This window comes from Flavobacterium restrictum, from assembly GCF_007097245.1.
GTDB lineage: Bacteria > Bacteroidota > Bacteroidia > Flavobacteriales > Flavobacteriaceae > Flavobacterium > Flavobacterium restrictum.
Map to the genome: position 1 here is coordinate 1 of NZ_VJZT01000005.1, position 115,343 is coordinate 115,343.

The following is a 115,343-nucleotide window of genomic DNA, read 5'->3' on the forward strand; positions in this document are numbered from 1 at the left end:
TTTGGTTGAAAAAAAATTAGCGAATCTGCGGTAAATGGAACGCTGATGAAACGGATTTGCTTTGGCAAAAACACGGACAAAAACAGATTTTTTACTTTGGTTTAAAAAAATTAGCGAATCTGCGGTAAATGGAACGCTGATGAAACGGATTTGCTTTGGCAAAAACACGGATAAAAACGGATTTTTTACTTTGGTTGAAAAAAAATTAGGGGTAGAATCCTTTTCTATTTTTGGGTTTTCTTTGAAAAAAAACCGAAAATTAGCCCAAACCGAAACTAAAAACCTTCTTTTTTGAAGACTACTGGCTTACTTTTCAACAAAAAGGCTTAAAAAATCACGATTTACCACTAAAAATACTCGATTTTTATACAATTATTACGTGTTATTATAACGCATTTACATAAATTGCGATTTCGAATTAAAATCAGTGAGGTATGTCAGCAATAGATGCAGAGCGCGAAAGGTTAAAATTAAGAAATGATAATAAAGGCTGGAAAAAATGGGGCCCGTACTTAACCGAACGCCAATGGGGAACGGTTCGGGAAGATTACTCTCAAAACGGCGATGCTTGGAATAGTATTACCCACGACATGGCACGTTCCAAAGCGTACCGTTGGGGCGAAGAAGGAATTGGTGGTATTTCGGATAATAAACAACATATTTGTTTGGCTTTTGCCTTTTGGAACCACAAAGACCACATCCTAAAAGAACGCCTTTTTGGATTAACTGGCGGAGAATCCAATCACGGTGAAGATGTTAAAGAAATTTATTTCTACCAAGATTCAACGCCTACGCATTCCTACCAAAAAATGCTGTACAAGTATCCGCAAGCCGCTTTTCCGTATGAAAAACTGGTTAAGGAATCTCGAAAACGCTCCCGACTCGAACCAGAATATGAGTTGTTGGATACAGGCGTTTTTGACAAAGATGCTTATTTTGACATTTCGATTGAATATGCCAAAGCCGATGAACAGGATTTATTAATCAAAATCACGGTGGAGAATCGAGGAAAAACAGCGGCTCCAATTACGGTTTTGCCCACCATTTGGTTCCGTAATACTTGGTGTTGGGGTTATGATAATTACAAACACAAACCTACCTTAAACGGCGTAGGCAAATCCTTAATTGAGGTCAATCATCGTTTGGTAGGACATTTTAAAATGTATGCCGAAGCCGCCGATGAATTGTTATTTTGTGACAACGAAACCAATTTTGAAAAACTCTACAATTCGCCCAATTTAACCCGCTATACCAAGGATGGGATTAATGATTATATTGTAAATGATAAAAAAGATACTATAAATCCCAATCGTATTGGTACAAAAGCGTCCGTGAAATATGAGGATACTATTCCTGCCAAAGACAAAAAAGTGTACCGTTTGCGTTTTACCAATGGTACGCCAAACGCTCCATTTGCTGATTTTGATACTATTTTTGAAAAAAGACGTTGCGAAGCTGATGATTTTTATGAGTCCTTACAAAAAGGGATTCAAGACGATACGCTAAAAACGATTCAACGTCAGGCGTACGCTGGAATGTTGTGGACCAAACAGTGGTATTATTACAATATGGACGAATGGATTAAAGGCGATCCGTCGATGCCCAAACCCGATCAAAACAGAAAACACGGGCGCAACAGCACTTGGAAACATTTGTATACCGCCAATATTCTCTCGATGCCAGACAAATGGGAATATCCTTGGTTCGCCGCTTGGGATCTTGCCTTTCATACGTTGCCTTTGGCACGATTGGATCCTGATTTTGCCAAAAGGCAATTATCGGTCATTTTACGAGAATATTACATGCACCCTAATGGGCAAATTCCGGCCTACGAATGGTCGTTTTCGGATGTGAATCCGCCGGTACATGCTTGGGCCACTTGGAAAGTATATGAAATTGATAAGGAAATGAATGGTGGCATAGGCGATACCGTTTTCTTGGAACGTATTTTTCATAAATTGCTGTTGAACTTTACGTGGTGGGTAAATTTGAAAGACGAAGGTGGAAACAACATTTTTGGTGGAGGTTTCCTTGGAATGGATAATATTGGCGTTTTTGACCGCTCGGCAGATTTGCCCACAGGAGGACATCTCGAACAAGCCGATGGAACAGGTTGGATGGCGATGTATAGCTTGAATATGCTGCGAATAGCGTGCGAAATCGCCATAAAAAATCCCGTGTATCAAGACATGGCTTCTAAATTTTTTGAACACTTTTTGCATATTGCCAGCGCCATGAATGCGATGGGAGATGACAAATTGAATTTATGGGACGAGGACGATCAGTTTTATTATGATATGTTGCACAAACCCAATGGCGAGTCGGAACTGCTCAAAGTGCGTTCGATGGTTGGATTAATTCCGCTTTTTGCTGTTGAGGTTTTAACCCCTGAATTACTAGAAAAATTACCTGATTTTAAGCGACGTGTCGAATGGTTATTAGACAATCGCCCTGATCTAGCCAGTTTAGTTTCGAGCTGGTACAATCCCGGTAAAGGCGAGAGTCGTTTGCTCTCTATCCTTCGGGGACACCGAATGAAAATGATTATGAAACGCATGTTTGATGAAACGGAATTTTTATCGGATTTTGGGGTGCGATCGCTATCAAAATACCATAAAGAACATCCTTATAAATTTAATTTTCATGGCGGCACCATTCAGGTAGATTACACACCAGCAGAGGCTACAGGCGATATGTTTGGAGGAAATTCGAACTGGAGAGGCCCCATTTGGTTTCCTATGAATTATTTGATTTTGGACTCATTAGAAAAATTTGCCAGTTATTACGGAAACGATTATGAAGTGGAATTCCCTACTAATTCAGGCAAAATGATGAATATAAAACTGGCAGCCGAAGGAGTTTCCAGACGATTATTGTCACTTTTTGTACCCGATTCGAACAAAAAAATTCCCATGTATGGCGAATACGAAAAGTTTCAAAAAGACCCTGAATTTCATAAAAACCATTTGTTTTTTGAATATTTTGATGGCGATACTGGCAAAGGTTTAGGAGCCAATCATCAAACGGGTTGGACAGGATTAATTTCGGAAATTATTAGACAGTTGTATGTGAAATAGCGACTTGCTTTTTTGAATATAAAAACAGCTTTTCAGGATAACTTTTGATCCCGAAAAGCTGTTTTTTTTATAACTTCATGGCTTCGGCTACTAATCTTCCTGTTTTTAAAGCCGCATTTATGGAACCGTTTAACAAATGATCGCCACAAATAAATAAGGTTTCAGTTATTTTTATTTCGGAAAGGGGAATTTCATCTCGAACACTATCTTGATTGGGTAAACCATACGCAATACGGTAGGTTTTAAGCATTTTCCAATGAGAAACTTGCGTGCCATACCATTGTGAAAGTTCCGCTTTCATGTTTTCGGCTAATGTGGTATCGTCTTGGGTTGGTATGCCGTTATAGGAAACGGAAATTAATACTTTCCCCTTTGGCGCATAGGCTTTTGAAACATTGGAAATAACAGTTAAATTCGAGACCCATTTTTTATTTTTTGAAGCATTTAAAACCACCACTGCTTTTTTGGTTGGTGCAACAGGAGCCTCAAAATAAACATTCGTTACTTGCTGTGTGTCACTTTTTTGGTTGGGATAAAAAGCTTTACTAAATTCACACGCATTGGTTGCCAATACAATTTGCGTTGCTTCTAGCACGGTTCCATCTTCGAGAAAAACGCTATTTGCTTGAATATTGATTACTTTTTTATGGTATTGAATGGCCTCTTTGGGTAACTTATGAAGCAATTGTTTCGGAATTTCTTCCATGCCCAATTCAGGTACAGCAACATCACCATCAGAGAACATTTTCATAACAAAATCAAACATTTTGCCCGAGGTAGTCAGCTTGTTTTCTAAATAAATTCCAGCCAAAAAAGGCGCATAAAACCTTTCAATCATTTTGGAACTGAAACCGTAGCTCGCTAATTTTTGCAAGGTAGTTTGTTCCGGTTGTTCAAATAGTTCTTTGATAGTTGCATTTTGCAATTTGTTTTTTAACCAAAGGGTTAGCAATTTATCTTTTAGGGAACCAACGGGAGCAAAAAGAGTTGCCAACAAAGCGGCTGGACGTCTAAAAGGATCGGCTATTTCAAATGTGCCTCCATCGAACAAAACGGTTGCGCCGGGAAGCATTTTCTGGAGATTTAAATCAGAGTAGTTGAGTAAGGCTTTTGTTTCTGGATATGCGGTTAATAACACCTGAAATCCTCTGTCTAAAAGAAACCCTTGATAGGAATCTGTTTTTATACGTCCGCCAGCGCGCTCCGTTGCCTCCAAAAGAAGTACTGTGCGTCCCTGTTTGTGTAAATGTACTGCCGCCGAAAGTCCTGCTATTCCTGCTCCTATAATAATTACATCGTGTTTCATTGTTTTACAGCTATTTTTACAAAAATAAGCGAAAATGAGTTTTAAATAAAAAAGTGACTTCAATTTATACCAATACTTTTTAAAACAAATAAAAGACCTTACATCGCTGTAAAGTCTTTTGATAAAAGGCTACTTCTTGACAAAAATTGTTGAGAAGTAAACCCTAAATTATACCGATACTATTTATAAGCAGTATTGATATTAGTGTTTCAAGTCTGCAAATTTAGCATCTGCAGCAAAAGCAGGATTTGTTTTCTCTACCACTATTTCTTTTGCTACAGCAAATGCAGCCGTTTGTTTGATGTTCAATGAGGATGTTCCAATGGATACTTTGTAAGCACCCGCTTCGGCAATCCAGGCATTTCTGGCGGTAACAAACGAAGCTAAATCTTTAGGATTCAAAGTCAACGTAATGGTTTGACTTTCGCCTGGTTGCAATAGATTTGTTTTGGCAAATGCTTTCAACTCGGCACTTGGTTTGTCTGTATTTTTGGACGGAGCCGAAAGGTATAATTCTACCACTTCTTTTCCGGGCGTTTTTCCAGTGTTTTTTACCGTTACAGTAGCCGTCATTTTATTAGCAAAAGTGGTTGCGCTTAATTTCAAATTAGCTACATCAAAACTTGTATAGGATAATCCATAGCCAAATTCGTAAGATGGTTTAACGTTAAAGGTGTTGTAGTAACGATAGCCCACATAAACGCCTTCCTCGTAGGTTACACTTGTAGGGTTTTCGGCAGGTGTTCCAATCCAGTTTTTGAATGATGGGGTATCCGCATAATTTACTGGAAAAGTCATGGTTAATTTTCCTGATGGTGTTATTTTTCCAGAGAAAACATCGGCTACAGAGTTGCCGCCTTCTTGACCTGGTTGCCATGGTAACAGGATGGCATCTACACTATCTTTCCAACTAGCAGTTTCAATGACACCACCAATATTTAGGACAACTACCACTTTTTTGCCTTGAGCGTGAAAAGCAACCGAAACCTTGTTGATCAATGCTAATTCATCTGGAGCCAAATTGAAATCGGCATCTACTTTACGGTCATCGCCTTCACCTGCATTTCTACCAATGGTAATCAAAGCAACTTCGGATGAATTGGCTTTGCTTTCGATCATTTCTTTGCTCAATTCCAGTTCTTCAATACGTTTTGGAGAAGCCATTAATCCGCCATTTTTTTCACGACGTTCTAGTTCTTTGGCTTTTTGATCTGCTGCGTATGGTTTGTAAGCTCCTTCTAAATCTTTGTCTATTGTAAAACCGGAATTGGTTAATCCGTCAATTAAGGAAACGGTGTACGCTTCATTTACATCACCACTTCCTGTTCCTCCAGAAATAAAATCATACGAAGTCACTCCAAAAACAGCTAATGGAGCAGTTTTGGAAGAAAATGGCAAGGTGTTTTTGTCATTTTTCAATAAAATAGTTCCTTCGGCAGCTGCTTGTCTGGTTACTTCGGCATTGGCTTTTAAATTTGGTTTTTCGGAGTATTTGTAATTGTTCATCGATGGAGAACGCATTACCAATTCTAGGATGCGAGTCAAATCTTTGTTGATGACAGCAGGAGTTAATTTGCCGCTTTTCATATTGTCTAAAATCGCTTGTTTTTGGTTGGGCATTCCCGGCATCAATAAATCGTTTCCAGCGCTTAATTGTGCCGTAACATTACTTACAGCATTTGGAGCAAAAGGAGAATTTACACCTCCAAAACCATCATAACCACCAAACCAATCCGTCATTACCAATCCTTTGAATCCCCATTCGTTTCTTAAAACGGTGGTTAATAAATCTTTTCTTTGAGAAGTATAGGTGCCATTTATTAAATTATATGACGACATAATGGTCCAAGGTTGTGCCTCTTTTACCGAGATTTCAAAACCTCTTAAATAGATTTCGCGCAAAGCTCTCTCGCTAATGTGTGCATTAACGCCCATACGATTGCGCTCTTGATTGTTAGCCGCAAAGTGTTTTATTGAAGTTCCAACACCATTGGACTGAATCCCGTTTACAATTGCTGCCGAAATTTTTCCAGTAACTAATGGATCTTCAGAGTAGTATTCGAAATTTCTACCACACAATGGGTTCCTGTGAATGTTCATGCCTGGACCTAACAAAACGTCCACTCCATATTCCTTCACTTCGTTTCCTATCGCTTTCCCTACATTATTGATTAGTTCCGTATTCCAAGTCGAGGCTAATGAAGTTCCCACAGGAAATGCCGTTGCATAATAATTGTTGGGGTCGTTGTTTCGTTTAGGATTAATTCTCAAGCCTGCAGGCCCATCAGAAACGACAACAGTTTGAATTCCCAATCGTTTTAATTCATACGTTCCACCAGCTGCACCAGTTACTTTTCCTTGAAAACCTTCTGTTGTAAACTTAAAAGTTTTTACATCAAATCCGGGCATTCCAATTCCTATAAGTAGGGTTGCTTTTTCGTCATCGGTCATTTTACGTATCAAATCCTGAATTCTATCCGCCATGGGGAGGCGAGTATCTTCGTAAATATCTAATTTTCCGTTTTGGTTTAAATCCGAAAAAGAAAATCCATTACTAGTCAAAACGGGCTTTCCATTGGCATCTTTAGTTTCAGAATGCTTGTTCCATGAAATCCCAGAAACAACTGCTATTGAAAGCAACGAGGCTTTGGCCACTTTCAAAAAAGAATAATTTTTCATAAGGTTATTTTAGTTAATAGTATTTATTGCTTCATTATGAAGCAATATTAATTATTTTTTTTGATATTTGCATAAAAAGAGATTAAAATTTTCATTATTCGTTTTTAAAAAAAGAAATTACTTATAATATATTACTTTTATAGCCAATTTATACCCATGGAGTTTAAAAAAATAATTGAAGAAAAATCAAAGCAAGCCTGGGAAATTTACCTCCCTAATTTATCTATTGACTGCGTTGTGTTTGGATTTCACGACGCTCTTGTAAAAGTTTTGGTGGTAAAAATGAAGGAAAATAATCTCTGGGCACTTCCTGGTGGCTACATTTTAAAAACCGAAAATATCAAAGAAGCAGCAAGCCGAATTTTGCATCAACGAACAGGAGTTACCAACATTTACTTGCAACAATTTCGGGTTTTTAGTGATTTGAATCGTTCCGAAGGTTTTTTTGAAGCATTCGAAAACACCATTTGGAACAAACAGCGCTTCCTCTCGGTGGGATTTTATGCTTTAGTCGATTTTTCTACCGTAAAGTTAGTGGTTGATAATTTTTCGGACGCTTGCGAATGGAAAGCTATCGACGAATTGCCCGAACTCATGATGGATCACCAATACATTTTTGACAAAGCATTGGGCACTCTCCGCAAAGAATTGAACTACAAACCCATAGGTTTTAACTTATTACCAGAGAAATTCACCATGCCCGAACTTCAAAAATTGTATGAAATTATTCTGGGCAAAAAACTAAATCGCGGGAATTTTTTCAGAAAAATGTTGCGATACGATATTTTGATAAAACTAGACGAAAGTAGAAAAGGCGGTGCTCACAAAGCCCCCGATTTGTACAAATTTGATGTAGAAAAATACCAATTGGCACTTAAAGATGGCCTGAATGAAGGCTGGTAAATGTACCGAAATGAATTTCTTAATAACGCTTTTGGTAAAAAATACTGTTACAAAAACATTTTTTTGGCTATGCCCACAAAATAAAAAAAGACCTTACATGGCCGTAAAGTCTTTGATTGTATATTAGTTGAACTGAATTCTAACTTATATTTTTATATAAATCTTCTTTTTATTAAGATAAAAACCAACCAGCCAACAAAATAGCATAATGGAAAGGGCAAATCCCAAAGAACCCAAATAACCACCCAACCAAGAGATAAAAAGAGTGTCAGCAATCCAATTATAAGCTGCATTTCCTTTTATCGTAAATTGATATAGCACGGTAACAAGCAACTCCGAAAGCAGGTAAATAAACAATGGATTTTTGCCAAATATTTCGAAAAAGGAAGCCCATTTCGTCTTTTTTAAAATATCCAAAACATAGACTAACACGGACAACACAACAAGATCAAGGCCTATGGTTAGCAAAACGAAAGAACTTGTCCAGAGTTTTTTGTTTATTGGAAAAAACAAATCCCAACCCAAGGCAAGAACAATTAGCAGGCCTCCTAGAAGACTCATTCTGGCGATAGTTTTATAATTTTGACCACTTTTTTGAAGGAAAGAACCCGCTAGATATCCTCCAATTATGTTGACAATTGCGGGCAAAGTGCTCAACAAACCTTCGGGGTCAAAAGCTATTCCGTTGCCGTGATACATGTGATTTTCGCCAATTAACCACGCATCTAATTTTAAAACAGCATTACCCGCCAGTGTCAAATCGCCAAAGGCAACAAGCACTACTTGATAAATAAGAAGCGCCAAAACACTAAAGAGAATCGCCCCTTTGGTACTGCAAAAACGCAAAACAACCGAAGCAAAACAATAGCACAACGCAATTCGTTGCAAGACACCAAATATTCGAGTGTCACTTAAGGGTTTTAGACCTCCACTATCAAAAAACGGAAACCAATACATTAAAAAACCCAATAAGAATAGGATTGCAGTGCGTTTTATAACTTTTGAAAAAAAGATTTTATTAGACAAGGTTTCATATAAAGGCATGCTAAAACTCATGGAATTACCCACAATAAAAAGGAATGTTGGAAAAACCAAATCCGTAGGTGTAAAACCGTGCCATTTGGCGTGCAATAAGGGTGCAAAAGTAGTGGCTTCTTTACCAGGAGAGTTTACAATTATCATAAGTGCAATATCTAAACCTCTGAAAACATCTAATGATAAATACCGTTTTTTAAGTTGATTCACTGTGTGCTTATTTATAAAAAGGAATTCCTTTTCAATTATACAAATTACTATTTTTTTCGTTTGGGTTTGTATTGTCTAGACTACCACTTTTTTTATCTTTCCTGACAACCTGCTTTTTTCGGCTGTAAAGCCAATGATATGACTTTCAACAGAGACATCAATTGAGGAAGAAAGCAACCCTGAATTTTGTTCCGATACAGCTTTGACCCAATCCGCAACTAAATTCCAATCGCCGCCACCATGAGCATCACTGGTAAGTTTCCAGTCCGTCTTTTCTCCAGTTAAAAAATTGGTATACGTAAATTGAGACATATCCCCCACAATATCGCCATGGCTCCCCATTACACGGGTACGCCGACCTTCGTAGGATGTAAAAGCCTCCATACTAAATGCTGCTGTAACTCCATTAGCAAACTGAAGATTGGTCGTATAATGATCTGGTTGGTCATTATCCATATCATACACGCAACGCCCATAATTAGTCGTTTTCAATCGGTCTAGAATCACCTCGCCGTGTGTATTTACATCGTCTGGAAGGTCAAAAACATACGTTCGTTGCCGATCGCGATAGTAAATTTTCAAAGCGCTGTAGGGACAGTCTTTTTCAATAGCACAGCCGTCTATACAACGAGCTGTGGCACCAGCGGGTTTGTTTTCTTTTTTGAACCATTTCAAATTACCAAAAGCGGCTGTTTTTTCGCAAGAACTTCCCACTAGCCAACGCAAAATATCCAAATCATGGCAGGATTTAGCAAGAATTATGGGAGTGGTCTCTTTGCTATTGTGCCAATTTCCACGAACATAACTGTGAGACATGTGTATGTGTTGAATGGGTTCTAAATGTTGAATACTAATAAGCGAACCAATACTACCATTTTGAATAAATTCTCGCAACTTGATGAAATAGGGAGAATACCGCAACACATGACAAACGGCTACAATGCGGTTTGTTTTTTTGGCCAAAGCTAATATTTCTCGGCATTCTTTTTCGGTGGGTGCAATTGGTTTTTCTAGCAAAATGTCATAGCCCATGGCCAACGCTTTCATACATGGATCAAAATGTAAATTGTCAGGTGTTGAGATGATGATGGCATCAGCGAATTTGGCTCTCTCAAAAACATTTTCCCAAGTAACAAAACTGTTCTCCACAGGAATATTGTGTCGTTGACAATACCGCTTGTTTCTAATTTCGTTAGGATCAGCTACGCCAATAATTTTTAAATGATCTGGGAATTTAAATGCGTATTCCCCATACACATTGCCCCGATTACCAGCGCCCAAAGTAATTGCTGTAACAGGTTTGTCAGGAGCTGGATGTTGCACCAGACTGGGAATATGCACCCGACTATTTGTTTCAGCAAATCCTTGTAAAGGCAAAGTCAACAATCCTCCAGTGGCAAGTCCTAAAGTTTTGATTAACTGTCTTCTAGAAAGTTCGTTTCCCATATTAAATGCTTTTTGATTAAAAAATTGACCCTTTTATAGTTTTTTAATTCCCTATCGATGCGCAATTTTCTGTTTGGTTTTGTTCCTTTTACCTACAATTCATGCGTTCTGAATTAGAATCTACAAGAATCCTGCGGTATAGCAACTACTATTTATATTCAAATATAAACAATTTTGGTATTGATTGCTTTTTTAAGGACTTACTATCTACCTGATTCCCTTTGAAATAACCGTACTCCTTAATTTATGCTACGGCTTTTTCAAGGAGCTGGAATTCTTTAAAAAAACAAAAAATAATGAAAAAAAGCATTACAATACTACATATGCTCGCTGTTCTATCTTTATAAAAAATACTTTGTACTAGTTTCCCACCTAAACGAATTTATTGATTGTTTACTCTCTTTGTTGAATGTAATGCTACAATTTAGAGGGCATAATCCTTTTTGATTGGTCTTGTTTGCGCGGATTACAAATAGAATTGTGATTTTTTTTTGGTGCATTTCCCAATTGTTTTTGAGTTTGACAATTGGCACAACAATTCGGAATTTTAAAATAGGTACCTCGAGATTTTAGATAGGAATCTTTTTTTATCAAAAACCCTTTCAAAGTTGTCAAATGACAAGATTTTCCTTTTTAATAAAACTTTACGAAGTACTGATTTCGCTACCGCTATAAAACAAAAAAGACCTTACATTGCTGTAAAGTCTTTTTAAAAAGCTCCCTCTCTTGGGCTCGAACCAAGGACCCTCTGATTAACAGTCAGATGCTCTAACCAACTGAGCTAAGAAGGAAACTGTATGTGTGTACTGCGTGTAAGAACGTTTTTAGGTTGCCTTGACTCACTTTGTTTGTTCGTTTAAGCGGTTGCAAATATAGTGCTAAATTTGTGTTCTGCAAATAAAAATTAAACTTTTTTCTGTTTTTTTTATCTGCCTACAATGGCTTTGTAAATATCGTTTCCATTGGCAAATAACAACAGGGTTATAAGTAATACGAAACCAACCATTTGAGCATTTTCAAGGAATTTATCACTTGGTTTTTTGCCACTAATGATTTCATACAATAAAAACATAACATGTCCGCCATCAAGGGCAGGAATAGGCAATAAGTTCATTACACCAAGCATGATTGATAATAATGCGGTGATGTTCCAGAACACTTCCCAGCTCCAAGTATTTGGAAAAATATTAAAAATAGCCGCAAAACCACCTACTTGTTTGTACGCTTTGGTTTCCGGATTGAAAATCATTTTTAGTTGTTTACCATACCCTAATAGCTGATTTTTGCCTTTTTCAATACCAAAAGGAATCGATTCTAGAAAACCAAATTCCTGTTTGCTCACTTTATAATACCCTAATTTTTCAAGCGATTCTATTTCTAAACCACCCATTTGAACGCCTAATTTTCCAGCAGCATTTACCTGAACAGGAATGGGCATTTCCTTATGATTACGGAGTACAACAGCAATAATGGTTTTGTTTTTGTTGTTTAGTAAAACCGTTTTGGCTTCATCAAAATATTTTGTCTTTTGTCCGTTTAACGAAAGAATGATGTCTTTTGGTACCAATGTTTTATTTGGCGATTCGGCAGCTACTGCACCAATTACAAACGGCATTCGAATGGTGACCAACGGCCCTTTTTCTTGTTTAGACAGTTGATCTACAAAATCAATAGGCATTTTGATGGTTTGTTCCGCACCATTTCTATCGATGAGAACTTGTTTTCCCATGATGATTTTCATGTTCACATCGTTATCAAACTTGACCACTTTTTCTCCGTCAACTGCTATAATTTTATCCCCAGTTTTGAAACCAGCATTCGTCATAGCTTTGCTTTCAATTAATAAACCATCGGTCAAATCGGCATTGGCCACATACGTATCGCCATAAACAAACGCCATCCCGATGTAGATAATAAAAGCCAAAATAAAATTCACGGTAACCCCGCCCAACATAATAATCAAACGTTGCCAAGCTGGTTTAGAACGAAATTCCCAAGGTTGTGGCGGCAAGGCCATTTGTTCCTTGTCCATGCTTTCGTCAATCATTCCAGAAATTTTTACGTAACCGCCAAGTGGCAACCAACCAATTCCGTATTCGGTTTCGCCAATTTTCTTTTTTATGAGGGAATATTTGACATCAAAAAACAAATAAAATTTTTCGACTCTAGTTTTAAATAATTTTGCGGGAATGAAATGCCCCAATTCGTGCAGAATAATAAGTAAGGATAAGCTCAATAAAAATTGAGAAAGCTTGATAACTATTTCCATTGTTTGATTTTAGTTCTTTTATAACGCACAAAAATAGTATTTTCTATATTAGTATTCGAGATAATATCCTTTGACGAGGTTTAAATGTTTGTTAAATACTTCCCTTTCAAAGGGTATTCCCCCATTTGTCTTGTAATTTTACATTTAAACAATACATACAATTTTAAATTTCATCAAATGGCTACACACTTATTTTCGCCCCTTGCTATAAAAAGCGTTACTCTAAAAAACAGAATCGCTATTTCGCCCATGTGCCAATATTCCGCAACTGATGGTTTTGCAACTGATTGGCATTTGGTACATCTGGGCAGTCGCGCTAGTGGTGGCGCAGGATTGCTCATACAGGAAGCGACTTCGGTATCGCCCGAAGGTAGAATCTCGCCCGAGGATTTAGGCCTTTGGAAAGACGAACATATTCAAAAACTGCTCGCTATCAATGAGTTTATTGTGAGCCAAAATGCAGTTCCCGGCATTCAATTGGCGCATGCGGGTCGCAAAGCAAGTGTTTCGGCTCCTTGGAACGGCAATAAAAAACTAGATGTCGCTCAAGGCGGATGGGAAACCGTTGCCCCGAGTGCCGTTGGGTACCATGATACCGAGATTGCGCCTCTTGCTTTGGATAAAATGGGGATTCAAAAAGTAATTTCTGATTTTAAATCAGCAACCAAAAGAGCCGTTCAAGCTGGTTATCAAGTCCTAGAAATTCATGCCGCTCATGGGTATTTGTTGCACCAATTTCTCTCGCCTTTGTCTAATTTTAGAACCGATGAATATGGGGGCAGTTTCGAAAACCGAATTCGGTTAACGTTAGAAATAGTTGCTGCCGTACAATCCGAATGGCCAGAAAATTTACCTTTGTTCGTGCGAATTTCAGCTACTGATTGGGCAGAAGGCGGCTGGAACGGATCAGAATCGGTGGTGCTTTCTAGAATTTTAAAAGAAAAAGGCGTTGATCTAATAGATGTTTCGTCAGGCGGATTGGTTTCGCACCAACAAATTCCGTTAGCACCCAACTATCAAGTCCCTTTTGCAACGCAAATCAAGAAAGAAACTGGAATTTTGACCGGAGCAGTAGGTTTGATTACCGATGCGCATCAAGCGGAATCGATCGTTGCCACCGGAAAAGCCGATTTGGTTTTGTTTGCCCGTGAATCGTTACGAAACCCAAATATCGGATTGACTTTTGCCGAAGCTTTACAAACCGATGTGCCGTGGCCAAAACAATACCAAAGAGCAAAAAACAACTAATACCGCTAATTTTTTATACATTCGTGTCGCTAAAAATGCTTAAAAAATGCAAAAAATAAAAACCGCTTTACTCTCCTATGGCATGTCAGGAAAAGTTTTCCATGCCCCTTTTTTGACCGTTCACCCCGGATTTGAACTATTAGGTTCTTGGGAACGCAGCAAAAAAGCAATACAAGTTGATTATCCTACTGTAAAAAGCTACGCCACACTAACTGATTTACTTGGTGATGACGTTGATTTAGTAGTTGTGAATACGCCCGTAGAAACGCATTATGAGTATGCCAAACAAGTCCTTCTTGCTGGCAAACACGCCATTGTAGAAAAAGCATTTACCACAACAGTCACACAAGCACAGGAATTAGCAGCTTTGGCCAAAGAAAAAGGCTTGAAACTGGCCGTTTTTCAAAACCGAAGATGGGATAGCGATTTCAAAACCGTACAAAAAGTCATTTCGGAGGGGCTTTTAGGAGAATTAGTCGAAGCCGAATTTCATTTTGACCGCTACAATCCGCTCTTGAGTCCCAAACAACACAAAGAAACTGCAAGTGATGGCGCAGGTATCTTGAAAGATCTTGGCCCGCATTTAATTGATCAAGCCTTGTGTCTTTTTGGTTTGCCCAAAGCTGTTTTTGGTGATGTCCGCATCACAAGAGCCCATTCATTAGTCGATGATTGGATTGACGCTACCCTTTTTTATCCTGATTTTCGTGTGCGTTTAAAAGCTAGTTTTTTTGTCCGAGAAGCCAATCCTGCATATACTATTCATGGCAAAAAGGGCTCTTTCTTGAAACCCCGAGGCGATGTACAAGAGGACGAATTGAAACTGGGCAACAAACCCAATCAAACCACTTGGGGAACAGAATCTGATGAAAATCGAGGACTTTTGCACACCGAAATGGATGGGAAAGTTATAAAAGAAAAAATAAAAACACTGCAAGGCAATTATTATGCTTTTTTTGAAGGCGTTTACCAAGCCATTGTACACGATGCCCAAGAACCTGTAATGGCTCAAGATGGCGTTCAAGTCATGCAAGTTATTGAAGCAATAATTCAAAGTTCCCAAGAAGGAAAAGTAATGCATTGTTTGTAAATACAAACAGCTATTTTTGGTTAAAAAAAACGCTATTTCTCGATACGCTTCGTCAACGAAAGTGAAGTGTATTGAGATTTTTTTATACCAAATACTCCTTAAATCGCTTCAAATAATTTCCCTGGCAACGGGCGAATGACACCTTTGAGTTCCATATTCAACAGCAAACCTGAAATCCTATAAATAGGAAAATCACACTCCAAAGCTATAACATCCAGCAGCTCCTTGCCTGACTTCATGAGGTAATCATATACTTTTTGCTCGTCGCTATCCAAGGTGACAAACAATTGTTTTTGCACCGCTTTCGACTCGGGTTTTATGTCCCAATTGAGCATGTAAACTAGATCAGCAGCGCTGGTGAGTACATTTGCTTTTTGGGTTTTTATAAGATTATTACATCCTTGACTGTACTTATCTGTCACGCGTCCTGGAACGGCAAAAACATCACGATTGTAATCGTTTGCCATATTGGCGGTAATCAAGGAGCCGCCTCTATCTGCTGATTCGATGACGATTGTCGCTTCAGACATGCCCGCAACAATGCGGTTTCTACGCACAAAATTCTCCTTGTCGGGATTCGAGTTGCTCCAAAATTCAGTCATAAAACCACCATTTTGTTCCACTTGTGCTACGTATTTTTTATGGGTTTTGGGATATATTTGGTTCAATCCATGCGCCACTACTCCTATGGTTTGCAACTTGTACTCTAATGCCAATTGATGCGCCACAATATCAACACCGTAAGCAAAACCGCTCACGATTATGGGATCTAGCGGGGCTAAATCTGCAATGAATTTGCGGCAAAATTCCATGCCATAGGACGTAATTTGTCTTGTGCCAACGATACTAATTATTTTTCGGTTTTTTAAATTAATGTTGCCCGAGGTAAATAACAAAACAGGCCCGTCAATACAATGCTTCAATCTATCGGGATAATTTTCCTCTTGAAAATAAGTCACCGAAATGGCATTATTTTGAATAAAAAGCAATTCTTGATTGGCTTTTTCAAAAACGGTTTTGTCCTTTAATTTCTTCATCAAAACAGTTCCTACGCCATCAATAGCAGCAAGTTGAGCCGTTTTGGCAGTAAAAATTGCTTGGGCTGAACCAAAATGAGTTAGTAATTTTTTGGCCATGATGTCCCCCACACCTTCTACTCTTTGCAAGGCCAACACATAAAATAAATCTTGTTCTACCATAACGCACTTTATCTGCTTTGTTGTTCTCAAATAATCACGCTAAAAATACGATTTTTAATCAGAAACAACTTCTTTTTTATTGCATTTTATTTTGAAATAAAAATAACTATTTGAAATTGAATGGTGTAAAAATCAAAACCGATTGTTAATAAAAATTGTGAATAAAATTTTGATAACTATTTTGGTTGTATAACTTTGTTACTATGAAAATCGAACTTTACATCGCCCAACTTTTATACCGTTATCAATGTGTAACCGTTCCTGGTTTTGGCGCTTTTTTGACCGAAATCCAATCGGCACAGTTGCGTAAAAACACCCATACTTTTTCTCCGCCCAAAAAGATGATTTCTTTCAATTCCTATCTCAAAAACAATGATGGATTGTTAGCCAATCATATTGCACAAGCCGAAAAAACATCCTACGAATATGCCGTTAGTGCGATTCAATTTGAAGTGTTTTCTTGGAAAAAAGCAGTACAAGAAAATGGCGTTTTGACCCTAAAAAACATAGGCGAAATTAGTATGAATTCCGATATGAATTTGGTTTTTACCCCCTGCGATACTACAAATTACCTGACGAGTTCCTTTGGTTTAGCCCCTTTTGTTTCGCCACTTGTAAAAAGAGCAGCTTTCGAAAAAGAACTCGAATTAATCGATTCTCAAGAAGATGTTATTGTACTAATTCCCGAAACTAAAAAAACAAATCCGTATTTAAAATACGCAGCTATTGTTGTTCTAGGACTCGGATTAACAGGAAGTGCTTGTTATTCTATTTATCAAAATCAAGTAGCAACGCAAACGCTGATTGTAGAAAAATCAGTTCAAAAACAAGTTCAAAACAAAATTCAAGAAGCGACCTTCTTTATCAAAAGCCCGATTCCTGCCGTTACCCTTTCGATAAAAGACACCAAAATGCCTTATCATATTATGGCAGGTGCTTTTAGAAGTGAAGCCAATGCCGAAAAAGAATTACAAAATTTAACGCAATTAGGCTACAAAGCCAAACGAATTGGTGTCAACAAAAGTGGTCTTTTCCCGGTACTTTACGGTAGTTACAACACACTTGCCGAAGCGCAAAAAGCACAAACCGAAATTCAAAAAAATCACAATCCCGATGCTTGGATATTGATTGAATCCTTATAATTACAAAACCTATTCCATTCGAATAGGTTTTTTTATGACTTAATTCTTTTTGGGAAAAACCAATTCATACTTTCAAAATTCATCTCCAATGAAATTGTAATTTCAATTGAAATTTTAATTATTTTTACAATCACATTTTTTCAAGATGAAACTTTCAAAAATTCAAATAGATTTAATTTCAAATTTTTTTTCAAAACAACCTGTTTTGAAAGCCTATATCTTTGGTTCCTTTAGCCAAGGAACTGGTACCGAAAATAGTGATATTGATTTATTAGTTGAGTTAGATTACACTCAACCCATTGGTTTAGAGTTTATCCAGATGCAAATTGACTTACAAAAATTACTTGCTAAAAAAGTAGATTTAGTTTCGGCAAGAGGGCTTTCAAAATACATAAAACCTATTTTGGACAAAGAAAAAAAACTAATTTATGCACGATAAATTAGGTAATAAAGTTCGTTTATTTCATATAATTGATGCCATTAATGAAATTGAAAACTACATTAAAGATTATAGTTTAGAAACTTTTGTGGCCAATTCAATGATGTTTAATGCCACTTTACGTCAATTGGAAATAATTGGAGAAGCCAGTAATCGTTTGTCGGAAGATTTACTGAATGAAAATCCTACCATTCCTTGGGCAAGAATTATTGGTCTTCGAAATCTTGTAATTCACGAATATTTTGGAGTTGATGATCTTACTATTTGGAATGTAATCAAGGTAAACCTCCCCGTTTTAAAAGAAAAAGTGACTCTTTTAGTCTCAACAATAAAATAATACCATTTTATTTAAAAGCAACTACCAATTTATCCTAATTAACAATTAGATAAAAAACACTAATCGACTTTAATTTTTCTGGATTCCTTGATGGATTTTGGAGAGCGACTGCCGTGAAAAGCTCTCAAAACTTCTATTCTATGCGGTGTAATTCTGTAAATGATAAGATAAGAACCAAAAATTATATTTCGGTATTTTTTAGTTTTTGTTTCCAGATGACGGCATTCTGGATGGAGTAAATAATGCGTTTCGACATTAGCAGTAATTAGTAACAACTCTTCAAAAAAGGATATAGCTGCTTTTTCTCCAAATGTAGCTTCTCCATATTCAAAAATATCTTGAATATCCTTGTAATAAAAAACAGATTTGACTACTTTTTTCTTTGTAATCTCCATTTATCGAATCTAATTTTAAACTCCTCTACTGATAAAAATTCTCCCTCTTCTGCCTCTTTTATCAACGACGCCAGTTTCTTTTGAGACATTGGTTTGCCCGGCATGGCGAGATTGTTTGCGTTTTCGTTTTTTGTTTTCATAATTGGCATCTATCTTACTTATTATCAAATGTATAAAAATAGTTTCAATAAAGTATTCTTTTAGAACTATTTTAGAATTTCTAAAACCAAATGTACTTTAGCCTTTTTTAAGCACGTATCCTGACCAAGTATTTACTAATTGCAATTGCTTTTAAAACTCCATTTTAGTTCAAACTTGCTTTGTACATTCTCGCTTCTTCCCAACTAAATTTTCCGTTGTTTTGCTCCATCAACACGTTCAGGGATTCCTCTTTGTAACCCAAGAAAGCGGTTGCCAGTTCCTGTATTTTATCCTCGGGCAAAACTTCCGAAATTGCAACGGCTTTAGTCTGTATCAATTTTACAAAATGACCATAAATCGTTTGTTTGGTCAATACACGCAGGGTTGCAATATCCTCGATAGATTTTTTCTCGACCCACAAATCATAGGTTTCTTGAACGGTAGATTTTTTGGGTTCTTTGGTAGCGGCTTTTTTTGAGGAATAGCGTGTGGCATCTTTATCGTCTTCAATCAAAGTGACATTAGTTGCTTTGAAGGATTCAAAAATGGCTTCGGTGATTTTTATTTTGTACTGTTTAATTTCCGCAGACGTTAATTTTTCTTTCGAAATCGTTTCGCCAGCAACCACGGTTTCGATTAATAATTTGGCTTTCATTAAGCGCAAAACGGCTTTGGTTTGCAGTTCTTCCAGAAGGATTAATTCGTCGTAGAATGTCTTTGCCATTTTTACGCGTTTCACCTCTTCTATTTTCCACAAAATTTCATACACCAATTGATTCATTGGTTTCAAAAAATAGTAAAAAGCGGCCTGAATACGTTCCGAAATATGGTTTAAATCAACGGTTTCAGGCGCAAAAAGCTTGTTTAATTGGGCTATGAATTTTTGGGATGGTTCTAGAAGTGCGGCCATGGTTTCGAACTGATTTTTGGCCCAGGAAGCTTGTTTCGATTTGAAGCTGTTTTCAGTAATATCACCATAACTAAAACGGTGGTTGCGCCATTCTTGAGCCAAATCAAACCAATCAAATGTGGTAATGAGGTAATTGTGAATGAAGTTTTTGGTTTCAAAGTGTAGGGCATTCGCCAAAAAGGAATCGGAGGCTTTGTTGAGCGCATATTCCATCACATCTTGATCATTCGAAATACCGTTCATACGCAACGGAGAAAGCAAAATTAGCCCGTCTAAAGCACGCAAACGAGACAGCGCCACATACGCTTGTCCAGGCAGAAAAACCTGCGAAACATCGAGCGCAGCTTTGTCAAAAGTCAATCCTTGGCTTTTATGTACCGTGATTGCCCAAGCCAGTTTGATAGGATAATGCACAAAAGAGCCCAAAACTTCTTCTTCGATTTCCTTGGTCATTTCATCCACTTTGTACCGTATGTTTTGCCATTCGTATTTTTCGACTTCGATGGTTTTGTTTTCTTCAGGGAAATGAACGAGGATTTCTTGGCTAGAAAGGGACTTGATAATTCCCATTTTGCCATTAAAATAATTTTTATCAAAGGACAAATCGTTTTTTACAAACATAACCTGTGCTCCTACTTTGAGTTGCAATTCGGCCTCAACGGGATAAATTTTATCTGGAAAATCGCCTGTAATTTCGGGTTTATACACTACTAATTTTCCGTCAAGATCCGCCAATGCTTGCGTATTCATAGCATCGGCTTTATTGTTGTGAGTGGTCAAGGTGATATAGCCTTTGTTGGCTTTTAAATCAAAATTGGGTTGTACGTATTTATTCAAAAACTGAATATCCGTAGCCGAAATTTGATTGTTGCGCAAATTATTCAAAACTGCGATAAAAGTATCATCCGTTTGACGAAAAATTTTGGACAGTTCAATATACAAAGGCGGGTTTTGCTGCACCACATGCGAATGAAAGAAAAATTTTCCTTTGTAATACGTTCGTAACGTTTTCCATTCTTCGTCTCTAATTACGGGTGGCAATTGCAATAAATCGCCTATAAATAACACTTGAACACCGCCAAAAGGAGTGTTTTTTTTGCGAACAGTTTGCATCATAAAATCCATAGCATCCAATAAATCAGCGCGAAGCATACTGACTTCATCAATGATTAAAAGCTCCATGTTTTTGATAACCGCTTTTTTTAAACCGCTCATTTTAAAATGCCTGCGCAAAGTAGCTCGGGTTTCGAACTTGGTACTTTCTGAAAATTGTGGTGCGGAATTGTCAGGAATAAAACCGCCAAAAGGCAATTGAAACATGGAATGTATGGTTACGCCACCTGCGTTTAAAGCGGCAATTCCTGTGGGGGCGACCACAACGGTATTCTTGTGCGTGGTTTGAATGATTTCACGCAAAAGCGTGGTTTTGCCCGTTCCTGCTTTTCCTGTCAAAAATACAGATCGTTGGGTTTGATTGATGAATCGTAAGGTGTAAGCAGCGGCTTCGGAGATGGTTTGCATGGGCGTATATATAATACTGCTAAAATATTGAAAATTTGAATTGGTTTTGGATTTTAAAGCAACAATTATTAACTCAAAACCGAAGGGAAAATTGGAGTTTTGATGCTTATGTTGACTGCCAATACTGTTTAATAAATCAAAAAACTTTGGTTTACTGCCAAATTCCCGAGCCCCGATTATTTCACATAATTTTTATTTTAATCGGAGTTTAGTGAACTTGTTTGTGGTGGAAACCCTTGCTTCTAAAACCGAATTTTTCTAGGAGTAAGGTTGTAACGCAAAGCGGGAATTAGCTCCAAAAAAAAACCTTCGAACTTGGTGTAGCCGAAGGTTTTTTTGGAATTATTAGGAACAATTATTTTTTAGCTTCTTCCTTTGGGGCCGCTGCTTTGTACTTGTCATTCAATTCTTTGATGATGTCTTTGGTAATGTCAAATTTGTCTTCGGCATATAGTATTGATGCGGCATCGCCTGTTCCGTAGATGTAGGCATATCCTTTTTCTTTACCATACGTTTTGATGAATTTTTTTACGCCACTTACTAGTGAATCCATTTCTTTACCACTTTCTTGTTGCAATTCTTGTGCTAATTGTTGTTGTGCATAACTCAATTGTTGCTCTCTTTTTTGCAATTCGGCGCCTTTTTGTTGTGCCCAAGCTTGACCATTTGCTTGTGCTTGTGCTTGGAAACCTGCTGCTTCTTGTTTGAAACGATTTACTTCGGCTTGCAATTCTCTTCCTTTTTCCTCTGCTTTAGATTTGTATTTTGCTTCTAAATCTTTGGCTTCGGTATATTGTTTCATTAATTCAGAAGTATCTACGTAAGCTGTTTTTACTTCTTTAACTTCTGTTTTTTTATCGCAAGACACTATTGAAATTGCAAGTGCAAGGATAAGTAATGATTTTTTCATTTGGGTAAATTTATTTTTTAGTATGAGTGACAAAAATATAAAAAAATAGTTAGCATCGACAAAAAGTTTGAAAAATGCTGATTTTTTATACTATCAATTTTTGTTATTGCTTTTTATTTTTAAATAAATGATTCTAATTGAAATTGACTTCCGTAGCTTTTGCCTAATGATTTATTCCAAAAAAAAGACATAAACACCTGTTTACACGCAAAATCTTCTTTAAAACAAGCTTAAAATCAATTTTAGCTATTTTTTAGGATATAAATGTGTGAGGAATACTCCAAATTTCGTTTTGCTTTAAAATTAGATTGCAAACCAATGCAAAATGCTTTGATGTAATTCATTTTTCCAGTTTTGTATTTCTCGGAAAGCAAGCTTACATAAAACGAATCAAATTTCATAGGAAGCACTTTATCTAGTTTCATATTCTCTTTCTCAAAAAGTAATTGAATCGCTTTTTTGGAAAAATGCCAAAAGTGAATGGGCACATCGTAAGCGGCCCAAAATTTTCCGTAATGTTTTGCATCAAAAGATTTGAAATTAGGAACAGCTATTAGCAACGTTCCATCAGGTTTTAGCAAGCGTTTTAATTCTTTTATTTGTTCGTCTAGATCAGGAACGTGTTCTAAAACGTGCCACATCGAAATCACATCAAAAGAATGATTTTCTAATTCTAAAGTTTTTTCTACAAAAAAAACGCCTTTGTTTTTCGCAATGGATTTGGCTTTATCGCTTGGTTCTACTCCTACTGTTTGCCAACCGTCTTTTTGGGCGACCGCCAAAAAATCACCAGTTCCTGCACCTATATCTAAAATTCGTCCTTTATGAGGTTGTTGCGCATTAATCAGCTCCAATTTATTTTTTAGGGCAATTCCTTTCACAAAATGATAAGCTTTTTCGAATACAGATCTTTTCGAATCGGTATGCGAAATATAATCTACGCTTTCGTAATACTTACCTAAATTGGCCAAACTCGGTTGCGGATGCGTATGCAACATATCCAAAGTTTCATCATAATACAACTCAAAAATCTCTTGAGAAACCGAATAATCTTTTACAGTAAGAAAGTGTTTTTTGTTTGAAATAGTCATTTATTTATTTTACTCTTTTTTAAAATTACCAATAATACCAAGCCTTAACAAAATAGTTTCACGTGGAACAAAATGATTTTAGATTTCGGAGTTTAGATTTTAGATTCCTCACATAATCTTAAATCTGCATTCTTAAATATAAAATTACCTGCCCATATAAATCAAAAGCACCGAAACATCACTTGGGGAAACTCCACTTATCCTAGAAGCTTGCGAAATAGTTATGGGACGAATCTTGGTTAATTTTTGCTTGGCTTCTATTGACATCGATTTAATTTTATTGTAATCAAAGTTTTCTGGAATTTTGACATCTTCTAAACGAGTTAGTTTGTCGGCGTTATTTCTTTCCTTTTCGATGTAACCCGAATATTTAACTTGAATCTCGGCTTGTTCCATAATTTCTTGATCCAAATCATTAGCGTCAACATATTCTTTCACCTTTTCGAATTGTAGCATATCCTCCAAATTTATTTGAGGACGAGAAAAAACCTTAAACATTTTATCTCCTTGCGAAATTAAAGCAGTATCCTTTGCTTCTAAAACAGGATTTGCTTCCGCCATCGTGACGCTTGTTTCTTTGAAAAAAGCCACCATTTTTTCGGACTCTTTCAACTTATGCTCCATGCGTCGCAAGCGTGCTTCTGATGCCAAACCAATTTCAAAAGACATAGGCGTTAACCTAAAATCAGCATTGTCTTGACGCAACAACGTTCTATATTCCGCACGAGAAGTAAACATTCGATACGGCTCTTCGGTTCCTTTGGTAATTAAATCGTCGATCAAAACCCCAATATAAGCTTCATCTCTTTTTAAAATTAGCGGTGCTTTTTCGTGGACTTTTAAATGCGCGTTAATTCCCGCCATCAATCCTTGCGAAGCTGCTTCTTCATATCCTGTTGTTCCATTTATTTGACCTGCAAAATACAATCCTTCGACCAACTTGGTTTCTAAAGTATGCCTTAATTGTGTCGGCGGAAAATAATCATATTCGATGGCGTATCCTGGACGAAAGAATTTCACTTTTTCAAAACCAACTACAGAACGCAACGCTTTGAACTGAATATCCTCTGGTAATGATGTTGAAAAACCGTTTACGTAAACCTCACAGGTATTCCAACCTTCTGGTTCTACAAACAATTGATGTCTTTCTTTGTCAGCGAAACGATTAATTTTATCTTCGATAGAAGGGCAATATCTTGGGCCAAGACTTTTTATCCGACCATTGAACATAGGCGAACGATCAAAACCTTCTCTCAAAATAGCATGAACATCCAATGAAGTGTAGGTCATGTGACAAGACTTTTGAAAAGCCAATGGTTTTGTCAAATCCGAATAGGAGAATTTATCCGGTTTAGCATCTCCTTTTTCTTCATTCATTTTTGAATAATCCAGCGAACGACCATCAACTCGTGGCGGCGTTCCTGTTTTCATTCGTCCCGCTTGAAAACCAGCATTAACTAAATCTTCGGTAATTCCGTAGGCCGCACTCTCGCCTGCCCGACCACCACCAAATTGTTTTTCGCCAATATGAATCAAACCATTCAAGAAAGTACCATTGGTTAACACAACGGATTTTGATCTGATTTCAACTCCTAAAGAGGTTCTAATTCCTTTTATTTTTCCGTTTTCAATAATTAAACCTTTCACCATTTCTTGGTAAAAATCAAGATTTGGTGTTCCTTCGAGCATCATTCGCCATTCTTCGGCAAAACGCATTCGGTCACTTTGCACTCTTGGCGACCACATGGCAGGCCCTTTGGACTTGTTCAGCATCTTGAATTGAATTGCAGTTCGATCCGAGACAATCCCTGAATACCCACCAAGCGCATCAATCTCCCGAACAATTTGCCCTTTGGCAATACCACCCATGGCAGGATTACAAGACATTTGAGCAATGTTTTGCAAACTCATTGTAACCAATAAAGTTTTAGAGCCTAGGTTTGCAGCCGCAGCCGCAGCCTCGGAACCTGCATGACCCGCACCAACCACTATAACATCGTATTCTTCTTGAAACATTTGATTTCAGATTTTTGATTAAAGATTTTTGATTTCAGATTTACTGAATAAAAACCAGTATATTAAATTATTGTTCCACGTGAAACATTTGATTTCGGATTTTTAATTTCAAATTACGCAAACAAAAACCAACATATTAAACTATTGATCCACGTAAAATATTTAGGTTCAAATTTCTGACTACCGAATTCAAATTTTAAATCAAAAATCAAATGTTCCACGTGAAACGTTTGGTTTCAAAGTCATTGTTTTTGAAAATCGAAAATCGTTAATCAGCAATCGAAAATCCTTATTGTTCCACGTGGAACAGGGCGATTTTTTCATCTTCTTTGGAGCGCATAAGCAATTCGTCGACTTCGCCTTTGTCTTTATAGCCGCAGTAATGAAGGATTCCATGAACCAAAACCCGCTTTAATTCGGCTTCAAAAGAAACTTTAAAATCAGCAGCATTGTCAACAACCCGTTCAATAGAAACAAAAATATCACCATTCAATTCATTCCCCATAGAATAATCGAAACTAATAATATCCGTTAAGGTATCATGGTTTAGGTACTCTAAATTGATTTTGTGCAAATATTCATCGTCACAAAAGATATAATTAATCTCTCCTTCTTTCTTGTTTTCGGAAACAATTACTGCCGACAACCATGAAGCGATTACTTCTTCGTTATCTAAAACAAACGCTGATTCGTAATTAAAATTGATCATTTTTTATTGAAATATATTTGAACCTTTTTATTAAAATTCGACCGCAAAGGTAACGATTGTCTGTTTAATATTTCTATGCTATTCAAATATTCTAAAAGTGACTTTGGCAAGCTATCCGATTCATTGTTGAACTCTTTTTTGTTAGTTTCGGATTGGCGTTTTTCTTCCTCACCTTGTTGCTGAATAGCTGTTTTAAGTTTTAACAGTTCCTGATTCACATTCAGTATTTTTTGCAGCGTTTCGTTTTTAAATCCTTTGTTTAGCAATTGCTTTTCTATTTGTTTCATTTGCTCCAAAGCGTTCTGACCATTGCCACCCAAACCTTGTTTGTTTAACTCCATTTCAAGAGCTTCCCGAAGCTGTTTTTGTTCTTTGTAAATTTCCATTATTGCTTTGGCGTCACCTTCTCCATCTTTACCTTCCTTGCCGTTACTGCCAGATTTGCCTGAACCAGCACCTGACTTTCCGTCTTTGCCATCCTTTCCGCTTTGACCTTCCTGACTTGGTTTACCTTCTTTACCCGTTCCTGGCTTTTCGCCTTTATCCATTCCATCCTTCATTTTATCGCCCAACCCTTTTTGCTTGGCAATAATATCCGGTAATTGCATCCCGCTTCCTTGTCCTGGTTTTGGTTTTCCTTGTCCTGAACCTGACAAATCCATTTGCATACTGTTGAGTAATTCGCTCAAAAAGTCAGCTAACTTATTCGCACCAGACACAGCGTATTGTTGGTGAGACATTCCTTTTGGGATTTGAGCATTCGATAAAGTCTCAATCGCTTTGTCTACATTGTAGTTTACATTGCCTATTTCCTTGGTAACTTGATCTGCAATTTTTGGATTGCGCAAAGACATTGCAAACAAACTATCGTCAACATGCTTGAATTGTAGTTTCAAAGTTTGTTGCGATTTTATATTTTTATTAAACGCAGGCGAACCTGACTTTAAGCTTTTGAACTGACTCATAACCTCCTCTTGCGACACAGAAAAAGCCAATAAATTATCTAGAATTTGACGCAACATTTTCACATCTTCCTCCAGTTGTTCTCGTTCGCCAGATTCCATACTCTCTTTGATTTTACCACCCATTTCTTTCATCTTTGAAGAAGCACTTTTTTGTTTGGGTTTGGCTTTGGATTTATCGTTTTTTTGCAATTCTTCTTTTGCTTTATTCAAATCATCATCAATACTTTTTTGTTTTGCAGTATCATTTGGAATGTCTAATGGTGCTTTCAAATCCTTATTTTCCTTATCCAAATCCTGAAGTTCTTCTTGGATTTTATCGAAAGATTCATTAATTTCTTCTTGTTTGTTGGTGGAATTTTCTTTATCGTTATCGGATAATTGCTTTTGCTTTTCCGAAAGCTTGTCTAATTTATCAGCAAGTTGTTCTGCTTTTTTATCGACATAATACCGCTTGGTTAACTCGACCAATTGTTGAAGCGTTTTTACTTGGTTTTTACTATTTTGTTTGAATTTTTCTAATTTGTCTTGTAGCTCCTCACTTTTTATTTTATCATTCAAGTCCTTTAATTCATTCAAGAGCTTTTCATTTTTAGCTAACTCTTTCGTAGCCTCTTCCAACCGTTTTTCAAGCAGTTCTTTAGTGGCATCTTTGGCTTTTGTTTTGTCCATATTAGATTTCATCTTATTAGCGAAATCTTTCATTAGGTTGTCTTGCTGTTCTTGTTGCTTTATAAAATCAGAAACTTTTTGTTGGTCTTTGAACTCAAGATTGTCTTTTTCTTTACCAGTTTTAGTAAGCTGGTCAATGGCAGCAATTTGTTTGTCTTGCTTTTTTAAAGACTTTTGCATACCCGAAATATTGTCATTTTGCTGTTGCAAAAGTTGATCCTGCTTCTCCTCCACGGTAGCAACACGGTTCGAAAAAACGGATGATCTAGAATGCTTAAAACCATGAATAGCATCCGTATCAAAAACTTCAAAATAGTATTCATACGATACGCCCTCTTGAACTGGAAGATTACTAGGAAAGGCAAAAACAAATTGATCAAAAGCGGCATTCTTTATAGCAATAATTGCCCGTTTGGCGGTTTGGGGTTTGTCCTTTTCATAATACACCACTTGCAATTTTGACAATCCATAATCATCCGAAACTTGACCTAAAACATAGTTCTTTTCGACCTTCAAACTATCTGGAGCTTGGTTTACAGTGATACTAGGAAACTGATCTTTGATAACCGAGAGTTGGTAATTGAGTTTTTCGTAATTTTGAACGCTACTATTCGAGGTAAGAATTTGATAATCTGTATTTTGAGCTATATTTTTAGTTAAAACAAAGATATTATTGGCTTTCGAAAAAGGCAAAACAGTTCTTTCGTCTTTAAAATCCACTTTTTGGGTAGCTTCGGTGTTTATTTTCCAAGTGACCCGAGTTCCTTCGGGAATTATAGCGTTACCGGAACCTTTTATAGTTTCTTGTTTTTTGTTCAAATAAGCGGGGAAATGCAAGTGCATTTCGAAGTTTGCAATCGAAGGAACAGGAATCACTTTCAATTCATAATCTGCCGATAGTATGGCATTCGCTTCCAAATGAAAGGTAACATTTGAAACTGGTTTTACGATTTTGAATTGAAATTCACCCGCTTTAGTCGATTCCATATAATAACTTTCGTCGCCAATAAAGAGCATCACATTCTCGGGAACTACTTTTCCTTGGGATTTTATACGAAGAAAGAAATCCTTATTTTGTTCGGTTTGCAAAGTAGGATTCAAAACCACAAAAGTGAATGGAGCTGGTGGCAAAAAAGCCGAATTATAATGCACTACCCGATTCAAACTTTGCGAAATTATTTTGCTGTTTCCTGTTGCGTAGAAAACTGCGAAAAACAATATTGGGATACAAGCAAGCGGTATGTATTTTTGATTATTTTTAAAATTAATTGCGTTTCCAAAAGGAATTGGTTGCAAGGAATTGGCTTTTTGTTCAATAGAAGCCAATAGTAATTCGGATTTTTGATTAGAAAAATCTCCATCTGATAATTGCAAAAAGTTAGTCAACTTATCGCTTACCTCCGTAAAATGGTTTCCAATAATGGCCGAAGCTTGATTGTAATTAATTCCCTTTTGTAACTTGAATAATTTAAAACACGGAAACAGAATAAACCGCAACAACAAAAATCCTTCGACAGCTATGAAAGTCCAAAACAAAAACTGGCGTCCCAAAGGCTTTAACCAAAGAAAATATTCAACAAAAAGCGTAACTATAAAATACAATAAACCTAAACCAATAAAAAAAATGATTCCTCTAATTAATTTATTGGTATAAAACTTCTTGATGAAAGCTTCTAATTTTTGATAAATAAAACGGGATGTCTCCAAAATAAAATCGTGTTTATTAGAACCAATAAAAGTAACAATTTATATGAATTAGAAAACATTAAAAAAGGCTTTCGCAAAAAATGAATTAAAAATGTATAAAAATTTGTAATTTTACAACAAGCCTTTTCTTTAAAAGAAAATAAATGAATGCACTACTCCATTTGCTAAAGCAATACAATGAACAAAATGTTATTCCGTCACTTGAGGAAGAGCAAGCACTTTTATATGAATACGTATATAACACCAATAAACTAGAAGGCAATCAATTATCCCTTATTCAAACTACTGAACTTTTCAAAAGTGATACAATATCAGGAAACAATATTCGAAATTCGGATATTTTGGAACAAAAAGGCATGTACAAAGCTTTAAAGAGAATGTTGCTTGCAGTGAAAAACCAAGAAGAATTATCTACAAAGTTGATTCTAGAATTCAATTGGTTGGCTATAGGAAATTTATGGAATGATGATTATTACAACAATGCCAAAGAAAAAGGGCAAGAAAAAAATCGATTCAAAATAAGCCAAAATGTGATTTCCATAAAACAAAATGGTGTTGAAATAGAAAAAATAACACCATTGAGTTCACCCGATAATGTCGAAGAAAAAATGGAAACATTGCTCAAAACAATACAGGAAAGTAAAAAAAATGTGTTGGATAAAAGTGTGTTTTTGGCACAAGAAATTTGGATTCACCAACCTTTTGTAGATGGAAATAAACGAACAGGAAGGCTTTTGATAAATTTTTTGTTAATGAAAGAAGGTTTTCCACTCTTTAGTTTTACCAATGAAAAATCAAATTACAACAGTCTCTTGGTAGAACAATACTATGCGGGCACGCCAGATTTAGTAAAAAATTATATCCAAACAACTTTATCTGATAAAATGAATACAAGTCTACTGGCGTATTCAAAAATAAAAAAAGATTTCAAAGGCTTTCGATTACTACTTTAAAACTAGTTCCAAAACCATAAACTTTGCGACTTTGTACCTTTGTCCCGAAAAGAACTTCTTATCTTTGCACCAAAATCTATACAAATGTCAAAGCAAGTTCGCGTGCGTTTTGCACCAAGTCCAACGGGACCTTTACATATTGGCGGTGTTCGTACTGCCCTATTCAATTATTTATTTGCCAAAAAAAACAACGGTGTTTTCTTTTTACGCATTGAAGATACAGATCAAAATCGATTTGTTGCTGGTGCCGAGGAATACATTCTGGAAGCGCTAGAATGGTTGGGAATTGCTCCCGATGAAACCATAAATAAAAACGAAAAATTTGGCCCTTACCGTCAAAGCGAAAGAAAACATTTGTACAAACAATATGCCGATTTGTTGATTGCATCGGGTCATGCGTATTATGCATTTGACACCGCCGAGGCATTAGACGCACATCGAAAACAACATGAAGAACAAGGAAAAACCTTTATATACAACCATCATAATCGAGAAAAACTAGACACCTCATTGGTAATTTCTAATGAAGAAACAGCCAATAGACTTGCCAACAACGAGGATTATGTGATTCGTTTTAAAACGCCTGTGAATGAAACTTTGGTTTTACAGGACATCATTCGCGGGGAAGTAAAATTTGAAACTAATTTGCTGGATGATAAAGTATTGTTCAAAAGCGACGGTATGCCCACCTACCATTTGGCCAATATTGTTGACGACCATTTGATGCAAACTACCCATGTCATTCGTGGCGAAGAGTGGTTGCCATCCATGCCATTACACGTCCTACTGTACCGCGCTTTTGGTTGGGAATCTCCAGAATTTGCGCATTTGCCACTAATTTTAAAACCTGTTGGAAACGGAAAATTATCCAAAAGAGATGGCGATAAAATGGGATTTCCAGTATTCCCATTAGAATGGAAAACCGAAGAAGGTGTTTCGTCTGGTTACCGAGAAAAAGGATTTTTTCCAGAAACGGTAATTAACTTTTTGGCCTTATTGGGTTGGAATGACGGCACCGAAAAAGAACTGTTTTCGTTAGAAGAATTAACACAAGTCTTCGATTTGAAAAGAGTGCACAAATCGGGAGCCAAATTTGATCCAGAGAAAAACAAATGGTTCAATCACCAATATTTGATGCAACAAAGCGATACCACTTTGGCGAAAGCCTTTGCTCCTATTGTAGAATCCAAGGATTTAAACCGGTATTTTACATTGGTAGAACTTACCAAAATTGTTTCCTTAATCAAGGAAAGAGCTCATTTTGTATCTGAATTTTGGGAAATGAGTGATTTCTTCTTTATCGCACCCACCGTTTTTGACGAAAAAGCAAGCAAAAATTGGAAAGCCGAAACGCCTGCTTTAATGCAAGAATTGATTTCGGTGCTAGAGGAAATTAGTGATTTTACCGCTGCAAACATAGAAACTATCGTGAAGGATTGGATGACCAAAAACGAGATTGGAATGGGCAAAGTAATGCAACCCTTCCGATTGAGTTTAGTAGGTGCACTCAAAGGTCCTCACCTATTTGACATTGTGGAGGTCATAGGAAAAGAAGAAACGATTAAAAGAATTGAAAAAGGAATAACGACTTTGTAAAACCAAAAAAGCTTCCAGCCTTTATAAGACTGGAAGCTTTTCAAATTAATACCCTTCTTTTTTTAAAAATAAAGAATCAAATTCCCGTTTAGTATACTCGAATTCCCTTTGAAATTCATGCCTTGATTGCCGTTGTTTAGGTTTCCCAAAGTATTCAATAAACCGTATTGGTAGGAAATATTCAAGCGTATGTGTTTGACACCAAAGGTAACTCCTGCCGTAGGATAAAAATTAAATTTAGAAATATCCTCAATATCTTTGGCTAATAGTGTTGTTCCTGAAATTCTATTATTTTCGTTGCCATAAGCTGTTTTTAGTTTTCCATTCAACTGAAAAACTGGACCAAATTCAACACTTAAGTTTTCTTCGGCAATTTTGTAACTCCATTGCAACGAAATTTGAGCTGAAGGTAATGCGTACTTTACAGCTTCGTTTTGCAAGGCTAAATTTTTGGTAGCAACCGAAAAATTGTTTTCGCTAAACTGAACGTTGTACACCATATCCCAATCATTGTAAAAATTTCCTCTAACGGTTAAACCCGCATTCCAACCTTGACCAGATTGGGTTTCGAAATTTTTGGTGTCCAATGTAAATTGGTTAATACCAAAATAAAGTCCAATTCTATTCGAATCTCGGTAATGGTATTGGGCAAAAATAAAAGTAGAAAACAGTAAGAAAGTAACGGTGAAGAGTAATTTTTTCATATATAAATTAAAACGTGGGGCAAACCTAAAGATTTTTTGTAATCTAACGGTATTATTTTAATTTAATTATGAAAGTACTGCGTAATATCAAAAAAAGAGGCTTACCGACCTCTTTTTCTGTTGATAATCCATTTAATGAAAAACGGAATTATTGTTTGCAAAATGTCTACATACGAATTAGAAAGCGTTGCTTTATACGAACCAAAAAAACTTTTAATGATGTTTTGCGGTTCAAAACTTTCTTTGGTTTTTTGAATATTTAAGGTCAATTTTTGGAACTGAATCTCTTTTTGGAGTTTTAGAATTTCTAATTCTCGGTCCATTTCGGCATACGAGGCGTATTTTTTGGTTTCCATGCTTTAGTCGTTAAAAAAGATTTCTGAAAATTTTTCTAAAATTGGCCCTTCTACAATTTTGTCTTTAATCAAAAATAAACAGGCTGTGACTAGCAAATACATACCGCCAACGATTAAAAACCCCATTGCATTACTGTCAAGCCTGTCCCCTATTGCAAGTGCTGCCGCAATAGAACAAAACAATAAAACCATACTAAAACACAAAAGAATCAAGGTAAACTTCAAAATCATAGTAGTCGATTTCATAGCCACTTTAAAACCCCAAAGTTTGTAATACGCAACATTGCTATCGATGCAAGCTTGCAACTGTTCTTGAAAATCTTCGGTTTGTTCTTTTATTTCTTCAAAAGCCATAGCCGTAATTATTTTTGGAATTTCGCATTCTTGATTTTAAGTTCGGCTAATTTCTCTTCTAAAAATGAAATTACATCTTCGGTTTTATGACTTGCTTTGGAAACCATGTTTTCGAAATTTCCTTCCAAATCATCTTTGGCCAAATATACTTGCTCCACAAATTCATTTGATGCCGAGGCTAATTTTTCGTTCCAATCATTTTTAGTATCATCAAAACCGTCTTTCAATTTTTTTCGAGTGTTTACGCCTTTATCAGGAGCAAATAATATTCCAAGACCTGCGCCAATTGCAGCACCCGTCAAAAGTGCCAATAAAGTATTTCCTGTGCTATTTGACATAATTTTCAATTTTTAAAATTTCTAATTATAAAGATACGGGTTTTTTAACAATGGTGTGTTAACAAGTTATTAAAGTCGATAAAAAGACATCAAAACCGTAAATAAAAGGTTTTGTTTAATCCGTTTTGAATAAATGTAATTAGAGCTGTTTCTTTGAAAAAACTGCCTTAAAAACGATTTATGAAGGTGGTTTTTGATTGATAAAAATGATGGTTTTTAAAAAATCAATCGTTAAAACAAATAATCAAAAAAAGCGCTTCAAAAAGCGCTTTCTATTGTTTTTATTTATTCAAAACCTGTTCGATAAATTCCGATTCTCTTTCGGTAGTACTTTTTGAAGGATTGGATTGTAATTTCAAAATTTCATCTCTGAAGGAATGAACCAAATCCAAATTAGTTTCTAAATCTCGTAAATTTAAAAGTGCTCTTGAACGAACAAATGTCGATTCGCTTCGCAAGGACATCAAATACAATTTAGAAACGGCTTCCTTATCAAAATCAGCCGATTTTAAACTAGAATATTTCAAAATAAATTGAGCAAACAACAGGGACGTTTTGTTATTATTGATGTTTTTCTTGAAAGCGTTTTGCAACAAACTATAATTAGCAATTCCTGCCAAGGTCTCCCCTATTGCTTTTCGGATTGCAATACGTTCCTCTCTAGTGGCAACTTTAAAATATTTGTTGATGTCTTTTAGCGCATTATTAAGGCTATTTTCTTCTTTCTTTCCTTTTTCTTCCCAAGCATCTTTGAGTCCAACTGTTTTGTTAAACACTAATTTAGAGTTGGTTGTGTCTTTATCAACAGTAAAATAACCCAAACGTTGGAACTGAAAATGATCACCTGCTATTGCTGTAGCTAAACTTGGTTCCACAAATCCTTTTACGGTTTGTAACGAGTTTGAATTCATAAAATCCAAGAAATTTTTCTCCTTATGACTGTCTGGTGCTTCGTCTATAAATAATCTGTCGTATAAGCGAACCTCGGCTTCCACAGCATGTTTTATAGCAACCCAATGCAAGGTTCCTGCTACTTTTCTTTTAGAAGCTTCACTCCCACTGCCGCTCAAAGAATCAGTATCATAAGTGGCGTGAATTTCAATACTATTTCCATCTGAATCTTTGATAACTTTTTCTGCTTTAATGATATACGCATTTTTTAATCGCACTTCATTTCCAATAGACAAACGGAAAAATTTAGCTGGAGCTACTTCTAGAAAGTCTTCTCTTTCGATGTATAATTCACGGGAAAAAGGAACTTTTCTAAAACCCGCTGCTTCCTCTTCTTGATTATTTTCGGCATCCAAAAATTCTTCTTTCCCTTCTGGATAATTCGTAATTACGAGTTTTATAGGATCTAAAACTGCCATAACCCTTGGTGCCTTTTTGTTTAAATCTTCTCGCAAACAAAAATCCAAAAGCGACACATCAATCACGTTTTCTCTTTTGGCTACACCTATACTTTCACAAAATTTTCTAATTGATGCTGCCGTATATCCTCTTCGTCGCAAACCTGAAATGGTTGGCATTCTAGGATCGTCCCAGCCATTTACTCTGTTTTCTTGAACCAATTGCAATAGTTTTCGCTTGCTCATAACCGTGTAATTAAGGTTCAAACGGGCAAATTCGTATTGGTGTGGTCTTACTTTATCTACGTCATTAGACTGTGAACTAGATTCAGGGTATATTTGATCTAAAAACCAATCGTATAATTCCCGGTGCATCACAAATTCTAGGGTGCAAATAGAATGCGAAATGTGCTCGATATAATCGCTTTCGCCATGGGCATAATCATACATGGGGTAAATATTCCAATCGTTTCCAGTGCGGTGATGGTGGCGGTGCAAAATACGGTACATCAAAGGATCCCGCATCAACATATTGGTCGAAGCCATATCAATTTTGGCACGTAAAACGTGACTCCCTTCTGGGAAATCTCCATTTTTCATGCCTTCAAACAAAGTCAAATTTTCTTCAACAGAACGATTTCTAAAAGGTCCATCCACACCTGGTTGCGTGGGAGTTCCTTTTTGGATTGCCATTGCTTCAGACGATTGACTGTCTATATAGGCTTTTCCGTTTTTAATCATCGCAACCGCCCAATCGTATAATTGCTGAAAATAATCAGATGAATACAATTCCTCACTCCATTGAAAACCCAACCAAAGCAAGTCCTCTTTGATAGCATCTACATATTCCTGCTCCTCTTTGGCGGGATTGGTATCGTCAAAACGTAAATTAACTGGCGCATTGTACTTTAGACCCAAGCCAAAATTCAAACAAATGGATTTGGCATGGCCAATATGTAAATACCCATTAGGTTCTGGTGGAAAACGAAAGCGTAAATTCTCTTGAGGAAAACCGCTTGCTAAACTGTCTTCGATAATTTGTTCTATGAAATGAAGTGATTTCTCTTCTGCTGCCATTATTTATGAATTTGAACGGCAAAGATAAAAAATTAGATGAGAGATAATAGACTTGGGGATAATAGACTTTCAATTAAATTTATTGCTATTTTTGTATAAATATTGAAAGTTATGAGACAAGTTACAGTTACAATTCCGGATGAATACTATGATAATTTGATAGAATTTTTGAAGCCTATTCCTGATACTGTTGTTGATAACAGGGAAGAGGAATATAATAAAAAAATTCAAGAAATGGTTTTAGAACGTGTAAAAAATTCTAAACCAGAAGATTATGTCGATGCTAGAGAATCTGTACAAAGATTAAAACTCAAATATGGCTTTTAAAGTACAGCAACAAATTCGTGCAGAATTAGAACTTGACGAAATTATTTATTATTACGAAAATATTCAAATTGGTTTGGGAAATAGATTTTTAATTGACTATGAAAATCTAATTGATACATTAGAAACATATCCTTTTTTTGAGCAAAAATATAATATCATAAGAAAATTACCTTTCAAAAAATTTCCGTACACAATTCACTTTCAAATAGATGAATTTGAAAATATAGTTTATATTGAATCTATATCTTGTGATTATCAAAATCCTTCAAATACAAGACTAAAACTATAAAAATGGGCATTATAACACTTAAAAACATCCGTACGTTTTCCTATCACGGCTGTTTAATCGAAGAAAGCAAAATAGGATCTGACTATAGCATTGATCTTGAAGTAAAAACAAATTTAACGAAATCAGCAAAGTCAGACGATTTAAAAGACACTGTAGATTATGTTCATCTCAATGCAATTGTAGTCCAAGAAATGGCTATTAGAGCTAATTTGTTAGAACATGTTGCCAAAAGAATCGCAGATAGAGTGCTGCAGGAACTACCAACTGTAGCAAAAATAACCGTGGGCGTCTCTAAAATAAATCCTCCTATAGGTGGTGATGTTGAAGAAGTTACTATACAAATAGTCCAAAAAAGGAAATAAGTTTTAAAAAAAACAAACTTTAAGCTTCCAAATTTTAAAGTTTTTAGTTACTTTTGCCATCCGTTCAACTACGGCGTCGTGGCCGAGCGGCTAGGCTGGGCTCTGCAAAAGCTCCTACTCCGGTTCGAATCCGGACGATGCCTCTAAAACCTTCAAGGAAACTTGGAGGTTTTTTTGTGGGAAATTTTTATAAAAAATTAAGTAAAGTTAGGGTTCGAATCCGGACGATGCCTCCAAAAGAGATACAGCAATGTGTCTCTTTTTTTGTGATAAATTTTTAGAAAAAATTAAGTAAAGTTAGGGCTCGAATCCGGACGATGCCTCCAAAAGAGATACAGCAATGTGTCTCTTTTTTTTTGTGATAAAATTTTTAGAAAAAATTAGGTGATGTTATGGTTCGAATCTGGACGATGCTTCAAGAAGAGATACAGGGATGTGTCTCTTTTTTTTTGTGATAAATTTTTAGGAAAAATTAAGTAAAGTTAGGGCTCGAATCCGAACGATGCCTCTAAAAAAGATACAGCAATGTGTCTCTTTTTTTTGCTTTAATTATTTAGTTCTGTCAACATATTCTAAAGAACCTCCCAAACAATCATTCTCACCAGTTAAATAACCTTTATTAAAAAGTATATGAGCAAATGCCTTCATTTCGGAATCAGAAAGTCGAATTGAAAACTTTTTTTTATTTTTAATAATTTCAATTGCCTTGTCAAAATTGTATTTAGTTGGAATTTCATCTAAAAGTTTTGAATCATAGTCAAAAAAAGAGATGTTATTAAGAGCTTTTTTATTCTTAAACTCAAAATATCTATCTTTTTTACCTTTTGCAAAATCTAAAACTTTTTTTTCTCCTTTAGTATCATACTTTACATTTAATTCAATGTGTAATGCTCCTGAAACAAAATTTCCTTTGGTACAAACTTCCTTTATTTCTCCTGTATTTAGATCTTTAATTTTAATTACAGTAAAATAGCTAAATGTTGAGCTATTTTGTACCGCTTTTATAAAGTTTAAATACTTTACCTTCTCAACATTAATTGTTTTGTAATCCTTTCGATGATAACTTAACAATGGTAAGATCATAACTAATATTAAAATAGAAATAAATACTTTCATAAAATTACACATTTCATTAATATATAATTACTTATCAATCTTCTCCAATGCATTTTTTACCATTTCTTTTTCTTTAGGGAACCAACCTTGTGTGATTAAAACCACTCCAAAAATCATTAAAACAATACTGATTCCCTTCTTGATTTTAAGGATATTGGTAGGTGTCATTTTTGTTTTTAATTTCTTGGCTAATACAATTTTAATGCAATCCACTAGCAAATACGAAAGGATTACAGTAATAAAAAAAGTCATCATTCGAGAGGTTTTCATGTCTAATTTTGGCCCCATAGAAATAATAATGGCCAACCAAAAACCTAGAACTCCAATGTTTATAATGTTCAAAAAGAAACCTTTAACTAATAAACTACCGTAGTTTTTCTTTAGAATTTCATTATTTAAAACGTCATCAGGTAGGTTGTCTACTTTTTTTAATTTTATAAACGAAATGATTCCGTACGACAGCATTACTATACCTCCAAAAATAAAAAGAGCTGGCTTGTCCTTAAGGCTTTGTATCAAGCGATAACTCCCTAAATAAGCAATAGATATAAAAACAATATCGCCTAGTATGACACCTAGATCAAATACTAATGCTGCCCTAAATCCTTTGGTAATACTAGTTTCTATTAGTATAAAAAAGACGGGCCCAATCATAAAACTTAAAAAAATTCCCCAAGGAATTCCAGATAAAATATCGTTTACCATCAAAAATAGAAATTGTTTTTTTGTTAATCTTCCTTAATTGTTCCGCCAAGAACTGTTTTTTTATTGATTTGTTTTGGCTTACCATAAATCGTTATTACTCCTCCTGCTCTAGTTTTTGCGTTTACTAAATCAGTGGCAAAAACATCCGCATAACCGCCTGCATTTACAGACACGGTTACTTGGGAACTGCTGCAATTTTCTCCTTCAAATTTTCCTCCTGAATTCGTTACAACGTCAAGATTTTTTGTAGCCCCTGATAGATTTACCACGGCACCATTAGCACTTGTAACGGTAATTTTTTCGGCATTCACTATTGCTTTTATCTGTGCTCCTTCTTTTGCGATAAGCGTAAAATCAATAGCATTAATTTCGGTATTACAAGAAACATACGAACCTTCATTGGCTTCTATAGCTTCTAAATCTTTAAAATAAACAGTCGCCACGAGATCATCACCATTTAAAAATTTGCCTATTGGAAGTCTTATTTTTAATTCGCCGTTGTTGTTCAAAACTTCGGCTTCGGCTTCCCATTTTCCTTCTAATGTGATTTTATTTTCATCGGCTGCTACTAATTTAACTGTAATTTTATCAAAAGCGGTTACTTTATTAAAATCTCCAACGTTTTTAGTGACTTGTCCCTGTGCATAGTATGCCATAAATAACACTGCAACTACTAGTATTTTTTTCATTTTTTTTACATTTAAAAGTTATCGAATCATTCCTCCTAATGAAACGATTCAAAGTTGGTATTATTTTTATACTGTACAAAACCTTTTCAAAATGAACTTTTTTTGCTAAAAAATTCAGTTATGAATTCTTTCTCAAATAATAAAAATCCAATTGTTTTTTGACTAGATCGGCAGTTTTTACTTTTACATAAATCTCGTCTCCTAACTGTAAAACACTTTTGGTAGTTTGACCAATTAAGGCATATTGTTTTTCGTCGAATACAAAATAATCGTCTTTGATTTCGCGAATTCTCACCATTCCTTCGCATTTATTTTCGATGATTTCTACAAAAATTCCAAACTCGGTAACACCTGAAATAACGCCCAAAAATTCTTGATCTTTGTGATCTTGCATGTATTTAATCTGCATGTATTTAATCGAATCCCGTTCGGCTTTAGTAGCTAAACCTTCCATTTGGGAACAATGAATACATTTGGATTCAAAAATTTCTTCACTAGCCGATTTTCCTCCATCTAAATAAAATTGTAACAATCGGTGCACCATTACATCCGGATAACGACGAATAGGCGACGTAAAATGACTGTAATAATCAAATGCTAAACCATAATGCCCAATATTGTCAGTAGAATATTTAGCTTTACTCATCGAGCGAATGGCCAGTGTATCAATCAAATTTTGTTCTTTTTTTCCACGTACTTCTTCCATCAATTCATTCAAAGCGTGCGCTACTGAACCTCCGGCAAAATCAACGGTATAACCAAATTTTTTGATTAATTCCTGCATCGCCAAAAGCTTATCTTCATTTGGTTCGTCGTGTATTCTATAGATAAATGTCTTTTTTTGTTTGCCAATAAATTCAGCTACTTTTTTATTAGCCAAAAGCATAAATTCTTCAATCAAATGATTGGAATCTTTACTTTCTTTGAAATAAACGCTTTCTGGATTTCCACTATCTGATAAGTTGAATTTTACTTCCACTTTATCAAATGACAAAGCTCCTGCATCCATTCGTTTTTGACGCATAATTTTGGCTAATTCATCCAGTTTTAAAGTAGCATAAACAATTTCGTCCGAAACTTTATACGATTCTCCTATGATAGATATTTCCAGCGGAATTACATTTTCTTTGGTTTCAATTATAAATTGCGCTTCCTCATAAGCAAAACGCTGATTGGAATCGATTACAGTTCGACCAAACCATTGATTTTTGATAACGGCTTTGTCATTCAATTCAAAAATAGCCGAAAAAGTATATTTTTCTTCGTTTGGACGCAAGGAACAAGCAAAGTTAGACAAGACTTCGGGCAACATGGGTACTACTCTATCTACTAAATAAACAGATGTAGCCCTGTTATACGCTTCGTCGTCCAAAATTGTTCCTTCTTGAAGATAATGTGACACATCGGCAATATGAATCCCAATTTCGTAGTTTCCGTTATCCAAAACTTTAAACGAAAGAGCATCATCAAAATCTTTTGCATCTTTTGGATCTATAGTAAAAGTTAGCGTTTGGCGCATATCTCTACGCTTCAATATTTCATCTTCTTGAATAGAAGTATCAATTTGCTGGGCAAAAGTTTCCACTTCGATAGGAAATTCTGACGGTAACCCATATTCGGCAAGAATAGCGTGAATTTCGGTATCGTGTTCGCCTGGTTTTCCTAAAATTTTAGTCACCGATCCAAAAGGAGAATCGGCTTTTTTAGGCCAATCTTCAATATGAACTAGAACAACATCGCCATTTTCGGCACCACCCATTTTATCTTTTGGAATAAAAATATCGGTGTACATTTTAGGATTGGCGGTAGATACAAAAGCAAAATTAGGTTGAATGGCTATTACACCCACAAAATCAGTTTTGGCTCTTTCGACCACTTCCATTACTTCGCCTTCGGGACGTTTACCTTTTCTGCGATTGTAGACATAGACTTTTACTTTGTCTTTGTCCAAAGCACGATTCAAATTATTAGTAGGAATAAATACATCTTCGCCAAATTCAGGACAAATAAAATAAGCGGTTTTTCTGCCCGTCATATCAATTGTTCCTTCATAATAATCTTCGGAAATGGCTTTGACAAGGTATTTTCCAGGTTCGGATTCAATGATTGCTTTTTGGGCAGCCAATAGTTTTAAATCGTGGATTATTTCGTTTCTGGACTTGGTATCATCTACTTCCAAAATGGCTGCAATTTGCTTAAAATTAAAGGCTTTGTTGCTATTTTGGGTTAAAATTTGTACAATTTTATTCGAGAAATCTTTCTCTTTTTTGACCGGCTTTCTTACTCTTTTACTCATATAAGTTTTCTTAAAAGTCTAAAATTACGAAATAGTTACTCGTTTTACGTTAACGACTTGGAGTTTTAAATAAAATATAACTTTAAATATTAATTGTATCTTTATAAAAAGAACACCAATGGAAGATTTTGAAACAATTGCTATTTTTAATTATTCGTATGAAATTGTAGTTTTAAAGCATATTTTGGATCAAGAACGAATTGCCTATTTTTTCGAAAACGAGGCCACCTTGTCGGTAGTTCCATTTTATTCGGCTGCTTTGGGTGGTATTAAACTCAAAGTGCATCGAAACGATTTTGAAATCGTTCAAACTATACTGGACAATTTGAATTCTAATTTATCCATTGTATAAATTTTTCTTTTTTTGAAAATCTCAAAAGTTGTCAACATCTATTAAAAACAACAAAAAGAAAAAGTAAATTTAAAATCTTTTTTAATGGTTATTATAGCGTGTTAATAGCTACTATAAATTTTTTGAAAAAGGAATTGAAATCAAGTTAAAAGATGTTATTTTGAGTTATCAACAACCTTAAAAATAGCTAAAGTTTTAGTTTTAAAGCTTTTTGATTATTTAATTAACAATGGTTAATAATTCAAAATCATTTCTTTTTGTATATAACTCTTTTTTGTTTTTTTGTTGACAAACTGTTCTTGAGTATTAATAACTTTTATAAAAAAGGTACAAACTAAATTAGGTTTTCTAACTTGGGTTTTGGATTAGTTTTTTTATTCGAACAACCCAAAAAAACTTCTAAAAAACTATCTAAAGTTATAAACATTTTATGTTAACTTAACGTTAACTGAATATCAAGTAGTTAGGTTTTGCTATTAACAATGCAAAAAATTAACATTTTAATTACATACTATACATTGATTGCTAGTAGTTTGCATTATTTTAAAAATCCTTATAAAACACACTTATCTCGTAACCTGGTAGTTATAATTATAGTTGCTTTTATTTATAAAAAAGGAATTATCAACGTAAAAAGAATCGGATTAAGAGCCAAGAAAACTAATTTTCTTTGGTTAAATTTGCAGCGCACAACTAAATAGTTATACCATGAAGATTTCAATAGGAAATGATCACGCAGGACCAGAATATAAAAAAGCAATTGTTAGTATGCTTGAAGCCAAAGGATATGCCGTTACCAACTACGGAACTGATTCCGAGGATTCGGTAGATTATCCTGATTTTGCACATCCAGTTGCACAAGATATTAGCGAAGGCAAAGCCGATTTTGGTGTTGTAATTTGCGGCAGCGGTAATGGAATTGCCATGACTGTAAATAAACACGCCAAAGTACGCGCAGGTTTGTGTTGGACCAAAGAAATTGCTTACTTGACACGCTTGCACAATGATGCTAATGTGGTAAGTATTCCAGCTCGTTTCACCTCTATTCCGCAAGCAGTAGAAATTGTAGCAACTTTTTTAGAAACTCAATTTGAAGGCGGAAGACACCAAAACAGAGTTGATAAAATAAGCAAAATGTGCTAGTTTATAACTACTAAAAATACAAAACGGAAGTTTTCTTAAATAAAATTTTTAAGAAAACTTCCGTTTTTTAGTCAATAAAACAGTAATTCGGTCAATAAACTGACCGAATTAACGTTAATTCGGTCAGTCAACTGACCGAATTAACGTTTTTTGATTATATTTGCATTGTAATTCTAAAGAATTTAAAATGTCAAACTATTATAAAAGAGCCGTTTTAACTGAATTTCACAAAAAATTGTTGCCCAATAAAGTATTAGTTTTGTTGGGGGCAAGGCGAGTGGGCAAAACAGCCTTAATCAAAAATTATCTAGAAACAATCCCTTCAGATTCCTATTTGCAATTGAACGGAGAAGACAAAAACGATGCTAATTTGTTAAAAGAACGTTCGGTAAGCAATTACAAGCGACTTTTGGCAAATGTACCCTTATTAGTAATTGACGAAGCGCAACATATCCCAGATATAGGAATGATTCTCAAATTGATAGTGGACTCTATTGACGGCATAAAAATTATTGCAACAGGTTCGTCTGTATTTGATTTGTCCAATAATTTAGGAGAACCTTTGGTGGGTCGAAAAAACACGATATATTTATTTCCGCTGTCGCAAATAGAGTTTTCGGAAAAAGAAAATTATAAGAAAACTATCGAAAATTTAGAGCAAAGATTAATTTTTGGAAGTTATCCAGAACTAGAGCAATATGAAGATTGGGGAAGCAAAGAAGATTATATTAACGAGATTATAAACTCGTATTTGTTAAAAGATATTTTGATTTTTGATGGTATAAAACATTCTGACAAAGTGTATGATTTACTGCGTTTAATTGCTTTTCAAGTAGGTCAAGAGGTTTCGTTGCTCGAGCTAGCCACTCAATTGCAAATGTCCAAAAACACAGTTGCCAACTATTTGGATCTACTTTCTAAAGTTTTTGTTTTGTTTAAAGTAGAAGGATTTAGTCGCAATCTTCGTAAAGAAATAGTAAAATCGTCTCGATGGTATTTTTATGATAATGGTATTAGAAACGGCATTATCAACAATTTTAATACAATTGAAAATCGCAATGATATTGGTGGTCTTTGGGAAAACTATCTAGCATCCGAAAGAATAAAAAAACAGCATTACCAAAAAATAAAAACCAACAATTATTTTTGGCGTACCTACGATCAACAAGAATTGGATTGGCTAGAAGAAATAGGAGATAACTTGACCGGCTACGAATTCAAATGGAATGAAAACCGGAAATCAAAAATACCAGGCGCTTTCGCAAAAGGATATCCCGATGCGAGTTTTGAGGTGATTAACAAGCAGAATTACTTGGAATTTATAATGTAAAAACAGTAAAACCTAAATTTTAAAAAGATTTAAAAAAAGACAAAAAAGAAATAAAATAAAGTAAGAATATTTTTTAATTTTACTCCAAATTAAACCGAATGAAAAAATATATTGTATTGTTTTTGTTTTCTTTCCAATTGTATTCACAAGAAAAATCAAAAATAGTTTACAGCAATGAAACTCTTGTTATTAACTCCGGTAAAACCTTGGAAATTGAAACTTTTGTTTCAGAAAGCAGAGCAATTTCAAAAAGTAAAAATACTTGGGAATACTCCATTCGAATTCCATTTGATAGTTTCAGCGAAATTTCAAATATTAAAGGCTCAACATTTATTTCAAGGACTAATAAGAGAGAGGATTTAAGTTCATCTGCAATTGGTACTTTTGACGCAAAAAACGACGAGGTTTATAAAAGTGACAACAAATTCAAATTTTTTGTATTACCAAAAGTAGAAGACAATTCTACAATTGAATTTTCGTATAAAAGTAAACTCAAACAACCTCGGTTTTTATCGTCGTTTCGGTTTCAAAACCCAATAAAAACAGAAACCGCAAAATTTCAAATCAGATGTCAATCTACAACAGAAATAGGGTATAAAATTTTTGGAAATTACCAAGACAAAATAGTTTTTACTAAAGTTAAACAAGGAGATTTAGACATTTATACATGGGAAGCAACGGATATTCCAGAATTTGAAGCAGAAGATGATATGCCAAGTTCACTTTATTTTATGCCACACCTTATTTATTACATTAAAAGTTATGAAAAAGAGGGCAAAAAAGAAGAATTATTAGGAACGCCAGAACAATTATACCAATGGTATTATTCGCTTCTAAAAAACATTAATAAAACCGATGAAACAGCTTTAAAGAACAAAACAGTAGAATTGATTAAAGGTAAAAGCTCTGATTTTGAAAAAGCAAAATCGATTTATCATTGGGTGCAACAAAATGTACATTATGTAGCTTTTGAGGATGGAATGGGCGGTTTTGTTCCTAGAGAAGCTTCGGATATTTTTCAGAAATTATATGGAGATTGCAAGGATATGGCGAATCTTTTGAACCAAATGTTGCGATATGCACAATTGGATTCTAATCTTACTTGGATAGGAACACGAAGCAAACCCTATACGTATGAAGATGTGCCCACCCCGCTGGTAGACAATCACATGATTGCCAATCTGATCATTGATGGTAAAAATTATTTTCTGGATGCAACCGACAAATTTTGTCCATTTACATTTCCTTCTGCAATGATTCAAGGCAAAGAAGCTTTAATAGGTAAATCAGAAAAAGAATTCAGATTAGAAAAGGTTCCCGAAGTAGAGTCTACCCAAAATAAGACAACAATTTCAATGAAATTGAATCTAGAAAATAATCATATTGTTGGGGATGTAACTGCTACTATTTTAGGATTAAACAAGAGTTATTTATTAAACACTCTTTCAGCTAACAACCAAAAAGAAAATGAAATTTGGAAAAAAATTCTTACTGAAAACAACCAGAAAATACAGTTGGAGATTCAAGAATTGCAAAAAAAAGACTACCAAGAACAGCCTTCAAAAGCCATCTTTAAATTAAAATTAGAAGACGGAGTAAAGGATGTCAACGGAAAATTATTATTGAAACCCCTGTTACTTTTTCCTTTAAAAGAAAGTTTGATAGATATTGAAAAAAGAAAACTTTCTATCGAAAACGACCTTGCTTATGTTTACGAAATCCAGTACGAATATCAATTGCCATTGGATTATAAAGTAGAATTTTTGCCAGAAAACTCAAAAACAGAAAACGATTTAGGAAGTTTTGATATTCAATACAAGGCTCTGAAAAACACCATTACTGTAAACCAAAAAATAGAATCCAAAAAATTACTATTAGAAACCAAAGATTTTGCCCTTTGGAATTCTTTCATAAAAGCATTAACTAAACAATACAACCAATCCATAATTCTTTCCAAATGATAAAAAAAATAGCCTTTATTTTTGTCTTATTAGCCTCGTTTCAAAGTTATTCCCAAGAAATAAAAAATTATACTTGGGACGAAAAGCCAACCTTTAAGGAAATCCCGGAAGAATACAAAAACCAACCTGCGGTAGTTTTGTTAGACAAACGCTGGATACATACTCGTGTTGGAGGATATGCTTATGCCACCTTTGGAATGAATCATTTTGCCATAAAGATCAACAAAGCCGAGGAAATCAATAAATACAATAAAATTAAAGCCCAAGACAATGGATATATCCGCAATGTTCGAGATTTTCATGCTCGCATAATTAAACCTAACGGGGAAATAAAAATATTACCGCAAGACAAAATTATCGAAACAACAGAAGATAAAGTAAAATCGATAGTTTTTGAAGGCGTAGAAGCGGGAGATATTTTGGAATATTATTTCATTATAAAAGAAAATCCATCGTCCTATGGGGTAGAAGTTTTCCAAAAAGAAATTCCGGTGTTGTTTGCCGAATTTACACATTCGCAAGAAGGTGTAAAATTTCAAACTTTTGCTTCTCCAGAGTTTAAAGAAAGTAGTTTCAGTAACAAATCTGTAACAACAGCCACTAATATTCCGCCTTATAAAGAAGAGTCCAATGCACGAAACATAAAAAATTTAGTGAAGTTAATTTATATGGTTTCAACTCCTGGAATGGATACTTACAATTGGAATTCTTTCTTCCCACAATATCTTTCTAAACCGTCTTTTCAATATTTTAAAAAAACTCAAGCCAGAGAATTTATTCAAAACTTAAACATTGGAACCGAAACAACCGAAGAAAAATTAATTAAAATCGATGAATATATAAAAACTAATTTCGATTTTATTGGCAAAGGAGAAACCGCTCAAAAAATCACGAATTTAAATACAGGAAAGCAAAAATTAACGGCAAATGATGTTTTCGATTTGTATGGATTTACGCTCAAAGAATTAAAAATTCCTTATAAAGTGGTCGCTGGAATGTCTCGTTTTATCGGAGAAGTTGATGTAGAAAAATTTGTTGTACCACTAAATCACGAATTTATGTACTACATTCCCGAAACTCAAAAATTCCTTTCCCCTTACGAAAAATACTTGTGCTATGGTTATCCAATGTACGAAGTGCAAAGTTCAAATGGGAGAACATATAATCCAGTTAATAAAGAATATTATGAATTAACTTTCCCAATTGCTCCAGCAGAATTTACAATCAATGAAACCCAAAGTAATGTATCACTTTCGGATGATTTGACAACGGCAACAATCGAAAAAACATATTCAAACACCGGATACGATGGTCAGTTGTATAGAAATGGGGTTAAATACATCAAAGAAAATGAAGACGAAAAAACACTTGCTGATTTTATCAAAAAAAGGATATTTGGCGATGAATTTGATATAAAAATAGTCAATTATACTTTCGAAAATCAAGAATTTAAATATAATTATACCAACACGCCGTTTAGTATAAAAGTAAAGGCTGAAGCCAAGGAGTCCTTGACCGAAAATGCTGGAAATCTAGTGTTGGTAAACCTCGGAAAAATGATTGGAAAACAATCTAACTTATACCAAGAAACAGATAGAAAATGGGATGTTGACATTAATTACACCAAAACATATAAACATAAAATAATTTTTGATATTCCAAAAGGATACGAGGTCGAAAGTTTCAAAGATTTAGTAATCGACAAGAAAATGGGAGGAGACGAAAGCAAAAATTGTTCTTTCAAATCTACCGCAAAAGTCGAAGGTAATCAATTGATTGTTGAGGTTTTAGAGATATACAAATCCATAAATTACCCAAAGGAAACCTATCAGGAATACAGAAATGTAGTGAATGCATCTTCAGATTTTACCAAAGCATCGGTGGTGTTGAGACCGAAGAAATAAGTACCTTTTTATTATTTTAAAAAAGCATAAAACATTAAAATGACCAATATACAATTTATCGCCAAGTCTGTTCCCACAGCAGTCATAAACATTCAAAATACCGTTCAATTATTGCAGGAAGACTGCACGATTCCTTTTATTTCCCGATATCGAAAAGACAAAACCGGAAATTTGGATGAAGTTCAAATTGAACAAATTGCCAAATCACAAAAAGAGTACGAAGTCATTGTAAAGCGAAAAGAAGCAATTTTAAAATCGATTGAAGAGCAAAACGCCTTAACACCTGAATTGGATAAAAAAATCCAACAGAGCTTCGATTTACAAGAATTGGAAGATTTTTATTTACCGTTTAAAAAGAAGAAAAAAACCAAAGCCGACGTCGCTCGCAAAAATGGATTAGAGCCTTTGGCAAAAATCATAATGGCGCAAAACAACGACGATGTTGATTTTATTGCCACGAAATATTTGAACGATAATGTTATAAACGAAGACTTTGCTTTGCAAGGCGCACGCGACATTATCGCCGAATGGATTAACGAAAACAGTTATGTTCGTAAACAGTTGCGTCGTTTGTACGAACGAAAAGCAACCATCACAACCAAGGTCGTAAAAACCAAAAAAGACGAACAAGACGCTCAAAAATTCAATCAATATTTCGATTGGTCAGAGCCTTTGACCAAAGCACCTTCGCATAGATTACTGGCGATGCTCCGTGCCGAAAATGAAGGTTTTATTAAGTTTAAAGTAGAAGTTGACATTGACGAAGCCTACAATATTATTGACGAATTGATTTTAAAAGGTCAAAGTCCCGCAACGCCACACGTACAATTAGCCATTGAAGATAGTTATAAAAGATTACTAAATCCTGCCATTTCAAACGAAGCTTTGCAAGAAGCCAAAGCTAAAGCCGATGCCAATTCGATTCAGGTTTTTGCTAATAATTTGGGACAATTATTGTTGGCGCCACCTTTGGGAGAAAAACGAATTTTAGCAATTGATCCTGGCTTTCGTTCGGGTTGTAAAGTAGTTTGTCTGGACGAAAAAGGCGATTTGCTTTACAACGAAAATATTTATCCGCACGCGCCACAGAACGAAACGGCAATGGCGATGAAAAAAATTCGTTCGATGGTCAATGCCTATCAAATTGATGCGATTTCAATAGGGAACGGAACGGCTTCACGTGAAACCGAATTCTTTATCAAGAAAATTGCTTTCGACAAACCGGTGCAGGTTTTCATTGTTTCAGAAGCGGGAGCATCAGTTTATTCTGCTTCAAAAATTGCGAGAGAGGAATTCCCCAATTTTGATGTGACGGTTCGTGGTTCGGTTTCTATCGGAAGACGATTGTCGGATCCTTTAGCGGAATTGGTAAAAATTGACCCGAAAGCAATAGGAGTGGGGCAGTACCAACACGATGTGGATCAAACCAAACTGAAAGAAGAACTGGATAATACCGTAATTCGTTGCGTGAATTCAGTTGGAATAAACATCAATACGGCGAGCAAACATTTGTTGAGTTACGTGAGTGGAATAGGAGAGAAGCTGGCCGAAAACATTGTGAATTATCGCTCTGAAAATGGTCCGTTTGAAGATAGAAAACAATTGAAAAAAGTCCCTCGATTGGGCGAAAAAGCCTATCAACAAGGAGTGGCTTTTATCCGAATTTCGAATGCGAAAAACCCGTTGGATAATTCTGCCGTGCATCCAGAAGCGTATGCTATTGTGGAGAAAATGGCTAAAGATTTAAAACTATCCGTTAATGATTTGATTGCCAATAAGGAAAAAACAGCTTTGATTAAAGCAGAAAATTATATTACACCCGAAATTGGTTTATTAACCTTAAAAGACATTATCAAAGAGTTAGAAAAACCAGGATTAGACCCAAGAAAATCAGCTAAAGTTTTCGAATTTGACCCGAATGTAAAAACGATTAAAGATTTGAGAACCGGAATGATTTTACCTGGAATTGTCAACAACATTACCAATTTTGGTTGCTTTGTAGATATTGGTTTAAAAGAAAGCGGCTTGGTTCACATTTCCCAACTCAAAGCGGGTTTTGTAAGTGATGTGAATGAAGTAGTTAAATTACACCAACACGTTGCCGTAAAAGTCACAGAGGTAGATGAGGATAGGAAAAGGATTCAATTGACGATGGTTATCTAATTAAGAATCAAAAAAATTGATTAAATTTGAATACTAAATGAATCAATTATGGAAAATTGGCAAAAATACATCAGCATAAATTCAGAGATTAGAAGCGGAAAACCTTGTGTTTCTGGTACTAGAATTACGGTTTCAGATGTCTTATCTTATCTTGCATCAGGAATGTCGATGGAAGAAATTATGGAAGATTTTCCCTCTTTGAATAAAGAAAAAATAATCGCAACACTTTCATTTGCGGCCTACAGAGATAATATGACTAAAATTGCTTTTTCATCGTGAAGTTATTATTAGACGAAAATTTATCTTGGCGAATGATAAAACAACTCACGCCATTTTTTTTAGAAGTTGTTCACGCATCTGAACTAAAAATCATTCAACCTGCCGATGATATTTCTATTTGGAACTATGCCAAGAAAAATGGATTTACAATCATAAGTAAAGACGATGATTTTGAGAAAATTGTACTTTTAAGAAAGGCACCACCCAAGCTAATTTATTTGAAAACATATAATTTAGACACCAAAAAATTAGTCGATTTAATCCTAGAAAATAAAGATAAAATAATAGAGTTTGTTAATTCTAATGAAAACGATATTTTTGAAATTTACTCTATTTAATCTCATTATCAATTATTTATAATAATAGTTACCTTCTATATTATGAAGAAAGAAATAACCATAAATGACTTTTCGTAATATCTCTTTTGGGATGTAGATTTGAATGATTTTGATTTCGAAAAACACAAGTCTCATCTTATACAAAAAGTTTTAGAATATGGATTTATTAAAGATTGGAGATTATTAAAAGAACTTTATGGATTAGAAACTATTAAAGAAGTTTCTTTAAATTTAAGAAGTCTTGATGCTGTTACGCTTTCTTACCTATCTGCTATTTTTAAAATTGACAAAACAGAATTTAGATGTTACAAAAACAGACAGTTGTACCCGAACTTATGGAACTCTTAAACAAAATTATGTCTGAAAAACTATTTTCAGATTTTAATTTAGTCGGAGGAACATCACTAGCTTTGCAAATGGGTCACCGAAACTCTATTGATATTGATTTGTTTGGAAATTCTGAAATTAATTCCGAATTATTTATTGAAAAGCTTTCTGAATTTAGAGAAGTAAAAGTGGCACAAAGCACAAATAACATTTTGATTACAAAAATCAATGATGTTAAAGTTGATTTTGTAAACTATAAATCCATTGCTTTCAGAGTATTTGTTTCTTGAAAACATTAGAATGCTATCTTTTAAAGATATTGCAGCAATGAAGCTAAATGCCATAGCTGGTAGAGGGAGCAAAAAAGATTTTATTGATTTATACTATTTACTTAATGATTTTACTTTAAGACAAATGGTAGCATTTTATAAAGAAAAGTATTTTGATGGTTCAGAATTTATGGTTTTAAAAAGCTTGTCTTATTTTGGGGAAGCCAATGAGCAACCGCAGCCACAAATGATGCAGCTTTCTTTCAACTGGGAAACCTGCAAACAAAAAATAATAGAAGAAGTTTTGAAATTAGAATAGAATTTCAGGACTTTGAAACTCAAAACGCATCATTTTTGGGATAAAACAAAAAAATTCCAAATCCTATAGCATACATCTTGGGATTTGGAATTTCATACCGCAGAATTTTATCAAATTCTTACTTTGTTTCTTCTTCTTTTTTATCAGCTGGTTGATCTTCTTTGGCTGCATTTTTGAATTCTTTGATTCCGCTTCCAAGACCTTTCATTAGTTCTGGAATTTTTTTACCTCCAAAAAGTAACAAAACAACTGCCAATATAACAAGGATTTCTGTAACACCTAATCTTCCCATGATTGAATAATTTATTGCCGAGGCAAATTTGTAATAAAACTAAAAGCAAAGGTATATAGAAATACTTAATATGATTTCATTTCCATTGATTTATTTGGTTTTTAAAGCGTTAAAAAAGCATTAAATTTAATTTTGGCTACCTCAATTTCATAAAACCTCACGTGGTGTATCCACGGGATTAATTATTATATTTGTGACATAAACCCCAAACATGACCCAAAAAAGACTAAAACACAAAGAAATACTGGATAGGTTGTTGATAAAAAATAGGTTAATTATTATCAATGAAGACACTTTTGAAGAACTATTTTCGTTCAAGTTGAACATTATGAGCGTATTTGTTTCGGTGTCTTTGAGCGCTATTTTTTTGATTGCTATCACTACATTTATAATCGCTTTTACGCCTTTGAGAGAGTTTATTCCGGGCTATTCGTCCTCTAAATTGAAACGAGATGCGACGGAATTAGCCTTGAAATCAGATTCGTTGACCTTGGCTTTAAAAAAAAATGAAGCGTATATCAAATCCATTCAAAAAGTCTTGTCGGGGCAATTAGAATATGCCAAGTTCAATAAGGATTCGATTTTGGCCGTTACGGATGATGTTCCTCCTACTGCAAATTTAGCAGCAAGCAAAACCGAATTGGCATTGCGAAATCAAGTGGCAAAAGAAGAAAAAAGGGATTCCAAAAAGCAAATTTTAAAACGAAAATAAATTTTTTTCAGAATCAAATTTCAATAAAATACCCTAATAATGTCAATAAAATCAATTGCTGCCAAATTATTTGCACAAAAAATATACAAGAAAACACAGCTTTGGGCAACCAATCCAATAGCTACACAACAGCGCGTTTTTGAGGATTTGATTCGTCAAGCGAAAAATACCCAGTTTGGAATCGACCATCATTTTGACCAAATAAAAACGGTGCAAGATTTTGCCAATAACGTTCCCATTTGCGATTACGAAGGCTTGAAATCATACATAGATAAAGTGGTAAAAGGCGAGGAGAACATTCTCTGGAAAGGGAAACCACTTTATTTTGCCAAAACTTCGGGGACGACCTCGGGAGCCAAATATATTCCGCTTACAAAAGAATCGATGCCTTTTCATATTGAAGCCGCACGAAACGCCATCCTGCATTATATTCACGAAACAGGAAACGCTGATTTTGTCGATGGGAAAATGATTTTCTTGCAAGGAAGCCCCATTCTAGAAGAAAAAAACGGAATTCAGTTTGGACGTTTGTCGGGAATTGTGGCGCATTTTGTTCCAAAATATTTACAAAAAAACCGAATGCCTTCCTGGGAAACCAATTGCATTGAAGATTGGGAAACCAAAGTGAATGCCATCGTCGGAGAAACTTTTGATCAAAATATGACTGTGATTTCTGGGATTCCGTCTTGGGTGCAAATGTATTTTGAAAAGCTTTCGCAAAAAGGAGGAAAGCCTGTGGGAGAACTATTTAAAAATTTCAATTTGTTTATTTACGGCGGTGTAAATTATGAACCGTATCGCGCCAAATTTGAAAATTTGATTGGACGAAAAGTAAATAGCATCGAATTATTTCCAGCTTCGGAAGGGTTTTTTGCGTACCAAGATTCGCAGCATGAAAAAGGAATGTTACTCTTATTGAATTCAGGAATTTTTTATGAATTTATAAAAAGTGCCGATTTTTATACCCAAAATCCCAAAAGACACACCATAGGCGAGGTAGAATTGGGCGTGAATTACGTCTTGATTATTTCAACCAATGCTGGACTTTGGGGTTATAATATTGGCGATACCGTGCAGTTTACGAGTCTAAAACCGTATCGCATCATTGTTTCGGGAAGAATCAAGCATTATATTTCGGCTTTTGGCGAACACGTCATTGGCAAAGAAGTCGAAAGTGCTTTGCAGGAAGCTACCATTGGAACTGAAATTCGCATTAATGAGTTTACGGTTGCGCCACAAATTAATCCAAATGAAGGCTTGCCGTATCACGAATGGTACATCGAATTTGAGAACGAGCCAGAAAATTTAAAAGCTTTTGCAGAAGCATTGGACAACGCCATGCGCAAACAAAATATATACTACGACGATTTGATTGTGGGCAAAGTGTTGCAAAAAGTAGTAATTGCCAAAGTAGTCAAAAACGGTTTTCAGGACTATATGAAATCCATTGGAAAACTAGGCGGACAAAACAAAATTCCGAGACTTTCTAACGATCGTGGGATTGTGGATTTGCTTGGTAAAAAATAAAAGAATTACATTTGTTTTAGAAATTAAAAACCATGAAAGAAACCAAAAACATATCTCGTTCTAGAGCCCAAGAATCCTCGGCGGCCATTGAAAAAATGTACATTACGATGCGGCATTTGTTCAACCGCGGTTTTTACAAACCAATGGGGGTTTCTGGCGATACCTTGCGGGAAGCATTACTGGCATTACGCCCCGAAATATATGGAAATATTGCCGAAGAAAAAGTAGAACTCAACGGACTTTTGTATGTAATCGAGCGGCTACCCATAGGAATTGAAGAATGTCGATTTATTAATTTAACTTCTGAAGAAGGCTATGCTAAGTCGCATTTTCAAGCCATTGTTCCTCCCAAAAGGCGCAGGAATTGCTACCGAATTGACGAGGAGCAAATGAATGTGGAAATTACCCGTGGCCGATCGGATATTTATGATATTTTGACGCATTTGACTTTTATTTTTATCGAATCGCATAAAATTAAAAATAGAGTTTTACTCGATGATGCTGGCGAAGTTTCTCGCGATTGGTTAAAATTAGAACTCGCTGTTTCCCAAAACAAAAAATTAACTCAAGTAGAAAAGGAGAAGGCCATATCGCATGCTTCGAATATTCTAGGACGCACCTTTGAGGAAGTATTAGATATTTATGATGCTTTTGGATCAACAACGGCACCCGATCGATTTTTGCATGTAGTTTTTTGGCTCGGCAAACTTGCCATGGAGGAAGTAGTCGATAATAATAAAAGAACCATCACCTTTAGCCCTATTTTAAGAGAGCGTTTGGGACACCACATTCATGGAGAAATTTGGGCCAATAACATCAAGGAAGTCTTGAAAGCCAATTTGCTTTTGGATCGTCCCATTCATGTCATTAGCGCCAATATGCACAGTGTGATGAACTCTATTTTTGCCACATCGGTGCTGAAAAACAAGTTCAAGGACAAGTCGGATTTTTTTATTTATGAGGAATTGAGTAAATCCGGTGCCCATGAGTTGCGGAATCAAGTTTTAGCGGTAGCTTTAAAACATGGAATGATCGAATTACCTGACGCATCAGGAACGAATATTGATGTACAAATTTTTGATACTACCAAAATCGATTGGGCCAAAACGGGTTTTCCCGATGCCCAATTCGAGAACCAAAAACCAGTTATAATTGTTATGGATTATGCTTTTGGCGAACAAGCCTATGAAACCATAGACGAGCTTTTGAAACCCTATAAAAAAGATACTTTGCTGCAAGTAGAATCTATTTCGATTATGGGTAAAGCGGGAATTCTAGAAGGAGGAAAAGGCGATATTATGATTCCAAATGCACACATAAATGAGGGAACTGCCGATAATTATTTTTTCGAAAATGAGTTGACAGCTGCTATGTTTACAGGAAACGACATTGCGGTTTTTGCTGGGCCAATGGTAACTGTGCTGGGTACTTCGTTACAAAATAGGGATTTATTAAAGTTCTTTCACGAGTCGACTTGGGGCGTTATTGGACTGGAAATGGAAGGTTCTTATTATCAAAAAGCCATTCAATCCGCGTCCAAAATTAGAAAAAGTGTACCCCATGATGTAAAAGTGAGATATGGGTATTACGCCTCCGATAATCCGTTAGAAACCGGAAGCACATTAGCTTCTGGCGGACTGGGAACATCAGGCGTAAAACCTACTTATTTGATAACTATTAAAATTTTGGAACAAATTTTTAATGTAAAATAAGCCAAAAACAAAACCCCTTTTTTTAGTTTTTAAAAGAACAATTAGAAAAGTGTGCGTTTATTGTTTACTTTGGCTTTTTTTAGAATTAGTTTGTCCATACTCATTTTGGTGCTCTTGCTTTTTGGCGAGTCCAAATTAAAATAAAATATATGAAGAGAATACTTATTACTGGAGCTGCAGGATTTTTAGGATCACATCTTTGTGACCGTTTTATCAAAGAAGGATATTTCGTTATTGGGATGGACAATCTCATCACTGGGGATTTAAAAAATATTGAACACCTATTTAAACTCGAAAATTTTGAGTTTTACCATCATGACATTACCAAGTTTGTGCATGTACCTGGAAATATAGATTACATCCTTCATTTTGCATCGCCTGCAAGTCCTATTGATTATTTAAAAATTCCAATTCAAACCCTGAAAGTGGGTTCTTTGGGAACGCATAATTTATTAGGATTGGCACGAGTAAAAAATGCTCGAATCCTAATTGCTTCGACTTCGGAGGTGTATGGAGATCCTTTGGTACACCCACAAACCGAGGATTATTATGGTAACGTAAACACCATTGGGCCACGAGGCGTATATGATGAAGCCAAACGTTTTCAGGAATCCATAACCATGGCGTATCATACATTTCATGGAGTGGAGACCAGAATTGTCCGTATTTTCAACACGTATGGACCAAGAATGCGTCTTAATGATGGGCGCGTAATTCCTGCTTTTATTGGTCAAGCCATTCGTGGAGAGGATTTAACAATTTTTGGAGATGGGATGCAAACCCGTTCCTTTTGTTACGTAGATGATCAGGTCGAAGGTATTTTTAGATTGTTGCATTCGGATTATGTTTTTCCAGTAAACATTGGTAATCCTGACGAAATTACCATCAAAGATTTTGCCGAAGAAATCATTAGACTTACAGGTACAAATCAAAAAGTGGTATACCATCCGTTGCCTATAAATGATCCTTTGCAACGCCAACCAGACATTACAAAAGCCAAAGAATTACTGGGCTGGGAAGCCAAAGTAGGTCGTGCCGAAGGAATGAAAATTACTTATGATTACTTCAAATCCTTATCAAAAGAAGAACTTTCGAAAGAGGAACACAAAGATTTTTCTAGTTACATCAAATAGTGAGAACCAAAACCGGTAGATATTCAGGCTACATTCGCCCTTTTTCCTATATTATTGATTTAATAATCATTAATGTATTGGCTTTGTATGTCATGCCGTTTCATAACAATCCTATTTATTACGCCTGCTTTGTAAGTCTCGCTTGGTTTATTATTGCTGCCAACCTTGGTTTTTACGAAGTATATCGTTACACCAAGGTGATTGCTATTTTAAATTGTGCGGGCAAACAATGGTTTTTATTTGTGTTTTTTTGCTTGGTTTTGGAGTATTTTTATTCTGAAATTTACAACCAAAAAAGTGTCGTTTTGTTTACGGCTCTCACGCTTTTTTTGGTACTCATAATCAAGCTTTTTATCTATTTTTTCTTAAGACAATTTAGAGTTTTGTTTGGAGGAAATTCCAGAAGTGTAGTACTTTTAGGAAACACTAAAAACACCAATCCGCTCGAACATTTTTTTTTAGAAAATCCTGATTATGGCTATAATTTAGTCAAAGTATTCCCATTAGAAGACCAAAAAGAAAAACAAATCGATTCGTGCCTTTCTTTCGTTTTATCCTATGGTGCCGATGAAATTTATTGCGCCACAGCCGATTTATCCGAGAGTCAAATTACCGCTATTATTGATTTTGCCGATAATAATTTGAAAACCTTAAAATTCATTCCTAACGAAAAACAAATCCTTTCTCGCAACGAAAAATTCGAATATTACGACTATATTCCCATTGTTTCCTTGCGGAATATTTTGCAGGACGAAACTTTGAATAAAATTATAAAAAGGATTTTTGATTTTCTGTTTTCGTTGGGAGTTATTGTTTTTTTGCTGTCATGGTTGATGCCTATTTTGGCCATTATTATCAAATGGGAATCCAAAGGACCGTTGTTTTTTATTCAAAAAAGAAACGGACTCAACTACAAGGAGTTCAATTGTTATAAATTTCGATCTATGGAAATTAACGACAACGCCGATGTGCAAATTGCCTCCAAAAACGATGACCGAATTACCAAAGTTGGGAAATTTATTCGCAAAACCAGTATTGATGAATTGCCACAGTTTTTTAATGTTTTATGGGGCGATATGTCCGTAGTTGGGCCAAGACCACACATGGTGAGCGTGACAAATTTATATGCGTTGCAGGTCGATAAGTTTATGGTACGCCATTTTGTAAAACCTGGGATCACGGGATTGGCACAAACCAAAGGATTTAGAGGCGAAGTAGAAACCGACGAAGACATTATAAACCGAGTGAAATATGATATTTTTTATATGGAAAATTGGTCTATTTTGTTAGATATAAAAATCATTTTCAATACGATTGTCAACATTATAACGGGCGACGAAAAAGCATATTAATATGAACAACGAACTCGTTTCCATAATTATTCCCTCGTATAACTCCGAAAAATTTATTCTGGAAACCATTCAATCTGTTCAAAATCAAACCTATATAAACTGGGAAATCATTCTTATTGACGATTGCTCAACGGATGCAACAGTGACTCTTATCAAAGAGAAAGCCGCTATTGATGCTAGAATTCATTGGCAACAATTAGAAAAAAATTCAGGTACAGGAGTCGCTAGAAACTTGGGATTAAGCCAAGCAAAAGGGCGTTATATTGCCTTTCTTGATGCCGATGATCTTTGGAAACCAGAAAAATTAGAAAAGCAACTTCAATTTCTTCAAAAAAACAAACTGCCGTTTACATTTTCTTTTTACGAATGTATGAACGAGCAAGGAATTTCTCTTGGTAAAAGGGTAGAAGCCCCCTTAAAACTCACTTATCGACAGTTGTTTTATTGCAATTATGTAGGGAATTTGACAGGGATTTATGATGTGAATTTTTTTGGAAAAATAGCCATTTCTTCTATCAGGAAACGGCAAGATTGGATGTTGTGGTTGACTATTTTGAACAAAATAAAAACTGCACAACCGGTTTCTGAAAGCTTGGCAATTTATAGAATACGAGAAAACTCTATTTCGGCGTCTAAAGTGGATTTGTTACAACACAATTTTGCCGTTTACAGGCAATTTCATGGGTATAATACACTCGTTTCATTGTATTACATGACTGGATTTCTTTTTACTCAATTAGTGATAAAAAGACGGTATATCAAGGGTATTTAGGATTAATATGCTTTGAATTATTTTTTATAACCAATTTTTACTCTTTCGCTTTCGTTTTCTTTTTTCTCATTCAATTCATCCAAATACGAGAAAACCAATTCGATATTTTTATCCTGATTTTCAAGTTTTTTTTGGATTTTAATAATATCAATTTTTATTTCGGTGGTGTCTAAAAGCAGTTGTCTTACTTTGGTAAAAATGCGCATAATTGCAATATTAACGTGGATAGCTTTGTCGCTTTTCAAGACACTTGACAACATCAAAACACCGTGTTCGGTGAAAGCGTAAGGTAATTTTCTAGTTCCGCCCCAACTTGATGTCGCAATTTGCGACTTCAAGTTTAAAAATTCATTTTCAGATAGTTGAAACATAAAATCAGTTGGAAATCGGGATACGTTTCTTTTTACTTGTTCGTTTAGTCTTCGTGTTTCAATATCATACAGTTTGGATAAGTCAACATCAAGCATCACTTTTTGATTACGAATAAAATAAATCTTGTCAGCAATAGTTTCTTCAGAAAGAATTGAATGGTCGCTCATGAGTTTTTAAATTAAAAAAACTAATATACGATTTTATTTACATTACAACAAAGATTTGAACTGCTTTAATTTTCCACGATTGCTTCGTTCTAATGTTGTTTTTCGGGTAAAAATAAACATCAAATTCGGTTCTAAATACATCGCAATGGCGGCTTCTATTTTCTGAATTTGTTTCAAAGTCAGTTCCGTTTCGCTCACATAATCAATTTCAAAAGAGTCGATTTTGGTTTGTTTAATCAAAAATTCTTTTACATTGCCGTCGTCCTCAATAATACTTTTGGTGACGTAATAAAAAGTTAATCCAGGCGATTTTTTTCCGCTGGGCAACAATGCGACATCATTGGTACGGCCTATTAATGTTTTGAGTATGGGTTTTTGAAGGGTGCTTTTTTCGTCCAAAACACCAATATCGCCAATCTCATATCGGATAAACGGATGCGCTTTGTTGAACAATGAAGTAATCACCACCCGCCCTTGAGTCCCGTTTGGAACTGGCTGATTGTTCTCGTCCAGAATTTCTACAAAAAGGGTTTCGGCGTTAACTTGCCAATCGCCATCGGGATTTTGAAACGCAATCAAGTCCAGTTCAGATGCGCCGTATTCATTGACAATAGGAATGCCAAATTGGGTTTCCAACAGGATTTTATCCGTTTCAAAAAGCATTTCGGAAGTGACCATACACACCTTTAACGAAGGACAAATGGTGGTAAGAACGATGTTTTTTTGTTGCAAAAATTTAGCAAACAAAACAATCGAACTGGTGTATCCATTGATGTAATCGAATTTTTTGGTTTTAAAATCGGTTAAAAATTGCTCTAAAACCACATCCGACAAATCAAATATCGAGAATCGAAAGCGATGACTCAAGAAATCCTTGAAACGTTCTTTTTTATGTCCTATAAAATCCATTGGAATACCGTAAAAACGGGCTTGATAGGAGGAATTAAAATCAATTCCGTACCAACCAAAACGGTATATGTTTGAGGCCCAAGTCAGGGCATGACTGTATTTGTCTTTGGCAAAAACAAATGGATCGCCGCTAGAACCCGATGTTTTATTGATGTAAACACTTCTTGGTGTATATCCTTTGGAAAGGCGTTCGAGTAATGGTTTTTGAAGATTTTTTTTGTTTAAAACAGGCAAATCGTTCCAGTTCTCCATCCTTGTTTCACCTACTAATTGCTGGTAAAAAGGATTGTTTTGCAAATGAAAATCGACAATTTCTTGTTTTTTATTCGTTAGAAAAAGCAAATATTCTTTTTCGGATAGGGCAACTATTTTCTGCAATTCGGCTTTGGCTTTCGGAATAGGAAAACCATTTAATTGAAGCGATAAGTTAAAAAGTGGGAACATTTAAGCTACTTTAGGGATATCAAAACGCTTGATAGATTTTAATTCTAAATCTTTATTTTCTTGTTCTGATTCTAGGTCAAAATCATCTTGTAGTCCGAGCCAGAATTTAGCCGAATTTCCAAAATAATGGCTCAAACGCAAAGCGGTATCTGCCGTAATACGTCTTTTTCCTTTTGTAATTTCTGAAATTCTAGTTTGTGGTATCTTTAAATCTTTGGCCAATTTATAAGCTGAAATTTCTAATGGAATTAGAAACTCTTCGGTTAATATTTCACCTGGATGTATGTTTTTTAATTTTTCCATTATTTTATAATTTAATGATAATCGATTATTTTAACTTCAAAGGCATTTCCATTTTCCCAGATAAAAATAATTCTCCATTGATTGTTTATTCTAATGCTATAATAGGTATTTAAATTGCCATTTAATTTTTCTAATCGATTAGAAGGAGGTATTCTTAAATCTAATAAATCTATCGAGTTATTTAGCATTCTTAATTTTCGTCTTCCAATATTTTGAATAGCTATAGATGGTTTTTTTGCCACAATTCCATTCCAAATCTTTTCTGTTTCTTTTGATCCAAACGAAATTATCATATCTTTTACGTTACTAACGTCAAAAGTAACTAAAAAAAATTATTATTTCACCCTAAAACAAACTATTTTTGCACCACCCGCACAAGGCGGACGAGCAACTTTAAAACGACAACAACATGAATATTTTACTATTAGGATCAGGTGGAAGAGAACACGCATTTGCTTGGAAAATGGTACAAAGTCCGCTTTGTGACACGCTTTTTGTAGCACCAGGAAATGCAGGAACAGCTGCTATTGCTACTAATTTAGATTTTAGTGCTACTGATTTTGATGCCATAAAAAATGTAGTTCTTACCCAAAATATCCAGATGGTTGTTGTTGGTCCTGAAGATCCGTTAGTAAAAGGGATTTATGATTTCTTTTTGAATGATGCTGCTATAAAACACATTCCCGTTATTGGTCCATCAAAAATTGGTGCGCAACTGGAAGGAAGCAAAGAATTTGCCAAAGAATTCTTGATAAAACACAACATTCCAACCGCCGCTTACGATAGTTTTACTGCCGAAACAGTAGAAAACGGTTGTGCATTTCTAGCCACATTACAACCGCCGTATGTCTTGAAAGCCGATGGTTTGGCCGCTGGAAAAGGCGTTTTGATTATTCATGATTTGGCCGAAGCCCAAGAGGAATTACGCAATATGTTGGTGCATCAAAAGTTTGGTGCCGCTAGTGCGAAAGTGGTTATCGAAGAATTTTTGGACGGAATAGAATTGAGCTGTTTTGTACTTACAGACGGAAAAAATTATAAAATTTTGCCAACTGCCAAGGATTACAAACGCATTGGCGATGGCGATACAGGACTAAATACAGGCGGAATGGGAGCGGTTTCTCCAGTCCCTTATGTAGACGCAGTTTTGATGGAAAAAATAGAAACACGCATTGTAAAACCTACCATTGATGGTTTTCAAAAAGATGGAATCCCGTACAAAGGTTTTGTGTTTATAGGTTTGATCAATGTAAACAACGAGCCAATTGTCATCGAGTACAACGTACGCATGGGAGATCCTGAAACCGAAGTGGTGGTACCAAGATTAAAAACCGATTTAGTCGAATTATTTTTGGCCGTAGCTAATGAAAAGCTGGACGAAATCACACTAGAAATTGACGAAAGAAGTGCTACAACTGTAATGCTAGTTTCTGGAGGGTATCCTGAAGATTTTGAAAAAGGAAAAATAATTACAGGATTAGAAACCATAACAGATTCGATAGTTTTTCACGCAGGAACCAAGTTAGATAATGATATTGTCGTTTCAAATGGTGGTCGCGTTATGGCCATTACGTCCTACGGAGATAGTTTTCAAGAAGCCATAAAAAAATCCTATCAAAACATAGGCAAACTACATTTTGATAAGATGTTTTTTAGAAAAGATATTGGCAACGACTTACTTTAAAAAAGAGTGCGCTGTTGTATCTTGATTTTCGGTTCCGTTTGCATCAAAAATTCGTAATTGTCTAATCCAATATACCATTGCAGAGGCACAAATAATCATGAAAATCCAATTGATAGTATTGGCAGCAAACCAAGACGACAATTCCAAAGAACGTAACGCATCTAATGGTTTGAAAAGAAAATCAACAAAAAGGGATTGTATTGCTTCGAAAAATGCTTTCATAATAAATAATTTTAAGTTGTATGAGTCGTTTATTAAGTCGTGTAAAGTAGTTGCTTTCTTGATTTTATGCAGAATCTTTAACTACTTGCTGCATTCCTTTTTAAACAAGTATTATATTTACAGTCACAAAAGTATAAAATATCCTTATGATAACAAGTGTTTTTAAAAAATCTACACCATTAAATTTTTCATTGGTCGTAATTTTGATGCTAGTTTTCTTTTTATTGTTTCAATTTCAGGAGGTATCTTGGATGGTTTCGGGTATTTTTATTTGTCAAAAGGCGGGTATATTTACTGTTTTATTGGCTTCTGTTTTTATTACTAATTTTGTGGTAAAAAAGAACGGATTGAGCAAAGACAGCAGTTATACGATTTTTTTTTATTTGTTATTTCTCCTTTTCTTCCCTATGGTTTTTAATGATTGGAAACTGGTTTTGGCCAATTTTTTTATTTTACTAGCACTCCGAAGACTAATTTCTCTACAATCATTGAAAGCATCCAAAGAAAAAATATTTGACGCTTCATTGTGGATTTTTATAGCTTCATTGTTCCATTTTTGGTGCATTCTTTTTATAATTTTGGTCTTTATTTCGATACTTTTCCATGTTTCTAGAGATTATCGCAATTGGGTTTTGCCTTTTATAGCTTTTTTTGTAGTTGGAATTATATTTTTGCTTTTTTCAATCTATGTCAATACTAGTATTTTAGACTATTACAACCAAAATATAGTAACTAATTTCCAAATTAATTATTTTACGTCCAATTATCAAAATGCGGCTTTTTCTATTTATTTGACGGTCGCATTGTTTTTTGTTGTTTCTATGTTTGCCTCCTTGTCAAATAAACAGCAATTGTTGCATACGTCGTACAAAAAAATCATTGCTTCTTTTTTTATTGGGATCGTTATTTTTGCCATTTCAGCCAACAAAAGCAATGATTTACTGCTATTTACATTTGCGCCATTGGCCATGATGGCAACGAGTCACATTGAGATTGCGCAACAAAAAATAAAGCAAGAATTGGTTTTAGGAGTCCTTATTTTGTGCAGTATAGTTACCTTTTACTTGCAGTTATAATTTGTTCCCGTAGGCCAAATCTCCCGCATCGCCTAGACCCGGAACGATGTATTTATTTTCATTTAATCGATCGTCTATAGCGGCAACCCAAAGATGGCATGATGCAGGCAAATGCTGTTCTAAAAACGCAATTCCCTCTGGAGCGGCTATGGCTACAGCAATATGAATCGCTTCAGGAATGCTTTGTTCTAGGAGTTTATGATATACGGCAAGTAGGGATTGACCCGTTGCTAGCATTGGATCCACAAGAATTAGAATCTTATTTTCTAAATTGGCCACGGCTTGGTATTCGACTAGAATGTCAAAATGTGCCTCGTTATTATGATGATGGCGGTAGGCCGAAACAAATCCGTTTTCTGCTCGGTCAAAATAATTCAAAAAACCAGTATGCAAGGTCAAACCTGCTCGTAAAATGGAGCAAATTACCAAGTTGTCTTTGATTTTGACCGTTGTTTTTTGAGCCAAAGGCGTTTGGATTTCGATGGTTTTGTAATCCAAATTTTTACTCAATTCGTACGCCATTATTTCGCCAATTCGTTCCATATTTCGCCGGAAACGCATGCTGTCCTCTTGAACAATTACCTCCCGAATTTCGGCTAAAAAATGATGGAGAACACTATTGGATTCCGATAAATGATGAATTTGCATAGCTAGAATTTTTTTTTCACTATAAAAGTATAAAAAAGTATCTTTGTATTTTTAAATCTAAAACTATGTTTTCAAAATTAGCGTATTCCGTTTTCGAACAAAGCATCCAAGACTATCATCAATTTGATAGCGTAGATCAGCCTATTAACAATCCTTTTCCAAAAGATAAATTCGAGCATTTATTGTATCTAAAAAACTGGATAGATACCGTTCAATGGCATTTTGAAGACATCATTCGGGATCCTAATATTGATCCAGTAGCTGCTTTGACTCTTAAAAGAAAAATCGATGCTTCTAACCAAGAACGCACGGATATGGTAGAATATATTGACGGTTATTTTCTTCAAAAATACAGTCATATTACCCCAAAGGAAGGCGCTAAAATCAATTCCGAAAGTCCTGCTTGGGCTTTTGATAGACTTTCGATTCTTGCCTTGAAAATTTACCACATGAATGAAGAAGCTACTCGTGAAGCGGCTTCGCAAGAGCACCGTACCAATTGCCAAACCAAATTAAACATTCTTTTAGAACAAAGAACGGATTTGTCTACCGCAATCGATGATTTATTGAATGATATTGAAAACGGTGATAAATTCATGAAAGTGTACAAACAAATGAAAATGTACAATGACGATGATTTGAACCCTATTTTGTATCAAAACAAAAAATAATTTTAAATTAGTATTTTGTCTATGATAACTATTGATATATTAAAAAAACTCAAAGAGTCAGAAGACAAAGTTGAATTTAAAAAAGGCGAAGGAGGTAACATATCGTATGATGGTGGGTCTAAACTAAAACCTAGTGATAGGCGAAGATGTATTTTAGGATATGTTACTGCTTTGTGTAATGAAGAGGGTGGGTGTTTAGTTATTGGAATGAGCGATAATTATCCACACGAAGTTATTGGCACTAATCAAAATTTAGATTCAATAGGCGAATTAGAATCAACTATTTATAGAGATACAGGTATTCGTCCAAAGGTATTCGAACTCTATGAAAATCAAAAAAGAGTATTGGTAATTGAAGTTCCAAGCCGTCCTGCGGGTAAAGTCTTTAAATTTGAAGATGTTGCTTTAATGCGAGTTGGTGAAGAATTAAAACCAATGTCGGATGCGGTTTATTTAAAAATAATTCAAGAACAAGAACCTGATTTTTCTCAACAATATTGTGAGGGTTTAAGTGTTACTGATTTGGATGAAAAAGCAATTTCTATTTTAAAAGAAAAATATGCTTTAAAACAAAATAATCCCAATTTTAAGAGGCTTTCTAATGAGCAACTGCTTTCTGATTTAGATTTATTAAAGAATGGAAAACTAACTAATGCAGCGCTAATTCTTCTTGCAAAAAAAGAAGTTTTAAACGAAAAACTTCCTCAAGCTGCCGTGATGTTGGAATATCGAAATGCTGAAAATCAAATATCGTTTGATAATAGAATACCTTTTTCTGAACCATTTTTTATATTAATTGATCAACTTTGGAATACTATTAACTTAAGAAATGGTAGCTTTCCCATTCAAGATGGGGCTTATATTTTTAATATTCCTTTTTTTAATGAAGCCGTTATAAGAGAGTCAATTAATAATGCCATCACACACAGAGATTACCGGAGGACGTCTGAAATAGTTGTTAAACAATTTCCTCAAAGATTAGATATATTAAATGCAGGTGGATTTCCTTCAGGTGTTAATTTAGAAAATTTATTAAAAACACCAAGCACTCCAAGAAATAGATTATTAGCAGATGTTTTGCAAAAGACAGGAATTGTAGAACGTTCTGGACAAGGAGTTGACAAGATATTTTACAATACACTTATAGAAGGAAAAGCAGAACCCGATTATTCAAAATCCGATTATTTTCAAGTAAATTTAAAATTATCAGCTGTAATAGAAGACAGAGCTTTTGCACTATTTATAGTTGCAGTACAAGAAGGATTACCAGAAACAGAAAAACTATCAGTTTTAGAAGTAATTACTTTAAATATGATCAAAAAGAATGCTGCTAAAAGAGATTTGGATTTTGAAATAGTTTCTAAACTTTTAGAGAAAAAACTAATAGAAAAACGGGGTAAGACAAATGCTATTTATTATATTCTTTCAAAAGATTATTACGAGTTTACAGATGAAAAAGCAAAATACTACAATCTACAAGAATTAGATGAAAGTCAAGTTTTGACTAGAGTTCTACAATTTTTATCTAAAGAATCAAGAGCCAAAATGAAAGATTTTGTGGGTCTTTTTGAAGATAAGTTATCTCGAAAACAAGTAAGATTTAGAATTGAAAAATTTGTAACTAATAAAATTCTTAAACAAGAAGGAGAAGGTTCTTCATCGGTTTATGAAATAGGAGAGAATTTTATAAATGAAATAGAAGTAATCTCCGAAGCTTTAAGTTTAGGATTAAAACAATTGGAAAAAAACAATACTAAAAAAAACGTAATGGCCAGAAAAAGACCAGAAAAAGACCAGTAAATTGTTAACAAACCAACCTTTTTTTTAACAAAACTACTGTTACCCCTTGATTTACAGGAGGTTTTTATAAAATGAAATGGCCAAAGAATGGCCAAAGAATGGCCAAAAAATTGCAATTGTATTGCAATACAATTGCAATAAAATTAATATTATTATTCAAAATTGTCCAAAAAAATCCAACATATAGCCGTCATGAGACTTTCTGCAATGGGAGATGTCGCCATGACGGTTCCTGTTTTAAGAGCTTTTGTCCAGCAAAATCCTGAAATAAAAATCACCATGGTCTCGCGACCGTTTTTCAAACCTTTTTTTGAGGGAATTCCCAATCTTACTTTTTTTGCTTTTGATGAAAAGGAACGGCACAAAGGTTTTTTGGGATTATTGCGCTTGTTTCAGGATTTAAAAGCCTTACAGATTGATGCTTTTGCCGATTTACACAACGTTTTGCGTTCCAAAGTCGTGCGAACACTTTTTGCCTGGAACGGAAAGAAAATCGCTTCGGTTGATAAGGGAAGAGCCGAAAAAGCCGCTTTGACACGTGCCGAAAACAAGATTTTCAAACCAGTAACAACGATGTTCGATAGACACGTCAAAGTGTTCCAAGAACTGGGTTTTACAGTCCATTTATTGCATCCAATGTTTCCTGAAAAGGCAGTATTAGATACAGCCATAATTCAATTAAATGTAGAAGATAATCAAAAATTAATAGGAATCGCACCTTTTGCACAATACGATTCCAAGGTCTATCCTTTGGATTTGATGCAAGAAGTTATGGATCAATTGGCAGCAAACAAAACCTATAAAATTGTACTTTTTGGTGGTGGCAAAAAGGAAATTGAACGGCTGAATTCACTTGCTAACGGCAAAGAAAATGTAGTGGTTGTAGCTGGGCAACTCCAGTTCCAACAAGAATTGCAACTCATTTCCAATCTTGATGTAATGCTTTCTATGGATTCTGGGAACGCACATATTGCGGCCATGTTGGGCGTAAAAGTGATTACACTTTGGGGCGCAACACATCCTTTTGCGGGTTTTTCACCGTTCAATCAGCCGATGGAAAATGCCTTGGTTTCGGATAGGAATTTGTTTCCAAAATTACCCACTTCGGTGTATGGGAATAAAACGGTGGAAGGTTATGCAGCGGCAATGCGAACCATTTCGGTTAAAAGTGTCGTTGACAAAATCAATTCGATAGTAAAATAAAACCCTTTACAAATAGATTTTCTCGTCCTGACAACGCTTTACAATATAGTGTTGCAAGTTCGAAATGGTTTCTTGATATGCGGGAGCTTCGTAGCCAAAACGCTCGTGTTCCATTTGCTCTTTCTGGATGGCGTTGCAGCCTTTGATGACTTCTTTGAGCATGTCGAGCATCGCCAATTCTTTATTGTTGGTTTTCTGGAATTTAAACTCTACGATTTCGTCTTGCAATTCCTCGCAATAGGCCAAAAGTTGGACTACTTCTGGTTCGTCCAGTAGGAAAGGGTTGGTTTTGAATATTTCTCTGGTGGATTTCATAATCAATGACAATTTCAATTTCAAAAATCAATTTCAATTACTGTAATTTGCATTATTGAGCAGTTTTTAAAATTTATTTATGGGTATTGTTTTAGTTTAATATTCGGATTTGCCAAATTTTTCAAATACAAATCAACTTCCCATTAAGACTATTGCACAAATCCGTTGTAGCTGTTAAGCGATCGGCAATTTTAGTGGATTGCTACATTCTGATTTAGTAATTCTACATTAAAATTAATTTTGGCATTTAAGGCATTAAAAACTTTAATAATTGTGTCAAATCTTGCGTCAGTTAAGCTATTCTCAATTTTTGAAATTTGAGCTTTTTTTACGCCAACTAACTCACCTAATTGTTCTTGTGTCAAATTTCGTTCTTTACGAATTTGTTTAATTGTTTGACCAATCAAATCAATTTTCAATTCGTTTTCAAAATTTTCTCTATTTGTTGTTCCTTTTTCTCCAACGAATTTATCTGTTACTTCATCTAAACTATATGTTTTCATAATTTTATTTCTTTTCGTTAAAATATTTTACTCTTAATGATTCTGCTCTTTCAATTTCAACTTTCGGGGTTTTGTCTGTTTTCTTTACAATACCGTGAGTAGAAATCACGACAGTATCCTTTTTATCTGATTTATTCCAAAAAGCAAAAAGTCTTAAATATTGTTTGTTGTATAAAGTTCTAAACTCCCAAATCTCACCATCGAGTTTTTTGAATAATTCATTATCGTTTACGCTTCTCGATTTCCAAATATTATAAAGTATTTTTTCTCTAGATTTCGGGTCTAGATTTTCCAAAAACTCTAATACTGGTTCAAGAAATTCAACTTTAAATTTATAATCCATTTTCCAGTAATCTTAATTTTCTGTAAAGATATAAGTTTCCTTTTTAAGAAACAAATGTTGTTGGTTTTTCGGCTTCTCGTTGCTGTTGCCCAACGTTCCCGCGCTACACGCAGTTTGGGATTAAGGAAGCGTAATCTTTCGGATTTGCCAAATCTTCCAAATACAAAACCAACGTTCCATTAAGCCTATTTCCCAAATCAGTTTTAGCTGTTAGGCGTTCGTTCATTTTCATTCAAAATTTCCGTTAATCAATTGTACTTTTCCATTTTGATAATTAAAATTTAAAATCAATTTTTCGGTATGTATTTTTGAAGACAAAGTAATAGTTGAGGGGTACATAACTTTTTTATCTGTTTCGTATGTAATTTCATTTGAGATTTCCCATGTTGAGTCAAAATCTCCATTCTTGTCAGAAAGCCTAATAAATTTTCCATTACCATTTGGGTAGATAGCAATGTCCGACCTATTTTTCCTTCCTTCTTCGTTAACGAATTCTGTGTTATTTTTTACTCCAAAAAGAATTGTCAAAAAATTAAATCCTGAATCTCTTTGTTTAGTAATTTTCAATGATGCAAAAAGACCATTTGGACTTCGTAATGACATCTTGTTATTTGAAGTGTTAATTTCAATATCTAAATATTCTTGACCATTTAATACCTGCGCATTTCCAAAAGTTTTAATTGTTCCTTTTGATGAATCGCTAGTAGGTATACTAATCAAAGTTGCTGATTCTTCAGTTTTATCCCCACTTACTGTATTTGTGCTCAAAGTAATCTCTTCGTCTATTAATGTTTTAGTAATTCCATTAATTGTAACACTTGCTTTTGAAATTACCATTGAAAAAGGTTCTTCCTCTTTCGAGATAATTCTTGATGTGAAAGGTATTTCTCCCTCTACAATTTTATCATACAAACTTTTTGATGATTTACTAGAATTGGTCATAGTTGGCACATCTGACTTTAAACAGCAATACTTATATTTTTTTCCGCTTCCGCAACCGCATTTGTCGTTTCGTCCTAATTTTTTCATTTGATATGTTGTGACTGTATACAGTTTGAATGACGCCTAACTCGTTTACAGGCGTGACAAACCCTCGTACACACAAAAAAATCGGGTAGACTAGCCAAGGTTTGTTTCGCTTTATAGCTGTATCAAATATATTCATTTTTTCTTACAAATGATCAAATGGACTTTTTATATTGAAACCACAACTTCCCTAAAACAAAAAAACTTCCCTTAAAAGAGAAGTTTTCATTTATTATAATACTGATAACTTACACATCATCATAATCAACGCGTAGGGTGGCAGAGGTAGGATGGGCTTGACAGGTAAGAATCAATCCATCGGCGATTTCTTTGTCGGTTAGGATGGCGTTTTTGGTCATTTGTGCCGTTCCTTCGGTAACGCGTGCGAGACAGCTGCTGCAAATCCCGCCTTGACAGGAATACGGTGCATCAATGCCTTGTTTTAAGGCCGCATCGAGGATGGTTTGTTTTTGTGACATTTCAAAACTCACTTCTTCGTCATCGACTATAATGGTAATTTTAGAATGCCCCTCAAGCGATTGATTAATCGTATTCTCTTGTGTTGAAGAGGTAAAAAGTTCGAATTGAATCGCCGAATCGCTCACGTTTTTTTCTTTCAAAAGGCTAGTAACGCTTGTAATCATTGCCTCGGGACCACAAAGATAAAATTTGTCAAATTCTAATGCGGCATGTTTGTTATTGAGTACAAAGTTTAGGGCTGCCTTGTCAATTCGTCCAAACAACGTATTTTCGGCATTGGTTTGGCTGTACACATAATGCACAAAAAGACGACCTACATGTTGCAATTGTAAGTCATGTAATTCTTGATGAAAAATAGTATCTCCGGGCGATTTGTTTCCGTAAACCAATACAAACGAGCTTTTGGGTTCGCCTTTCAAAACTGATTTTAGGATGGATAAAACGGGCGTGATGCCGCTTCCTGCTACAAAGGCAGCATAGTTTTTTTGACGGTCAATTTCGGGTGTAAATGTGAATTTTCCTTCTGGTTTTCCTACTTCAAGGACATCCCCAGCTTTTAGTTTTGTGTTGGCAAATTGAGAGAAAGCACCATTTTTTACTGCTTTGACCGCAATGCGTAATTCGCCACTTCCTGGAGCGGAACAAATCGAGTAGGCACGACGAATTTCTTGATTGTCCAGCGTAAGCCTAATGTTGAGGTATTGTCCAGCGACAAAAGTATAGTTGGTTTTAAATTCTTCGGGAACATTAAAAAGTACCGAAACGGCGTCTTTGGTTTCGCGTTTTACTTCTTTTATAGTTAATTTTAGGAAAGATGGCATGAGTTGTTTTTTTTACAAAAGTAGGAAAGACAAATAAAAAGGGCTTCTTAATTGCGATATTTTTTTATTTTAGCTGTAACTTTTAGGTATTTTCATCAACTCATTACAAAACTAAATCCAAAACCATGTTTACAAAATTCCTTTATTTAGAATGGAAAGCCTTTACTCGATCGGCTTCTTTTGGTTCTAACTTGGCTATGAAGATCCTGTTGGGGTTTTTGGTTGCTTATTTTACGGTAGTTTTTTTGGCATTGGGCGTGGGAACATTTTATTTGCTTCGGGAAATGAAATTGGATCCGCTGGTAACGGTAAATACTTTTTTGTTTTATTATTTTGTTGTCGACTTGGTGATTCGGCTTTTGATGCAAAAAATCCCGGTAATGAACATTCGTCCGCTATTGGTTCTAACGTTCAAGAAACCTACAATTGTTCATTTTTCGTTAGGAAAAACGGTTTTGTCCTTTTTTAATTGGGTACATGCTTTTTTCTTTCTGCCTTTTTCTATCGTATTAATTCTGGAAGGATACGATGTTTCTAGCGTTGTATTTTGGTATTTTGGGATGTTGGCTTTGGTATATTGCAATAATTTTTTGAATATTTTATTGAACAACAAAGACAATTTGTTTGTGTTTTTTATAGCAATTGTGCTCGTTTTAGGCGGTTGTCATTATTATCATTTGTTTGACATTACCCAGTATACGTTTCCATTTTTTGATGGGTTATTTCATACCAAAGGCTTGTTTTTAGTACCCGTTTTGGTTTTGATAGGGTTGTATTATGGGACTTTTAACTATTTCAAAAATGATTTGTATCTGGATGCAGGGCTTTCACGTAAAAATGATATTGCCAAAACCGAGGATTTAACGTGGCTCAACCAGTTTGGAACATTGGGAACGTTCTTGAAAAACGACATCAAATTGATTAAAAGAAACAAACGATCAAGAACAACGGTGATTATGTCGGTAATTTTCCTGTTCTACGGATTGATTTTTTTTAGTTCAAATTCGCACCAACCACAAGTCATGCGCATCTTTGCAGGAATTTTTGTTTCGGGTGGATTTTTATTCACTTTTGGACAATTTGTACCCAGCTGGGACAGTTCATATTACCAGTTGATGATGACTCAAAACATTCCGTATTGCGGTTATTTGAGTTCCAAATGGTGGCTTATTGTTATAGGAACCTGTATTTCGACAATTTTAGCTTCTTTTTATTTGTATTTTGGGCTGCAAGTGTACCTAACTATTTTGGCGGGAGCCGTTTATAATATTGGTGTCAACTCCTATTTGGTGTTATTAGGTGGTGCTTATACCAAAACGCCTATTGATTTATCGACGTCCAAAGGCGCTTTTGGCGACAAGAAAGCCTTTAATGCCAGCACCATGTTGATTACACTTCCCAAATTAGTTTTGCCAGTGCTCCTGTATTGGGCAGGAACCAGCTTGATGAATGCTAATTTAGGATTGGCATTTGTTGCCATTGCTGGAATTATAGGCTTTTCTTTGCGAAATGTTGTTTTTTCTTGGATAGAAAAAATTTACAAAACCGAGAAATACAAAACCATAGAAGCGTATAGACAAAAGAGTTAAACAAAATTAATGAACCAATCGAATTCCTAACCGAAAAAAAGATACAATATGATACAAGTAAACGCACTTTCCAAAAAATACAACGCAACCACCGTCCTGAATATAGCCACATTAGAAATTCCAAAAGGACAAAGTTTTGGTCTTGTAGGGAATAACGGAGCAGGAAAAACGACTTTTTTTAGTTTGTTATTGGATTTAATTCAACCTACAACAGGGAATATTGTTAACAACGAGATTCCTGTAAATACCAGCGAAGCTTGGAAACCTTTTACGGCTTCGTTCCTAGACGAAAGTTTTTTGATAGGCTACCTAACGCCCGAAGAATATTTTTATTTCATAGGCGATTTGCGAGGACAAAACAAAGCCGATATTGATGCTTTATTGGCCAAACATGAAGAATTTTTTAATGGAGAAATCCTTAAAAACAAAAAATATTTGCGGGATTTGTCTAAAGGAAATCAAAAGAAAGTAGGAATCATCGCCACTTTAATAGGCAATCCATCCGTAATTATTCTGGACGAACCTTTTGCCAATTTAGATCCAACAACGGTCAATAGACTAAAAAAAATCATCAAGGAGTTAGCCGAAAATCCCGAAGTTACCGTGCTTGTTTCCAGTCATGATTTGCTACATACCGTTGAGGTTTGCAACCGAATAGTAGCTTTAAACAAAGGCGAAATAGTCAAAGATATTCAGACAAATCCAGAAACCTTGCAAGAATTAGAAGCGTTTTTTGCGGTTTAAATTTCTGTATTTGAAAAAGAAACGTATTTTTACCAGTCATTATACTAAAATCAAGTTTTAAAAGTTAAATGATAAAACGTTTCCCATTGAAAACCAACACCTTTAAATCGATATTTTCTTTCGCATTTTTTGTTTTTTTGATAGCCTGTTCTACCAAGAAAGACACTTTTATGGCTAGAAATTCACATGCTTTAAGTACCAAATACAATATTCTTTACAACGGACAAATAGGATTAGACAAAGGCGTCGAAGCTATAAATGCCACTAGTAAAGACAATTATTGGAAACGCTTACCCATTGAACGGATGCAACTTGTCGAGAATGTTTCGGCAGAGGGAAAGCCTAAAAACAAAGATTTTGAAGTGGCCGAAACCAAAGCTACCAAAGCGATTCAAAAACATTCTATGAACATTGGCGGTCGCGAAAAAAATACTCAAATCGACGAAGCCTATTTGTTACTAGGGAAATCCCGCTACTACGACCAACGATTTATTCCCGCACTAGACGCATTCAATTATATTTTATACAAATATCCCAATAGCAGCAATATTTATACGGCTAAAATTTGGCGGGAAAAAACCAATATGCGTTTAGGAAACGATGCTTTGGTGGTCAAAAACATCGAAAAATTGCTTAAAGACAAAGCATTAAAAAAACAACCTTTGGCAGATGCAAACGCACTTTTGTCAGAGGCTTTTTTGAATTTAGAAGAAAAAGACAGCGCCATTACCAAACTCAAAGTCGCTGAAAACACCACCAAAATTCACGAAGAAAAAGCAAGATACCGTTTCATTCTGGGGCAATTATACCAAGAGTTAGGCAAAAAAGACAGCGCATTGTATTACTATAATGAGGTAATAGCCATGAACAGAAAGTCTAAAAGGGAATACATCATTCAATCCCAAGCCCGGAAAATAAAATTGTTTGATTATCAAAAGGATGATGCAGCGGCACTTATAACCACCTACAATAAACTCCTCGCCGACAGAGAAAACAGACCTTTTCTTGATGTTATCAATTACAATATGGGGCTATTTTATGACAATAAAAAAGAGGATTCGCTAGCTACAAAATATTATAACGCTTCGCTAAAAACTGTTTCAAAAGATCCGTATTTAATAGCATCAAATTATAGAAATCTAGGCGATATAAATTTTAAAAAAACCCAATACCAAACGGCGGCTAAATATTATGATAGTACGCTAGTTAAGTTGGATCCCAAAACTCGGGAGGCAATCCACATTCAAAAAAAGAGAAAGGATTTAGAAGAAGTAATTCATTTTGAAACCATAGCCAAAACCAATGACAGTATTCTTCACGTAGTCGCCATGTCCGATGGTGATCGTGTAGCGTATTTTGAAAAATACATCGAACAATTAAAGAAAGCCGATGAAGCCAAACGAATTCTAGAAGAAAAACAGTTAAAAATCGCCGAGAATATCGAGAGAAATGCCGCTGCCAATGCCACTGATCCCTCTACTGCCGATGATATTCCTGGGGCTAGAACTAGAAAATCGCTCCTGGCACCACCAAGTATAGCCACCGGCAATGATAACGGAAGCGTGTTTTATTTTTACAATCCCAATACGGTTGCTTTTGGAAAAGTGGAATTCAAAAAGAAATTTGGCGATAGAGCTCTAGCTGATAATTGGTTGCTTTCTACCAAAAAAACAAACAGTATTGTAGATGATACTAATGACAACACTAGCGCAGATAGCCTAGCTAAAGTTCCTGTAATAAACCCAAAATACATGGCGGATTATTATACCAAACAAGTGCCTACAAATCCGGTAAAAATTGATAGTTTGAGCAAAGAGCGCAACTTGGCATATTACCAATTGGGTGTGATTTACAAAGAACGATTCAAGGAATATGGCTTGGCAAGTAATAAATTAGAACAATTATTAAAAAATAATCCAGAAGAAAAATTGGTTTTGCCTGCCAAATATAATTTGTACAAAATCTATCAAATTACAAATGCAACCAAAGCCGAGGAAATGAAAAACAGCATTTCCAAAGACTATCCTAACTCTAGATATGCACAAATTATCAACAATGTTGGTTCCACCGAAGAACTAGAAAAAGGATCCCCAGAAAGCTTGTATAAAAGTTGTTATAGAATGTTCGAAAGCGAACAGTTTGCTGCCGTTATAAAAAGATGCGATGTGATGATAAAACAATTTTCGGGAGACGAAATTGTTTCAAAATTCGAATTCTTAAAAGCCAATGCCACCGGAAAACTCAAAGGATTAGTAGCCTACAAAGGAGCCATACAATATGTAGCCGATAATTACCCAAACACCGAAGAGGGTAAAAAAGCGCAGGAAGTCCTAACAACCCAAATCCCTTTCCTGGAGCAAATGACCTTTACAACTACGGATTCCAAAAGCTGGAAGATGATGTTCAAAGTCCCTGTTCTTGATGATAAAAAAACGGCGTCAATTGAACAAAAAATCATGAAATTTATGGACAACGAAAACATTCAAAAACTATCGTATTCCTGTGATGCCTATACGGATAATGAAAAGATAATTACCATTAACGGCTTTAAATCAGAAGCAAACTCAATGGACGTTGCCAATCAATTTGCCGAAAATCCAAAGTATAAAATCGATCAAAAAGGAATTGTCATTTCGAATGAAAACTACAAAGTAATACAGATCAAGAAAAACCTTGAAGAGTATATCACACTTAAAACAAAATAGTCATGTTTGATAAAAAACCAAAATCGTACACCGATCTTTTAGGAAAAACCAATCGAATTGTAGAAGGAACCACCATAAAAGGAGATATTTTTTCGCAAGCAGATTTTAGATTAGATGGCGAGTTAATTGGTAATTTTCAATCAGGCGGAAAAATTGTTATTGGTCCCGCTGGAAGTGTAACGGGAGATATTGTGTGTAAAAATGCCGATATCGAAGGTAAGTTTAGCGGCAAAATTCAAGTAATCGAAATGCTAAATGTAAAACACAAAGCCAGTATTCACGGCGAAGTTATAGTAGGCAGATTAGCCGTAGAGCCAGGAGCCGATTTTAGTGCTTCCTGCACCATGAAAACCAATGTAAAAAACCTAATACCAACCGATGGACAACAAGCCCAACAAAAAACAAGCTAGCAAATGGCTTGCATTGATCAATATACCCATACAAATGGGCGCATTGATTTTTTTGTTTGCCTATCTAGGCAGTTGGCTCGACGAGAAATACCCCAGTCCCAAAGTATATTATAGTAAAATTCTAGTGATGATAGGTGTTTTTTTGGCTTTGTATAATGTCTATCGGCAAGTAAACGAAATTAACAAATCACAATAAAGCATGAATCTAAAAAACTACAAACCACTGTTTTTTTTAACAGCATTTGTTGGCTTGGCTTACGGTATTCACAAAGGTATTTTTTATAGTTTAAAAATCAATACCCAAACATTTCAGTATTCAACGGAGTTTCTTTACGCATTATTTTTACTCTTTACCCTTGTTATAGCAATAGTTTTGTTAACCGTAAAAGTAAAAAGTTTTGACAATGTAGGCATGAGTTTTTTGTTGGCTACGAGTATTAAAATGATGGTTTGTTATTTGATTTTAAGACCCTTGTTACAAGCCACAGGAGCAGAAAGCAGTATGGAGAAAATCAATTTTTTTATAACGTTTATTGTGTTTTTAGCAATTGAGACCCTTTTTACGATACGATTAGTCAATGAAAAGCAATAATTGATTGCTTGAGTAGATAGAATCTACAAAATTTATTTTTTTAATTCTTTCGAATATTAATAAAAAATGTACCTTTGCACCAAATTTCAGAAACGTAATAAATTAAGATAATTAACTGTTATGGTGATTTCAAACAAACCACTTCGATTTATAGTAGCAACTTTAGTAGTGTGTCTTCCGTTTTTTAGTTTTGCAAATCCCGCTTCGGAGGTTGCAAATACGCAAACAGAAGTAGCACAACCAGCAACAGCAACCGCTTCGGGCGAGGTAAAAACCGAAACCACTGAAGTAAAATCTAAAATCAAAGAATTTATTGATCACCACCTTTTGGATGCGCATGATTTTACTTTTTCGGCAAATGAAGAAACGGGTGAACATTATGGTTTTTCCTTGCCTATTATTCTTTGGGACAATGGTTTACACGTTTTTTCTTCTTCAAAATTCAACCATGGTGAAGCAATTGCCGAAAGCGATGGTAACTATTATGTTTTGCACCACGAAAAAATCTACAAAACAGCCGCTGACGGTGTATTAACAGAAAATGAAACCACAGGGCATCCTACAAATGCAACGCCGTTGGACTTATCAATTACCAAAAGTGTAGTTGGAATTTTAGGTATTGCCGTTTTAATGTTTTTGTTGTTTACAAGTTTAGCAAAATCGTACAGTAAAAACGGAGGAATAGCCTCTGGAGCAGGGCGTTTCTTTGAACCTTTAGTATTGTATGTTCGTGACGAAATAGCGATACCAAATATTGGACAAAAACATTACAAGAAATACATGAGTTATTTGTTGACCATATTTTTCTTTATTTTCTTCCTTAATATATTAGGATTAACACCGCTAGGATTCAATGTAACAGGTAACATTGCAATAACAGCTTCATTGGCGTTGTTGACGTATGTTATTACGACTTTATCTGCTAATAAAAATTATTGGGGACACATTTTCTGGATGCCAGGCGTGCCTACACCCATGAAATTTATTTTGGCTCCCATAGAATTGTTGGGAACAATCATCAAACCTTTTTCATTAATGATTCGTTTGTATGCTAATATCTTGGCAGGACACGTGGTATTGATGAGTATTATTGGTTTAATGTTTATCTTTAAAAACTGGATTGGAAGCAGCTTGTCCTTTGGATTGGCATTTGCACTTTCGATACTTGAAATATTAGTGGCGTTTTTGCAAGCGTATATTTTCACGATGTTGTCTGCGCTTTATTTTGGAGCAGGAAACGAAGAGCATCATCACGAAGAGGCGCATTAGATTTCAGATTTTTGAAACTTGATTTTTGATTGCAGATTTTGCAATTCTGAAACCAAAATCATTAATCATCACCCAAGCCTGAAAGGCGAACCGGCGAAGCAATCTAAAATCAAATTGAATGTTTAATTTTAATTATATATATTATGGAAATTCCTAAAATTGTTGGTGCAGGATTAATTGTTATTGGAGCAGGTATGGGTATTGGTAGAATTGGTGGTTCAGCAATGGACGCAATTGCTCGTCAACCAGAAGCTTCTGGAAAAATCCAAACAGCTATGCTTATCGCAGCTGCACTTATTGAAGGTATTGGTTTTGCTGCGTTGTTCGCATCTTAATTAAAATCTAAAAACAATAGTTGCAACGGTTGGTTGTAACTATTGTTTTACTATTAAAACATTAAAAATTATAATTATATACAATGGATAAGTTAATAAATGATTTTTCGTTTGGTTTGTTTATTTGGCAAATACTAATATTTGTTGGATTGATTTTCTTGTTGAAAAAATTCGCTTGGAAACCCATTCTTGATGCAGTTAATGATAGAGAAGAAGGGATTAAAAACGCATTAGAATCAGCAGAAAATGCTAGAAAAGAAATGCAAAATTTGCAAGCAGACAACCAACGTATTTTGCAAGAAGCAAGACTAGAACGTGACAACATGCTTAAAGATGCTCGTGAAATAAAAGAAAAAATGGTTGCTGATGCCAAAACCGAAGCGCAAGCTCAAGGTTTAAAAATGATTGAACAAGCCAAAGCAGCTATCGAAAGTGAAAAAAATGCAGCTATGGCCGAATTGAAATTACAAGTTTCAACCCTTTCATTAAGCATTGCAGAAAAAGTATTGAAAGACGAATTGTCTAATAAAGAAGCTCAAACAAAATTGGTTGAGAAAATGTTAGGTGACGTAAAATTGAACTAATCATGGCAGGTACAAGAGCAGCAATTCGATATGCAAAAGCAATTTTAGATTTGGCAACCTCAAAAGGAGTTGCCGAAGCGGTCAACAATGATATGAAATTGATTGGTACAACCATCGAGGCAAATTCAGAATTGAGAGCTTTTATTGCAAGCCCAATTTTAAAAGTAACCGTTAAGGAAAACGCACTTTTAGAAGTTTTTGCAACGGTAAATACAGTTACCAAAGGGTTGTTTCATTTATTACATGAAAACAAAAGATTCGAAATCCTTGCAGAAATAACAGTAGCCTACAATAAATTATTTGATATTTTAAACGGTGTCGAAGTAGCTATTGTAACAACCGCTTTCCCAATGGACGCAGCATTAGAAGCAAAAGTAATTGCTAAAATTGCAACCCTATCAGACAAGAAAATAACGATTCAAAATACAGTTGATCCTGCAATCATTGGAGGATTTATATTAAGAATAGGCGACAAGCAATACAACGCATCGGTTGCCAATAGATTACAAGTATTAAAAAGAGAATTAAGTAACTAGTTTTATCACACATTTAAGTGTCTAAATTATAAAGTAAGATGGCGGAAATCAAACCTGCTGAAATTTCAGCAATATTAAGAAAGCAAGTAGAAAGTTTTGAATCTGGTGCAACACTAGAAGAAGTAGGAACAGTACTTAATGTTGGAGATGGTATTGCTCGTATTTACGGGCTTTCAAACGTTCAATACGGAGAATTAGTAGAATTTGACAATGGTCTAGAGGCTATTGTTTTGAATCTTGAAGAAGATAATGTGGGTGTGGTACTTTTAGGACCATCTACAGGAATCAAAGAAGGTTCAACTGCCAAAAGAACACAACGTATCGCTTCGCTAAAAACTGGCGAAGGAATGGTGGGTCGTGTAGTAAACACACTTGGTTTTCCTATTGATGGAAAAGGACCAATTACAGGCGAATTATTCGAAATGCCTTTGGAAAGAAAAGCACCTGGAGTTATCTTCCGTCAACCCGTTACTGAACCATTGCAAACAGGAGTAAAAGCAGTTGATGCTATGATTCCAGTAGGTCGTGGACAACGTGAACTTGTTATTGGTGACCGTCAAACTGGTAAATCTACAGTTTGTATCGATACCATTTTAAATCAAAAAGAATTTTACGATGCTGGAAAACCAGTATTTTGTATCTATGTTGCTATTGGTCAAAAAGCTTCGACTGTTGCAGGAATTGCAAAAATGTTAGAAGAAAAAGGAGCAATGGCGTATACGGTGATTGTGGCAGCTAATGCTTCTGATCCAGCTCCAATGCAAGTATATGCTCCTTTCGCAGGTGCTGCAATTGGTGAATATTTTAGAGATTCAGGTCGTCCAGCTTTAATTGTTTATGATGATTTGTCTAAACAAGCGGTGGCGTATCGTGAGGTTTCTCTTTTGTTAAGAAGACCACCGGGACGTGAAGCCTATCCTGGAGACGTTTTTTACTTACACAGTCGTTTATTAGAGCGTGCGTGTAAAGTAATTGCAGATGATGGAATTGCAAAAAACATGAACGATTTACCAGATTCTTTGAAAGGAATTGTAAAAGGTGGTGGTTCATTGACTGCATTGCCAATCATTGAAACGCAAGCAGGTGACGTATCAGCTTATATCCCAACAAACGTAATCTCGATTACTGATGGTCAAATTTTCTTGGATGGGGATTTGTTTAATTCAGGGGTTCGTCCAGCGATCAACGTAGGTATTTCGGTATCTCGTGTGGGTGGAAATGCTCAAATTAAATCCATGAAAAAAGTAGCAGGTACTTTGAAACTGGATCAAGCACAATTCCGTGAATTGGAAGCGTTTGCTAAATTTGGCTCTGATCTTGACGCTGTTACATTAAACGTAATTGAAAAAGGAAAACGTAACGTTGAAATCTTAAAACAAGGTTTGAATGATCCTTATACTGTTGAAGATCAAGTGGCTATTATTTATGCAGGATCAAAAAATTTATTAAAAAGCGTTCCCGTGAATAAAGTAAAAGAATTCGAAAAAGACTTTTTGGAATTCTTGAACAACAAACACAGAGCGACTCTTGACGCCTTAAAAGCAGGAAAATTGACAGACGAAATTACAGATGTAATCGAAACGGTAGCAAAAGAAATTTCAGCGAAATATAACTAAAATTAGTCAAAAGCCTTAAAGTCAAAAGTCTTAAAGTCATTCTTCGACTTTTTATAACACTTTGGACTTTATGACTTTATGACATTAGACTAAAATAAAGATGGCAAATTTAAAGGAAATCCGTAATAGAATTACTTCCATTTCATCTACGATGCAAATCACATCGGCAATGAAAATGGTTTCTGCAGCAAAGCTAAAGAAAGCACAAGATGCTATCACAGCTATGCGCCCTTATGCCGAAAAATTGACCGAATTGTTACAAAATCTTTCTGCAACACTTGATGGTGATGTAGGTGGGGAATTTACAACACAACGGGAAGTAAAAAAAGTGCTACTTGTAGCTATAACTTCAAACAGAGGTTTGTGTGGTGCTTTTAATACCAATGTTATTAAGGAAACTAAAAGTCGTGCCGAATACTATTCAGGAAAACAAGTAGCTATTTTTGCAATAGGAAAAAAAGGAAATGATATTTTAAGCAAAACGGTACCTGTTGTTGACAATCAAAGTGCTATTTTTGACCATTTAACTTTTGATAATGTAGCTGTAATTGCAGAGACGTTGACTCAAAAATTTCTTTCTGGCGAATATGACAAAATAGAATTAGTGTACAACCAGTTCAAGAATGCTGCCACTCAAATCGTTCAAGTTGAACAATTTTTGCCATTAGCACCTATCAAAACGGACAAAGCGGTGGCAACAGGAGATTATATTTTTGAACCTTCCAAAGAAGAAATCGTGTTGACTTTGATTCCAAAAGCATTGAAAACGCAATTGTATAAAGGTATTAGAGATTCCTTTGCCTCCGAGCACGGAGCGCGTATGACCGCAATGCATAAAGCAACAGATAATGCAACTGATTTGAGAGATCAGTTAAAATTAACGTATAACAAAGCACGTCAAGCTGCCATAACCAACGAAATTCTTGAAATCGTAGGTGGTGCTGAAGCATTAAACGGGTAGTATTCTATGTGCCTGAACTGTAGATGATTACACTTTTTAAATAATTTAAAGAGCCAACAAATTTTTGTTGGCTCTTTTTTTTTGCTTATTATTTACATTTTTTTTCTTAATTGGTCTCTTTTTTATAGAATTGTTATTTTTATGTGATAAATACAATTATTAAACAAAAAGTTGTTAAAAATTATTTATTGTACGATAAATGCAATTTCTAATCGTTTAAATGCTTATTTTTGCGATAAACAACATTTTTTATTTTAATAATCAAAATGTTTTTCTTTTTTGTTTAAAGACAATATATAAATGGAAAATTATTACACAGAGTTATCACAACGATTTCTCGCAGAAACTGTTTTAGGAAACGATACAGCTTCTTTGCGAAGAGAACTTTTTTACATAAAATTATCAAGTTTAGAACGCAAATTAGATACTGATGATTTGAAAAAAGAGTTTTGGATAAATATTTACAATGCTTTTTTCATTATCATTCAAAATGAGCCAAAACCAAAAGGATCTTTTTTGAAATACAAAAGAATTAAAATTGCCAACAACCTTTTCTCTTTGAATGACATTGAATTAGGCATATTAAGAAAACAAAAATTCAATATTGGGTTCTTAAATCTAACGAATCCATTTTCGACCAAATTAATTTCTCGTTTATCCGTAAGTACTACAGATACTTCTATTGCATTAAAATTAAATAAAAACAATGCGATTGCAAATGGACTAGCTTAATTTCAAAATGAGAATACTGTTTTGCTGTATTTTTTTGTTTTTAAAAAGGAATGTATTTTTGACACTATATAAAGAGCTGACAATTGTTAGCTCTTTTTTTTTGAGTACTTTTATACCTTTAAAAGTAAATAAAATATGCCACAAACCACAACAATTGAACTCACTACATTGCCCCAAATGCTGGCGCAAATAGCGATGATACGACATTTATATCCCAAATTAGAACAAGCAACTTACGAGGCCTATTTACAAGAAATGATTCCCCACAATTACACCCAAGTAGCTGTTTTTGAAGATGCTACCTGTATTGGAATTTCAGGATGCTGGTCGGGTATAAAACTTTGGTCAGGCAAGTATGTCGAAGTGGATAATTTTATTGTACATCCCAATCACAGGTCGAAAGGCGTTGGAAAACTACTAACCGATTTTGTCCACCAAAAGGCGCTTGACTTGGGCTGTAGCATGATTGTCCTTGACGCTTTTACAGGAAATTATACGGCACATCGGTTTTATTACAACCAAGGATATGAGCCGCGCGGATTTCATTTTATAAAAATGTTAGACGAAGAGAAGCTAACTTAAAATGAATTACATTTTGTTTATTGAAAAAGTTTATATTTATATTTTATATTTTAGTAACTTTTTAACAAGTTAAGCGTATAATAGTAGAAAATGTTTTACAACCCTCTATAAATTTAGATTAAATAATACTCAAATGGCAAAAGAAAGTTTTAATTGGAAAGGTCTTTTTATTAATGATGAAACTGAAGCATCAGTAAGTACAAACCAACCTTCAGTTGCAACACCGCTTCCTCCTAACGAGGTTAACAAATTTCCAAATCACGCCACCCAACCAAGTACTTACGATTCAATTTCTAATCCCTTTTTAAAAGAAATTTTCGAAGTCTATGAAAAAGGCTTTGAATCTTTGAATGCAGCTGGTTTTGATTTTTTTGAATTATATAAATCGGTTTTGGCTGTTGGAATTTCAAACCCACAAAGTTATCAAATGGCTTTTACGATGGGTAAAACAATTCAGTCTGATTTGACCAAACAATTTCTGCTGGAAAAAGCAAATTTTTATGTTACTGAAATTGAAAAGGTACATGCTAAATACGATACTATTGGTAAAACCAAAAAGACAGATCTTGAGAATAATTTGACTAAAGAGAAGTTGAATCTTTCTAAAAGTATTGAAGAATCAAATACAAAGATTCTTCAACTTCAAAATGAATTGGAAACTAAAAAAGCTGAATTCCAAAAAATGGACTCTAATAATATAGAACAGTTTTCAGAGATTAAATTAAAGATGGAAGCAAACGATTTGGCGAAGCATAAAATTTTAGATTCAATAAATACAGTAGTAACAGGAATTAATCAATATTTATAATTAATGGACAAATTCGAACAAGAAAAAAGCACCCTATTATCACTTCCTATATTAAAACATTTTGATGAGTCAAAAGGTGAGATTGCTTTAAAATCAGGAACTTTAAAAAAAGGGGAGCAAACATTATTTTGGGGTTTAGCCTTGGGTTTATTGGGTATTGGAGGTTATTTAACATGGACTTATATCATTCCGCCACTTTTTACAATGCTGGGTCAAGCAATTGCTTTATCTGCAACTGGTGTTTTTTTAGTTTTTTTAGTAATGATGTTTCCTGTTATTATGAAAGGGTTAAGATTTGCTACTAAAAATCTTCATAAAGCATTAATTCAAAGTAATCCTTTTAATGAATTGGAAGAGCAAAAGCTTAAGATGGTAAAAAATCGTGAAGTTTTTAAGAACACTAAAGCCAAGTTGAAAGGACTTAAAAATGAAATGGAAATTGAAGCCAGTAAATCTGAAAAAGAAGCCAAATCATTTCAAGATGACGTTTTGAGTTTGAAACGTCAGTGTGAAAAGTTGAAATCAGCCATGGATGAAATGGTTAGATTGAATGGAGTTGTTGCAAAAGATACAGATGAGTATGTAGCTCTCCAAAGTGAATTGGCCAGGAAGTTGAGTGATTCACAAAGAATTTCTACACAATATGAGCAAAGTAAAAATTTCATTCAAAAATATGGTGTTCGTGCCAATGTTTTGGGTAAAATGGATAGAAAGTTGACTTTAGCAGGAACAGCAATTGATATAAAAATTGCCGATTTTGATGCGACAGTTACAATGCTTCAAAAAGAATATGAGTTTGCCAGAAATGCCAAAGAAGCAACTGAAAGTGCCAAAAGTGCTATGATGTTTACCAAAGATTGGGAATTAGAATACGCATTAGAGGTTGTAACTTCAACAATTGCGCTAGATATCGCCAGAACTTCTGAAAATTTGATAGACATAGACTCGCTTACTTCTAAATATTCTGTAGATAATGATGAGTTGTATTCCAGATTAGATTCATTGGCAGATGAAATTAAAACAGGAGACAACACCATTCCTGATTCAACAAAATATTCGAGTCCAAATTATAAAATGACCAAAGAGGACAAAATGTCCAGTGGTGGTTTTGGAGATATTTTTTAACAAATAATTTAAATTTTAAAAATAAAATGGGAAAAATTTTAAGAACGGAAAAGTTAACCACTTTTTCAGAATTATTGATTGTTATTGTAGCAATTGGAGGAATTTTAGGAGCAGTTTATTATATTTCTCCAGGAATTAAAACGGCTGTTTCTAAACAGTTAAACGGAATGGAATTGAATGGTACAGATGTTAATAATGTTACCAATGCAGATAAATTAGAATTGCCATCTAAAGAAGTTTCTTCAGAAGTTAGCGATAAGCCTTTAGCAAGAATTGCAGGATATGCTTGGAATGCTGCATCAGGGTTTATTGTTTCTAATGGTGGGCCAAAAACAACTAAAGGTTCTTTGATGGAAAAAAACGGAGTTAATCTTGAAATTATTAGACAAGACTGGCTTTCGGAATTGCGTAATATGCAAATGAAATTTATCGAAGAATTTGATGGCGGAGAAGCTTTTCCAACATCCGATAAAAGTGTATTTGCAATTGTGATTATGGGCGATGGTGCTCCATTTTACATTAGCTCTGCTCAAAAATCATTAGACGAAAAATACGGAAAAGGGAAATACCATTTACAAGTAATGGGTGCTGTTGGGATGAGCTACGGTGAAGACAAATTGATTGGACCACCAAGTTGGAAATCAGACCCAAAAAGTATGAAAGGCGCAGTTATCTCAGCAGTTTTAGGAGATGGAGACTGGGTAACTACAGTAAATTATTGTTTTGCAAATGGATTGAAAGTAAATCCAGACCCAACAACTTATGATGCGGATGCTGTAAATATTTATCCTTCAGAAAATGATGATTATATAAAATCGGCAGAGGAATTGATTAAATCTCAAACGACAGGTTGGACCGTTTCTTTGAAAGAAGTAAACAACGGTAAATTAACAGGTAAATCAGTAAACAGAAAAATTGACGGTTGCGCTACTTGGACTCCAGGTGATAAAACAGTTTTTGATAAACTATCTGGATTTGTAGATATCGTTTCGACTAAAGAATTCAACAACCAAATGCCAGCAGTTTTGATTGGTGTAAAAGAATGGGCTACCAAGAATCCAGAAATTGTTTCCAATATTTTGAAATCAGCATTAACGGCTTCAAACCAAATGAAGAATTACGAAGATTGGAAAGTAAGAGCTTCTGAAGCAGTGGCTACTACTTACAATATGGAAACTCCAGAATATTGGTATAAAATGTTCAAAGGGCAACAAGGAACAAAAAATGGATTGACGTATAATATGGGTGGATCCAAAGTGTTTAATTATGCTGATGGAATGCAATATTTTGGAATGACGGATGGCGTAAACAGATACAAATCGGTTTACAATCAAGTTTCAAGTTATTTGACAGAATTAAATCCGTTTGGTTTTAATGAAAATGTTGGAGCTGTTGTTCCTTATGAAGAAGCTGTTAACTTGTTTTTCTTGAAAAACATTAATGATATTGAATCTACAGCTGCTGACAAAGCTGATTATTCAGCACAAGCAACAGAGGTTATGGCTTCTGGCGAATGGAAAATAAATTTCAGTTCAGGAAGTGCTGCTGTTCAAAACAGTTCAAGTAAAGATTTAGAGAAAATTTACAATCTTTTGGTTCAAGCAGAGAACAGCAAATTAACGATTGTGGGACATACTGATAATGTTGGGAATAGTGATGCAAATTTAGCTTTGTCAAAGAACAGAGCGCAAGCTGTTGTAAATTATTTGAAACAAAAAGGGATTCCAGAAAACCGTTTCCAATTGATTGATGGTAAAGGACAAAGTGAGCCAGTTGCTGATAATGGCTCAGAATCAGGTAAATCTAAAAACCGTAGAGTTGTAATTACGTTCTTAAAATAAACTTACATTTTAGCAAAGACACAAGGAATCCGTTAATGGAAAATTGTGTCTTTGTTTTTTTAATATACTTTTTATGATAAAAATTTTAACTCCTTTTGAGAAAATATCAAAAACCAACAAAACACTGATTTTATTGGGTTGGTTGATTCTTTTGATTGCAATTTGGTTTATTGGAACTTCTGGGACAAAACATCTTTTTCCGTCTCCAAGTCAAGTTTTAACCGGTTTTACGGATTTGTATAATGAAGGATTGGTGGTGCATATTTTGCATTCTTTGCAATTGTGTTTTTTGTCCATATTTTTGGCTACTATAATTTCTTTGGTTTTTGCTTATTCTTGGCCTATTCCGTTGTTAAAATCCATTTCAGAATTTGTAACTAAATTTCGTTTTTTGCCTTTTACTGGTCTGTCATTTTATATCACCATGGTAATCCATGAAGCCAGAACAATGCAGGTTTGGATTTTGGTTATTTTCTTGACTACTTTCTTGACTACCTCATTAATTGCGGTTATCAAAGACATTCCACAAGAAGAATTTGACCATGCCAAGACTTTAAAATGCAGTCGATTGGAAGTGCTGTGGCAAGTTATTATTCTTGGCAGGTTGGATTATGTTATTGATGTAATAAGACAAAATCTAGCCATCACTTGGATGATGCTGGTTACAGTAGAATCCATAGTTGTGGCATCTGGAGGATTGGGATTTTTGATAAAAAATTCCGATAAATTCATGAATACGGGCAGAATTATCGCACTTCAAATTATCATTTTATTGATAGGTTTAGGATTAGACGCTGGGATTAATTTTTTAAGAAAAACAATATTTAGATATTCAAAAATATAAGTTATATGAAACACGAATATAAAGAAACACTATTATATGTTGAAAATCTTAGTGTTGCCTACGATGATACAATCATTATAAAAGACATAAACCTTACCGAAAAAGATGTAGTACGCGAAGGTGTTGATTGTACAGGACAAGTCATTGCATTTGTGGGAAGGTCAGGAAGAGGGAAATCGACTTTTTTTAAAGCCTTAACTGGCTTGGTTGCTTGCACGAATGGAAAAATATTGATTCGTGATTTTGAAAATAGTGAGCCAAATGCAGCAAAACTTGTTAAAGAAGGGGATATTGGTTTTGTAGACCAAAAATACACTTTGTTCAGGCACAAAACCGTTCATCAAGCTTTGAAATTTTCATTAAGAAAAACAGCTCTTTCAAATGCCGAAAAAGAAAGCAAAATAAAAGAATACGTAAAATTGTGGGGATTGGAAAACTGTATTGATAAATATCCAAATGAACTTTCGGGGGGACAAAGGCAAAGAACTGCAATTATAGAGCAGCTGTTTTCTTCGGATAATTTTATAGTTTTAGACGAACCGTTCTCTGGTTTGGATGTAGGAAATATTCAAGAAGTTAAAAAATCTTTTGATTTACTCTGTAAATCTTCGGAATTCAATACAATAATCTTTTCCACCCATGATATAGAATTAGCTTTGGAAATGGCTCAAACTATATATGTAGTTGGTTATCCAACAATCAATGGAAAACAAGAAAAATATGGAACCATTGTTGCAAAATATGACCTTAGAGACATTGGACTGGCTTGGACAGAATTTGGTGAAGGACATAGAAAATTGTATAAAGAAATTGTACATCAAATGATGATTTCATAATAAAGTAAAGTTTTTAAAAATGTAATTCAATCTAGTTCTATACTATTTTAGAATCAGAAATAAACATGAAAATAATGGCTTTTAACGCTTCATTTATTCAAGAATTAAGAGAAGAAACCTCTAAAATCCTTGCCATTTGTGCTGAATTAAATAAAGAGAATTTATTTATCCAAAAAATAAATCAACTCGTCGTTTCCAATAATTCGAATGGATTGTTGTCAAAAGCGGAGCACTTTTTCATTTCAGATTGTATAGCAATGTACAATCTGTGTTTGGGGAAAGAAGACGACAAAGCAAGATTCACTTTAGCTTATTATTATGATGCTTTACGAAATGCCAGTTTTGCTGATGAAAAAGAGGCTAAGACTCTAAATAAGTTGGTTTCTACCGAAAATTTCAAAAAGCATATTTCAAAAATCAAAAATGAAAACAGTTTGCTTTGGTCAAAACCAAATGACCAAAAATACTTTATTCCAAGTGTTTTATTGGAAATAAAAAATCCTAAACACGAATGGATTTTAGATAAATATCAAAACTTCCTCCAGCATTCTTATGATATTATTTTTAAAGATAAAAAGAATTTTGAAACATTTATTGGTTTAAAAGCAACTGTCGAAAAAATTGAAAATTCGGATGTCACTTCTATTTCCGAGAATGATTCTCTGGAAATAGTACTTCAGGAATTAGAACAATTAATAGGATTGGAGGAAGTAAAAAAAGATGTTTATGAACTGATAAACCTTTTAGAAATTCAAAAAAAGCGTTCTTTCGAAGGATTAAAAAACATTGATGTTACTTTGCACACTGTATTTTTAGGACCTCCGGGAACTGGAAAAACATCGGTTGCTAGACTTTTGAGCAGGATATTCAAGCATTTGGGTTTTTTGTCAAAGGGTCAAATGTATGAAACTGATAGGGAAGGAATGGTTGCGGGTTATGTGGGACAAACGGCTTCAAAAGTGGATAAAGTTGTGGAAGAAAGTTTGGGAGGTGTCTTGTTTATTGATGAAGCTTATGCGTTGACCCAAAATGCTATTGGTAATGATTATGGTTCAGAAGCAGTTAACACCTTGTTGAAAAGAATGGAAGACCATCGGGGAGATTTGGCAGTTGTTGTGGCTGGATATACAGAACCCATGAAAGATTTTGTAGAGTCTAACCCAGGATTGCGTTCTCGATTCAATCGTTTTTTTCGTTTTAACCATTTTTCTCCAGAGCAATTATTTTTAATTTTTGAAAATTTTTGCAAAAGTTCCGATTTTGTAATTGATGCTGATGCCGAAGAAAAACTAACAGATACGTTTGAATTGTTGCATTGCAAAAAAGATGAGAATTTTGGTAATGCCAGAGTAGTTCGCAATTTATTTGAAAAATGTGTTCAAAATCAAGCTAATAGAATAGTTAATTTGCCATTGCTGAATCAAGAAATATTAAAAACATTTACAGAGGTCGACATTCCAGAGCCCACAGAAACTCAAAAGCAAGCCAGTTTTTTTCAAAGATAGATTTTTAATCCCAAAAAGTATTCAAATACAATTATAATAATGGTTTCCATTTTTGTGAATACTGTAATAATGGAAATTACTATAAATATCTATATAACAATTGGCTTTTTCATTCAGAAAACATAAAAAATAACCAAAGAATTTGGTTATTTTTGTTTTACAAACAGTAATCAACACACCATTTTGGGTTTATATAAAAATCTTTTCAAACAAACCGCTATTTACGGACTCGCAACGGTACTACCTAGGATGTTCAGCTTTCTATTAGTACCGCTATACACCCATTTGCTTCCCAAAGCCGAGTACGGAAAAGTATCCATCATATTTGCCTACATGATATTTTTCAATGTTATTTTGGCGTATGGAATGGAAACCGCTTTTTTTCGTTTTTACAACAACGAAACCAACAAAAAAAGAGTTGTCGAAACCAGTATGGTTTCTATCTTTTGGTCTACCATATTGTTTTTATTTCCGGCATTAGTCTTTAGGAATTCCTTATCCGTTTGGTCTGGAATCGATGTGCAATACATTACGTATACCATTTGGATTTTGGCACTAGATGCATTAGTGATTATCCCTTTTTCAAGATTAAGAGCGTATCAAAAATCAATGTACTATGCGGCAATCAAGATAGGAAATGTAGTCGTTAATCTCTCCTTAAGCGTTTTCTTTTTGATGTTTTTGCCCAAAATAGCCACCGCAAATTCCAATGGTTTTTTTGCGTCTTTGTACATCGAAAATTTTCAAATTGGCTATATTTTTATCGCCAATATTATCGCCAGTTTACTAACATTTATCATTTTATTACCGGATTATATCACCCTCAAATGGAATTTTGATACCCAATTATGGCAACGAATGCTTCGCTACGGCTTGCCCATTATGATTGCCGGAATTGCATTTGCCATCAACGAGCAATTTGATAAAATACTCTTGGGGAAATTATTACCCGCTAACATTGCCGAAGCCGAAGTAGGGGTTTATTCCGCTTGTTACAAACTAGGATTATTCATGGTTTTGTACCGCACCGCCTATACTTTGGGTATTGAACCCTTCTTTTTTAGTCATGCTTCAAACGAAAATGCACCACAAACCTATGCCACAATAACCAAGTATTTTGTCATTTTTGGATCCTTTATACTGTTAACCGTTATTGTTTTTGCCGATGTTTTGAAGTTTTTTATGATTCGGGATACTTCCTATTGGGAGGCCATGAAAGTCGTGCCGCTCATTATATTAGCTAATTTTTTCCTGGGTATTTACACCAATCTTTCTGTTTGGTACAAGCTTATTGACAAAACCTATATTGGCGCTTATATTTCTATCGTTGGAGCCATTGTAACCCTTGGCTTGAACTTTTTGTTAATCCCAAGTATGAGTTATTACGGCTCTGCAATTGCCACCATTGCAGCCTATGGGACTATGATGTTTATATCGTATTATTTTGGTAATAAATACTATCCCATACCGTATGATATCCAGAAAATAACAGGATATTTAACCTTGTCAACCAGCTTTTCGGCAATTTCATTTTATGGCTTCCGCGAAAATTATTACGTAGGCGTTACATTGCTAATCCTCTTTTTATATTTCATCTATCACAACGAAAAAGAAACTTTAATCAAAATCATAAACCGAAAAAAGAAATAATTACACATTATTTAGAAGCCAATCGCGCTGTCCACTCTATCTTTTACTCCCAAAAAACATTTTTATAAACCCAAAAAGGAGCTTCTTTGGTCGCTCTTTTTGGCTCATAAAAATTAGTTTTTTTGGAGTAAAAGGATGCCATTTCCATCACGGCTAGGGCACTTGGTTTCATAAAAACAGTTATCTAAATTATTAAAAAACAAAAAATGCAAATCAAAATTATTAATAAATCCCAACACGAGCTTCCTAGTTACGAGACCATTGCATCAGCAGGAATGGATGTGAGAGCTAATTTAACCCAATCAATAACCCTAAAACCACTGGAACGAATCCTTATAAAAACAGGATTATTCCTCGAATTACCCATAGGATATGAGGCGCAAGTACGACCGCGAAGCGGCTTGGCTTTCAAAAACGGAATTACCGTTCTCAATTCCCCAGGAACAGTCGATGCCGATTATCGTGGCGAAATTGGAGTTATTTTAGTAAATTTATCAAATGAAGCTTTCGTAATCAAAAACGGCGAACGCATTGCACAACTCATCATTGCTAAACACGAACGTGCCCAGTGGATCGAAGTGCCAGAATTATCCCAAACCAGTAGGGGAGAAGGCGGTTTTGGAAGTACGGGAGTGAAATAAAATCTAATAAATCAAAGATTGAAAAATTTAAAAATTTGTCACGAATTTTTAAATCTTTCAATCATTTAACCTTTTAATAAAAAACATGAAAATAATAGTACCTATGGCAGGACGTGGTTCCCGCCTTCGCCCACATACCTTGACCATCCCAAAACCATTGATTCCAGTGGCAGGAAAACCAATCGTACACCGATTAGTCGAGGATATTGCAGGCGTTTTGAACCAAGATATCGAAGAAATTGCCTTTATCATTCACGAAAGTTTTGGCACAAAAGTAGAAGAAGAACTCCTAGCTATTGCTCAAAAATTAGGAGCCAAAGGCACTATTTATTATCAAAACCAAGCACTAGGAACCGGTCACGCCATTATGTGTGCCAAAGATTCCTTGAGCGGCCCAGCCGTTATCGCCTATGCCGATACCTTGATACGTGCTGATTTCGATTTAGATCAAACTGCAGATAGCGTTATTTGGGTAAAACAAGTCGATCAACCGGAAGCTTTTGGGGTAATCAACCTGAACGAAAACAACGAAATCATCGAACTAGTCGAAAAACCCAAGGAATTCGTCTCCGATCTTGCCGTTATTGGGATTTACTATTTCAAGGACGTAGCCCTGCTGAAAAACGAATTGCAATTAGTCCTCGACAACAACATTATTCACGGTGGCGAATATCAAATTAACGATGGAATTAAACAAATGATGGTCAAAGGCATGAAATTTGTTCCTGGTAAAGTAGCGGAATGGATGGACTGTGGCAACAAGGACGTAACGGTTGATACGAACTCGAGAATGCTAGGTTTCTTGCACAACGACGGCGAAGACTTGGTCGATGCAACTGTAAAACTAGAAGATGCAACGATTATTCAACCGTGTTATATTGGCAAAAATGTAGTTTTGATTAACGCTACCGTTGGCCCCAATGTATCGCTAGGCGAGGGCTGTCACGTATTGAATAGCACCATCAAAAATAGTTTGGTGCAAACGCATTCGCACATCAAAAATGCCCATTTAGACAATGCCATGATTGGAAATCACGCTAGTTTTGACGGTAATTTTACAGCAATTAGTATTGGCGATTATTCGGTTTTAGAATAAATTCAAATGAAAAAAAAGTCCATAGTTGTACTTCTAATAGGAATATTTGGTTTTCCGTTTGTGCTTGTCGCACAAACGGAGCCAAACGAAATTACTATGGTAAATTCTGAATTTCAGGATTCTTTTTATGAATCGTTACTTCAAAAAGGAATCGAAAATAACGACAAGGCTATCGTAGCTCTCGAAAAATGCCTGCGTATCCAACCGGATGATGCAACAATTTATTCGGAATTAGGAAAAAATTATTTAGCCTTAAAAGACTATAAAAACGCCTACACCTATTTTGAAAAAGCCGCCCAAATCGACCCCAAAAACAAATGGTTTTGGATCGGTATGTACGAGGCCAGTTACCAAATCAAAAATTACAATCAAGGCATTGCTACATTGACGCACTTAATTCCCCTAGACCCAAAATTCAAGGAGGATTTGGTTTCGCTCTACATGGCAACCAATCAATTGGATAAAGCCTTGCTGCTCATCAATGAACTCAATGATACCGTAGGAAAATCAGATCAACGAGAATTATACAAACTTCAAATTGTATCACAAGGCAAATATCAGGACGTAGAAATCACCAATTTAATTGCCCAAATAGATAAATATCCCAAAGTAGAATCGAATTATATTGCACTCCTTTATTTGTATGCCAAAGCTAATGATGATGTCAAAATAAAAACAACCATTCAAAAATTAGCCACCGAAATCCCCACATCGGAGTGGGCGCAAGTGAGTTTGTTTAAAGAATATGTAGACAATAATGACGCTCCCAAAGCCATAAATGCTATGAATATTGTTTTGGCAAGTGCCAAAATAGATGCAAAAATAAAACACCGTATTTTTAACGAGTTTTTGATTTTTGCCACCAAAAATCCGCAATATGCGCCTGATTTGGATAAAGCAATTGCCTATTTTGATACTGATACCACCATTAATGTAGCCAAAGAAGTAGGCACTTTTTATTATACCAAAAAACAGTTTGACAAAGCGATTCATTACTATAAATGGTCTTTAAAAAAAGAACCCAACCCAAACATAGCCACGAGTTTGGCGCTACTACAATCTTACACCGAAACAAAACAATTTGCGGCACTAGCAACCCAATCCAACAAATGGATCGAGTTGTACCCAACCCAACCCGAGTTGTATTACTACTCCGGATTGGCCAACAACCAATTGCAGCAGTACAAAAAAGCCAAAGATTTTCTAGAAATGGGCTTGGATTATGTGGTTGATGATGGTACATTAGCCATTAATTTTACTATTCAACTTGGCGAAGCCTTCAATGGATTGGGCGATTTCAAGAAAAAAGAGTATTATTTTACCAAAGCCAATCAATTAATAAAGGATAAAAAACAATGAAAAAAGGGTTAAGTTTAATACTGCTAGTACTGCTGTTTTCGTGCAAATCGAAATCCGTGGCTGTTCAAGAGGTACAACCCGTAAAACGGTTGAATTCCGAAATTATAATCGAAAAACATTACAACAATAAAAACGATTTTTCTACATTATATATTAAGTCAAATGCTCGTTTTGCCAATGATAAGCAAACCCAAAATGTCACTGCCGAAATCAAAATCGAAAAGGACAAACAAATTTTGGTCAGCATTCGGTTTTTAGGAATAACAATGGCCAAAGCATTAATTACGCCAACGGCAGTTCAATATTACGAAAAAATAAACGGCAGTTATTTTGAAGGTGATTTTAGCAGTTTAAGCCAATGGTTAGGTACTGATTTGGACTTTGCCAAAATTCAAAACCTATTACTAGGCGAAGCGATTGATAATTTGAAAAACGGAAAATACGCTGATTCATTAGCCGATCAAACCTATCGATTAGATGATTTGTCGAATGGAAACACCAAAAAAACATTCTTTCTAGACGCCATAAGCTATTTGGTTACCAAACAACAGATTACCCAAACTGCGGAAGACCGAATGATTCAAGTCGCTTATTCGGGTGTTAAAACTTATAAAGAAGCAATATTGCCTTCGAATGTTATCATTAATACGTACCAAAAAAAGGGAAAATCCGAAATCAGTTTAGGATATACCACGGTAACTTTCAACGAAGAACTTTCTTTTCCGTACAGCGTTCCCAATGGGTATAAAAAAATACTAATTAAGTAAGTATCCTAAAAATAGTTACCATGCCAAAATGTATCCTCACCTTGCTTTTTATATTTTTTAGCTCTTTTTTGTGGAGCCAAGAAACGCAACAAGAAAAATTAGAACAACGAAAAGCTCAAATTCAACAAGAAATTAGAGACAACGAAAAGCAATTGCAAACCGTTAAGAGAAAAGAAAAAACGGCCGTAAATGTCATCGTTTTACAAAGCAATAAAATAAAGCTGAAAGAAAAATTGATCCACACCACCGAGAAGCAAACCAAGCTTTTAGGAAACGATATGTACATCAATCAAGTCAAGATCAACAAACTCAAAAAAGAACTCGAAATCCTCAAGGAAGATTATGCCAAGATGATTGTAAAATCATACAAAAGCCGTTCCGAACAAAGTCGAGCCATGTTTTTACTATCCTCCGAAAATTTTTTGCAAGCCTATAAACGAGCACAGTATATGAAGCAATATACCAGCTACCGAAAAATGCAAGGCGAAGAAATCAAGTCCAAATCAAGTGAACTGGTAACCTATAATTCCAAATTAGACGTTCAAAAAACCGCCAAACAAAAACTGATTGTCGAAAACGAAAAAGAACGTTTGACGCTCGAAAAAGAAAAGCAAGAGCAACAAAAACTAGTCAATTCTATCAAGAAAGACAAAAATAAAATCATTGCCGATAACAAGAAAAAACAACAAGAAGCCAGAGTTATCGACAAGCAAATTGACCGATTAATTCGAGAAGCCATCGCCGAAGCCAATAGAAAAGCAGCCGCAGCCAATGGAGGTTCCGCCACCGATGCCGTTTCGTCGTCAAGAATTGTCCTAACCGCCGAAGCCAAAATACTAGCCGATAATTTTAGAGCCAATAAGGGAAAATTGCCTTGGCCAGTAGAAAAAGGATTCGTGTCCTTGGCCTATGGCGATCAAACGCACCCCGTTTACAAAACATTGGTTATTCACAACAGCGGCGTTGAAATCACTACCGAGGCTGGTGCAAACGCTCGTTCTGTATTTGCTGGCGAAGTTACTAGTATTATTGTTTTATCGCCTGTAAACAAAGCGGTAATGATTCAGCATGGGGATTGTTTCACGGTGTATCAAAACTTGAGTTCCGTGTCAGTAAGCAAAGGCGATAAAGTCCATATTAAACAAAATTTAGGTAGAATTAGAACCAACTCCGAGGGAAAAACGATTCTGAAATTCACCATTTCTCAAAACACAACCTACAATAATCCAGCAAGTTGGTTGTTTAATATGTAGTTGGACTCAAAAAAACGCATCCACTTTGAACCACTTCGTTATAACCTTCAACGAGCGATCACGTTTTATTTCAAAGAATAAATAGTGCTTTTTTAATTCCTAATTTAGAATTAAGTAAGTTTGCAAAAAATACTGTTTCATGCCAAAATTGCTATTAAGTTTCGTTTTTATTTTTTTGACTTCCTATATGTGGAGTCAAGAAAATTTGCAAGAAAAATTAGAAATCCGTAAAGCCAAAATCCAACAAGAAATTTTAGATAACGAGAAACAATTGCAAACCGTAAAAAAACAAGAAAAAACGGCTGTAAATGTCATTGTTTTGCAAACCAATAAAATCCAACTCAAAGAAAATCTTATTCATACCACCGAGATTCAAACCAAGCTTTTGAGTAATGATATGTACATCAATCAAGTAGAAGTAAACAAACTCAAAAAAGAATTGGAGTTGCTCAAGGAGGATTATGCTAAAATGATTTTGAAATCCTATAAAAGCCGATCGGAACAAAGTAGAGCTATGTTTATATTGTCATCGGATAGTTTTTTGCAGGCGTACAAAAGAGCGCAATACATGAAACAATATACCAGTTATAGAAAAGCTCAAGGTGAAGAAATTCAGTATAAAACAGCACAACTTTCGCGCTTTTATGACAAATTAGACGTACAAAAAACCCAAAAACAAATCCTTATTTCTCAAAACGAAAAAGAGCGTTTATCATTAGAATCTGAAAAAATAGAACAACAAAAATTAGTTGATTCCATCAAAAAAGATAAAAACAAAATCACCAAAGACATTCAGAAAAAACAGCAAGAAACAAGAAATATCGACAAACAAATTGACCGATTAATTCGTCAAGCCATTGCCGAAGCCAATAGAAAAGCAGCAGTAGAAAAAGCAGCCAAGGAAAAAGCCGCTCGTGATAAAATACTACGGGACAAAGCCGCCGCCGAAAAACTAGCCGCCGATAGAGCCGCCGTTGAAAAAGCCAGAGCTATCGAAAATTCTAGAACCAAAACGGTCGAGAATGCCAAAATAAAAACCAAGCCAGCTCCAGTTGTAAAGGAAATAGCGCCTATAAAAGAGAATCCAAAAACAACCGTTGCTATTGCGCCTGTTTCCTCTACCAAAATCGATTTAACTTCCGAGGGACAAGTTGTTTCGGATAATTTTAGAGCCAACAAAGGCCGATTGCCTTGGCCGGTAGAAAAAGGATTCATATCACTTGGATATGGCGATCAAGCGCATCCCGTTTACAAAACGTTAGTCATTCACAACAGTGGTTTAGAAATAACTACTGATTCAGGTGCTAGTGCCCGAGCCGTATTTAGCGGGGAAGTGACAACGGTAATTGTTTTGTCTCCAGTCAATAAAGCGGTAATGATTCAGCACGGGGATTTTTTTACGGTGTACCAAAACTTAAGTTCGGTTAACGTAAGCAAAGGCGATAAAGTAAGTATCAAACAAAGTTTAGGAAAAATTAGAACCAATGCAGAAGGGAAAACGATTTTGAAATTCATGCTTTCGCAAAACACAACCTACACGAATCCAAAATCATGGTTGTCAGGAAGGTAAATATAAAAATTCCTCGGGAAACACCTTTATAAATGGTTTTTTGAGGAATTTTCGGTTATACTATTTTGTCTAGTTTGAAATTAGTATCAAATTTAGAAACGGATAATTTTTTTACAATTCCTGAATAAAACAAAGCGTTGAGATTAAAGTAATCTAATTTGTATTTTGGTATTTTCAAAATTCCATATTCGATTTCGTCAAGTGACAATAAGGAATGCATGATTTTAATTCTTTTTCGTTTGTAAACGGATATTTTTAATTTAGGCTCTTGAGAAATAATTAAAAAATAGGCATTGTAAATATTTTGCCAAAATTCTTTTTTTAAGTCATCTGTATCCAATCTTTTGACCAGAAAACTTTGCTTGACATAATACAGCTCTTTTCTAAGCGATGAAGTATCTTCGCCAGATTTTGCGAGAGCAAGTATCCTTTGCGATAATGATATGTAATAATTTTCCATAATAATGTCTTTCTCATTTAAAATCTATAAATAGTGGCATTTATTTTAAAAACAAGCGAGTTCAAATGTACATTTGTTACAAGAATCTAGTATTACTAAATGGTATTGTATGTGTTATTAAATATTACTGTTGTTGTTGCAATTGTTCGATATAATTGATTTGTTCTTGTGCTTCAAACGGAATTTCTTGCAGTTTTACATCGTTAATTTCTTCAAATTTACTTCCATCTTCATAACCAATAGCCACACTAACGGATAGTGTTTGCCTTGCTAATCCTTTGAAAGTTCCTTTTACAGGCGTACAATCATTAAAATTTCGTCCCACCGCAAGTTTTACGTGGTTCTCCATGGTCCAGATATTATTGGTAGGGTCTAAACCGAGCCAGCCTTGATTGGGTGTAAAAAATTCGACCCAAGCGTGGGTTGCTCCTTCGCCTCGCATTCCTTTTTTGTTAGGACATATATAACCACTCACATACCGAGCGGGGATGCCAATGGTGCGCAACAGTTGCAATAAAATATGAGCAAAATCTTGGCAAACACCTTTTCGGATGTCTAAAATTTCATCTATCGTAGTTGCTATATTGGTGATTCCTTTGGTGTAGGTAAAGTGGTCATAAATATAGGAGTTGCATTGTTGTGCAATTTCAATTATGGACTTGTTTTCACAGTTTATTTCGGCTATGATGGCATCAATTTCGGATTGTTTTTGGATTACCTCGGGATAGCCAAGGCGGAGCAACAGGATGCTTTTTTGTTTCTCTTTTTCTAAATCTTGAACGCTGGTGAAATCAATTTCTGGTATTTTTAAGGAATGATTCACGCGAACAATCATTCGTGTTTCGATGGTCATTTGCGAATGCGTTTCGAGCATGTTGAAATTCCCCACACGATTGCCGTAATAATCTTTGGAAAAGTCTACTTCAGGATTGTTGGTTATAAAAAGTTCGTCTTGCAAAACATCTTGATTTTCAAAATGATGCGGAAACAATCGAATCTCATTTATGCTTTCTTTTATAGGCCAGTTATAGTGGTATTTGGTAGTATGTACGATCTTGAAAATTGCCATTTTTTTAGGTATAAGAGAAGAATAATTTAGAAAAATCAGTCGAGAATTGAATCAATTGTGTTTTGGTGTTTTGTAACACTTCCTCTAATTGTTGGTTGGTTAGGTTGTGATAATCGGTAAATTCAACATAACTTTTGAGTCGGCCAAATTGATTGTGCAGCGTTCTAGCCTCATTCAAAGTATTGTCTTTGAAGAGACTGTTCAAATAAATTCCTATCAAATCCAAGGTGTAAATCACCGAGTGTGCAAAATCTCTATTAAAAACAACTTGTTGCACCACTTTGCGGTTGTGGGAAATATTGCTATAGCTTTTTAAGTACAATTCATAGCCAGATAAAGACAATAATAATCGCCTCCAATACATTAAATCTTCATTCCCTTCTAGGTCGTATTGTATGGGCGAATAGTAGGCTTGTGTCATCGAAATGGTTTGCAAACAACGTTCTATATGCTTGCCAATGCACGAAAAACACCAACCCAAACCTCTTGGCATGGTTACTTGCAAAATCCCGTTGTACAGTAATAAATCCTTGTTGAGTTTAGTGACAATATTCAAGGCGTCAGAAGTTTCTAGTTTTTTGGGCAAATCAGGCGAGTTCATATAGTGGTACATCGAGTTGATGTGTTCCCACAATTCTTTGGTTATTTTATCTTGTGATCCTCGGGCATTTTCGCGGGCTTTTATAATAAGATTTTTGACAGAATTGTGGTTTCCATTGTCGCAAATGATGTATTTTAAAACAAAATTAGTATCGTTCTGTACTTTTAAAATCTCTTCGTTAGACAAGTTGGTATAAAATTCTAATAAAGGTTTGTATCCTTGACAATCTTCGGTTTCTTTATCAAATGATAAAATGTAACAGGTATTTAATGTAAGCAACATTCCGTCTGTTCGCTCCATATAACGGTTGAGCCAAAACATTCCATCTGCAACTCTACTGAGCATATTTACTTTCATATGGTGGTAATTTTTTTAAAAGAGCTAATTGGGTTTCTATGCGTTTTTTAATTTTTGTTTTTAAATCGATTACATGATTTAGTTGTCCTTTTTTAACTTTATTTAATAATCCAAGTATCCTTACTACCGCCACCTTGTGAGGAATTTACCACTAGTGAACCTTCGGTCAAGGCAACTCTTGTGAGTCCGCCAGGGACAATTTGAACTCCTTTTGGCCCACATAAGGCATACGGTCTTAAATCTACGTGGCGGAGCTTTAGTTCGCCATCAATCAAGCAAGGCACGGTGCTTAATTGTATGATGGGTTGCGCAATAAAATTTCGAGGATTGGCAGCAATGGCAATTTTGGCATTATCCAGTTCTTCTTGCGTGGCTTTATTGCCCATAATCATTCCGTAGCCACCGCTTTGATTCGTTTCCTTGATGACCATATTTTCCATATCAGAAAAAGCGATTTCTCGTTCTTCCAAATTTTCCATTTGGTAGGTGGGTACATTTTTAAGAATGGGCTCTTGGTTCAAATAATATTTGATCATATCAGGCACATAGGCATAAACGGCCTTATCATCGGCAACACCATTTCCTACGGCATTTACAATGGCAACATTCCCTTGTCTATAAGCGCTAATAAGTCCAGGAATTCCTAATGTGCTGTCGGGTTTAAACACTAATGGATCCAGATATTCATCGTCTAAACGGCGGTAAATAACATCTACTTGGTGCAATCCCGAGGTGGTTTTCATATACACTTTGTTGTTGTTAACGACCAAATCACGCCCTTCTACCAGCGGAATTCCCATTTGCCTAGCCAAAAAAGTATGCTCATAATAAGCCGAGTTATAAATCCCTGGTGTGAGCAAAACGACATTTGGATTGGCAACATTCCTTGGCGAAAGCGAAACCAAAATGGAGTGAAAAATCATGGGATAATTCCCCACCATACTCACTTTATTTGAGGTAAGCATGTCTGGAAAAATACGTTTGGTTATCTCTCTATTTTCTAGCATATAACTCACCCCACTTGGGCATCTTAAATTGTCTTCGAGTACATAAAATTCGCCTTTGGCGCCCCGAATCAAATCGATTCCTGCAATATGTACGTGGATGTTGTGCGGGACTTTTATGCCTTGAACCTCCTGAATATAATGCGGGCAAGAGGCAATTAATGCAGCTGGAATTATGCCATCGTTAATGATATTTTGCTCGTTGTAAATGTCTTCCAAAAATAAATTTAGAGCTTCCAACCGTTGTTTTATGCCGTTTTCTACCTCAAGCCAATCTTGTTGTGTAATGATTCTTGGGATAATATCAAAAGGAAAAATGCGTTCAATTCCTTGATTGTCATCACTGTAAACGGTAAATGTGATCCCTTGATTCATAAAAAAATCAGAGGCTTGCTTTTGTTTGTCTTGAAGACTTTCCTTGTTTAGGTTTTGTAGCGTATGGAGGACTTGACTGTAAGAATCACGCACACCATCGTTAGAAAACATTTCATCCCAACCTTTTGGATTTAGTTTTGGCGTCAAATTTACCATGCGTTTATTGTTAAAAAGTTAATTATTATTATTCTTTGGCGTAAAAAAGCACTATTATTAGCTAAAATATCAAATTATTTTGAATGTATTTTCTGTTTTGCTGACTATTTAATAATTTATGTAGGATTCTTTTTTTGGCAATTGTTTTTTTGACAATTCTCATTTTTCTGCCTGCCGTTTTTTTCGATTTCGTATTGTATTAAACACAATTTCAGTGATTAGTAAGGTATCAACAAATGATAGTCACTTTTAAAGACAAAATTTTAAGTATTTTTCTTATTTTTTATTTATTTTCTAAAATCGAAGGTCACAAATGGGATTGTTTGCGCTAAAATTACATCGTATTTCTTACTTTTGACACTATGAGAGGGATTAAAATGTTTTTTTGGATACTTTGGCGGATTTGGTTTTATGTTATGATTACCATTCCTATTCTTATTATGTTTCCTTTTTTGGTAGCTTCTATTGTTTCCGAAAAAGGGTACCCTTATTTTTTTAAAATGGCTAGAATTTGGGCAAAATGCATCCTTTTTGGAATGGGTTTTTATTATAAAATAGACAAGCAATACGAACTGGAACCCAACAAAAGTTATATGCTAGTTGCCAATCATACTTCAATGATTGACATTATGTTGATGCTTGCAGTAGTACAAAAACCATTTGTATTTGTGGGCAAAAAAGAATTATCGAAGATTCCTTTGTTTGGTTTTTTCTACAAAAGAACCTGTATTCTTGTCGACCGCAATTGTCCCAAAAGCAAAATGGATGTTTTCAATAGCGCACAACGCCGCATTAAGCAAGGATTGAGCATTTGTATTTTTCCCGAAGGCGGTGTTCCTAATGACGAATCAATTCTTTTGGATAGTTTCAAAGACGGTGCCTTTCGATTGGCGATTGAACATCAAATCCCCATTTTGCCCATTACTTTTGCCGATAATAAAAAACATTTTTCCTATACCTTTTTTAGTGGAAGTCCTGGATTATTACGCGCAAAAATCCATCCGTTAATCGAAACGAAAGGCAAAATTGCCACCGATCGCAAATCAGTTCGAGAACAAGTTTGGCACATTATTTACGACCAACTTCTTGCATTTCAAAAAATAAACTAAAAGCGAACGCCCTGTAAATCCTTACTTACCAGCTAATTTTGTGTAATTTTTAGTTACTTTTATAAAATGGAAACAGCCCACATCAAAACGCCTTTAGGAATCGCCAAAATTAGCGGTGATGAAAACGGAATTGCCGTAATTTCTATTATGGAACAAGGCGAGGTTTCTGGCATAATTCTCTTTCATTTGCAAGAAGCCGCCACACAACTCACGGATTATTTTGATGGAAAAAGAACCAACTTTACCTTCCAATTAAATCCATCCGGCACTAATTTTCAGCAAAAAGTCTGGAAAGGATTACTCGAAATTCCTTTTGGTAAAACGATGTCGTATCTTGAATTATCCAAGAAATTAGGCGATGTCAAAGCCATTCGTGCTGTGGCCGCTGCCAATGGCAAAAACCCGCTTTGGATTGTCGTTCCCTGCCACAGAGTCATAGGAACTGATGGGTCGCTTACCGGATATGCAGGCGGTTTGTGGCGCAAAAAATGGTTACTCGAACACGAAAACCCAACCCATCAGCAGCGTTTATTTTGAAAAAAATGCTATAAATACAAGAATTTTCTATCGTTTTATTACTCGCTCTTCTATTTTTCTTTAAATTCGTGAATTCATGGCTCAAAAAATTAGATTATGATAGAAAAAATTAACCTTAACAACATCTTATTTCTCGACATCGAAACCGTTCCAGAAGTAGCTGATTTCAATTCCTTGGATGACGAAATGAAAGGACTATGGGAACACAAAACCCAGTACCAACGCAAAGAGGATTTTACGCCCGAGGAATTTTATGACCGAGCTGGAATTTGGGCAGAGTTTGGCAAAATTGTGTGTATTTCAGTAGGTTTTTTTGTCATCAAAGGGGATATTCGGAATTTTAGAGTAACTTCTTTTTTTGGCGAAGAAAAGAAAATTTTGCACGATTTTATCAACCTTCTGAACAATCATTTCAACCAACCGCAACACGTTTTGTGCGGGCATAACGCCAAGGAATTTGACATTCCGTTTATCGCTCGCCGAATGATTATTAACAACATTGCCATTCCCAGCAAGCTCAATTTATTTGGCAAAAAACCTTGGGAAATTCCACATTTAGATACGCTAGAATTATGGAAATTTGGCGATTACAAGCATTTTACTTCCTTGAAATTAATGTGCAAAGTCCTTGGAATTCCTTCCCCAAAAGGCGATATTGATGGCAGTCAAGTAGGTCATGTTTTTTATGTGGAAAAAGATATTGACAGAATTGTAACCTATTGTGAAAAAGACACTATCGCCGTAGCTCAAATTTTTCTTCGTCTCCGAAGAGAGGATTTGTTGATCGAAGAAGAGATTATTCATGTTTAAAAACAATGGCAATATCAATGTGAATATCAACCTCTCTTACAATTTGAAAAATACTTCATGCTAATGTCTTTAGAAAATAAGAAGCATTTTTTGATATTTGAAAATTCTTTTATTGCAATTCAAATTGCCATTGCCATTATCATTGCAATTGATATTGACATTGATTTATTACATTTACAAAAATTATAAATTATGGTATTAAGTAGATTTTGGCTGGTAATTTTCATTTCTTCCATACTTTTTGTGGTAATAAGTTTGTTTTCTGGTCACAGTTACACAATAGACAGTGTTTTGAACGGAAAAAAAGATGATCCTATTTTAATTTCTGAAAAATATATCAATCAGATTCCTGTTTTTATAAAAGACAGTATTAATAAATCGGAAGAAAAAACCTTTATTATCAATAGAGATACTTTAAATGCTGACACGACTTATGTGTATAAAAACAAAACCGTTAAAATTTTCAGTGGTGTCCAGAAATCCGATGGTTTGTTGCCTACTTGCAAAAGCACATTGCTGGATTTGATTTTGCCACTTATGGCCTATTTGGCTTTCTTTTGTGGCTTGATGGAGCTTTTAATCATATCTGGAGCGTCTGAAAAATTAGCAAAAGCATTGAGTCCCGTATTTGTAAAAGTGTTTCCAAGTATTCCCAAAAATCACCCGTCGATTTCCTATATGACCTTGAATTTTGCCGCCAATTTTTTGGGATTGGATTCGGCCGCAACCCCTTTTGGACTGAAAGCGATGGAAAGTTTGCAAGAAATAAACCCCGACAAAGACAAGGCTAGCGATGCCCAAATTATGTTTATGTGCTTGCATGCTTCGGGACTTACTTTGATTGCCACTTCTATCATTGGGTATCGGGCTGCCGCCAATGCCAGCAACCCTGCCGATGTGATGTTACCGTGTATTATTACCTCTTTTATTGGCTCAATTGCGGCTTTTTTAATTGTTGGAATACGACAAAAAATCAATTTCAAAAGCGCGTCCTTGGTTATAACCTTGATGGTGTTAATTGCAGCTATTGTAGGTTTGTTGCTGTATGTAAACCATTTGGATTTAATAGGCAAAAACTATTTTACGGCGAATCTTTCGGCGTTAATATTGGTTGGAATTATAGCTTTTACTTTGATTTTTGCTTTCATTAAAGAGAAGCAATTTACAGCCGCAAATACTACTGTTTACGAAGCCTTTGTGGCTGGTGCCAATAATGGTGTTAAAACAGGCGTTACCATTTTTCCTTATGTTTTGGGGATGCTAGTGGCTATTTCCTTATTTAGAAACTCTGGTTTATTTGAAATTATTAGCAACTGGATTGCATTTGGTTTTTCTAATTTAGGAGTTAGTAAAGATATTACCGATGCTTTGCCAGTAGCCTTGCTTCGTCCATTTAGTTCTGCAGGTTCTCGCGGATTTTTGATCGATTCGATGAACACTTTTGGTGCCGATTCGATGACAGGAAGACTAAGTAGTATTTTTCAATGCAGCGCCGAAAGTACTTTTTACGTGATTGCAGTTTACTTTGGTTCGGTTAATATAAAAAACACCCGTTATGCATTACAAACAATGCTTATAGTTGATTTAATTTGTGTCATTACGGCAATTTTTGTGGCGAGCTGGTTTTTTTAATTTATAACAATTCTAAACCATAAGTTGATATAAATCAGTTCTAATTTTGGCAACAATTCTTATATTTACATTTCAAAAAATCATATTATGGACTTTATATACCAGGATCCGTATCCTATTTTAAAAGACGATACCCAATACCGAAAAATCACCTCCGATTTTGTAAAACTAGAAAAACTAGGCGAAAGAGAAATCTTGACTGTTGAACCAAAAGGTTTGGAATTATTAGCTCAAGAAGCCCTTAAAGACGTTTCTTTTATGCTGCGAACTGCACATTTAGAAAAACTAAAAGCCATTCTTGACGATCCCGAAGCAACAGATAACGACCGTTTTGTGGCCTATAATTTATTGCAAAATGCCGCTGTGGCTATCGATGGCGAATTGCCTTCGTGTCAGGACACGGGAACAGCAATCGTAATGGCCAAAAAAGGCGAAAACGTTTACACAGGAGTTGACGATGCCGAGTGGCTTTCGAGAGGAATTTTTAATACCTATCAGGAAAGAAACCTTCGGTATTCGCAAATTGTACCCATCTCGATGTTTGAGGAAAAAAATTCGGGTTCCAATCTTCCTGCACAAATTGATATTTATGCCAAAAAAGGTGCTTCGTATGAGTTCTTGTTTTTAGCAAAAGGCGGCGGATCGGCTAATAAAACCTATTTGTATCAACAAACAAAATCGTTGTTGAATGATAAATCCATGGATGCATTCATTCGTGCCAAAATAATGGATTTGGGAACTTCGGCTTGTCCGCCCTATCATTTGGCTTTGGTAATTGGAGGAACATCTGCGGAAGCGAACTTATCAGCTGTCAAAAAAGCATCAGCAGGTTATTTTGACCATTTGCCAACTTCTGGAAATATGGCTGGCCAAGCTTTTAGAGATATAGAATGGGAAAAAAGAGTACAGTTAATTTGCCAAGAAAGTCATATTGGAGCACAATTTGGTGGTAAATATTTCACACACGATGTTCGTGTGATTCGGTTGCCACGCCACGCAGCTTCCTGCCCTGTTGGATTGGGCGTTTCCTGCTCTGCCGATAGAAATATAAAAGGAAAAATTACCAAAGACGGTATTTTTGTAGAACAATTGGAAGTCAATCCAAAACGCTTGTTGCCAGAAACGGCACCCCATTTAGAACCCGCTGTCGAAATTGATTTGAACCAACCCATGACAGCTATTCTTGCTGAATTGTCTAAATACCCAATTAAAACTAGATTAAAATTAAATGGAACCTTGATTGTTGCACGTGATAGTGCGCATGCCAAAATCAAAGAAATGTTGGATGCTGGTCAACCAATGCCCGATTATTTTAAAAATCATCCAATTTATTACGCAGGCCCAGCCAAAACACCAGAGGGAATGGCTTCCGGAAGTTTCGGGCCAACAACAGCTGGTAGAATGGACGTTTATGTAGAAGAATTCCAAAAAAATGGCGGTAGTATGGTCATGCTAGCTAAAGGAAATAGAACCAAAGATGTGATGAATGCTTGCAAAACCTATGGCGGATTCTATTTGGGTTCCATAGGAGGTCCAGCGGCAATTTTGGCCAAAGAGAATATTCTTTCGGTTGAAATAGTCGATTTTGAAGAATTAGGTATGGAAGCCGTTCGCAAAATCACAATTAAAGATTTTCCCGCTTTTATTATTACAGATGATAAAGGAAATGATTTTTTTGAAAATTTGTAACGATTCTTTTTAGTTTAAAAAAAAACCTGACTAAAGTATAGTTAGGTTTTTTTTATTTAAAAAAGTATTAATCCAATTCGTCTGTTAATTTTTTGAAAATGGTTTTTGCATTTTTTCCTTCGTATAAAATAGCATAAACAGCATCAATAATTGGGGTGCTTGCGCCATAACCTTGGTTGAGTTTGTAGGCACTTTTGGCAGCATAATACCCTTCGGCGACCATGCTCATCTCCATCATTGCTGATTTAACAGTGTAGCCTTTGCCAATCATATTACCAAACATTCGGTTTCTAGAGAAAATAGAATATCCAGTAACCAATAAATCGCCCAAGTAAGCGGAATCGTTGATGTTGCGTTTCATTTTATGAACTTTCTTGATGAATTTTTTCATTTCCCGAATTCCATTACTCATCAACACCGATTGAAAATTATCGCCATACCCCAATCCGTGGGCAATTCCTGCCGCTATGGCGTATATGTTTTTGAGCATTGCGGCATATTCAGTACCAATGATATCATCCGAAATTTTGGCTTTGATATAATTACTTGACAAATGTTTAGCCACCATACTCGCTTTTTTAGGATCACCACAGGCAATTGTCAGGTACGAAAGTCGTTCTAATGCGACTTCTTCGGCATGACAAGGTCCAGTAATTACGCCAATATTGTAGTAGGGAATTTCATATTTGTAATGAAAATGCTCCCCAACGATTAAACTTGTTTCGGGAACAATTCCTTTTATGGCCGAAAAGATGATTTTATCTTTTAAGGAAACCGTTAATTTTTCGAGTTCAGCATCCAAAAAAGCGGACGGAATGGCAAAAATTATATAATCAGCGTAAGCAACCGCTTCATTGATATCAGTAGTGAGCTGGAGTTTCTTGATGTCAAACTCTACAGAACTTAAATAATTAGGATTGTGTTTGTACGTTTTAATGTGTTCTATGGCAGCTTCATTTCGCATATACCATGAAATCTCGGGAAGATTTACACATAACATTTTTGCGATAGCAGTTGCCCAACTACCCCCACCAATTACTGCAAATTTTAGATTTTCGGCCATTTTTTTATTAAATTTAATCAAAAGTACTTAAAAATGCACCTATTATACAAATAAAAAAGACACAAGATGGTTGTAGATGCTCGTTTTGAATGGAATTGAAAATTAATAAATAAAATAAATAAATAAAAATGCTTTTAGAACACAATATAAAAAATAAAAATACGTTGTAACTAATTATAAATTAAGTTTTTAAAATAATAATGAAGGTTGAATTAGTTAGTTTTGTTTTAGTAATTTGAAAAGGCGTCCCGAAACTTGAATAGGAACGCCTTTTTTGTTTCATGCGTTTTAAAATCAAAAAACAAATTTATTAACAACTCAAGATCTTGAATCCTTTTTGTCATGCTTTTGGCGGCAACAACGTTGCTACTTCCAAAGAATTTAACTACTTTTGAGGCATTAAAAATCGCATCGATGAGCCTTACAAAACACAATTGGACAAAAGACGAAATTATCGCAATCTACAACAAACCCTTAATGGATTTGCTTTATGAAGCTGCCACAATACACCGCGAACAACACGATCCAAACGTAGTTCAGGTTTCGACTTTATTGTCTATAAAAACAGGTGGATGTCCAGAGGATTGTGGTTATTGTCCACAAGCTGCGCGCTACCACACCGAAATTGAAGGCAATGATTTAATGTCTGTAAGTCAAGTAAAAGCCCAAGCTTTGAGAGCAAAATCTAGTGGTTCGTCACGAGTTTGTATGGGTGCAGCTTGGCGAAATGTAAAAGATGGGCCTGAATTTGATCAAGTTCTTGAAATGGTTCGCACCATTAACAAACTGGATATGGAGGTGTGTTGTACTTTAGGTATGATTACCGAAAATCAAGCACACCGCTTGGCCGAAGCTGGTTTGTATGCCTATAATCATAATTTAGACACCTCCGAAGAATATTATAAGGAAGTTATTTCGACTCGCGGTTTTGAAGACCGTTTGCAAACTATAGAAAATGTTAGGAAAACCAATGTTACCGTTTGTAGCGGCGGTATAATAGGAATGGGCGAAAGCATTGAAGACCGTGCAGGTATGCTCGTGGCGCTTTCTACCTTAAATCCGCAACCAGAATCCGTTCCAATTAATGCACTTGTTGCCGTTGAAGGAACCCCAATGGAAGAAGAAAAACCTGTAGAAATTTGGGAAATGATTCGAATGGTGGCAACTACCCGAATTATTATGCCCGAAACTCAAGTGCGTTTATCAGCTGGCAGAATGAATATGAGTCGCGAAGGACAAGCGATGTGCTTTTTTGCTGGTGCCAATTCTATTTTTGCTGGTGACAAACTCCTTACAACGCCAAATCCTGATGTAAATGACGACATGAAAATGTTCGAAATGCTTGGTTTAAAACCTCAAAAACCGTTTATAAAAATCATGCAACCCGAAACGGTTGAAGCAGCCGATTCGCAATTTGTACCACTTGGCGAAAAACCAAAATGGTCGAGACCTAATCATACAATCGAGAGAAATCTAGAAGCATCTGTCAAGAAATAATATTCAATTATTTAAACTTATATCATCCCATTTTGCTTGTTTGCAAAATGGGATTATTTTATAAAAACCTTGGCTTAAACGGAGTACAGGTTATTACACGTTTTTTTAAAAACAAAAATCCCCAAATTTCGATTGAAACTTGGGGATTTTTATATGTTATTTTTTTTATTCTAAATAGTAGATGTAACCAACATTAAACCAAACCAACCAATCGTTTGTTTTGTTTTCTTTGTAAATGTTAGGATTTGGATTCAGTCCATCTACCCAGTTGGAAAAAAAGTATTGAAAACGCATGTCAACCATTAAATCTTGCATGGGACTTAATTTATATCGAGTTCCTACACTAGTCACAACTGACCAAACCGAACCACTCTCTGTAGAAAATCCATGTGATCTCCCATCCGAAGGGGTTAAGTATTTGGGGAAAGTTGTTAAAGGAGTTCCCAGCGGACCTAGAGTTGAAGAGGCTTTGGCATTGTAATAACTAAATTGGCCACCAAGACTTATAAAAGGTGCCCAGCTTTCGATAGTTGCGGTATAATCGCGTATACTCCAAGGAAAAAACTCCAATTGCATTCCTATATTAGTTAACGAAGTGCTTCCTCGCATTGCTTTTAATTGTTCTTTTCCAATTGACGGATTTCCTTCAATCCATTGTCCAAAATGTTGTAAATTGGTTTTATTATAGGATATTTCGGTTCTTAATTTAAAGTGATCATTAAAATAAGTTTCGGGAGTGTAACAGTTACAAGATGCTTTGTATGAAAAATTGAGGTAATGTATTACACCAATTCCAAAACCAGTATTACCTGCATTGGTTTTAAAATCGTGTCGCTCTCCGTAATCCGATTGGAAAGCAACTGGTCCAATAATGACTCCAACTTCATGAGAAAGACCAAATTGCGCCACAGCATGATTGGTAAAACCAAAAAGTAGGACTAAAGTGTAGACTATGTGTTTGAGCATTAGAGGTAATTTTTCGAATATGGACAAATATATAAAAACTAGTTTCATAATAAAAAAAAATCAGATTAAATAATAATAAAATCAGACAAATGGAGATTTTAACAAATTTACTATAACGATTTCGTAAAAAATGCTTCGTAAAAAGCAGAATTATTTGTAAATGCTTAATAAAAAGATAATTCTGCATTTCAAATGAAAATAATCAGTCAATTTTACGTTTAAACTGTATCTTTGTATCATTAACGAAAACGTTTTCTTAAACGTTATTAATCCAATAATCATGTCACAAAGTAGTATTACTTTTATCGAAGCGGTTGCCAAAAAAAACCCGAACGAGCCGGAATTTATGCAAGCAGTTGTAGAAGTTGCTGAAACGGTAATTCCTTTTATTGAACAAAATAAAAAATACCAAAACAAGATGCTTTTGGAACGTATGGTCGAATCCGATCGTATTTTTACGTTCAGAGTTACTTGGATTGATGACAAGGGTGATATTCAAGTTAATAGAGGCTATCGCATTCAAATGAATTCCGCAATTGGGCCTTACAAAGGAGGATTGCGTTTTCACCCATCGGTAAACTTGAGTATTTTGAAATTTCTTGCTTTTGAGCAAACCTTTAAAAATAGTTTGACCACATTGCCTATGGGTGGTGGAAAAGGAGGAGCTGATTTTGACCCAAAAGGAAAATCAGATAATGAAGTGATGCGTTTTTGTCAAAGTTTCATGACCGAATTGTGCAAACATATAGGCCCAGATACGGATGTTCCTGCTGGAGATATTGGCGTAGGCGGAAGAGAAGTTGGATACCTATTTGGTCAATACAAACGAATTAGAAATGAATTTACAGGTGTTTTAACTGGGAAAGGAATCTCTTTTGGAGGATCGTTAATACGTCCCGAAGCAACAGGATACGGAGCGGTTTATTTTGCCCAAAGTATGTTGGCTACCCATGGCGATAGCTTTGAAGGAAAAACAGTAGTGATTTCTGGCTCTGGAAACGTAGCGCAATATGCCGCTCAAAAAGCAACTCAATTGGGTGGGAAAGTAGTTACCATGTCAGATTCGGCGGGGTATATTCACGATGCTGACGGAATTGACGCTGCTAAATTAGCGCATATCATGGAAATTAAAAACGAATTAAGAGGCCGAATTAGTGATTATACCACCAAATATCCTCACGCTACCTACCACGCAGGAAGTCGTCCTTGGGAAATAAAATGCGATGTAGCTTTACCTTGTGCCACTCAAAATGAGCTAAATCAAACCGAAG

Annotated in this window: 110 protein-coding genes, 2 tRNA genes and 1 pseudogene (1 of these 113 running past the window's edge); 70 read left to right on the forward strand and 43 right to left on the reverse strand. The window is 35.2% G+C overall.

Features of this window, described 5'->3' with window-relative positions; translation table 11 throughout:
* Positions 1-434 precede the first annotated feature (434 nt).
* Positions 435-3,077, forward strand: a complete 2,643-nt coding sequence (locus FNW21_RS06350) for an MGH1-like glycoside hydrolase domain-containing protein (RefSeq protein ID WP_144255905.1) — start codon at positions 435-437, stop codon at positions 3,075-3,077.
* 67 nt (positions 3,078-3,144) lie between these two features.
* On the opposite strand, the gene FNW21_RS06355 is transcribed toward FNW21_RS06350, so the two are convergent.
* Together FNW21_RS06355 and FNW21_RS06360 are read right to left on the reverse strand one after the other, a co-directional pair.
* Positions 3,145-4,383: an NAD(P)/FAD-dependent oxidoreductase gene (locus tag FNW21_RS06355; RefSeq protein WP_144255906.1), complete on the reverse strand. Its 1,239-nt coding sequence runs from the start codon at positions 4,381-4,383 to the stop codon at positions 3,145-3,147.
* 201 nt (positions 4,384-4,584) lie between these two features.
* Positions 4,585-7,062, reverse strand: a complete 2,478-nt coding sequence (locus FNW21_RS06360; RefSeq protein WP_144255907.1) for a glycoside hydrolase family 3 C-terminal domain-containing protein — start codon at positions 7,060-7,062, stop codon at positions 4,585-4,587.
* A 156-nt stretch (positions 7,063-7,218) separates the two neighbouring features.
* Between FNW21_RS06360 and FNW21_RS06365 the strand changes: the two genes are divergently transcribed.
* Positions 7,219-7,965, forward strand: a complete 747-nt coding sequence (locus FNW21_RS06365) for an NUDIX hydrolase (protein ID WP_144255908.1) — start codon at positions 7,219-7,221, stop codon at positions 7,963-7,965.
* 144 nt (positions 7,966-8,109) lie between these two features.
* Here FNW21_RS06365 and FNW21_RS06370 read toward each other — a convergent pair whose 3' ends face one another.
* From FNW21_RS06370 to rseP, 4 genes are all read right to left on the reverse strand, one after another.
* A complete protein-coding gene (locus FNW21_RS06370) occupies positions 8,110-9,210 on the reverse strand; it encodes an acyltransferase family protein (RefSeq protein WP_144255909.1) in 1,101 nt (366 codons plus the stop codon).
* A 75-nt stretch (positions 9,211-9,285) separates the two neighbouring features.
* Positions 9,286-10,656: a Gfo/Idh/MocA family protein gene (locus FNW21_RS06375; RefSeq protein WP_144255910.1), complete on the reverse strand. Its 1,371-nt coding sequence runs from the start codon at positions 10,654-10,656 to the stop codon at positions 9,286-9,288.
* 717 nt (positions 10,657-11,373) lie between these two features.
* A tRNA-Asn gene (locus FNW21_RS06380) sits at positions 11,374-11,447 on the reverse strand.
* 134 nt (positions 11,448-11,581) lie between these two features.
* Positions 11,582-12,925: an RIP metalloprotease RseP gene (rseP, locus tag FNW21_RS06385; RefSeq protein ID WP_144255911.1), complete on the reverse strand. Its 1,344-nt coding sequence runs from the start codon at positions 12,923-12,925 to the stop codon at positions 11,582-11,584.
* Positions 12,926-13,102: 177 nt separating this feature from the next.
* On the opposite strand from rseP, the gene FNW21_RS06390 reads away from it, so the two are divergent.
* Both FNW21_RS06390 and FNW21_RS06395 read left to right on the forward strand, forming a co-directional pair.
* Positions 13,103-14,173, forward strand: a complete 1,071-nt coding sequence (locus FNW21_RS06390) for an NADH:flavin oxidoreductase/NADH oxidase (protein WP_144255912.1) — start codon at positions 13,103-13,105, stop codon at positions 14,171-14,173.
* A gap of 46 nt (positions 14,174-14,219) precedes the next feature.
* Positions 14,220-15,263 carry a Gfo/Idh/MocA family oxidoreductase gene (locus FNW21_RS06395; protein WP_144255913.1) on the forward strand — a complete coding sequence of 348 codons (1,044 nt, stop codon included), beginning with the start codon at positions 14,220-14,222 and terminating at the stop codon, positions 15,261-15,263.
* Positions 15,264-15,361: 98 nt separating this feature from the next.
* On the opposite strand, the gene dprA is transcribed toward FNW21_RS06395, so the two are convergent.
* A complete protein-coding gene (gene dprA / locus FNW21_RS06400) occupies positions 15,362-16,462 on the reverse strand; it encodes a DNA-processing protein DprA (RefSeq protein ID WP_144255914.1) in 1,101 nt (366 codons plus the stop codon).
* A 203-nt stretch (positions 16,463-16,665) separates the two neighbouring features.
* Between dprA and FNW21_RS06405 the strand changes: the two genes are divergently transcribed.
* The 3 genes from FNW21_RS06405 to FNW21_RS06415 all read left to right on the forward strand — a co-directional run bounded on the left by FNW21_RS06405 (position 16,666) and on the right by FNW21_RS06415 (position 18,380).
* Positions 16,666-17,604: an HU domain-containing protein gene (locus FNW21_RS06405; RefSeq protein WP_144255915.1), complete on the forward strand. Its 939-nt coding sequence runs from the start codon at positions 16,666-16,668 to the stop codon at positions 17,602-17,604.
* 145 nt (positions 17,605-17,749) lie between these two features.
* Complete coding sequence (locus FNW21_RS06410; RefSeq protein ID WP_144255916.1) at positions 17,750-18,043, forward strand: nucleotidyltransferase family protein; 294 nt, start codon at positions 17,750-17,752, stop codon at positions 18,041-18,043.
* Positions 18,033-18,380, forward strand: a complete 348-nt coding sequence (locus tag FNW21_RS06415; protein WP_144255917.1) for a HepT-like ribonuclease domain-containing protein — start codon at positions 18,033-18,035, stop codon at positions 18,378-18,380. Before FNW21_RS06410 ends, FNW21_RS06415 begins: the two co-directional genes overlap by 11 nt.
* 59 nt (positions 18,381-18,439) lie before the next feature.
* Here FNW21_RS06415 and FNW21_RS06420 read toward each other — a convergent pair whose 3' ends face one another.
* The 8 genes from FNW21_RS06420 to FNW21_RS06450 form a co-directional block, all read right to left on the reverse strand.
* Entirely contained in the window at positions 18,440-18,775 is a 336-nt protein-coding gene (locus tag FNW21_RS06420; protein ID WP_144255918.1) for a type II toxin-antitoxin system RelE/ParE family toxin, read from the reverse strand.
* The gene (locus FNW21_RS16425) at positions 18,751-18,915 is read right to left on the reverse strand and encodes a hypothetical protein (protein WP_221932053.1); all 165 of its coding nucleotides are present in this window, start codon (positions 18,913-18,915) and stop codon (positions 18,751-18,753) included. The genes FNW21_RS06420 and FNW21_RS16425 overlap by 25 nt, the downstream gene beginning before the upstream one ends.
* Positions 18,916-19,079: 164 nt before the next feature.
* Complete coding sequence (locus tag FNW21_RS06425; protein WP_144255919.1) at positions 19,080-21,347, reverse strand: helix-turn-helix domain-containing protein; 2,268 nt, start codon at positions 21,345-21,347, stop codon at positions 19,080-19,082.
* A 355-nt stretch (positions 21,348-21,702) separates the two neighbouring features.
* On the reverse strand, positions 21,703-22,257 hold the full coding sequence (locus FNW21_RS06430) for an OmpH family outer membrane protein (RefSeq protein WP_144255920.1): 555 nt from the start codon (positions 22,255-22,257) through the stop codon (positions 21,703-21,705).
* Between the two features lie 242 nt (positions 22,258-22,499).
* Positions 22,500-23,348: a class I SAM-dependent methyltransferase gene (locus tag FNW21_RS06435; protein WP_144255921.1), complete on the reverse strand. Its 849-nt coding sequence runs from the start codon at positions 23,346-23,348 to the stop codon at positions 22,500-22,502.
* A gap of 144 nt (positions 23,349-23,492) precedes the next feature.
* On the reverse strand, positions 23,493-25,364 hold the full coding sequence (gene mnmG, locus FNW21_RS06440; RefSeq protein WP_144255922.1) for a tRNA uridine-5-carboxymethylaminomethyl(34) synthesis enzyme MnmG: 1,872 nt from the start codon (positions 25,362-25,364) through the stop codon (positions 23,493-23,495).
* A gap of 289 nt (positions 25,365-25,653) precedes the next feature.
* The gene (ybeY, locus tag FNW21_RS06445; protein ID WP_144255923.1) at positions 25,654-26,073 is read right to left on the reverse strand and encodes an rRNA maturation RNase YbeY; all 420 of its coding nucleotides are present in this window, start codon (positions 26,071-26,073) and stop codon (positions 25,654-25,656) included.
* Entirely contained in the window at positions 26,070-29,414 is a 3,345-nt protein-coding gene (locus FNW21_RS06450; RefSeq protein ID WP_144255924.1) for a DUF4175 family protein, read from the reverse strand. The genes ybeY and FNW21_RS06450 overlap by 4 nt, the downstream gene beginning before the upstream one ends.
* Positions 29,415-29,557: 143 nt before the next feature.
* On the opposite strand from FNW21_RS06450, the gene FNW21_RS06455 reads away from it, so the two are divergent.
* Positions 29,558-30,367, forward strand: a complete 810-nt coding sequence (locus FNW21_RS06455) for a Fic family protein (RefSeq protein WP_144255925.1) — start codon at positions 29,558-29,560, stop codon at positions 30,365-30,367.
* 84 nt (positions 30,368-30,451) lie between these two features.
* A complete protein-coding gene (gene gltX / locus FNW21_RS06460; protein ID WP_144255926.1) occupies positions 30,452-31,963 on the forward strand; it encodes a glutamate--tRNA ligase in 1,512 nt (503 codons plus the stop codon).
* Positions 31,964-32,025: 62 nt separating this feature from the next.
* Here the strand turns inward: gltX and FNW21_RS06465 are convergent, their stop codons facing one another.
* The 5 genes from FNW21_RS06465 to FNW21_RS06485 form a co-directional block, all read right to left on the reverse strand.
* A complete protein-coding gene (locus FNW21_RS06465; protein WP_144255927.1) occupies positions 32,026-32,667 on the reverse strand; it encodes a PorT family protein in 642 nt (213 codons plus the stop codon).
* Positions 32,668-32,768: 101 nt separating this feature from the next.
* Positions 32,769-33,023, reverse strand: a complete 255-nt coding sequence (locus FNW21_RS06470) for a DUF6327 family protein (RefSeq protein ID WP_144255928.1) — start codon at positions 33,021-33,023, stop codon at positions 32,769-32,771.
* A 3-nt stretch (positions 33,024-33,026) separates the two neighbouring features.
* Positions 33,027-33,377 carry a competence protein gene (locus tag FNW21_RS06475; protein WP_144255929.1) on the reverse strand — a complete coding sequence of 117 codons (351 nt, stop codon included), beginning with the start codon at positions 33,375-33,377 and terminating at the stop codon, positions 33,027-33,029.
* Positions 33,378-33,385: 8 nt separating this feature from the next.
* On the reverse strand, positions 33,386-33,715 hold the full coding sequence (locus FNW21_RS06480; RefSeq protein ID WP_144255930.1) for a YtxH domain-containing protein: 330 nt from the start codon (positions 33,713-33,715) through the stop codon (positions 33,386-33,388).
* Between the two features lie 281 nt (positions 33,716-33,996).
* The gene (locus tag FNW21_RS06485; protein WP_144255931.1) at positions 33,997-36,141 is read right to left on the reverse strand and encodes a glutamine--tRNA ligase/YqeY domain fusion protein; all 2,145 of its coding nucleotides are present in this window, start codon (positions 36,139-36,141) and stop codon (positions 33,997-33,999) included.
* Between the two features lie 111 nt (positions 36,142-36,252).
* Here FNW21_RS06485 and FNW21_RS06490 point away from each other — a divergent pair, with 111 nt between their 5' ends.
* The 4 genes from FNW21_RS06490 to FNW21_RS16295 all read left to right on the forward strand — a co-directional run bounded on the left by FNW21_RS06490 (position 36,253) and on the right by FNW21_RS16295 (position 37,262).
* Positions 36,253-36,468 carry a hypothetical protein gene (locus tag FNW21_RS06490; protein WP_144255932.1) on the forward strand — a complete coding sequence of 72 codons (216 nt, stop codon included), beginning with the start codon at positions 36,253-36,255 and terminating at the stop codon, positions 36,466-36,468.
* Positions 36,458-36,757: a type II toxin-antitoxin system RelE/ParE family toxin gene (locus FNW21_RS06495; RefSeq protein ID WP_144255933.1), complete on the forward strand. Its 300-nt coding sequence runs from the start codon at positions 36,458-36,460 to the stop codon at positions 36,755-36,757. Before FNW21_RS06490 ends, FNW21_RS06495 begins: the two co-directional genes overlap by 11 nt.
* Before the next feature lie 2 nt (positions 36,758-36,759).
* Complete coding sequence (gene folB / locus FNW21_RS06500) at positions 36,760-37,119, forward strand: dihydroneopterin aldolase (protein WP_144255934.1); 360 nt, start codon at positions 36,760-36,762, stop codon at positions 37,117-37,119.
* Between the two features lie 72 nt (positions 37,120-37,191).
* Positions 37,192-37,262: transfer RNA gene (locus tag FNW21_RS16295), tRNA-Cys, on the forward strand.
* Between the two features lie 406 nt (positions 37,263-37,668).
* On the opposite strand, the gene FNW21_RS06505 is transcribed toward FNW21_RS16295, so the two are convergent.
* The 4 genes from FNW21_RS06505 to rnr all read right to left on the reverse strand — a co-directional run bounded on the left by FNW21_RS06505 (position 37,669) and on the right by rnr (position 41,925).
* The gene (locus tag FNW21_RS06505; RefSeq protein ID WP_144255935.1) at positions 37,669-38,235 is read right to left on the reverse strand and encodes a hypothetical protein; all 567 of its coding nucleotides are present in this window, start codon (positions 38,233-38,235) and stop codon (positions 37,669-37,671) included.
* A 27-nt stretch (positions 38,236-38,262) separates the two neighbouring features.
* Positions 38,263-38,940 carry a LysE family translocator gene (locus tag FNW21_RS06510; protein ID WP_144255936.1) on the reverse strand — a complete coding sequence of 226 codons (678 nt, stop codon included), beginning with the start codon at positions 38,938-38,940 and terminating at the stop codon, positions 38,263-38,265.
* A 23-nt stretch (positions 38,941-38,963) separates the two neighbouring features.
* On the reverse strand, positions 38,964-39,629 hold the full coding sequence (locus tag FNW21_RS06515) for a head GIN domain-containing protein (RefSeq protein ID WP_144255937.1): 666 nt from the start codon (positions 39,627-39,629) through the stop codon (positions 38,964-38,966).
* Between the two features lie 118 nt (positions 39,630-39,747).
* On the reverse strand, positions 39,748-41,925 hold the full coding sequence (rnr, locus tag FNW21_RS06520) for a ribonuclease R (protein WP_144255938.1): 2,178 nt from the start codon (positions 41,923-41,925) through the stop codon (positions 39,748-39,750).
* Between the two features lie 118 nt (positions 41,926-42,043).
* Here rnr and FNW21_RS06525 point away from each other — a divergent pair, with 118 nt between their 5' ends.
* The 11 genes and pseudogenes from FNW21_RS06525 to FNW21_RS16675 all read left to right on the forward strand — a co-directional run bounded on the left by FNW21_RS06525 (position 42,044) and on the right by FNW21_RS16675 (position 52,310).
* Positions 42,044-42,277: a DUF2007 domain-containing protein gene (locus tag FNW21_RS06525; RefSeq protein WP_144255939.1), complete on the forward strand. Its 234-nt coding sequence runs from the start codon at positions 42,044-42,046 to the stop codon at positions 42,275-42,277.
* Between the two features lie 708 nt (positions 42,278-42,985).
* A complete protein-coding gene (rpiB, locus tag FNW21_RS06530) occupies positions 42,986-43,420 on the forward strand; it encodes a ribose 5-phosphate isomerase B (protein WP_144255940.1) in 435 nt (144 codons plus the stop codon).
* A 187-nt stretch (positions 43,421-43,607) separates the two neighbouring features.
* Positions 43,608-44,750: an ATP-binding protein gene (locus FNW21_RS06535; RefSeq protein WP_144255941.1), complete on the forward strand. Its 1,143-nt coding sequence runs from the start codon at positions 43,608-43,610 to the stop codon at positions 44,748-44,750.
* A 98-nt stretch (positions 44,751-44,848) separates the two neighbouring features.
* Positions 44,849-46,711 (forward strand): DUF3857 domain-containing protein, encoded by a 1,863-nt coding sequence (locus FNW21_RS06540; RefSeq protein ID WP_144255942.1) that lies wholly within the window; start codon positions 44,849-44,851, stop codon positions 46,709-46,711.
* Positions 46,708-48,615 (forward strand): DUF3857 domain-containing protein, encoded by a 1,908-nt coding sequence (locus FNW21_RS06545; RefSeq protein ID WP_144255943.1) that lies wholly within the window; start codon positions 46,708-46,710, stop codon positions 48,613-48,615. Before FNW21_RS06540 ends, FNW21_RS06545 begins: the two co-directional genes overlap by 4 nt.
* A gap of 39 nt (positions 48,616-48,654) precedes the next feature.
* Entirely contained in the window at positions 48,655-50,778 is a 2,124-nt protein-coding gene (locus FNW21_RS06550; protein WP_144255944.1) for a Tex family protein, read from the forward strand.
* Positions 50,779-50,826: 48 nt separating this feature from the next.
* Positions 50,827-51,057, forward strand: a complete 231-nt coding sequence (locus FNW21_RS06555; protein WP_144255945.1) for a DUF433 domain-containing protein — start codon at positions 50,827-50,829, stop codon at positions 51,055-51,057.
* Positions 51,054-51,395, forward strand: a complete 342-nt coding sequence (locus FNW21_RS06560; protein ID WP_144255946.1) for a DUF5615 family PIN-like protein — start codon at positions 51,054-51,056, stop codon at positions 51,393-51,395. Before FNW21_RS06555 ends, FNW21_RS06560 begins: the two co-directional genes overlap by 4 nt.
* Before the next feature lie 93 nt (positions 51,396-51,488).
* Positions 51,489-51,743: pseudogene (locus tag FNW21_RS16775) on the forward strand (DUF6922 domain-containing protein); the annotation flags it as partial.
* Positions 51,698-52,012: a nucleotidyl transferase AbiEii/AbiGii toxin family protein gene (locus tag FNW21_RS16670; RefSeq protein WP_144255947.1), complete on the forward strand. Its 315-nt coding sequence runs from the start codon at positions 51,698-51,700 to the stop codon at positions 52,010-52,012. The pseudogene FNW21_RS16775 and the gene FNW21_RS16670, both read left to right, overlap by 46 nt.
* A gap of 10 nt (positions 52,013-52,022) precedes the next feature.
* Complete coding sequence (locus tag FNW21_RS16675; protein ID WP_144255948.1) at positions 52,023-52,310, forward strand: nucleotidyl transferase AbiEii/AbiGii toxin family protein; 288 nt, start codon at positions 52,023-52,025, stop codon at positions 52,308-52,310.
* Between the two features lie 118 nt (positions 52,311-52,428).
* On the opposite strand, the gene tatA is transcribed toward FNW21_RS16675, so the two are convergent.
* Positions 52,429-52,602, reverse strand: a complete 174-nt coding sequence (gene tatA, locus FNW21_RS06580; RefSeq protein ID WP_144255949.1) for a twin-arginine translocase TatA/TatE family subunit — start codon at positions 52,600-52,602, stop codon at positions 52,429-52,431.
* A 211-nt stretch (positions 52,603-52,813) separates the two neighbouring features.
* On the opposite strand from tatA, the gene FNW21_RS06585 reads away from it, so the two are divergent.
* The 6 genes from FNW21_RS06585 (at position 52,814) to FNW21_RS06610 (ending at position 59,810) form a co-directional block, all read left to right on the forward strand.
* A complete protein-coding gene (locus FNW21_RS06585) occupies positions 52,814-53,314 on the forward strand; it encodes a peptidase (RefSeq protein WP_144255950.1) in 501 nt (166 codons plus the stop codon).
* A 39-nt stretch (positions 53,315-53,353) separates the two neighbouring features.
* Complete coding sequence (locus tag FNW21_RS06590; protein WP_144255951.1) at positions 53,354-54,841, forward strand: GH3 family domain-containing protein; 1,488 nt, start codon at positions 53,354-53,356, stop codon at positions 54,839-54,841.
* A 32-nt stretch (positions 54,842-54,873) separates the two neighbouring features.
* Positions 54,874-56,553, forward strand: a complete 1,680-nt coding sequence (locus tag FNW21_RS06595; protein WP_144255952.1) for a DUF6909 family protein — start codon at positions 54,874-54,876, stop codon at positions 56,551-56,553.
* A gap of 149 nt (positions 56,554-56,702) precedes the next feature.
* Positions 56,703-57,686, forward strand: a complete 984-nt coding sequence (locus tag FNW21_RS06600; protein WP_144255953.1) for a UDP-glucuronic acid decarboxylase family protein — start codon at positions 56,703-56,705, stop codon at positions 57,684-57,686.
* A complete protein-coding gene (locus FNW21_RS06605) occupies positions 57,686-59,038 on the forward strand; it encodes an exopolysaccharide biosynthesis polyprenyl glycosylphosphotransferase (protein ID WP_144255954.1) in 1,353 nt (450 codons plus the stop codon). The genes FNW21_RS06600 and FNW21_RS06605 overlap by 1 nt, the downstream gene beginning before the upstream one ends.
* Before the next feature lies 1 nt (position 59,039).
* On the forward strand, positions 59,040-59,810 hold the full coding sequence (locus FNW21_RS06610) for a glycosyltransferase family 2 protein (protein ID WP_144255955.1): 771 nt from the start codon (positions 59,040-59,042) through the stop codon (positions 59,808-59,810).
* Between the two features lie 17 nt (positions 59,811-59,827).
* On the opposite strand, the gene FNW21_RS06615 is transcribed toward FNW21_RS06610, so the two are convergent.
* The 4 genes from FNW21_RS06615 to FNW21_RS06630 are packed head-to-tail and all read right to left on the reverse strand — an operon-like array spanning position 59,828 to position 62,298.
* Positions 59,828-60,349 (reverse strand): ORF6N domain-containing protein, encoded by a 522-nt coding sequence (locus tag FNW21_RS06615; RefSeq protein WP_144255956.1) that lies wholly within the window; start codon positions 60,347-60,349, stop codon positions 59,828-59,830.
* A 42-nt stretch (positions 60,350-60,391) separates the two neighbouring features.
* Positions 60,392-61,702 (reverse strand): phenylacetate--CoA ligase family protein, encoded by a 1,311-nt coding sequence (locus FNW21_RS06620; RefSeq protein WP_144255957.1) that lies wholly within the window; start codon positions 61,700-61,702, stop codon positions 60,392-60,394.
* Positions 61,703-62,005: a HigA family addiction module antitoxin gene (locus FNW21_RS06625; RefSeq protein WP_144255958.1), complete on the reverse strand. Its 303-nt coding sequence runs from the start codon at positions 62,003-62,005 to the stop codon at positions 61,703-61,705. It abuts the gene before it with no gap.
* Positions 62,006-62,016: 11 nt separating this feature from the next.
* Positions 62,017-62,298, reverse strand: coding sequence for a type II toxin-antitoxin system RelE/ParE family toxin (locus tag FNW21_RS06630; protein WP_144255959.1), 282 nt, complete (start codon positions 62,296-62,298; stop codon positions 62,017-62,019).
* 116 nt (positions 62,299-62,414) lie between these two features.
* Here FNW21_RS06630 and purD point away from each other — a divergent pair, with 116 nt between their 5' ends.
* Positions 62,415-63,689, forward strand: a complete 1,275-nt coding sequence (gene purD, locus FNW21_RS06635; RefSeq protein ID WP_144255960.1) for a phosphoribosylamine--glycine ligase — start codon at positions 62,415-62,417, stop codon at positions 63,687-63,689.
* On the opposite strand, the gene FNW21_RS06640 is transcribed toward purD, so the two are convergent.
* The gene (locus FNW21_RS06640; protein ID WP_144255961.1) at positions 63,681-63,911 is read right to left on the reverse strand and encodes a DUF6341 family protein; all 231 of its coding nucleotides are present in this window, start codon (positions 63,909-63,911) and stop codon (positions 63,681-63,683) included. The genes purD and FNW21_RS06640 overlap by 9 nt on opposite strands.
* Positions 63,912-64,057: 146 nt before the next feature.
* On the opposite strand from FNW21_RS06640, the gene FNW21_RS06645 reads away from it, so the two are divergent.
* Complete coding sequence (locus FNW21_RS06645) at positions 64,058-64,987, forward strand: DUF6427 family protein (RefSeq protein WP_144255962.1); 930 nt, start codon at positions 64,058-64,060, stop codon at positions 64,985-64,987.
* Here FNW21_RS06645 and upp read toward each other — a convergent pair.
* Complete coding sequence (gene upp, locus FNW21_RS06650) at positions 64,982-65,635, reverse strand: uracil phosphoribosyltransferase (RefSeq protein WP_144255963.1); 654 nt, start codon at positions 65,633-65,635, stop codon at positions 64,982-64,984. The genes FNW21_RS06645 and upp overlap by 6 nt on opposite strands.
* Before the next feature lie 65 nt (positions 65,636-65,700).
* On the opposite strand from upp, the gene FNW21_RS06655 reads away from it, so the two are divergent.
* From FNW21_RS06655 to FNW21_RS06665, 3 genes are all read left to right on the forward strand, one after another.
* A complete protein-coding gene (locus tag FNW21_RS06655) occupies positions 65,701-66,306 on the forward strand; it encodes a DUF4254 domain-containing protein (RefSeq protein WP_144255964.1) in 606 nt (201 codons plus the stop codon).
* A 21-nt stretch (positions 66,307-66,327) separates the two neighbouring features.
* Positions 66,328-68,106 (forward strand): ATP-binding protein, encoded by a 1,779-nt coding sequence (locus FNW21_RS06660; protein ID WP_221932054.1) that lies wholly within the window; start codon positions 66,328-66,330, stop codon positions 68,104-68,106.
* Positions 68,107-68,298: 192 nt separating this feature from the next.
* Positions 68,299-69,309: a glycosyltransferase family 9 protein gene (locus FNW21_RS06665; protein ID WP_144255966.1), complete on the forward strand. Its 1,011-nt coding sequence runs from the start codon at positions 68,299-68,301 to the stop codon at positions 69,307-69,309.
* Positions 69,310-69,315: 6 nt separating this feature from the next.
* On the opposite strand, the gene FNW21_RS06670 is transcribed toward FNW21_RS06665, so the two are convergent.
* The 5 genes from FNW21_RS06670 to FNW21_RS06690 all read right to left on the reverse strand — a co-directional run bounded on the left by FNW21_RS06670 (position 69,316) and on the right by FNW21_RS06690 (position 72,797).
* Positions 69,316-69,624: a hypothetical protein gene (locus tag FNW21_RS06670; RefSeq protein WP_144255967.1), complete on the reverse strand. Its 309-nt coding sequence runs from the start codon at positions 69,622-69,624 to the stop codon at positions 69,316-69,318.
* A gap of 191 nt (positions 69,625-69,815) precedes the next feature.
* Positions 69,816-70,127: a helix-turn-helix domain-containing protein gene (locus FNW21_RS06675; protein ID WP_144255968.1), complete on the reverse strand. Its 312-nt coding sequence runs from the start codon at positions 70,125-70,127 to the stop codon at positions 69,816-69,818.
* 4 nt (positions 70,128-70,131) lie between these two features.
* Positions 70,132-70,470: a type II toxin-antitoxin system RelE/ParE family toxin gene (locus FNW21_RS06680; protein ID WP_144255969.1), complete on the reverse strand. Its 339-nt coding sequence runs from the start codon at positions 70,468-70,470 to the stop codon at positions 70,132-70,134.
* 228 nt (positions 70,471-70,698) lie between these two features.
* Positions 70,699-71,499, reverse strand: a complete 801-nt coding sequence (locus FNW21_RS16430; protein WP_221932055.1) for a YecA family protein — start codon at positions 71,497-71,499, stop codon at positions 70,699-70,701.
* Between the two features lie 245 nt (positions 71,500-71,744).
* Complete coding sequence (locus tag FNW21_RS06690; protein ID WP_144255970.1) at positions 71,745-72,797, reverse strand: ferredoxin--NADP reductase; 1,053 nt, start codon at positions 72,795-72,797, stop codon at positions 71,745-71,747.
* Positions 72,798-72,922: 125 nt separating this feature from the next.
* Between FNW21_RS06690 and FNW21_RS06695 the strand changes: the two genes are divergently transcribed.
* The 21 genes from FNW21_RS06695 (at position 72,923) to FNW21_RS06795 (ending at position 94,061) form a co-directional block, all read left to right on the forward strand.
* Positions 72,923-74,386 (forward strand): DUF5687 family protein, encoded by a 1,464-nt coding sequence (locus tag FNW21_RS06695; RefSeq protein WP_144255971.1) that lies wholly within the window; start codon positions 72,923-72,925, stop codon positions 74,384-74,386.
* A gap of 48 nt (positions 74,387-74,434) precedes the next feature.
* Entirely contained in the window at positions 74,435-75,130 is a 696-nt protein-coding gene (locus FNW21_RS06700) for an ABC transporter ATP-binding protein (protein ID WP_144255972.1), read from the forward strand.
* Positions 75,131-75,198: 68 nt separating this feature from the next.
* Positions 75,199-77,835, forward strand: coding sequence for a type IX secretion system periplasmic lipoprotein PorW/SprE (gene porW / locus FNW21_RS06705; RefSeq protein WP_235889597.1), 2,637 nt, complete (start codon positions 75,199-75,201; stop codon positions 77,833-77,835).
* A 2-nt stretch (positions 77,836-77,837) separates the two neighbouring features.
* Positions 77,838-78,245 (forward strand): bactofilin family protein, encoded by a 408-nt coding sequence (locus FNW21_RS06710; RefSeq protein ID WP_144255973.1) that lies wholly within the window; start codon positions 77,838-77,840, stop codon positions 78,243-78,245.
* Entirely contained in the window at positions 78,214-78,441 is a 228-nt protein-coding gene (locus FNW21_RS06715; RefSeq protein ID WP_144255974.1) for an AtpZ/AtpI family protein, read from the forward strand. Before FNW21_RS06710 ends, FNW21_RS06715 begins: the two co-directional genes overlap by 32 nt.
* 3 nt (positions 78,442-78,444) lie before the next feature.
* Positions 78,445-78,837: a hypothetical protein gene (locus tag FNW21_RS06720; RefSeq protein ID WP_144255975.1), complete on the forward strand. Its 393-nt coding sequence runs from the start codon at positions 78,445-78,447 to the stop codon at positions 78,835-78,837.
* A gap of 120 nt (positions 78,838-78,957) precedes the next feature.
* Positions 78,958-80,106, forward strand: a complete 1,149-nt coding sequence (gene atpB, locus FNW21_RS06725; RefSeq protein WP_144255976.1) for a F0F1 ATP synthase subunit A — start codon at positions 78,958-78,960, stop codon at positions 80,104-80,106.
* 143 nt (positions 80,107-80,249) lie between these two features.
* Positions 80,250-80,441 (forward strand): ATP synthase F0 subunit C, encoded by a 192-nt coding sequence (gene atpE / locus FNW21_RS06730; protein WP_185963896.1) that lies wholly within the window; start codon positions 80,250-80,252, stop codon positions 80,439-80,441.
* An 83-nt stretch (positions 80,442-80,524) separates the two neighbouring features.
* Entirely contained in the window at positions 80,525-81,025 is a 501-nt protein-coding gene (locus tag FNW21_RS06735) for a F0F1 ATP synthase subunit B (protein WP_144255978.1), read from the forward strand.
* A gap of 2 nt (positions 81,026-81,027) precedes the next feature.
* A complete protein-coding gene (gene atpH / locus FNW21_RS06740; protein WP_144255979.1) occupies positions 81,028-81,561 on the forward strand; it encodes an ATP synthase F1 subunit delta in 534 nt (177 codons plus the stop codon).
* Positions 81,562-81,599: 38 nt separating this feature from the next.
* On the forward strand, positions 81,600-83,177 hold the full coding sequence (gene atpA / locus FNW21_RS06745; RefSeq protein WP_144255980.1) for a F0F1 ATP synthase subunit alpha: 1,578 nt from the start codon (positions 81,600-81,602) through the stop codon (positions 83,175-83,177).
* Positions 83,178-83,277: 100 nt separating this feature from the next.
* The gene (gene atpG / locus FNW21_RS06750; RefSeq protein ID WP_144255981.1) at positions 83,278-84,138 is read left to right on the forward strand and encodes an ATP synthase F1 subunit gamma; all 861 of its coding nucleotides are present in this window, start codon (positions 83,278-83,280) and stop codon (positions 84,136-84,138) included.
* A gap of 300 nt (positions 84,139-84,438) precedes the next feature.
* Positions 84,439-84,870, forward strand: coding sequence for a DUF547 domain-containing protein (locus tag FNW21_RS06755; RefSeq protein WP_144255982.1), 432 nt, complete (start codon positions 84,439-84,441; stop codon positions 84,868-84,870).
* A 135-nt stretch (positions 84,871-85,005) separates the two neighbouring features.
* On the forward strand, positions 85,006-85,452 hold the full coding sequence (locus FNW21_RS06760) for a GNAT family N-acetyltransferase (RefSeq protein WP_144255983.1): 447 nt from the start codon (positions 85,006-85,008) through the stop codon (positions 85,450-85,452).
* Between the two features lie 133 nt (positions 85,453-85,585).
* Entirely contained in the window at positions 85,586-86,260 is a 675-nt protein-coding gene (locus tag FNW21_RS06765) for a hypothetical protein (RefSeq protein ID WP_144255984.1), read from the forward strand.
* 3 nt (positions 86,261-86,263) lie between these two features.
* Positions 86,264-87,385, forward strand: coding sequence for a hypothetical protein (locus FNW21_RS06770; protein ID WP_144255985.1), 1,122 nt, complete (start codon positions 86,264-86,266; stop codon positions 87,383-87,385).
* A 26-nt stretch (positions 87,386-87,411) separates the two neighbouring features.
* The gene (locus FNW21_RS06775; RefSeq protein WP_144255986.1) at positions 87,412-89,226 is read left to right on the forward strand and encodes an OmpA family protein; all 1,815 of its coding nucleotides are present in this window, start codon (positions 87,412-87,414) and stop codon (positions 89,224-89,226) included.
* A 73-nt stretch (positions 89,227-89,299) separates the two neighbouring features.
* Positions 89,300-90,070 (forward strand): ABC transporter permease, encoded by a 771-nt coding sequence (locus FNW21_RS06780; RefSeq protein ID WP_144255987.1) that lies wholly within the window; start codon positions 89,300-89,302, stop codon positions 90,068-90,070.
* A gap of 5 nt (positions 90,071-90,075) precedes the next feature.
* Complete coding sequence (locus tag FNW21_RS06785) at positions 90,076-90,906, forward strand: ATP-binding cassette domain-containing protein (protein ID WP_144255988.1); 831 nt, start codon at positions 90,076-90,078, stop codon at positions 90,904-90,906.
* Positions 90,907-90,971: 65 nt separating this feature from the next.
* Entirely contained in the window at positions 90,972-92,411 is a 1,440-nt protein-coding gene (locus tag FNW21_RS06790; protein ID WP_144255989.1) for an AAA family ATPase, read from the forward strand.
* Between the two features lie 183 nt (positions 92,412-92,594).
* A complete protein-coding gene (locus FNW21_RS06795; RefSeq protein WP_144255990.1) occupies positions 92,595-94,061 on the forward strand; it encodes a lipopolysaccharide biosynthesis protein in 1,467 nt (488 codons plus the stop codon).
* A 43-nt stretch (positions 94,062-94,104) separates the two neighbouring features.
* Here the strand turns inward: FNW21_RS06795 and FNW21_RS16680 are convergent, their stop codons facing one another.
* Positions 94,105-94,233, reverse strand: coding sequence for a hypothetical protein (locus tag FNW21_RS16680; RefSeq protein WP_262710617.1), 129 nt, complete (start codon positions 94,231-94,233; stop codon positions 94,105-94,107).
* 34 nt (positions 94,234-94,267) lie between these two features.
* Here FNW21_RS16680 and dut point away from each other — a divergent pair, with 34 nt between their 5' ends.
* From dut to FNW21_RS06825, 6 genes are all read left to right on the forward strand, one after another.
* The gene (gene dut, locus FNW21_RS06800; RefSeq protein WP_144255991.1) at positions 94,268-94,702 is read left to right on the forward strand and encodes a dUTP diphosphatase; all 435 of its coding nucleotides are present in this window, start codon (positions 94,268-94,270) and stop codon (positions 94,700-94,702) included.
* 85 nt (positions 94,703-94,787) lie between these two features.
* The gene (locus FNW21_RS06805) at positions 94,788-95,798 is read left to right on the forward strand and encodes a sugar phosphate nucleotidyltransferase (protein WP_144255992.1); all 1,011 of its coding nucleotides are present in this window, start codon (positions 94,788-94,790) and stop codon (positions 95,796-95,798) included.
* Between the two features lie 6 nt (positions 95,799-95,804).
* Positions 95,805-97,157 carry a tetratricopeptide repeat protein gene (locus FNW21_RS06810; protein WP_144255993.1) on the forward strand — a complete coding sequence of 451 codons (1,353 nt, stop codon included), beginning with the start codon at positions 95,805-95,807 and terminating at the stop codon, positions 97,155-97,157.
* Entirely contained in the window at positions 97,154-97,924 is a 771-nt protein-coding gene (locus FNW21_RS06815; RefSeq protein ID WP_144255994.1) for a DUF4292 domain-containing protein, read from the forward strand. Before FNW21_RS06810 ends, FNW21_RS06815 begins: the two co-directional genes overlap by 4 nt.
* Before the next feature lie 20 nt (positions 97,925-97,944).
* Entirely contained in the window at positions 97,945-99,177 is a 1,233-nt protein-coding gene (locus tag FNW21_RS06820) for a murein hydrolase activator EnvC family protein (protein ID WP_144255995.1), read from the forward strand.
* A gap of 139 nt (positions 99,178-99,316) precedes the next feature.
* Positions 99,317-100,747 carry a peptidoglycan DD-metalloendopeptidase family protein gene (locus tag FNW21_RS06825; RefSeq protein ID WP_144255996.1) on the forward strand — a complete coding sequence of 477 codons (1,431 nt, stop codon included), beginning with the start codon at positions 99,317-99,319 and terminating at the stop codon, positions 100,745-100,747.
* A gap of 55 nt (positions 100,748-100,802) precedes the next feature.
* Here FNW21_RS06825 and FNW21_RS06830 read toward each other — a convergent pair whose 3' ends face one another.
* From FNW21_RS06830 to FNW21_RS06845, 4 genes are all read right to left on the reverse strand, one after another.
* Positions 100,803-101,207, reverse strand: a complete 405-nt coding sequence (locus FNW21_RS06830) for a DUF547 domain-containing protein (RefSeq protein WP_144255997.1) — start codon at positions 101,205-101,207, stop codon at positions 100,803-100,805.
* Positions 101,208-101,331: 124 nt separating this feature from the next.
* Positions 101,332-102,276, reverse strand: a complete 945-nt coding sequence (locus tag FNW21_RS06835) for a transglutaminase family protein (RefSeq protein WP_144255998.1) — start codon at positions 102,274-102,276, stop codon at positions 101,332-101,334.
* Positions 102,277-102,280: 4 nt separating this feature from the next.
* The gene (locus tag FNW21_RS06840) at positions 102,281-103,222 is read right to left on the reverse strand and encodes an alpha-E domain-containing protein (protein WP_235889598.1); all 942 of its coding nucleotides are present in this window, start codon (positions 103,220-103,222) and stop codon (positions 102,281-102,283) included.
* Positions 103,223-103,332: 110 nt separating this feature from the next.
* A complete protein-coding gene (locus FNW21_RS06845) occupies positions 103,333-104,769 on the reverse strand; it encodes a circularly permuted type 2 ATP-grasp protein (RefSeq protein ID WP_144256000.1) in 1,437 nt (478 codons plus the stop codon).
* Positions 104,770-105,131: 362 nt separating this feature from the next.
* On the opposite strand from FNW21_RS06845, the gene FNW21_RS06850 reads away from it, so the two are divergent.
* From FNW21_RS06850 to FNW21_RS06870, 6 genes are all read left to right on the forward strand, one after another.
* Entirely contained in the window at positions 105,132-105,878 is a 747-nt protein-coding gene (locus FNW21_RS06850; RefSeq protein ID WP_144256001.1) for a lysophospholipid acyltransferase family protein, read from the forward strand.
* A 66-nt stretch (positions 105,879-105,944) separates the two neighbouring features.
* Complete coding sequence (locus FNW21_RS06855; RefSeq protein WP_144256002.1) at positions 105,945-106,415, forward strand: methylated-DNA--[protein]-cysteine S-methyltransferase; 471 nt, start codon at positions 105,945-105,947, stop codon at positions 106,413-106,415.
* A gap of 96 nt (positions 106,416-106,511) precedes the next feature.
* A complete protein-coding gene (locus tag FNW21_RS06860; RefSeq protein WP_144256003.1) occupies positions 106,512-107,225 on the forward strand; it encodes a 3'-5' exonuclease in 714 nt (237 codons plus the stop codon).
* A gap of 63 nt (positions 107,226-107,288) precedes the next feature.
* Positions 107,289-107,414, forward strand: a complete 126-nt coding sequence (locus FNW21_RS16685; RefSeq protein ID WP_262710618.1) for a hypothetical protein — start codon at positions 107,289-107,291, stop codon at positions 107,412-107,414.
* Between the two features lie 3 nt (positions 107,415-107,417).
* The gene (locus FNW21_RS06865) at positions 107,418-108,857 is read left to right on the forward strand and encodes a nucleoside recognition domain-containing protein (RefSeq protein WP_144256004.1); all 1,440 of its coding nucleotides are present in this window, start codon (positions 107,418-107,420) and stop codon (positions 108,855-108,857) included.
* A gap of 87 nt (positions 108,858-108,944) precedes the next feature.
* Positions 108,945-110,546, forward strand: a complete 1,602-nt coding sequence (locus tag FNW21_RS06870; protein ID WP_144256005.1) for a fumarate hydratase — start codon at positions 108,945-108,947, stop codon at positions 110,544-110,546.
* A 67-nt stretch (positions 110,547-110,613) separates the two neighbouring features.
* On the opposite strand, the gene FNW21_RS06875 is transcribed toward FNW21_RS06870, so the two are convergent.
* A complete protein-coding gene (locus FNW21_RS06875; RefSeq protein WP_144256006.1) occupies positions 110,614-111,609 on the reverse strand; it encodes an NAD(P)H-dependent glycerol-3-phosphate dehydrogenase in 996 nt (331 codons plus the stop codon).
* A 414-nt stretch (positions 111,610-112,023) separates the two neighbouring features.
* Between FNW21_RS06875 and bioB the strand changes: the two genes are divergently transcribed.
* The gene (gene bioB, locus FNW21_RS06880) at positions 112,024-113,106 is read left to right on the forward strand and encodes a biotin synthase BioB (protein ID WP_144256007.1); all 1,083 of its coding nucleotides are present in this window, start codon (positions 112,024-112,026) and stop codon (positions 113,104-113,106) included.
* A 165-nt stretch (positions 113,107-113,271) separates the two neighbouring features.
* Here the strand turns inward: bioB and FNW21_RS06885 are convergent, their stop codons facing one another.
* Complete coding sequence (locus FNW21_RS06885) at positions 113,272-114,072, reverse strand: THC0290_0291 family protein (RefSeq protein WP_144256008.1); 801 nt, start codon at positions 114,070-114,072, stop codon at positions 113,272-113,274.
* A 280-nt stretch (positions 114,073-114,352) separates the two neighbouring features.
* Here FNW21_RS06885 and gdhA point away from each other — a divergent pair, with 280 nt between their 5' ends.
* Positions 114,353-115,343, forward strand: the 5' portion of a protein-coding gene (gene gdhA, locus FNW21_RS06890) for an NADP-specific glutamate dehydrogenase (protein ID WP_144256009.1). The gene runs 353 nt beyond the window's last position; 991 of the gene's 1,344 nt are visible here — the first part of the coding sequence; it begins with the start codon at positions 114,353-114,355; its stop codon lies beyond the right edge, outside the window.

Excerpts from the sequence above, each read along its gene's own strand:
- FNW21_RS06350 (WP_144255905.1), top strand. The coding sequence starts at position 435 with ATGTCAGCAATAGATGCAGAGCGCGAAAGGTTAAAATTAAGAAATGAT.
- FNW21_RS06355 (WP_144255906.1), bottom strand. The coding sequence starts at position 4,383 with ATGAAACACGATGTAATTATTATAGGAGCAGGAATAGCAGGACTTTCG.
- FNW21_RS06360 (WP_144255907.1), bottom strand. The coding sequence starts at position 7,062 with ATGAAAAATTATTCTTTTTTGAAAGTGGCCAAAGCCTCGTTGCTTTCA.
- FNW21_RS06365 (WP_144255908.1), top strand. The coding sequence starts at position 7,219 with ATGGAGTTTAAAAAAATAATTGAAGAAAAATCAAAGCAAGCCTGGGAA.
- FNW21_RS06375 (WP_144255910.1), bottom strand. The coding sequence starts at position 10,656 with ATGGGAAACGAACTTTCTAGAAGACAGTTAATCAAAACTTTAGGACTT.
- rseP (WP_144255911.1), bottom strand. The coding sequence starts at position 12,925 with ATGGAAATAGTTATCAAGCTTTCTCAATTTTTATTGAGCTTATCCTTA.
- FNW21_RS06390 (WP_144255912.1), top strand. The coding sequence starts at position 13,103 with ATGGCTACACACTTATTTTCGCCCCTTGCTATAAAAAGCGTTACTCTA.
- FNW21_RS06395 (WP_144255913.1), top strand. The coding sequence starts at position 14,220 with ATGCAAAAAATAAAAACCGCTTTACTCTCCTATGGCATGTCAGGAAAA.
- dprA (WP_144255914.1), bottom strand. The coding sequence starts at position 16,462 with ATGGTAGAACAAGATTTATTTTATGTGTTGGCCTTGCAAAGAGTAGAA.
- FNW21_RS06405 (WP_144255915.1), top strand. The coding sequence starts at position 16,666 with ATGAAAATCGAACTTTACATCGCCCAACTTTTATACCGTTATCAATGT.
- FNW21_RS06410 (WP_144255916.1), top strand. The coding sequence starts at position 17,750 with ATGAAACTTTCAAAAATTCAAATAGATTTAATTTCAAATTTTTTTTCA.
- FNW21_RS06415 (WP_144255917.1), top strand. The coding sequence starts at position 18,033 with ATGCACGATAAATTAGGTAATAAAGTTCGTTTATTTCATATAATTGAT.
- FNW21_RS06420 (WP_144255918.1), bottom strand. The coding sequence starts at position 18,775 with ATGGAGATTACAAAGAAAAAAGTAGTCAAATCTGTTTTTTATTACAAG.
- FNW21_RS16425 (WP_221932053.1), bottom strand. The coding sequence starts at position 18,915 with ATGAAAACAAAAAACGAAAACGCAAACAATCTCGCCATGCCGGGCAAA.
- FNW21_RS06425 (WP_144255919.1), bottom strand. The coding sequence starts at position 21,347 with ATGCAAACCATCTCCGAAGCCGCTGCTTACACCTTACGATTCATCAAT.
- FNW21_RS06430 (WP_144255920.1), bottom strand. The coding sequence starts at position 22,257 with ATGAAAAAATCATTACTTATCCTTGCACTTGCAATTTCAATAGTGTCT.
- FNW21_RS06435 (WP_144255921.1), bottom strand. The coding sequence starts at position 23,348 with ATGACTATTTCAAACAAAAAACACTTTCTTACTGTAAAAGATTATTCG.
- mnmG (WP_144255922.1), bottom strand. The coding sequence starts at position 25,364 with ATGTTTCAAGAAGAATACGATGTTATAGTGGTTGGTGCGGGTCATGCA.
- ybeY (WP_144255923.1), bottom strand. The coding sequence starts at position 26,073 with ATGATCAATTTTAATTACGAATCAGCGTTTGTTTTAGATAACGAAGAA.
- FNW21_RS06455 (WP_144255925.1), top strand. The coding sequence starts at position 29,558 with ATGAATGCACTACTCCATTTGCTAAAGCAATACAATGAACAAAATGTT.
- gltX (WP_144255926.1), top strand. The coding sequence starts at position 30,452 with ATGTCAAAGCAAGTTCGCGTGCGTTTTGCACCAAGTCCAACGGGACCT.
- FNW21_RS06465 (WP_144255927.1), bottom strand. The coding sequence starts at position 32,667 with ATGAAAAAATTACTCTTCACCGTTACTTTCTTACTGTTTTCTACTTTT.
- FNW21_RS06470 (WP_144255928.1), bottom strand. The coding sequence starts at position 33,023 with ATGGAAACCAAAAAATACGCCTCGTATGCCGAAATGGACCGAGAATTA.
- FNW21_RS06475 (WP_144255929.1), bottom strand. The coding sequence starts at position 33,377 with ATGGCTTTTGAAGAAATAAAAGAACAAACCGAAGATTTTCAAGAACAG.
- FNW21_RS06480 (WP_144255930.1), bottom strand. The coding sequence starts at position 33,715 with ATGTCAAATAGCACAGGAAATACTTTATTGGCACTTTTGACGGGTGCT.
- FNW21_RS06485 (WP_144255931.1), bottom strand. The coding sequence starts at position 36,141 with ATGGCAGCAGAAGAGAAATCACTTCATTTCATAGAACAAATTATCGAA.
- FNW21_RS06490 (WP_144255932.1), top strand. The coding sequence starts at position 36,253 with ATGAGACAAGTTACAGTTACAATTCCGGATGAATACTATGATAATTTG.
- FNW21_RS06495 (WP_144255933.1), top strand. The coding sequence starts at position 36,458 with ATGGCTTTTAAAGTACAGCAACAAATTCGTGCAGAATTAGAACTTGAC.
- folB (WP_144255934.1), top strand. The coding sequence starts at position 36,760 with ATGGGCATTATAACACTTAAAAACATCCGTACGTTTTCCTATCACGGC.
- FNW21_RS06505 (WP_144255935.1), bottom strand. The coding sequence starts at position 38,235 with ATGAAAGTATTTATTTCTATTTTAATATTAGTTATGATCTTACCATTG.
- FNW21_RS06510 (WP_144255936.1), bottom strand. The coding sequence starts at position 38,940 with ATGGTAAACGATATTTTATCTGGAATTCCTTGGGGAATTTTTTTAAGT.
- FNW21_RS06515 (WP_144255937.1), bottom strand. The coding sequence starts at position 39,629 with ATGAAAAAAATACTAGTAGTTGCAGTGTTATTTATGGCATACTATGCA.
- rnr (WP_144255938.1), bottom strand. The coding sequence starts at position 41,925 with ATGAGTAAAAGAGTAAGAAAGCCGGTCAAAAAAGAGAAAGATTTCTCG.
- FNW21_RS06525 (WP_144255939.1), top strand. The coding sequence starts at position 42,044 with ATGGAAGATTTTGAAACAATTGCTATTTTTAATTATTCGTATGAAATT.
- rpiB (WP_144255940.1), top strand. The coding sequence starts at position 42,986 with ATGAAGATTTCAATAGGAAATGATCACGCAGGACCAGAATATAAAAAA.
- FNW21_RS06535 (WP_144255941.1), top strand. The coding sequence starts at position 43,608 with ATGTCAAACTATTATAAAAGAGCCGTTTTAACTGAATTTCACAAAAAA.
- FNW21_RS06540 (WP_144255942.1), top strand. The coding sequence starts at position 44,849 with ATGAAAAAATATATTGTATTGTTTTTGTTTTCTTTCCAATTGTATTCA.
- FNW21_RS06545 (WP_144255943.1), top strand. The coding sequence starts at position 46,708 with ATGATAAAAAAAATAGCCTTTATTTTTGTCTTATTAGCCTCGTTTCAA.
- FNW21_RS06550 (WP_144255944.1), top strand. The coding sequence starts at position 48,655 with ATGACCAATATACAATTTATCGCCAAGTCTGTTCCCACAGCAGTCATA.
- FNW21_RS06555 (WP_144255945.1), top strand. The coding sequence starts at position 50,827 with ATGGAAAATTGGCAAAAATACATCAGCATAAATTCAGAGATTAGAAGC.
- FNW21_RS16670 (WP_144255947.1), top strand. The coding sequence starts at position 51,698 with ATGTTACAAAAACAGACAGTTGTACCCGAACTTATGGAACTCTTAAAC.
- FNW21_RS16675 (WP_144255948.1), top strand. The coding sequence starts at position 52,023 with ATGCTATCTTTTAAAGATATTGCAGCAATGAAGCTAAATGCCATAGCT.
- tatA (WP_144255949.1), bottom strand. The coding sequence starts at position 52,602 with ATGGGAAGATTAGGTGTTACAGAAATCCTTGTTATATTGGCAGTTGTT.
- FNW21_RS06585 (WP_144255950.1), top strand. The coding sequence starts at position 52,814 with ATGACCCAAAAAAGACTAAAACACAAAGAAATACTGGATAGGTTGTTG.
- FNW21_RS06590 (WP_144255951.1), top strand. The coding sequence starts at position 53,354 with ATGTCAATAAAATCAATTGCTGCCAAATTATTTGCACAAAAAATATAC.
- FNW21_RS06595 (WP_144255952.1), top strand. The coding sequence starts at position 54,874 with ATGAAAGAAACCAAAAACATATCTCGTTCTAGAGCCCAAGAATCCTCG.
- FNW21_RS06600 (WP_144255953.1), top strand. The coding sequence starts at position 56,703 with ATGAAGAGAATACTTATTACTGGAGCTGCAGGATTTTTAGGATCACAT.
- FNW21_RS06610 (WP_144255955.1), top strand. The coding sequence starts at position 59,040 with ATGAACAACGAACTCGTTTCCATAATTATTCCCTCGTATAACTCCGAA.
- FNW21_RS06615 (WP_144255956.1), bottom strand. The coding sequence starts at position 60,349 with ATGAGCGACCATTCAATTCTTTCTGAAGAAACTATTGCTGACAAGATT.
- FNW21_RS06620 (WP_144255957.1), bottom strand. The coding sequence starts at position 61,702 with ATGTTCCCACTTTTTAACTTATCGCTTCAATTAAATGGTTTTCCTATT.
- FNW21_RS06625 (WP_144255958.1), bottom strand. The coding sequence starts at position 62,005 with ATGGAAAAATTAAAAAACATACATCCAGGTGAAATATTAACCGAAGAG.
- FNW21_RS06630 (WP_144255959.1), bottom strand. The coding sequence starts at position 62,298 with ATGATAATTTCGTTTGGATCAAAAGAAACAGAAAAGATTTGGAATGGA.
- purD (WP_144255960.1), top strand. The coding sequence starts at position 62,415 with ATGAATATTTTACTATTAGGATCAGGTGGAAGAGAACACGCATTTGCT.
- FNW21_RS06640 (WP_144255961.1), bottom strand. The coding sequence starts at position 63,911 with ATGAAAGCATTTTTCGAAGCAATACAATCCCTTTTTGTTGATTTTCTT.
- FNW21_RS06645 (WP_144255962.1), top strand. The coding sequence starts at position 64,058 with ATGATAACAAGTGTTTTTAAAAAATCTACACCATTAAATTTTTCATTG.
- upp (WP_144255963.1), bottom strand. The coding sequence starts at position 65,635 with ATGCAAATTCATCATTTATCGGAATCCAATAGTGTTCTCCATCATTTT.
- FNW21_RS06655 (WP_144255964.1), top strand. The coding sequence starts at position 65,701 with ATGTTTTCAAAATTAGCGTATTCCGTTTTCGAACAAAGCATCCAAGAC.
- FNW21_RS06660 (WP_221932054.1), top strand. The coding sequence starts at position 66,328 with ATGATAACTATTGATATATTAAAAAAACTCAAAGAGTCAGAAGACAAA.
- FNW21_RS06665 (WP_144255966.1), top strand. The coding sequence starts at position 68,299 with ATGAGACTTTCTGCAATGGGAGATGTCGCCATGACGGTTCCTGTTTTA.
- FNW21_RS06670 (WP_144255967.1), bottom strand. The coding sequence starts at position 69,624 with ATGAAATCCACCAGAGAAATATTCAAAACCAACCCTTTCCTACTGGAC.
- FNW21_RS06675 (WP_144255968.1), bottom strand. The coding sequence starts at position 70,127 with ATGAAAACATATAGTTTAGATGAAGTAACAGATAAATTCGTTGGAGAA.
- FNW21_RS06680 (WP_144255969.1), bottom strand. The coding sequence starts at position 70,470 with ATGGATTATAAATTTAAAGTTGAATTTCTTGAACCAGTATTAGAGTTT.
- FNW21_RS16430 (WP_221932055.1), bottom strand. The coding sequence starts at position 71,499 with ATGAAAAAATTAGGACGAAACGACAAATGCGGTTGCGGAAGCGGAAAA.
- FNW21_RS06690 (WP_144255970.1), bottom strand. The coding sequence starts at position 72,797 with ATGCCATCTTTCCTAAAATTAACTATAAAAGAAGTAAAACGCGAAACC.
- FNW21_RS06695 (WP_144255971.1), top strand. The coding sequence starts at position 72,923 with ATGTTTACAAAATTCCTTTATTTAGAATGGAAAGCCTTTACTCGATCG.
- FNW21_RS06700 (WP_144255972.1), top strand. The coding sequence starts at position 74,435 with ATGATACAAGTAAACGCACTTTCCAAAAAATACAACGCAACCACCGTC.
- porW (WP_235889597.1), top strand. The coding sequence starts at position 75,199 with ATGATAAAACGTTTCCCATTGAAAACCAACACCTTTAAATCGATATTT.
- FNW21_RS06710 (WP_144255973.1), top strand. The coding sequence starts at position 77,838 with ATGTTTGATAAAAAACCAAAATCGTACACCGATCTTTTAGGAAAAACC.
- FNW21_RS06715 (WP_144255974.1), top strand. The coding sequence starts at position 78,214 with ATGGACAACAAGCCCAACAAAAAACAAGCTAGCAAATGGCTTGCATTG.
- FNW21_RS06720 (WP_144255975.1), top strand. The coding sequence starts at position 78,445 with ATGAATCTAAAAAACTACAAACCACTGTTTTTTTTAACAGCATTTGTT.
- atpB (WP_144255976.1), top strand. The coding sequence starts at position 78,958 with ATGGTGATTTCAAACAAACCACTTCGATTTATAGTAGCAACTTTAGTA.
- atpE (WP_185963896.1), top strand. The coding sequence starts at position 80,250 with ATGGAAATTCCTAAAATTGTTGGTGCAGGATTAATTGTTATTGGAGCA.
- FNW21_RS06735 (WP_144255978.1), top strand. The coding sequence starts at position 80,525 with ATGGATAAGTTAATAAATGATTTTTCGTTTGGTTTGTTTATTTGGCAA.
- atpH (WP_144255979.1), top strand. The coding sequence starts at position 81,028 with ATGGCAGGTACAAGAGCAGCAATTCGATATGCAAAAGCAATTTTAGAT.
- atpA (WP_144255980.1), top strand. The coding sequence starts at position 81,600 with ATGGCGGAAATCAAACCTGCTGAAATTTCAGCAATATTAAGAAAGCAA.
- atpG (WP_144255981.1), top strand. The coding sequence starts at position 83,278 with ATGGCAAATTTAAAGGAAATCCGTAATAGAATTACTTCCATTTCATCT.
- FNW21_RS06755 (WP_144255982.1), top strand. The coding sequence starts at position 84,439 with ATGGAAAATTATTACACAGAGTTATCACAACGATTTCTCGCAGAAACT.
- FNW21_RS06760 (WP_144255983.1), top strand. The coding sequence starts at position 85,006 with ATGCCACAAACCACAACAATTGAACTCACTACATTGCCCCAAATGCTG.
- FNW21_RS06765 (WP_144255984.1), top strand. The coding sequence starts at position 85,586 with ATGGCAAAAGAAAGTTTTAATTGGAAAGGTCTTTTTATTAATGATGAA.
- FNW21_RS06770 (WP_144255985.1), top strand. The coding sequence starts at position 86,264 with ATGGACAAATTCGAACAAGAAAAAAGCACCCTATTATCACTTCCTATA.
- FNW21_RS06775 (WP_144255986.1), top strand. The coding sequence starts at position 87,412 with ATGGGAAAAATTTTAAGAACGGAAAAGTTAACCACTTTTTCAGAATTA.
- FNW21_RS06780 (WP_144255987.1), top strand. The coding sequence starts at position 89,300 with ATGATAAAAATTTTAACTCCTTTTGAGAAAATATCAAAAACCAACAAA.
- FNW21_RS06785 (WP_144255988.1), top strand. The coding sequence starts at position 90,076 with ATGAAACACGAATATAAAGAAACACTATTATATGTTGAAAATCTTAGT.
- FNW21_RS06790 (WP_144255989.1), top strand. The coding sequence starts at position 90,972 with ATGAAAATAATGGCTTTTAACGCTTCATTTATTCAAGAATTAAGAGAA.
- FNW21_RS16680 (WP_262710617.1), bottom strand. The coding sequence starts at position 94,233 with ATGAAACCAAGTGCCCTAGCCGTGATGGAAATGGCATCCTTTTACTCC.
- dut (WP_144255991.1), top strand. The coding sequence starts at position 94,268 with ATGCAAATCAAAATTATTAATAAATCCCAACACGAGCTTCCTAGTTAC.
- FNW21_RS06805 (WP_144255992.1), top strand. The coding sequence starts at position 94,788 with ATGAAAATAATAGTACCTATGGCAGGACGTGGTTCCCGCCTTCGCCCA.
- FNW21_RS06810 (WP_144255993.1), top strand. The coding sequence starts at position 95,805 with ATGAAAAAAAAGTCCATAGTTGTACTTCTAATAGGAATATTTGGTTTT.
- FNW21_RS06815 (WP_144255994.1), top strand. The coding sequence starts at position 97,154 with ATGAAAAAAGGGTTAAGTTTAATACTGCTAGTACTGCTGTTTTCGTGC.
- FNW21_RS06820 (WP_144255995.1), top strand. The coding sequence starts at position 97,945 with ATGCCAAAATGTATCCTCACCTTGCTTTTTATATTTTTTAGCTCTTTT.
- FNW21_RS06825 (WP_144255996.1), top strand. The coding sequence starts at position 99,317 with ATGCCAAAATTGCTATTAAGTTTCGTTTTTATTTTTTTGACTTCCTAT.
- FNW21_RS06830 (WP_144255997.1), bottom strand. The coding sequence starts at position 101,207 with ATGGAAAATTATTACATATCATTATCGCAAAGGATACTTGCTCTCGCA.
- FNW21_RS06835 (WP_144255998.1), bottom strand. The coding sequence starts at position 102,276 with ATGGCAATTTTCAAGATCGTACATACTACCAAATACCACTATAACTGG.
- FNW21_RS06840 (WP_235889598.1), bottom strand. The coding sequence starts at position 103,222 with ATGCTCAGTAGAGTTGCAGATGGAATGTTTTGGCTCAACCGTTATATG.
- FNW21_RS06845 (WP_144256000.1), bottom strand. The coding sequence starts at position 104,769 with ATGGTAAATTTGACGCCAAAACTAAATCCAAAAGGTTGGGATGAAATG.
- FNW21_RS06850 (WP_144256001.1), top strand. The coding sequence starts at position 105,132 with ATGAGAGGGATTAAAATGTTTTTTTGGATACTTTGGCGGATTTGGTTT.
- FNW21_RS06855 (WP_144256002.1), top strand. The coding sequence starts at position 105,945 with ATGGAAACAGCCCACATCAAAACGCCTTTAGGAATCGCCAAAATTAGC.
- FNW21_RS06860 (WP_144256003.1), top strand. The coding sequence starts at position 106,512 with ATGATAGAAAAAATTAACCTTAACAACATCTTATTTCTCGACATCGAA.
- FNW21_RS16685 (WP_262710618.1), top strand. The coding sequence starts at position 107,289 with ATGTCTTTAGAAAATAAGAAGCATTTTTTGATATTTGAAAATTCTTTT.
- FNW21_RS06865 (WP_144256004.1), top strand. The coding sequence starts at position 107,418 with ATGGTATTAAGTAGATTTTGGCTGGTAATTTTCATTTCTTCCATACTT.
- FNW21_RS06870 (WP_144256005.1), top strand. The coding sequence starts at position 108,945 with ATGGACTTTATATACCAGGATCCGTATCCTATTTTAAAAGACGATACC.
- FNW21_RS06875 (WP_144256006.1), bottom strand. The coding sequence starts at position 111,609 with ATGGCCGAAAATCTAAAATTTGCAGTAATTGGTGGGGGTAGTTGGGCA.
- bioB (WP_144256007.1), top strand. The coding sequence starts at position 112,024 with ATGAGCCTTACAAAACACAATTGGACAAAAGACGAAATTATCGCAATC.
- FNW21_RS06885 (WP_144256008.1), bottom strand. The coding sequence starts at position 114,072 with ATGCTCAAACACATAGTCTACACTTTAGTCCTACTTTTTGGTTTTACC.